Origin of the sequence: Streptococcus sanguinis SK1 = NCTC 7863, from assembly GCF_000194945.1 — a bacterium.
In the GTDB taxonomy this organism is placed as follows: Bacteria; Bacillota; Bacilli; order Lactobacillales; family Streptococcaceae; genus Streptococcus; species Streptococcus sanguinis.
Genome location: NZ_GL878511.1, coordinates 1 through 115,343, shown reverse-complemented (window position 1 = coordinate 115,343; position 115,343 = coordinate 1). Strand labels below are relative to the sequence as shown.

Sequence of the window (115,343 nt, the reverse complement as noted above, 5' to 3'; positions counted from 1 at the left end):
CCGGTTGTAACACCGTATACGACCCGCTTTTCGCGGACGATGTCATCTACGATTTTGCGGGAAGCTTCTACAGCTTTCTTAGCTTCTTGGTCGATTTCGCAAATGGCTCCATGACGAGCTACTGCGATGACGTCTTCTAAAGTAAGGTGTTCGCCATCCAAATTGATTACATGTGTCATAAGATTCATTCTCCTTCTTGTTCAAGAACTTTATTTTTACAAATCAGTACTATATAGATAAAGTATACTGCACTGGCGATAAGGACACCGATGAGGCCGTAGACATAGTTCATTGGGTTTTCACCCCAAATCATGACGAGGCTGACTAGAACCGCCAAAATTGGAATTACTGGACCAAATGGAACGCGGAAAACTACTTTCTTGTCTGGATATTTCTTTCTTAATACTAGTACAGCTAGAGCAGTTGGGATGTATTGGAAGAAGCGGAAGACCACGCTGAGAGCTGCTAATTCTTCAAATTTACCAGAGAAGAGCAGGACGATGGCCAGGATTCCTGAAATAATAATGGCAACTATAGGGGCATTTTTAGAGTTGGTTTCTGCAATTTTCTTAGGAAGCAGACCTTCATTTGCGATAGCTGCACCATAACGTGGAACCATGATAGATTCCCCGATGTTAAGTCCAGCAATAGAAATCAGCGCTCCGATAGAAACAATCCATGCTCCAACAGGGCCAATCATCTCTACAAAGGCGTCTTGTACAGAGGCATCTGTTTGCAGGATACGGCTGCCTAACATGGCGATAGTTCCTGCGATAATCAGCATATAGAGAACAGAGACAATACTGATAGAGCCCAAAATAGCTCGAGGTACATTCTTTTCTGGATTGCGCATTTCACCAGCGACGATAGACATGGTTTCAAATCCGATAAATCCGTAGAAGATATAAATGGCTGTACTAGAGATAGCTTTCATGATATCTACGCCAGGTTCTAGCTGAAGAAACGGAGTGAAGTTTCCTTTGTCAATTCCTCCTTTGATGAAGAAAATCGCACATAGACTGAAAGCGACAATTGGGATGAGCTTGGCTACGGTTGCGGTCAAGGTGAACATTTTGGAAGTCTTAAGACCTGATATATTCATTAGACTGAGCAAAATAATCAGGCTCACACTGAGCAGAAGTTCATAGGGGGCAAAGGATTTAAAAGTAATGACAAAAAGTCTCGCAAATCCTGCTGCCATAGCAGACCAAGCGATGATGGTAACTGCCCAGCCTAGGAAGCCAACATTAAATCCGACAAAGTCTCCAAAGGCTGCTTTGGAGTATTGGAAGGCTCCGCCGTTTTTATTAAAATAACCAGCAGTTTCTGCCAAGCAGACGGCTAGGAGAATAACGAGAAGGGCAGTTCCAAGCATGACAGCTAGAGAGGCAGGACCAAGTCCTTTATAAATCTTTTGCGGTAGGAGGAAAATCCCTGATCCGATAACGGCATTGATACCGTAGAGGGTTGCACCGGAAAAGCTGAATTTCGCTTTTTCCTGTTCTTGTTCTTGTGCAGTGAGTTTAGTTGCATCCATAATAATGTTTCTCCTTTAGAGATATGGGATCCTTTCCAAGTAAAGATAGAATGGTGACAAGACATCATGGTATCTTTACTTAGTAGGGATGTGGGTCAAACCAGCCCATATAGCAAGGTAAGCGCCCTTTGGCTGGTTACTCGAAAACATTATATGCAGCTCAGTTTCCTGAGTCTCTTTTTCCACTATCAGAAGCTGTTCTGCCTTTAGGTTAAGCGATGGCAGGTTTGTTCCCGTTACCGTCAGATCCTCTAAGGCATAGATAAATTGAATTTCTTCATCTCGTCTAAGCTCTTGCCCATTCGAGATGGCAATCATCTGTCCCTGATAATGGTCGCTGTAGATTAAGTTAAAGTCGGTACAAGTCCCACGACTTGTGATAGAATCACTCCCTTCAAAGACATAGGGAGTAAAGGGAGCTAGAACCGTTTCCTCCTGCCGGCTGGCATTGTGGAGATGAAGTGTGTGGTCCAGGCTCATGAGAATGCGGTGAAAGCCGCTGAGGTCAGAAAACTGACTTTCAGCCAACTCCACAGTTGCTGTCGAGAGTCGATAGTCAAAGTTCCGCTTGCCATAGTGGCCAGTTGGCGGGGAAAGATAAAGTTGTTTTGTCTTTCCCCCCGACCAATCGGAAACTTGAAAATCGTTTGCTCTTAGAAGGGTTACATTTGTCATTTTTGGTATTTATTAGAACAAACCGCTGATATTGCCGTCTTTGTCAACATCAATCTTTTCGCTGGCTGGTACTTTAGGCAGCCCTGGCATGGTCATGATTGCACCAGTCAGAGCAACGATAAAGCCTGCACCAGCAGAAACTTTGAGCTGGCTGATAGTCACAACAAAGTCTTTAGGTGCGCCCAGTTTCTTAGCATCATCTGAGAAGGAGTACTGAGTCTTAGCCATACAGATAGGATAGTTGGAGAAGCCCAGCTCTTCCAGTTGTTTGAGCTCACGTTTAGCAGCAGGAGTCAGGCGAACGCCCTTGCCTCCATAGACCTTAGTAACAATTTTGTTCAGCTTGGTTTCAATAGAGTCCTCTTCATTATATACAAATTGGAAGTGATTGTCTCCTTCGGCCAGTTCAACGACTTTTTCAGCCAATTCTTTACCGCCAGCTCCGCCATTTGCCCAGACATCAGAAATCACGACGTCAACGCCGCGTTTTTGGCAGGCGTCATAAACTGCTTGCAATTCTGCTTCGGTATCCAGCGGGAATTTATTAATGGCAACGACTGCTGGCAATCCATAAACATCTTGAATGTTTTCCAGATGTTTTTCCAAGTTTGGCAGACCATCTACAACGGATTGGACATTTTCTTCAGCCAGGTCGCTCTTAGCCACACCACCGTGCATCTTGAGAGCGCGGATGGTAGCAACCAGAACTACAGCTGATGGACGAAGACCAGATGCACGACACTTGATATCAATGAATTTTTCAGCACCAAGGTCAGCACCGAAACCAGCTTCTGTGACTGCATAGTCGGCATATTTGAGAGCCAGTTTGGTAGCTAGGACACTGTTACAGCCATGGGCAATGTTGGCAAAAGGTCCACCGTGAATCAAGGCTGGCGTATGTTCCAGAGTTTGAACCAAGTTTGGATGGATAGCGTCTTTGAGCACAGCGGCCATAGCGCCACCAGCTTTCAAGTCCTTGGCAGTTATTGGCTTACCTTCAAAGCTGTAACCAATGATGATTTTTTCCAAACGGTTCTTGAGGTCAGTGATATTTTCTGACAGACAGAGAATAGCCATAACCTCAGAAGCAACTGTAATGTCAAAACCATCTTCACGAGGAACACCGTTGACTTTACCTTGCAAGCCGTCTACGATATGGCGCAGTTGCCGGTCATTCATATCCACTGCCCGCTTCCAAGTGATGCGGCGAGAGTCAATGCCTAAGGCATTTCCATGATGGATGTGGTTATCAATGAGGGCTGCCAATAGGTTGTTGGCAACACCGATGGCATGAAAGTCACCAGTGAAGTGGAGGTTGATGTCTTCCATGGGCACCACCTGAGCGTGCCCACCGCCAGCAGCTCCGCCCTTGATACCAAAGACAGGTCCGAGTGAAGGTTCCCGCAGAGCGATAACGGCTTTTTTACCGATAGCAGCCAGAGCATCGACCAATCCGACAGAAGTCGTGGTCTTGCCTTCTCCGGCTGGTGTCGGAGAAATAGCTGTCACGAGAATCAGTTTGCCGTCTGGCTTGTCTTTTAAGGCTTCCAGTTGGCCGGCACTGATTTTTGCCTTGTAATTTCCATAAAGAGACAGGGCGTCTTCAGCAATTCCTAGCTTTTCTGCCACCTCTTTGATGGGCTTCATTTGAACCGAATTCGCAATTTCAATATCTGATAAAACCATATTGTTACCTCTTGAGAAGAGGAAGTCCATTCATAGGAATGAGCGGACTTATCTTCCATTTATCTATTAGACAACTTTCAAAATTTCTTGATAAATTTCATCTGCTAGAGCGCAGCCTTTTTGTAGGAGATCTTCACCCTTGCTGCGGTAGTCTGCGACAAATGCTTCATCCTTGACACCTGACAGGTTGATGAGGACATTGAGCCAAGCTCCTTGCAGACCAGCCTTAAGGTTGAGAGCTGCGACTCCCAGGTCGCTGGCAGCATTGGTATTGGACTTGCCAACAGCTTTTTGAGTTGTTTGCAGGGCAGCCAAGATGTCTTCCATCATGCCATAAGGCGACTTGGTCGCTTCCTTGAGGGCTTGCTGCATAGCTTCCCGACGGGCAGCCTTGTCTTCCTCTGTTTCCTTAGGCATATCAAAGACGGCGGAGACTAGATTGAAGGCTTCAGTGTCCTTGTCAATAGCTGCGAGCAAGCTTTCTTGCAAGCGTGCACTTTCTGCGTGCACTTGAGCAATCTCTGCTTCAAATTCTGCGTATTTTTTCTTGCCAAGGGTCAATTCACAGACCATCTTAGTCAGGGAAATACCGTTCGCTGCGGAAAGAGCAGCGGCAGAGCCGCCTCCTGGTGCAGGAGCATCTGAGCCTAGGACTTGGGCAAATTCTGTCAAGCTTAAATCTACTAATTTCATAGGTTTCTATCCTCCTAGCCCAGCAAATGGTTTTCCAGAACTTGCTTGCCGTAGTCAAAGTCTTCGATTTGCAGATAGTATTCTGCTGCGTCAATCAAAGCCTTAGCTGGAGCCAAACCGATGACTTCTGAGCCGAGGATTCCAACTCCGTAGCGCTTAGCTTCAAAGCGAACAGTTTCAAAGACACGATAGAGTGGGAATTTTTCCAGATTGACCATGTTGATAGAAACCTGAGCAATGTTGCGGTCTTCCAGCATAACACCGATCGCTTTACAGTATTTGTAGCCACCGCTTGAACCACGGATGATTTTGGCAATGTTGTTGGCAATTTCCAGATTGTCTGTATCCAAGTTGATATTGTAGGCGATGAGCGGCATTCTAGCTCCGACAGCAGTGACACCAGCAGTTGGGTGAATCTTTCTTTCACCATAGTCTGGAGCCCAGTCAGGTTCCAAGAGTTTTTCAGGCATGCCTTCAAACTGTCCTTTACGAACCTTAGCCAAGTTCTTACGTTCTGGACGAGTCGCTGCATCTTCATAGAGGAAGATAGGGATACCGAGCTCACGGTTGATCCGCTCAGATACTGTCTTCGCAATTTCTACGCATTCCTCACTTGTGATGTCCTTGATAGGTACAAAAGGCAGGACATCAGTTGCGCCCATACGAGGGTGTTCACCCTGGTGCTTTGTCAAGTCAATATTTTCAGAAGCGTATTTGACCAAACGGAAGGCAACTTCCTGAATGTTTTGGTCATCACCGACCAAGGTAAAGACGCTGCGGTTGTGGCTGGCATCAGAAGAGTGGTCCAGAAGTGTTACACCTGGCACGCTCTTGGCTACTTCCACTAGACCGTCAATGACCGCTTGGTTGCGGCCTTCAGAAAAGTTAGGAATACATTCAACAATTTTTGCCATAAGATATTACCTCGTGTTATATGTTATTAAAATTACAGAGTGAATAAAGTGGAACTTCCAGCTGAGCTAGATGTGAGACCTAGCTCAGTTCAGAAGTCGGGGGACAAGTTTTTTCTATTCGAACAATTTCTTGACAGATTCTTTGACCAAATCTTCGTCAGTTAAGTATGGAATGGTGATGTGGTCTGTTCCTTGGTGGAGGCGGTTGTACTCAATAGCAGTCTCAATAGCATGCTCATTGCGAGCCCAGTTACGACGAGCGACTCCGCCGATCGTATCCCAAGCGATAGCAGATTTGATGATTTCATCAATGCGTTCGCTACCGTCCAGTACCAAGCCAAAGCCACCGTTGATTGCTTTACCGATACCAGTTCCGCCACCGTTGTGGAGAGCTACCAGACTCATACCGCGAGCTGCATTACCAGCGTAACATTGCACAGCCATGTCGCAGGTGACATTAGAACCGTCCTTGATATTAGAAGTTTCACGGAATGGAGAGTCAGTACCAGATACGTCGTGGTGGTCACGACCAATCATGACAGGACCAATCTTGCCTTCGCGTACTAATTCATTGAACTTGAGGGCGATATTGACACGACCCATACAGTCTTGGTAGAGAATCCGAGCTTGAGTTCCAACAACCAGCTGGTTCTTTTCTGCATCGCGGATCCAGTTGTAGTTGTCGCGGTCTTGGTAGCGGCGGTTAGGGTCGATCACTTCCATAGCTGCATGGTCAGTAGCGACCAGGTCTTCGTGCTTACCGCTCAGACATACCCAACGGAAAGGACCATAACCATAGTCAAAGAGCATTGGGCCCATGATATCTTCTACATAGGATGGCCAGATGAAGCCGTCTTTGTCGTCAAAGCCGTTCTTAGAAATTTCCTTAATACCAGAGTCATAGACGGCCTTCATAAAGGCATTACCATAGTCAAAGAAGTAGGTACCATTGCTAGTCAGGGTCTTGATTGCCTTGAAGTGACGTTCCAAGGTTTGGTCAACCAACTTAGCAAATGTTTCCTTGTCTTCAGCCAGAAGGCGAGTCCGCTCTTCAAAGCTGATACCAGCTGGACAGTAGCCACCGTCATAGACATTGTGGCAAGAAGTTTGGTCAGACAGCAGATCTACATGGATATTGTTCTCGTTGACATATTCTAAGAGATCTACGATGTTACCATGATAGGCAATAGAAGTTGATTCGCCAGCTTCCAGAGCTTTTTGAGCCAAGTTGATAGCTTCTTTCGGACTTTCAGCCAATTGGCTAATCCAGCCTTGGGAGTGGCGAGTTTCAATCCGAGATTGGTCTACTTCAGCTACGATTGCCACAGCTTTAGCAATTTCGGCTGCTTTCCCTTGAGCTCCACTCATACCACCTAGACCAGAAGAGATGAAGAGTTTGCCAGTCAGGTCGCCATCATCAGCTACACCCAGTTTCAAGCGCCCAGCATTGAGGAGGGTGTTGAAAGTGCCATGGACGATACCTTGAGGGCCGATGTACATCCAGCCGCCAGCTGTCATTTGACCATAGTTGGTCACACCCATTTCTTCTGCAATTTCCCAGTCCTTCATATTGTCGTATTCACCGACCAAGAGGCCGTTGGTGATGATAACACGAGGTGCTTCTGGTTTGGACTTGAAGAGTCCGAGCGGATGGCCAGATTCCACGACCAAGGTTTGATGGTCGGTCATGATTTCCAAGTATTTCTTGATTAGGTTGTACTGCATCCAGTTAGCACAGACAGATCCAGTTTCCCCATAAGTAACCAATTCATAAGGATAAAGGGCGATTTCAAAGCTCAGGTTGTTGTCAATCATGACCTGCATAGCTTTGGCTGCAGTACAGTTCCCTTTGTACTCGTCAATTGGTTTGCCGTAGATGCGTTCTTTTGGACGCCAGCGGTAGCCATAAATCCGTCCGCGAGTCTTCAGTTCTTCTAAGAATTCTGGAATTACTTCCTCATGGAATCTCTTTGGAATATAGCGAAGGGCATTTTTAAGAGCAATTTCGGTTTGAGCTTGAGTCAAACGGAAGCCCCGGTCAGGTGCTCGACGGATGCCTTCTTGGAAAACTGTTTTTTCAGGCAGTACATCGTCTAATTTGATGGTCATTGCTGCTGCAATTTCATTTTCGCTAAAGTATGACATGAAAAATCCTCCTTTTAGTCAAGTGTAAAATATCTTTCTCCTACATTCTATAAGACTCCCGTCCATAAAGAGTCAAGAAAATGACAAAAACAGTAAAAAAAGTGGGGCTCCTATCTTTTACAAGCTTTTGACTATAATTTGACGATAGTGTATTATGATGAAAAGCAAATATGTCGGAAAATGAAATGGAGGAACAAGCATGACTGCTGATTTACTATTAACTCACTTTAATCAAGTCTTCTGTCCCAAGGATCTCGGGCATCCCCTTTTTGGTGAGGAGATGAAGGAAGCTCAGGTCTTGGAAGACGGCTACATTGCAGTCAAAGACGGCAAAATCCTAGCAGTTGGCAGCGGAGAGCCGGATGCCAGTCTGGTTGGACCGGATACTAAGATCCAGTCTTATGAAGGCAAGATTGCCACCCCTGGCTTGATCGACTGTCACACTCACTTGGTCTACGGTGGCAGTCGGGAGCATGAATTTGCTAAGAAATTAGCAGGTGTCCCTTATCTTGAAATTCTTGCCCAAGGCGGCGGTATTCTCAGTACAGTTCGCGCGACGCGAGAAGCTTCTTTTGACACTCTCTATGATAAGTCTAAGAGACTGCTGGACTATATGCTGCTACATGGGGTGACGACTGTTGAGGCCAAGAGTGGCTATGGTTTGGACTGGGAAACAGAGAAGCGCCAGCTGGATGTCGTTGGGGCTTTGGACCGTGACCACGATATTGATTTGGTTTCGACCTTTATGGCTGCCCACGCCGTTCCACCAGAATACAAGGGACGCTCTCAGGAATATCTGGAGCTCATCGTCGAGGAAATGCTACCTCGGGTAAAAGCAGAAAATCTAGCTGAGTTTTGTGATATTTTCTGTGAAAAGGGCGTCTTTACAGCTGACGAGTCACGCTACTTGCTTTCTAAGGCTAAGGAAATGGGCTTCAAGCTCCGTATCCATGCTGATGAAATCGAATCTATCGGTGGAGTAGATGTAGCAGCTGAGCTAGGAGCAACTAGTGCAGAGCACTTGATGGTAGCGACCGATGAGGGCATTCGCAAGATGGCAGAAGCCAAAGTTATCGGCAATCTCCTGCCAGCGACTACCTTCAGTCTGATGGAAGATACCTATGCACCAGCCCGTAAGATGCTGGAAGCTGGTATGGCCATCACCCTGACCACCGACAGCAATCCAGGCTCCTGTCCAACAGCTAACCTGCAGTTTGTTATGCAGCTGGGCTGCTTTATGATGCGTCTGACGCCAGTAGAAGTTCTGAACGCTGTAACCATCAATGCAGCCTACTCAGTTAACCGCCAAGATAAGATTGGTAGCTTTGACACTGGCAAGCAGGCTGACATTACCATCCTAGACGCTAAGAATATTGATTATCCACTTTATTTCTTTGCGACTAACCTGATCCATCAGGTTTACAAGGCTGGAAAACTGGTCGTCGATCAAGGTAGAATTGTCTAGCCTCTCTAAAAACGAATCGTATTTTTCGGACTCTCTCTGGTGACAGAGAGAGTTTTCCTTATATCAAAACTTTCCCTTGCTATTCTGCTCGAAGTCTGCTATAATAGTTATTTGTGAGCAAACCTCACTTACCCCTTGCAAAGTCTCGGGGTCATTAGACCAAAAGGAGGAAAAATCAATGGCTAAATACGAAATTCTTTATATTATTCGTCCAAACATTGAAGAAGAAGCTAAAAACGCTTTGGTAGCACGCTTTGATTCTATCTTGACTGACAATGGTGCAACTGTTGTTGAATCAAAAGACTGGGAAAAACGTCGTCTTGCATACGAAATCCAAGATTTCCGTGAAGGACTTTACCACATCGTTAACGTTGAAGCAAACGACGACGCAGCTCTTAAAGAGTTTGACCGTCTTTCAAAAATCAACGCTGACATTCTTCGTCACATGATCGTCAAACTTGACGCTTAAGAAGGTAGACTATGATTAATAACGTTGTACTGGTGGGTCGCATGACCCGTGATGCCGAGCTTCGCTATACACCGCAGAACCAAGCGGTCGCAACATTTACTCTGGCTGTCAATCGCAACTTTAAAAATCAAAGTGGCGAGCGAGAAGCAGACTTTATCAATGTTGTCATCTGGCGTCAGCAGGCAGAAAATCTTGCAAATTGGGCCAAAAAAGGAGCCCTGATCGGAATTACAGGCCGTATTCAAACGCGTAACTACGAGAATCAGCAAGGCCAGCGTGTCTATGTCACAGAAGTTGTTGCGGACAATTTCCAACTCTTGGAAAGCCGCTCTAATCGTGAAGGTCAGTCATCTGGCGGATACGGTGGGAACAGCTTCGGCGGCAGCTCTGCTCCAAGTTATGGCAGTGCAGACTCGTCTAACCAAGTACCGAACTTTTCTCGTGATGAGAGCCCATTTGGCAATTCTAACCCAATGGATATCTCAGACGACGATCTACCTTTCTAAGGATCGAATCTAACTATAATATAAAGGAGAAAACACATGGCTCAACAACGTCGTGGCGGATTCAAACGCCGTAAAAAAGTTGATTACATCGCAGCGAACAAAATTGAATATGTTGATTACAAAGATACTGAGCTTCTTAGCCGTTTCGTTTCAGAACGTGGGAAAATCCTTCCTCGTCGCGTAACAGGAACTTCAGCTAAAAACCAACGTAAAGTAACAACAGCTATCAAACGCGCTCGCGTAATGGCTTTGATGCCTTTCGTAAATGAAGACTAATTAGATTAACAGCAGGCTCTGGCTTGCTGTTTTTTTATTTTATAATTGACAAAATGTCAGTGAAGTGCTATACTGACCACAAGGAGGCAGAAACCATGCGTGATGTCAAGGAAGTAGAGGTGCGGCGGGCAGAGATTATGTCTGGAGCCTTGCAGCTCTTTGCCCAAAAAGGCTATCTAAAGACTAGAACTCAAGACATTATTGATAAGCTTGGAATTTCTCGAGGCCTGCTTTACTATCATTTTAAGGATAAGGAAGACATTCTCTATTGTCTGATTGAAAAGAACTCTGAACCCTTGCTGAGAAAGCTCGAAAAAATCAGCTATCAGCCAAATATCGGAGCCAAGGAAAAAATCAGAGCCTTTATTGAGGCAACCCTTATCCCAGAGGAAAGCAGAACACAGGAAAATCAAGTCTTGCAGGAAACAGTCAATTTAGAAACAAATCGCTATGTTTTAGATCGCTTTTATCATAGACTCTGTGAGCGGATGATTGTTTTCTTCACTCATATCTTGGAGGAAGGACAGAAATCTGGAGATTTTCATTTAAAATATCCACACGAGATGGCTTCTTTTCTCATGACTGCCTACGTCTTTGTGTCAAATGATATTAAGATGAGTCAGGAAGAACCAGAGACTTTGCAGGATTATCTCACCAGCTTCCAGGCAATCCTAGAAAGAAGCTTAGGAATAGAAGAATCTATTTTTTAGAATAATCGGCAGTTTTCTGCCTTTTATTTAGAGAGCATACTGACAAAATGTCAGTTTTAATTTTCAATCTTTTAATCCTGATATTTAAAAAATTTTACACTAACACTGACAAGATGTCAGTTTAAATAAAAGGAGAAATTCATGTTAAAAATAGAACATTTAACAAAAGTATATAGCAACGGTAAAAAAGCAGTGGATGATCTTAGTCTGATGGTGGAGCCTGGGGATATTTATGGCTTCATTGGCGCCAACGGAGCAGGTAAGACATCCACCATTAAGTCCATTGTAGGGATTCATGATTTTGATAAAGGAGAGATTTATATCTGTGGGCACTCTATCAGGAAGGAGCCCTTGCTTTGTAAGAAAAGGATGGCGTTTCTGCCGGATAACCCAGACCTTTATAAAAATCTGACAGCAAGGCAGTTTTTGGATTTTGTAGCAGACATTTATAGGGTTTCTATGGAAAAGAGGCAAGCAGCTATAGAAAAGTATTCTAAAATGTTTGAGCTGGATACGTCTTTGGATCAGTTGATATCAGCTTATTCGCATGGGATGAAGCAGCGATTGGCACTAATAGCTGCCCTCCTGCATGAGCCAGAACTATTGATTTTAGATGAACCTTTTGTCGGTTTAGATCCGAAAGGTGCTTATTATTTTAAGCAGATTATGAGAGACCTAGCCAGTCAAGGGCATGCGATTTTCTTTTCTACCCATGTTTTAGAGGTTGCGGAAGAACTCTGCAATAAGGTAGCAATTCTGCAAAAGGGACGTTTGGTGGCTAATGGAAGGACCTCTGAAGTTAAGGGGGCATCCAGTTTGGAAGAAGTATTTATGGAGTTACAGGAAGATGACTAATATTCTTTTGCTTTTAAAAGTACAATTATACAGCACATTTTCGCTTAATGATTTAAGGAAAGGGGGATTTGGCAGGTATTTTAAGCTTGGCCTGCTCTTCATTCTTCTTTTGCTATTTTCAGGCTATAACCTTTTGACGGCTTTGAGTTTAGTCAAGTTGGGGCAGGCAAATTTGATACCAGCCTATATGATTGCCTTGGTTAGTTTTATTATTTTCTTTTTTAGTCTAATGCAGTCAAATGGTATCTTGTTTGACCAAGAGGAACTTGACAGGCTCATCGTATTGCCGCTCAGTATTAGAGAGATTGTCTATGAGAAATCTGCTTTTCTTTATCTTTTGAACAGTGTGTTTGCTGTCCTTCTCATGCTGCCAGCAGGCCTCGTTTGGTTTGGATATGGTGCGTCCTTGTTGGAGTTGCTTCTTTATCTGCTTTTAATGGGATTTGTTCCTCTTTTACCTCTCTGTTTAGCCTCTTTACTTGGCTTGTGCGTTGCCTACATAGCCTCAAAGGCCCCTCATAAGAATCTAGTTGCCTTCCTTTTTTCTCTTCTCTTGCTTTTGGGGCTGGCAACAGGCAGTATGTGGGCTATGAGGGCAGGAATGTCAGCAGAAAATGTTGGTCTCTTGCTTACCAAGCAACTGACTTCTCTCTATCCTCCGGCAAGCTTGTTTTTTAACCCTCAGCATTTTTTGTGGGCTAGCCTTTTGTTGATGCTTATATCGTTTGCGCTGACAGGACTTTTTCTAAGGTATTTAAGTAGAAATTATTTAAAAATGAATCAGATGATAACAGGAGTGAAGTCAGAAAGCAAAGTCTATAGAAGCTGGCAGAAGTCTCCCTTTATGGCTCTTTATAGGAGAGAATTTGCGAATTTTGTGAGTTCCTATCTTTATATGCTCAATAGTGGGCTGGGAACTATTTTAATCATCGTTTTAGCCATCTCACTTTGTTTTATGAGTCCTGATGTCCTCTTTTCTTCGATAGGACTCAGCGATAGCCGAGAATTTTTACCCCTATTACTGGCTGGCTGTCTCAGTATTTCCAATCCTGCAGCTGTCAGTATTTCCTTAGAGGGTGAAGAGATTTGGCTGCTTCAGACGCTCCCGGTTTCTATGAGGCAGATAATGATGGCAAAGCTGGCCTTGACGGTGTCTTTACATTTCGTGGCCTTGCTGCTGGGCTTGCCTGTTCTGGTTTGGCGTTTCTCGCTAGGAGGATTGCAAGTAGTGGACTTGGTCCTTATTTCACTGCCTTATTCTCTATTTACAGCTCTTCAGGGACTTGTGGTCAATTTTCATTATCCTAAGTTCATCTGGGACAATGAAATGATTGTTATTAAGCAAAGTTTTTCGGCTATCTTGTCTGGAGGAATTGGCATCTTGGTTCTTGTGTTCCCTCTTTGCTTTTCCTTACTATTTGGTATGGACTTGGAGATGTCGCTGCGAATCTCAGCTCTTGGACTTTTGCTTTTGGCTGTCGTCCTTTATAGGCATTTAATAAAACAAGGATATTTTAAGGAGGTCCATGGCTAATGAAAAAGAAAGATTTATTCGTTTTGTTTTTCTTAGCAGTAATCATATTTCTGATTATCTGCCTGCTGCCAGAGCAGGTCCCCATTCATTTTAACAGGGTAGGAAAGGCGGACATTGTTGTCAATCGCTTTTGGTTGATTCTTGGTTTGCCCATTCCCTACTCTCTTTATTGGAAATATTTCCGAAGCAAATCAAAAAGAGGTCATTGACCTCTTTTTGTGTGATATTAATATCTCGTCGGTCCCATAGTCGCACTCTTGATGTTGAAGCGTTTTTTGAGATAGAAACGCAGGGCTAGGGTAATAGCGCCGACAATAGCAACTACGACATTGGACAGGCGGGGATTGAGGAATTCAGGCAGGAGGCTGGTCAATACGATGGACATGCTCCAGAGGAGAATAGCTGCTGCCATGGTAAGGATGGACTTGAGCAGTTTAGGGCGCTGGCTACGGTCCTTATCTGGTCCGTAGAAACGGTAGATAAAGTGGTAGAGAGCATAGAAAGAAAGGCCACCGACGATGCTTCCAAGTACGAGAGTCGTCAGTCCATAGACAGATGGCTGAGAGGAAGCCAGATTGACGATAGAGGTCAGGAGGGTAAAGAAACCAAAGATAAAGAGGACAGAGTCCAGCATCATCCATTTAGGATCGTCATTTTCCTTTGGATGCTCGGCATCATAGCGCTCTTTTGCAGTCAGAGATGCTGCCCAAGTAGTTGGGGCTCCGTAGAGGCCGCGGGCAGTGATTCCCTTGGTTTGATTTTCCAAAATTTCCGGCAGAATGCCTTCTAAGATAGTCTGGATTTCCTGATCGGATTTGCCGTCTTGTAGGAGTTGGTTAGTCGCGATATGGATAAATTCTTTGTTTTTTTTGCTGAGTTTGTCGAGGGATACTTGTGACATAGGCGTTCTTTCTAAAGGTTAAAATAGTTTTTTGTGCATGAGATAGGCCATGACCGAAGCACTCATGGCAAAGGCGATGAACATGATAATCCAGAAGGCATGAGGTTCACCGTTGAGAGGCAGTTCGTTATTTTTGAAGTTCATCCCATAGGCCGAGAAAATCATGGTCGGGATAGACATGACGATAGTCACCAGAGCCAAGGCTTTCATGATATTGTTCTGGTTATTAGAAATGATAGAGGCAAAGGTCTCAGTCATACTGTGGAGGATGTTGCCGTAGATATCAGCCATCTCAATGGCCTGCTGGGTCTCAATCAAGGTGTCTTCCAGCAAGTCCTCGTCTTCCAGGTATTTCTTGATATTGCTGGTGGAGCTTGTCAGCTTCTTAATCACACGCTCATTTGTCTTAAGAGAGGCTTTGAAATAGACGATGGTCTTTTCCAACTCCATGAGCTCAATCAGTTCTTCATTTCGCGTGGACTTGTGCAGCTGGCTCTCAATCTGCTCACTCTTACGGTCAATGGAGCGCAGGGCTGTCAGATATAATTCGGCATTGTGGTAGAGAATCTGAAAGATAAAACGTGACTTCATAAAAGTATAGAAGTTGCGCAGGCGCCGGTGAATGAAGATGTCCAGCAGAGGTAATTTTTCCAAACAAGTGGTGATAATCGCCTCTTCCGTGATGATAATACCAAGGGGGATCGTGACATAGTAAGTCTGGTTATTCCGCTCCTCTGTGATGGGCACGTCAACAATGATCAGCGTGTACTCATCCTCTATAGTAACCCGAGACATTTCTTCCGCATCGAGTGGCGCTCGCAGGTCAGTGATGTCAATGCCAAAGACGTTGGCAATTTCGATTGATTCGCTCTGGGAAGGATTGACAAGATTGATCCAAGAGCCTGATTCGAGCGCATCAATCTCTTTGAATTCTGTCGTAGTTGATAAAAAGACTTGCTTCATGATCTTTTTCCTTTCCAGAGTGTTTTTTGCATACCGTACTATTATACTACAAATTCGGGCTTTTGGGGCAAAAGTTTGCAGAAAAATTTGTTATAATGGAGAAGGTTTATAAGTGAAACGAGGTCAAGATGCAAGATAAAATTGTGATTCATGGAGCGCGAGCTCATAATTTAAAAAATATTGATGTAGAAATTCCGCGGGACAAGCTGGTCGTGGTGACCGGTCTGTCTGGTTCAGGCAAGTCCAGTCTGGCTTTTGACACCCTCTATGCCGAGGGGCAGCGCCGCTATGTGGAGAGTCTATCGGCCTATGCTCGGCAGTTTTTGGGCAATATGGAAAAGCCGGATGTAGACTCGATTGATGGTCTCAGCCCGGCTATTTCCATCGACCAGAAGACGACCAGTAAAAATCCCCGCTCAACAGTGGGAACAGCTACCGAAATCAATGACTACCTGCGCCTGCTCTATGCTCGTGTTGGAACTCCATACTGTATCAACGGTCATGGAGCTATTACGGCTTCGTCTGTTGAACAGATTGTTGACAAGGTCTTGGAATTGCCAGAGCGTCAGCGGCTGCAGATATTAGCCCCGGTCATCCGCAAGAAAAAGGGCCAGCATAAGACCGTTTTTGATAAGATTCAGAAGGACGGTTATGTCCGTGTGCGCGTGGATGGCGATATTTACGATGTGACGGAAGTGCCAGAGCTTTCTAAGAGCAAGCAGCATGATATTGAGGTTGTGGTAGACAGAATTGTTATCAAGGAAGGGGTGCGCAGTCGCCTCTTTGACTCGGTCGAAGCTGCTCTGCGGATTGCTGAGGGCTATGTGGTGATTGATACCATGGACGGTCAAGAGCTTCTCTTTTCTGAGCACTATGCCTGCCCAGTCTGTGGCTTTACAGTGCCAGAGCTAGAGCCGCGACTCTTTTCTTTTAATGCGCCCTTTGGCTCCTGTCCGGACTGTGATGGTCTGGGGGTTAAGCTGAAGGTGGATCTAGATGTCGTTGTGCCAGAAGCTGGCAAGACCTTGCGCGAAGGAGCGCTAGCACCTTGGAATCCCATCTCCTCCAACTACTATCCGCAGATGCTGGAGCAGGCCATGGCAGCCTTTGGCATTGATATGGATAAGCCTTTTGAGGAGCTGACGGAGGAAGAAAAGCAGCTGATTTTCTTTGGCTCAGATGGACGAGAGTTTCATTTCCACTATGAAAATGAATTTGGCGGCGTGCGCGATATTGATATTCCTTTTGAGGGGGTTGTCACCAATATCAACCGTCGCTACCATGAAACCAATAGTGATTTTACTCGGACACAGATGCGGGCTTATATGAATGAGCTGACTTGTGCGGCTTGTCATGGTTATCGACTCAGCCCTCAGGCCTTGTCTGTCAAGGTTGGCGGCGAAGACGGCTTGCATATCGGTGAGATTTCAGACTTGTCCATTGCTGATCATTTGCTTCAGTTGGACAAGCTTAGCTTGACTGACAATGAAGCTACGATTGCTCGGCCTATTCTCAAAGAAATTCACGACCGCCTGACCTTCCTCAATAACGTTGGCCTCAATTACCTGACTTTGTCTCGCTCGGCAGGAACTCTATCAGGAGGCGAGAGCCAGCGGATTCGCTTGGCGACTCAGATTGGTTCTAACTTGAGTGGCGTCCTCTATATCCTGGACGAGCCCTCTATTGGCTTGCACCAGCGTGACAATGACCGCCTGATTGCCAGCCTCAAGAAGATGCGCGACCTGGGCAATACCCTCATCGTGGTTGAGCACGATGAGGACACCATGCGGGAGGCTGACTGGCTGATTGACGTGGGACCAGGAGCCGGTGTTTTCGGCGGTGAAATCGTCGCAGCCGGCACTCCTGCGCAAGTAGCTAAGAGTAAGAAATCTATCACAGGCCAATACTTGTCAGGTAAGCGCGAGATCCCAGTACCATTGGAACGCCGTGTAGGCAATGGCCGTTTTATCGAAGTGACTGGTGCTCAGGAAAATAACTTGCAGAATATCACGGCTAGATTCCCCTTGGGCAAATTCATCGCTGTGACGGGAGTTTCTGGATCTGGCAAGTCAACGCTGGTCAACTCTATTCTTAAAAAAGCCATCGCCCAAAAACTCAACCGCAACTCTGCTAAGCCAGGTAAGTTCAAGAAAATCAGTGGTATTGAGCATGTGGATCGACTGATTGATATTGACCAAAGTCCGATTGGCCGGACACCGCGCTCTAATCCGGCTACTTATACTGGAGTCTTTGACGATATTCGCGATCTCTTTGCCAAGACCAATGAAGCCAAGATTCGTGGCTATAAAAAGGGCCGTTTCAGCTTTAACGTCAAGGGTGGCCGCTGTGAGGCTTGCTCGGGTGATGGAATTATCAAGATTGAGATGCACTTCCTGCCTGACGTCTATGTGGCCTGCGAGGTCTGCCACGGGACTCGCTATAATAGCGAGACTTTAGAGGTTCATTACAAGGAGAAGAATATCGCTCAGGTTCTGGACATGACGGTCAATGATGCGGTAGAATTCTTCCAGCATATTCCCAAGATTGCCCGCAAACTCCAGACTATCAAGGACGTAGGGCTGGGCTATGTGACTCTGGGGCAGCCAGCCACCACTTTGTCAGGTGGTGAAGCCCAGCGAATGAAGCTGGCCAGCGAGCTTCACAAGCGCTCGACTGGTAAGTCTTTCTATATCTTAGATGAGCCGACAACGGGTCTGCATTCTGAAGACATTGCCAAGCTCCTTCATGTGTTATCACGCTTTGTGGGCGATGGCAATACAGTACTCGTTATCGAGCACAATCTGGATGTTATCAAGACAGCTGACCATATCATCGACTTAGGACCGGAAGGCGGTGTAGGTGGCGGTACGATCATTGCGACGGGGACACCGGAAGAAGTCGCTGCTAATCCAGCCAGCTATACCGGCCAGTACTTGAAAGGCAAGCTGCACGTGAAATAATTCGTCAAATCCCTGTTTTATATTAAAAATAGGGATTTTTCGTGTCAGAGAATGCTCGTCGGATTCTAAGCCCTAGATAAGGTTTGTCAAAAAAATGTCCTATTTGACTGGTTTTTTGATATAATAAGCTTAGTTATTTCATGGAGGTGGCTCATGTTATCAAGAGTTGAAAAGTTTGAAGCAGCATTGGCTCAGACAGAATGCGACGCTGTTTTAGTAACCAATCTGAAAAATATTTACTATCTGACTGGTTTCAGCGGGACAGAAGCGACAGTTTTCATCAGCAAGAATCGTCGGATTTTCCTGACGGATGCACGCTATTCGCTGATTGCCAAGGGAGTAGTCCAAGGTTTTGATATTATCGAAACGCGCGACGCGATTGGTGAGATTGTCAAGATTATTGCGGATGACAAGCTGCAAAAAATCGGTTTTGATGACGAGATTTCCTATGCCTACTTCAAAATGCTGGAAAGTGTCTTCTCGGCCTACGAGCTGGTTCCCATGACAGCCTTTATTGAAAATCTGCGCATGATTAAAGATGAGCAAGAAATCGCGACTATTCGCAAGGCCTGTCAGATGTCGGATCAAGCTTTCCTAGATGTGCTGGATTTTATCAAGCCTGGTGAGACGACAGAACTGGCGGTTATGAACTTTTTAGATGCCCGTATGCGCCAGCTAGGTGCTTCAGGTGCCTCTTTTGACTTCATCATCGCTTCGGGTTACCGCTCTGCTATGCCGCATGGTGTGGCTAGTGACAAGGTCATTCAAAAAGGGGAAACCCTGACCATGGACTTTGGCTGCTACTACAATCATTATGTCAGTGATATGACGCGGACTGTTCATGTGGGACAGGTGACGGACGAGGAGCGGGAGATTTATGATATTGTCCTGCGCAGCAATCAAGCCCTGATAGAAGCAGCCAAGGCTGGGCTTAGCCGAATTGATTTTGACCGGATTCCGCGCCAGATTATTAACGATGCTGGCTACGGTCCTTACTTTAGCCATGGGATTGGCCACGGTATCGGCCTGGACATCCATGAGATTCCTTACTTTGGCAAGTCAGAAGAGCCGATTGAGGCCGGTATGGTCCTGACTGATGAGCCGGGTATTTATCTGGACGGTAAATATGGTGTCCGCATCGAAGACGATCTCCTCATCACAGAAACAGGCTGTGAAGTCCTAACTCTTGCGCCGAAAGAGTTGATTGTTATTTGAGAATTATCAGGCTTTATGATAGAATAAGTAGAAATATAATTTTAAAAAGAGGTAATATAGAATGATTGAAGCAAGTAAGCTGAAAGCTGGAATGACCTTCGAAACAGCTGATGGAAAACTCATCCGCGTTTTGGAAGCGAGCCACCACAAGCCAGGTAAGGGAAATACGATTATGCGTATGAAATTGCGTGATGTTCGTACTGGTTCTACATTTGATACCAGCTACCGCCCAGAAGAAAAATTTGAACAAGCCATTATTGAAACTGTTCCAGCTCAATACTTGTACCAAATGGATGACACTGCTTATTTCATGAATACTGAGACTTACGATCAATATGAAATTCCAGTAGTCAATGTAGAAGAAGAATTGAAATTCATCCTTGAAAACTCTGATGTGAAAATCCAGTTCTACGGAACAGAAGTGATTGGTGTGACTGTGCCAACAACAGTTGAATTGGTCGTAACAGATACTCAGCCATCTATCAAGGGAGCTACTGTTACCGGATCTGGTAAGCCAGCGACACTAGAGACAGGTCTTGTTGTCAACGTACCAGACTTCATCGAAGTTGGACAAAAATTAATCATCAACACAGCAGAAGGAACTTACGTTTCTCGCGCATAATATAGAAGAGGTAATAACTATGGCAGCTGAACAATTAGGTGAAATCGTCATTGCGCCACGTGTTTTGGAAAAAATCATTGCCATTGCAACGGCAAAGGTAGAAGGTGTTTATTCCTTCGCAAATAAGAGTATGTCAGACAGTCTTTCTATGCGCTCACTCGGTCGTGGAGTATCGCTCCATACAGATGAGACAGGTGATGTGACTGTAGACATCTATCTGTATTTGGAATACGGTGTCAGCGTTCCGACTGTTGCAGTAGCAATCCAGAAGGCTGTAAAAAGCGCTGTTTTTGATATGGCTGAGGTAGAGCTGTCTGCGGTCAATATCCATGTGGCAGGCATTGTTCCAGAAAAGGCACCTAAGCCAGACTTGAAAGATCTATTTGATGAGGACTTCCTCAATGACTGATATACTGTTGGAATCCAGAAGAGGTCTGCGCCAGCGGGCTTTTCAGGCCCTGATGAGCCTAGAGTATGAAGGGGATCTTGTAGAAGCTTGCCGTTTTGCTTATTCGTATGATAAGGACGAAGAGGCAGACAAAGCTGCGGAAGCTGATATTCCAGCCTTCTTGCTCAATCTGGTCTCCGGTGTGGTCCAGTCCAAGGACGACTTGGACAAGAAAATTGCCCAGCACCTCAAAAAGGGCTGGACAGTGGATCGTCTGACGCTGGTAGAGAAAAATATCCTGCGTCTGGGGATCTTTGAGATTACAGAGTTTGATACCCCACAGCTGGTAGCAGTCAACGAAGCCATTGAGCTTTCCAAGCAATTCTCTGACGAAAAGTCCAGTAAGTTTATTAACGGGATTTTGAGTAAATTTATCGTTGAATAAAATGAAGGTCGAGACAAATGTCTTGGCTTTTTTTGATTTGTGACATTCAGTTTGTCTCACTTCGTTAGGTGCAAGACAAATAAATCACCCACTATGCGATTGCGTATCAAGGATTATATCAAAAAACTCCAGACACGATACAATAAAGGTGTTCAAGCCAATTGTAAAGTGAAAGGAGGAAAAATCACAAAAAGTACATAGTTTATCACATATAAAGTGGATGTGTTCTATCACATTATGTTTACACTTAAATATATATAAAAAGTGATCTATAATCAATATCGAAGTAGTTTAGGTAGAATATTCCACCTATTATGTGTTTATAAAGATATTGAAATTATAGAAGGGTACTTTATTCCGGATTATGTATATATGTTAATGAGTATCCCATCAAAAATAGGTGTTTTAAATTTTATGGGTTACTTGAAAGGTAAAAGTGCTCTTGTGATGTTTTGTAAACATGTCAATCCTAAGTATAAATTTGAGAAAAGGTATTTTTGAGCAGAAAGCTATTACATGAGTACAGTTGAACCCAACGAAGCCACAATCAAGAAAGATATGCAAGATCAGGAAAAGCACAATATAGCAATGGATAGATTAAGTTTGAAAGAAGGTAAATATCTAATTAGGGGTAGCGGTAAGTAATGCAAACGCCTCTTTGAGAGGCTTGTAACGAGTTAAGAGCAATGAAGCTTGAACAAAGTAAAAGCCAGCATCTTTTGGTGCTAGCTTTTGATATGAGCTAGGCTTATATCCCTGGTACAAACTATCTGTTAGATGAGGTGAATTATTTTGGCGCGATGACTTCTAATCCACCCATGTAAGGACGCAGAACCTCTGGGATAGTTACAGAACCATCTTCGTTTTGGTAATTCTCTAAGATAGCTGCCACCGTACGTCCGACAGCCAGTCCAGAACCGTTGAGAGTATGAAGGAGTTTGACCTTACCATCTGCTTCGTCACGGTAGCGGATTTGAGCTCGACGAGCTTGGAAATCTTCTGTGTTAGAGCAACTAGAGATTTCACGGTAGGTGTTCTGAGCCGGAATCCAAACTTCCAAGTCGTAAGTCTTAGCTGCTGAGAAGCCCATATCTCCAGTACAGAGTGCTACAACTCGGTAAGGCAGATTAAGCTTTTGCAGGATGTTTTCAGCGTTGGCAGTCATCTTTTCTAGCTCTTCATATGATTCTTCTGGCTTGGCAAATTTTACCATTTCAACCTTGTGGAATTGGTGCAGACGGATGAGACCGCGCGTGTCACGGCCAGCAGAGCCCGCTTCAGAGCGGAATGATGGGCTCATAGCTGTGAAGTAGATTGGCAATTCTTTTCCGTCCAAAATTTCATCTCGATAATAGTTGGTCAGTGGAACTTCAGCAGTCGGAATCAGAACGAAGTTGGTATCGCTTAGCTCAAAGGTATCTTCTTTGAACTTAGGATATTGCCCAGTCCCAAACATAGAATCGTGGTTGACCATGTAAGGAGTGATGACTTCGGTGTAGCCTTCTTTGCCATGCTCGTCCAGCATGAAGTTGTAGATAGCACGCTCTAATCGAGCTCCCAGCCCCTTATAGAAGAGGAAACGAGCACCAGTAACTTTTGCTCCACGCTCCCAGTCTAAGATATCCAGTTCTTCACCCAAATCCCAGTGAGCTTTAGCTTCAAAGTCAAATTGGCGCGGTGTCCCCCAGCGACGAACCTCAACGTTTTCGTCCTCATCTGCTCCGACAGGAACACTTTCGTGCGGGATATTCGGCAGAGTGGTAGTGAATTCAGTCAACTTAGCGTCCAGCTCAGCCAAAGTTGCGTCTAGGGTTTTGACTTCAGCAGAGAGTTTTTGCATGGCAGCAATCTTATCATCTGCATTTTCTTTGTTGCGTTTAGCTTGAGCAATTTCAGCAGAAACAGTATTGCGCTCAGCCTTGAGTTCTTCGACCTTGACTAACAAATCCCGACGTTCTTTGTCAATGCTTTTCATTTGGTTAAGGGTAGCAGCGTCAACACCTCGTGTAGCTAATTTTTCAGCGACAGAATCAAAATCTGTACGGATGCGTTTTAAATCTAACATAGGTACCTCCAAAAATAAAAAGCACTTTATGAAACTGTTGGAGCGGCATAGCCGCGGTTCCATCCAACTTCACAAAAGTGCACTTGCTTAATTATTCATTTTTAAACTAACGGTAGAATTTCCTATTTTCTCCTTATCTGCTCACAGCCACCGCAGACTTTCTGAAAAGTGCCCAATAGTACTTATCCGTTTCGACTATTATACAGGATTTTATGGAAAATGTAAATCCCAGGATAGGAAAAATCTTGACAGAAAAAGATAACTATGTTATCTTTAAATAAAGGTAACGAAGTTATCTAAAGGAGTTCTTATGGTAAAACAAACAACGCGCGACCGTATGATTGAGAAGGCAAGCCAGCTTATCAGAGAGTATGGCTATCAGAATATCCCCTTGAGGAAACTGGCATCTCTGCTGGGGGTTACGACTGGCGCTTTTTACAAGGCTTTTGAGAATAAGGAGGAACTTTACTATCAGGTCTGTCTTTTGGAAAACCAGAAGCAGCTTAAGCGTTTAGAGGAGCAGTATCTAGATGGAGTCTCTGATCCTCTGGGTTGCATTTGGCAGATAGGACTCTTTCTTTTATCGGAATATGAAACTAACAGTCAGATGATGGATTTTCTCTTTTTCAGCCCTGTAGCGACAGAGGCTTACCGGAAAGGTGAGCTTCTGGAAATCGGGAATAAGACAGTGGTTTATCTGGATCGGCTGCCTATTGAGAGTCAAAAAGAGAAAAAGATTCTTTTGCTCAAGCTGGACACCTTCATCACAGGCTATGGGCATTTTATTGCTAAAGGCTTGGAGCCTTTTGATGAGGAAGTTTATCGCTCAATGTTCAATGATTTACTAGGAGGTTACAAATATGAGTAAAAATCTCATTGTTTATGCACATCCCTATGATAAAAGCTTTAACCATGCTATTTTAGAGCAGGTTCAGGACTTGTTGGAGAAGAAAGGTCAGACCTATGAACTGGTCGATCTCTATGAGGATGGTTTTAATCCTGTCTATACCAAGGAAGAGCTAGCGCTTTTTAATAAGGGGCAGGCACTAGACCCACTAGTTTTAAAATATCAGGAAGCTCTTGCGTCCTGTGACCGCCTTATCATGATTTTTCCTATCTGGTGGGCGGATATGCCAGCTATTGTCAAGGGATTTGAAGATAAGGTCTTTTTGAAAAATAAGATTTACGAGGAGAGCAAAACTCGCCAGTTAGTTGGTCGTCTGACCAATATTAAAGAGGTATTGGCTATTACTACCTCTGCAGCACCGACCTTCTATCTTAAGTATTTCTGTGGTGACGTCGTCAAGAAAGCTATGTTGGGACATACCTTTAAGTCTATCGGTGCTAGACAGCGCCGTTGGTTGAATTTCGGGAATATTTCTCAGTCTACAGCTGAAAAACGTCAAGCTTTTTTAGAAAAACTATCAGAAAAGATTTGAAGAGGTAGTTATCATGATTCGTTTTAGAAGAGCAGATGAAAGGGATCTTGCTGCAGCAGTCTCGGTTTTAACTGCTGCTTTTGCTGAGCATGAAATCTACAGAGAAAAATTCCGTCCTCTCTTTGGCAGCAGTCAGTCTTATATTGATTTTCTAAATAGATTGCATGCAGTTATGGTTAAGGCAGCGATGCGTCATCATATTTGCCTACTTGCTGAAGTGGACGGACGTCTTATGGCAGTCGCTACTATTCATAAGATCGGTAACCATCCTGTCGGTATACTTTCCTTTTTGCGGGCAGGAGCATGGAGGATGTGGCAATATATTCCCCAGCTTTTAGCCTTTCAAAAAGTCTTTGGGGAGGGCAGTAAAGAAGCTAAGAAAAGGAGTGTTTCAACTCTTTATCTTGAACTACTGGGTGTGCTGCCTGATTATCAAGGGCAGGGAGTTGGTGGTCTTTTTATCTCAAAAGGACTTGAGTTGCTTGCCAAAGAAGAGAAATGCCAGCGGCTTACTTTGATTACTCATACAGAAAGCAACTGTCGTTTTTACAAAAAGAACGGATTTAAACAACTAGATGTCCGTGATGTTGAAGGTGTCAAGACATGGACTTTCGAGAAAAATTTAGCTGATGTTTATCCTTTTTGAAAATCTAATGATGCGGTCTTGCATTGATAATATCAGCTTACTTCATCCCATTATTTCAAGGGGGCTGAAATAGTGCATTCTCAGACTGATTCACTTTCCAATTTTTTGTGCTAGCTCCATTTTGGTGGTACAAGCTGGTTTTGTCTTAGTCGGAAATATAAAAAATAGGGCAGAAACTTTTTCAACCCTATTTTTTCTTCTTAAAGATTCCAGCAATTTTTTGTAACAGAGTCGGCAATCTAACGACCTTATCATTGCCGATATGTTCTCGCGCAATTTTGAGAATCTTACCAGAGTCTTTGGAGGCAAAGAGAAACTTTCCTTTGTCAGTCCAGATTTCAAAATGGCGGCTGACTTTTTTGCCAGAAACATTAGCACCGATAGTAGTGATGCTAGTCCAAGGCAGCTGAATATAATCTTCTACATTGGCATCAGCATAAAACTCCAGAGCTGTCTCGCCGATTAGAAATTTCCCAACCTTTCCGCCTAATCCAAGATAGGATACGCCAGTGGTATTAAACTTAACTGTTTTGTTTTGTGACTGTGCCATAGAGTAACTCCCTTTTAAATAATATAGCTATTATACCACAATAAAAAGAAGGTCGAAACCTTCTTTTTGATTACATCAAACCAGCAACGTGAGCTAGTACACCAACTACGAAGAGGGCGATGATGATCGTGATAGGGGACACTTTCTTCTTAAGCAACCACATACAAGCGAAAGTTAGAAGCAGTCCCATCAAACCAGGAATCAAGGAATCCAAGTTTTGTTGGAAAGTTGTAACTTTTTCAGGGGTTTGAGATAGTCCTTGACCTACTTGAGCAAAGGCTTCTTGGATACCCTTATAGCCACTAGATAATTTGTCCCAATGGATATATGCTTTATCATCTAGCTTAACAGATGAAACATTAAAGACAAACTTAATAGATACCCAGCGCTCAACCAGAACAGCCAAGATAAACATACCTAGGATTGAAGCACCTTTGGTAATGTCTTGGAGGATACCACCAGACATGTCCTTAGTGATTTCAGAACCAGCCTTGTAGCCCAATTCTTGTGTGTACCAGAGGAAAGCCATCCGGATAGCATTCCAAGCTAAGAAGAAGATAAGTGGACCAATGATATTTCCAGTCAAAGCAAGAGATGCACCAAGTGCTCCAAGGATAGGACGAACTGTGAACCAGAAGACAGGGTCTCCGATACCAGCCAGAGGTCCCATCATACCGATTTTAACCCCTTGGATAGCCGCATCGTCAATTGCTGCACCATTTGCTTTTTCTTCTTCAAGCGCAAGTGTAACTCCGATGATTGGAGCTGCTACATATGGGTGAGTGTTGAAGAATTCCAAGTGACGCTCAAGAGCAGCAGCTTGATCTTCTTTTTTAGTATAAAGCTTCTTAATAGCTGGAATCAGTGAATAAGCCCAGCCCAAGTTTTGCATACGTTCGTAGTTCCAAGAGCCTTGCAAGAAAGTAGAACGCCACCAAACTTTTTGACGGTCAGCCTTTGAAAGAGTCAATTTTCCTGACTCATCAGGTTTTACAGTATTTAATTCTGTCATGATAGTGTGTCTCCTTTCTTAGTAGTCTTCTAGGATATCGCCGATTGGATCGTTAGATGAAGCTGTTGCTCCGCCACCGCCATTTCCGCCTTTTTTAGACAGAGCGAGGTAGATGAGGGCAATAGCGACACCAATTGCACCGAGGGCAATCAGAGTGAGTTCGCTGACAGCAGCTAAAGCAAAACCAATAGCGAAGAATGGCCATACTTCACGAGTTGCCATCATGTTGATAACCATGGCATAACCAACGGCTACGACCATACCACCACCGATTTGCATACCTTCTGATAGCCAAGCTGGCATAGCTTCAAGAGCAGATTTAACAGACTCAGCAGGAATCATCAAAAGAAGTGCTGCAGGGATAGCAATACGTGCTCCTTGCATGAAGAGAGCGATAAAGTGAGCGCGTTCAACTCCTTTAATGTCTCCTTTTTTCGCAGCAGCATCTGCACCGTGAACCAAACCGACTGACAAAGTGCGGACAATCATAGTCAAGAAGAGACCAGCAACAGCAAGTGGAATAGCAACACCTTGTGCTACAGCGATTCCTTTGCTTGAGAAGTCTCCACCCAGTACCATGATGATGGCAGCGGCAACAGAAGCGAGGGCAGCATCAGGTGCTACAGCAGCTCCGATATTAGCCCAGCCAAGAGCGATCAGCTGGAGAGAGCCACCCAGCATAACACCGGCAGCCAAATTACCAGTTACCAGTCCAATCAAGGTACAAGCAACCAGCGGTTGGTGGAATTGGAATTGGTCCAAGATACCTTCCAGACCAGCTAAGAAGGCAACAAAGACTACTAAAACCATAGAAATAATAGACATGTTCTAAATCCTTTCGTAAATTAATAAAAGCAAAACGTTTGATTCTACTGCACGTTGGCTTTCTTAATCAAATCAAACAAATCTTTTTTAGAGTCATTTGGTACTTTACGTACATCGAATTCAACGCCAAGGTCGCGCAGCTTTTCATAAGTAGCAACGTCTTCCTTGTCCATTGACAGTACGTTGTTGACCATTGTTTTACCAGTTGAGTGGGCCATAGAACCAACGTTAAGGGTCTTGATTGGCACACCGCCTTCAACAGCACGAAGGGCATCTTGAGGAGTTTCAAACAGAATCAAGGCATGTGTGTTGCCAAAGCGAGGGTCTTTTGAAACAGCAATCAATTTGTCGATTGGGACAACATTGGCTTTGACATTACCTGGTGCAGCTTGCTTGATCAATTCTTTACGAAGTTCATCTTGAGCTACTGAGTCAGAAGCAACGATAATACGATCTGCTTTTGAATCTGGCGTCCAAGCTGTTGCTACCTGACCGTGTAGCAAGCGTGTGTCGATCCGAGCAAGGTTGATTTTGAGCTTGCCATCACCGATTACAGTCCCTTCAGGGATGGCAGCTTGGGCAACTGGAGCAGCTGCAGCAGGAGCATTTGCTTCTTCAGCAGTAGGGTTCAGCTCTTCAGGCAGAGCTTTGACTCCTTCCTTGGCTTCTTTGATGATGTTAGCAACAACAGCTTCAACGCCGGCGTTGGCATCCATCATCCTTTCTGTATAAGCTTGGATCAGCATAGGCAGGTTCAAGCCTGTAATGATAGCGAACTTGCGGTCTGGATTTTCACCCATGACACGGCTAGCTTGGTTGAATGGAGAGCCACTCCAAAGGTCAGCCAAGACCAACACTTCATCGTCCGTATCAAACGAAGCCACAGCGTCATTGAACTTTGCATAGAGATCATCTGGTCCTTCGTTGGGCATGAAAGTTACAACTTGTACTTTTTCCTGCTCACCGAAAATCATAGAACCTGATTGATGAATACCAGCAGCAAATTCACCGTGGCTAGCAATAATGATTCCGATACTCATTATTGACATTCCTCCTTATAAAATGTTTGACTTAAGTTTTAAGAAAACTTTAAGGCAAGTTTATTATAAAACGTTTTCATGAAAAATGCAAGCGTTTGTTCCTAAAAACGACTTTTTCTTTCAAAAATGTCAGTATTTGCTGAACCCCTGATAAATATAGGTATAAGCAAACCTTAGCTATAGAAATGTTTTAATAAATTAGGAAAATAAAAATACAACAGATTAATATATGAAAAAATGTTGAAATAATATGAAAGAGACTTTTGAAATGAAAGCAGAGAATTTTGTTTGAGAAAGTGTTTATTTATCAAAAAAGAAAGAGGAGGACCAAAGACAGAAAATCGCATCTTATGTCTTTAGTCTCCCTCTATAATGGCAAAAGTTTCTAAATAATATCAAGCCTGTCCATCATTAGTTTCCAAGAGTTTGGTAAATGTTGGGATTGACATGCTTTAAAGCATTAGTGTGTGAAGTCAAGTACCATACGTCCCTGAATGGTACCCGCTTCCATTTCGTCAAAGACATCCACTGCATCTGAAACAGGGCGCTTTTGAACGACAGGAACCACTAATCCTTCAGCGCCAAACTGGAAGGCTTCTTCCAAGTCCTTGCGTGTTCCAACGAGGGAACCGATGACTTGGATACCATCTAAAACGGTTTTGACAATGCTGAGGTCCATCATTTCAGATGGCAATCCAACGGCAACTACACGACCGCCAGCACGAACAGAGTCAACAGCTTGGTTGAAGGCAACTTTAGAAACGGCTGTTACTACGGCAGAATGCGCACCGCCAGTTTTTTCTTGGATAAGAGCAGCGACATCTTCAACTTCATGGCCGTTGATGACGATATCAGCACCGACTTCTTTGGCCAAAGCTAGCTTATCATTGTTGATATCAACAGCGACAACATGGGCATTAAAGACTTTCTTGGCATATTGAACCGCTAGGTTACCCAATCCACCTGCTCCAAAGATTACTGTCCATTGGCCTGGTTGCAGCTGGGCTTCTTTGATAGCCTTGTAGGTCGTTACACCGGCACAAGTGATAGAAGAAGCTTGAGCAGGATCCAGTCCTTCAGGAACTTTGACAGCATAATCGGCTGTTACGATACATTGCTCTGCCATCCCACCGTCAACAGAATAACCAGCATTTTTTACAGTACGGCAAAGGGTTTCGCGTCCAGTTGTACAGTATTCACAAGCGCCGCAGCCTTCAAAGAACCAAGCTACACTGACGCGGTCTCCGACTTTGAGGTTTTTTACATCTGGAGCGATTTCTTTGACAATACCGATACCTTCATGGCCAAGAACGCGGCCCGGTACCTTGCCAAAGTCACCATGCGCGACGTGCAAATCAGTATGGCAGACACCGCAGTATTCAATGTCAACGAGAGCTTCCCCTGTTTCAAGAGGACGAAGTTCCTTATTTTCGATGAGTTGGACATTGGTTCCTTCTGGATTTACAACAACTGCTTTCATAAGTAGTTTCCTCCTGTTATTTAGTTTTCGATTATGTTAATTATATCACAAACTCAAACAAATAGCAAACGCTTACAATTTCAAGTAAAAGTAACCTTTAAAACTATGGTACTGCGGATAAGCTCCGATTTTTAAAGCTTTTGAGCATGATTGAGGTCGAGAGAATACAAAAAATAAAAGACAAACTCTCGAACAGAGTTTGCCTAATTGTCTACTTTTATAAAAAGAGTTTGTTTAGCTCGTGGGCGACGCCATCTTGGTCGTTAGTCAAAGACAACTGCTGGTCGGCGTATGGCAGCAGGTCAGTATTGGCATTTTTCATGGCATAGCCAGTGCCAGCAAAGGACAGCATCTCAGTATCATTTTGCTCATCGCCAAAGGCAATCAGATTTTTGCGGTCTACATTGAGAACATTAAGCAGGTACTGAAGGGCAAAGGCTTTGTTGACACCCTTGGGAGCACACTCGAGAATGTTGAGTGGTCCGCCCCAAGAGTTGATGGAAAGTTCATGCTGGTAAAAAGCATTCATTTCCTCTGCCAGAGCATATTTATCAGCTGCTCGTGTCTGCAGGAGAATGGCGTTAGGATTCTCCGTTACCAGATTAGCTTGAAACTGATTTTCAGGCTTAAAAGCATCGATGCCAAATAGCTTGGGATCAGCAATTTCTTCATTGGGATTGGTGATATAGAATTTATTGCGGTATTCGCCGGCAATGAAATCAGCTTCAATCTCATCCCTGCGCTTAACCATATCCAGCAGAAAGGACTTGTCCAGCGTCAGCGATTTTTCAAAGTCCCATTTCTTTTCTGGAATGTGAGTCAGAGAGCCATTGAAGTTGATCATGGGCGTATTGAGCTCTAATTCTTTATAATATTTCAAAGCCATGCGGTAGGGCCGGCCTGTTGTGATAATGACCTTGTGGCCCTTTTGGGAAATTTTTTTGATGGTTTCTTTGGTGAAATCAGACAGATTGCTATTTGAATCCAGCAAGGTTCCGTCCAAGTCCACAGCGATTACTTTTTTTGTCATGTGAGTCTCTTTTCAGTGATAATACAGACTATTATAACAGAATTCAGTGTAAATAACACGACTTATGTTATAATGGTGCTCTAATCAGTCACAATTATGACACAGCAAGGAGGAGCTTTTCGTATGCGTAAACCGATCATGATTCATGCTCTTTTTCTGATGATTGCCTTTTTTATCTATATCCAATCTCTAAATGGCGGTCCTACCTATCTCATCTGGAATATGACCTTGGCCTTAATCAGCTATGATGCAGCTGTCTTGACGCTTTTATTCAAGAAGCAGAAGTGGACCTATCCTCTTCTTTTCCTCTTGTGGTTGCTTTTCTTCCCCAACACTTTCTATATGATTACCGATTTGATTCATATGACTTGGGTGGCAGATGTTCTGAGTAAGCCAAGTGTTTTCCTGCTCTTTTTAGCTTTTGTTTCTAGTATTTTGTTCGGTATTTTCTGTGGTATGGAGAGCTGGTATGTCATCAAGGAAGGCTGGAAGCTTAACTGGTATTTGGATTTGTTGCTGACGGCAGCTCTGTCGGCTTTGTCCAGTCTGGCTATCTACATAGGACGTTATGATCGCCTTAATAGCTGGGATTTATTGCTTCATCCTCAGCTGGTTCTACAGAAACTCTTGCAAACTTTGCAGCCTGATCGTCTGCCTTTCATTCTTGGTTTTACTTTTTTGCAGTTTATGAGTTTGGTATTTCTGATGAGAGATAATAAAAAATAAGAAAAGCGAGACATTCATCTTGAAAAAGTGAATGTTTTTTATTATAATTTAAAATATCGTTCGTAAATAAACAGATTTAAATCTATTTTTCTTTGTTATTGAACTAGATATTAGAAATTTTACTCAAAAGGAGATTTATTGAAAAATGGATAAATTTTTCAAACTGACCGAAAAAGGGACAGATGCCCGTACAGAAGTTTTGGCTGGTCTGACGACTTTCTTTGCTATGTCCTACATTTTATTCGTCAATCCAGCTATGCTGGCTCAGACAGGTATGCCCAAGCAGGGTGTTTTCCTAGCTACGATTATCGGGGCTGTTGCCGGCACCTTGATGATGTCCTTCTTCGCCAACCTGCCTTATGCGCAGGCACCAGGTATGGGGTTGAATGCCTTTTTCACTTTTACGGTCGTCTTTGCCTTGGGCTATACTTGGCAGGAAGCCTTGGCCATGGTCTTTATCTGCGGGATTATTTCGCTCATTATCACTTTGACCAAGGTGCGTAAGATGATCATTGAGTCAATTCCAGGCTCCTTGCGAGCAGCTATTTCAGCAGGGATCGGAGTCTTTCTGGCCTATGTAGGTATTAAAAATGCTGGCTTGCTCAAGTTTTCAATCGATCCGGGCAATTATACAGTAGCTGGCAAGGGAGCAGATAAGGCTGCAGCTGCTATTACAGCTAATTCTGCAGCAACTCCTGGTCTGGTAGACTTTAACAATCCAGCAGTCCTCGTAGCCTTGGTCGGTTTGGCCATCACAATCTTCTTTATTGTGAAAAACATCAAGGGTGGTGTTATCCTATCCATCCTAGTAACGACAGTTGTGGCTATTCTGGTTGGTTTGGTTGATTTGTCAGCTATTGACTTTGGGCAGAATAACATTGGCAGTGCTGTAAGTGAACTGGGACAGATTTTTGGGGTGGCAGTAGGACCGAAAGGTCTGGGTGCCCTTTTAGCAGATTCAGCTCGCTGGCCCCAGACATGTATGGCTATTCTGGCTTTTTCATTGACAGATATTTTTGATACCATTGGTACCTTGATTGGGACAGGTGAAAAGGTCGGGATTGTGGCGACTTCTGGGGAAAACCATGAATCAGAAGGTCTGGATAAGGCTCTTTACTCGGACCTCATTGGAACCTCTATTGGCGCCATTGCTGGAACCTCTAACGTGACGACTTATGTGGAGTCTGCAGCTGGTATCGGAGCTGGAGGCCGAACAGGTCTGACAGCCTTGGTCGTAGCCATCTGCTTTGCGGTGTCAAGCTTCTTTAGCCCACTCTTGGCTATTGTTCCTAATGCTGCAACTGCACCGATTCTCATTATCGTGGGGATTATGATGCTGGCTAGTCTGAAAAACATCCATTGGGATGATATGGCAGAAGCCATTCCAGCTTTCTTTACTTCTATTTTTATGGGATTTGCCTATTCTATCACTCACGGGATAGCAGCTGGATTTATCACCTACACCTTGGTTAAAGTCTTCAAAGGTCAAGCCAAGGATGTGCATTCTATGATTTGGATTTTGGATCTTCTCTTTATTTTGAATTTCGTAAATCTGGCTTTAAATTAGGTCTAAACATTGCTGGATTTCCTTGTGTCTAGTGAAGTTTGGATAGCTTATATTTTCAGTATAAAAAATCGGCTTTTGGTAGCTGATTTTTCTTTTGCAAAATTAAGCAGAAAAAAATTTTTTCTGGTATAATAAGAGAATGTTTAGTCATAATGAGGAAGAATTAATCCAGTGGGGGCAACGTCTGGGCAAATTGCTTCAGGCAGGGGACGTACTGGTTTTAACGGGAGATTTAGGAGCAGGGAAGACAACCTTTACTAAGGGTCTGGCTCTAGGTTTAGGCATCAGTCAAATGATTAAAAGTCCTACCTATACCATTGTTCGGGAATACGAGGGGCGCTTGCCGCTCTATCATCTGGATGTCTACCGCATTGGAGACGATCCAGATTCCATTGATTTGGATGACTTTCTCTTCGGGGAGGGTGTGACGGTCATTGAATGGGGAGAGCTGATGGGAGAAAATCTGCCTGAAGACTATCTCAAATTAAGCCTCTTGAAAAAGGAAGACGGGCGTGAATTGGTTTTTGAAGCCAAAGGAACACGAGCCCAAGAGTTGCTTGAGGAACTGCAGAATGACTGAATATGAATTATGCTTGCGTGAAGCGGAAAAAACAGATGCTGCTGAGCTGATTGCCTTCCTCAATCAGGTCGGGTCTGAGTCAGATTATATGACGCTGGATGAGGCTGGAATCTTGATGAATCAAGAGGAGATGGCTTCATTCATTGAGCATCAGGCTGCTTCTAGTAATCAGCTTTATCTGTTGGCTCTTTTAAATGGTGAGATTGCCGGTCTTATCAGCATCACAGCTGATTTCCATGAGCGAATTCGCCATATTGGTCAAGTCTTTGTCGTGGTGAAGAAAACTTTCTGGAACCAAGGACTGGGACGCATATTGCTGGAAGAGGCACTGACTTGGGCAGAAGATTCTCAAGTTATTCGACGTTTGGAATTGAGCGTTCAGGTTAGAAATGAACGAGCAGTTCATCTCTATAAAGATTTAGGATTTGAAATTGAAGGCTTACAAAAAAGAGGAGCCTATTTAAAAGAAGGGATATTTCTTGATGTTTACCTGATGGGTAAACTGATAGACTAAAAAAGATATGTTTAAAAAGATTATAATGATGTTTCTCAGCCTCCTTGTCGTAACGACAGCTGGTATCGGTACTTATGCATGGACGATTTATGGTCAGTCAACAGATGAACTATCCAAGACTTATAAGGGCTTGGGAAATGAGACAGATGTCATTTCTGCGACTAAACCCATGACTATCTTGCTGATGGGTGTAGATACAGGGAGCGGCTCCCGCGAGGATACTTGGGTCGGGAACAGTGATACCATGATTCTCCTGAGTGCCAATCCCAAGACCAAGAAAACAGTCATGATGAGTTTGGAACGTGATATTTTGACTCAGATTGATGAGAACGGTCAGACAGTTGAAGCCAAACTGAATGCTGCCTATGCGAATGGCGGAGCAGAGTTAGCCATTTCGACCATTGAGAGCCTGATGAATATCCACATTGACCGCTATGTGATGATTAATATGCAGGGCTTGGTTCAGTTAGTAGACGCAGTAGGTGGTATTGAAGTCAATAATACCTTTGACTTCCCAATTTCTATTGAAGATAATGAGCCTGAGTATACTGCTAAGGTGGAACCAGGCAAGCAAACCATCAATGGTGATCAGGCGTTGGTCTATGCTCGCATGCGCTATCAGGATCCAGAGGGTGACTATGGCCGCCAGAAGCGTCAACGTGAAGTAATTAAGAAAGTGGTTGAAAAAGTTCTCAGTCTCAACAGTGTCAGCCATTATCAGGCTATTTTAAAAGCTGTCAGCAGCAACATGCAGACCAATATCGCGCTTGATTCAAAAAGCATTCCACAACTGCTAGGCTATCAGGATGCCTTTAAGAACATCAAGTCCGAGCAACTACGTGGAGAAGATGCGACCTTGCCTGATGGTGGAAGCTATCAGCTGGTGACGTCGGAGCATCTGCTGAGCATGCAGAATCTAATCCGCAAGTCTCTAGGCTTGGACACAGTTAAGAGTCTGAAGACCAATGCTGTTCTCTATGAAGATATTATGGGCGGCAATAGTCTAAGAAGCAGCAATAGCAGTAGTACATCTAGTAGCACAGAAAGCTATAGCAGTTACCAGAATTCTTATAGTCAGCCTACTTATAATAATGGTTATGAAAATTATTCTTATCCGACGACAGATACAACAGTTGGAACTACGAATACGACTCCGGTTGCTCCAGCAGCTTCCTCTGCCCCAGCGGCAGATGTCAGTGTCAGCCCCCCACAAAGTCAGCCAGTAGTCAATGCGACTACAGAGTAGAAAGTTAAATATAAAAAGAGGCCAGCTCTTTGTAAATTGTAGTTGGTGACAAAAAGTAACATCAAGTGAAGTTGTTATTGATTCTCTCTTTTTAAAACATTTGTCAATTATATCAAACTTCTCTTGTTATTATTGAATTGAATCTAGCAAGTGATGCACTACAAGCACATGAAGAAATAATGTTTTCTGACAGCAGTTTTTCCTATAATATTTTTTGAAAGTTTCATAGTATAATCAAACCGAAATAGTAAAAATGAACAAGTTTGAATGTAAAAACAAAAATATCTTGAAAAATGTATGTAGCTAGAAAAAGTTGCATACATTTTTTCGTGCTTGTATTGTATGACTAGCAGATTTTTCTTAAAAAAATAGAATATTTCCTGTATAATGGGAATATGTATAAAAATTTGGAGTTAGAAGAAGTATGATTGTAGGTATTGATTTAGGAACAACAAATTCTTTGGTTGGAATTTATCAAGACGGTCAGGTTAAGCTGATCCCAAATGCTTTTGGAGAGTTTTTGACTCCTTCTGTTGTGGCCTTAGACGATAATGACGAAATCATAGTTGGGAAAATCGCTAAGGAGCGCTTGGTCACTCATTCTGACAAGACTGTTTCTCAATTTAAACGCTTTATGGGAACTAAGCACGACTTAAGACTAGGAAATAGAACTTATAAGGCTGAAGAATTAAGCTCTTTTGTGATTCGAAAGTTGGTAGATGATGCAGAAACTTATCTTGGAGAGAAAGTTGATGAAGTTATCGTTAGTGTACCAGCCTATTTCAATGATGCTCAGCGCTATGCGACAAAACTAGCAGGCAAATTTGCAGGGGTTAAGATTGATCGTATTATCAATGAACCTTCTGCAGCTGCCCTTGCTAAAAGCTCCATGAGTCATCAAGAGGATCAATCTTTCATTGTAGTCGATTTTGGTGGAGGTACTCTGGATATCTCAGTTGTAGAGTTGTTTGATAATATTGTTGAGATTGTGTCTATAGCAGGTGACAATCGTTTGGGAGGAGAGGATTTCACTGCAGCTATTGCTGAGGAATTTTTAGTCTTCAATCAATTGACCAAGGACTCCATTTCGCGCGAATTCTATAGCAAAATTTTGGTGCAAGCTGAGAAAACTAAGTTGGACTTGAATGACAAAGAAGAAGTGAAAATGTCAGTACTTGACCAGAAACAGAAATATTCTTTAAATTTGACCTATCAGCGTTTTTATGAGCTTTGTCAACCTCTGTTAGCCCGTGTTAAGGCAGTTTTAGACCGCGCTTTAATGGATGCACGTTTTAGCTATGTAACCTCTGATAATTTTGTCCTAGTTGGAGGAACTTCAAAATTGAGATTGGTTCAGGATTTTCTATCTTACTGTATTGATCAAAAGGTGCAAGTATCTGATGATCCTGATCTGATGATTGCAAGAGGATGTGCGCTCCTTGCAGGAATCAAGCAACGTCAAGGAGAGATACGAGACCTGTTGCTTTCTGATATCTGCCCGTTCACACTCGGTATTAAGGTAGTCGGTGATCATTTTTCACCAATAATAGAGCGAAATTCCACCCTCCCTGCTTCGCGGTTGGAGCATTACTATACTGCTGAAATGGGACAGAGCCAGGTGAAGATAAAGGTCTACCAAGGCGAGATGATGAAGGCGACCCAAAACTTATTCTTAGGAGAACTGGAAGTTCCAGTTCCTGTAAATTATCGAGCTAATGAAGGTTTTACAGTCCGATTCACCTATGATCTTAATGGAATATTGGATGTGGAAGTGAAAATTGACTCGACTCAAGAAATCTTTAGCCATGTCATCTTGCAAGATAGTATTACGCTGACAGAAAAGGAAATCAAGGCCAAACAATCTGAATTATCTCGCTATAAGATTAATGCACAGGAGACAGAGGTCTACCGCTTCTTGATTGAGAAGGCCAATCGCGTCTATAGTATGCTACTCGGCAGGAGAAGAGATAATCTGATGGAGGAAACAAAGAGATTTGAGGAAGAGGTCAAACAGGCGTCTGTCTATCAATTACCTAAGGTTTACCAGTCATTTTCTCGTTACTTAGATTATCTAGAACGAGGGTTGTAAGAGAGGAGAAAATATGAGTATATGGGAAACTTTAGGTATTGAGCCAACTCATGATGTCAAAGCAATTCGGAGACGTTATGCTGAGCTGGTTCGACATTATCATCCTGAAGACCAACCAGAAATCTATCAGCAAATTGTTGAAGCCTATCAAGTAGCCTTAAATTATGCAAGATCAATCAATGCTAGCTCAGAGATTGGTCTAAGAAAACCGATTTCCCATCAGCAAGAAAGCCAGACATGTGAGGAAACCCAAGACTCTGCTTCAAGTTTCCTTGATTTTGATACTTTACATATAGAAGAGGAGCAGTCGCAAGAGGAAGGTGCAAAGTCTCTACTTGACTTTAGTGACTATAAACGTTCAACTGCTTCAATCGGAAACTATGAAGAACCAGAGACTTCTCTAAACTTTGAAACGTTGAAGGTGGAGGAAGCGCAGTTACAAGAAGAAACCGCAAAGTCTACCCTGGATTTTAGCGACTATAATGAAACTTCGTATATAATTCGGAATTCGATTGAAAGCATAATCGGCAATGCTGATTATAGCTTTGAAGAGCAAGAAAATCTTTGGAGCCAGTTCTTTAGTCAGTATAGATATGACATGAGTGTTGTTCAGACTGTCCTAGAGGAAATGGATGTTTATATTTTTAACAAGCCTGAACAATTCTCTATCATCATACCTTTACTGAAAGACTATGTCCCTGATTTTCGCAACTGGAGTTACTATTACAAACTGAATCATTGGGAAATCAAAAGGGCAGGGGCAGTAGAAAAACAGAAATCTATTGCAAGTGCAAAAGAAGAGACTGAGCAATTTTACGCTTCATATCTTTTATGCCAAGAAATTCTCAAAGATTCTAAAAAAGCAAATCAACTAACATCTTGGATAGATTTTTTTAAGCACCCGCATCTTGCTTTTGTCGTGCTGTTTCAAGTGAGTCAGAAGCGTCAGATAATTAAGAGTGTCCCTGTTTTAACTTATATCCTTGAAAAGGTGCGACAAGTAATGTTTGAAGAGGATCGTGAACAGTTTGATGACCTAGCTGAGTACTTAAAGAAATTAAAGGTAAAACTTGGTGAAAATGTTGACTTTAATCAATACTCTTTAGATAACCCTGATGAGGTTGAGGTAGTTTTTTATGAACTGCTAAACGCTCATTATGAAGACGACTATAGTCTATTGCGTGATTGGCAATTTCTTTTTGAAAGGGTTAAGGATCAATCACTTTTACTATCTTTGTTAGAAAAAGTGGATGTCTATCCTTTAAAGAATAAAAAGGTTTTAACCCTGATACTCCAATTTGTAGAGCGTTCAAGTGACGAGGAGTCGAATCCCTATCTGAAAAAGCTACAATTCTGGAATATTGTTCAGTCCTATCCTTCTGTTGTAAAAGAGTTTGAACTAGATAATAAGGAGAATTTTGAATATTGGTATTACGAAGGCTATCTTTATGTTGAAAAACTAACGAAAAGTGATGAACTCATCAATGATTGGGATGAGTGGAAGCAATATTTTAAAGAAAAGCCTCGTATTCTAACTGTCTTGTTTGAACAGATATACAAGGAGTATCGACGCTTCACAGATGGAGAAGTCTTGAGATTTGTTCTTGGAAGATTTACTACTTCTAAAATTGCTCCACATATGATGACAGAGGAGACGGACAAGAAACTTGAAGAGATGACAGCCTATGCCTATGAGCTCAGTTATCCTAAGTCGAAACTATCCTATTCGTCTTGGAAAAAAAGACAGATATTCACCAATAAATTTCTGCAGTTTGTATTTGCTGTTTTGACTGTATTTAGCCTCATACAAAGTACCCAAGAGCAACGTCTTGGATTAAATTCTTGGGTTTATGTAGGAATGGTATCTCTTTTTTACTATTATATATTGAGAATGCGACAAACACCCATGGAAGAAGGGGATTTTGCTCGAGGTATGAAGCCCAAACTTTACTACAATCTCAATATGTGGGTTATGGGAATTTTATTCCTTTTCTTAGCCATTCCGTTTTTACCTCTTGGACTTATCGTTGGACTCTCTTTTATAACATTTTTCTGCTTTATTGATGGATTTAAGGTTAATAAGGGTCCAAAATGGAATTATTCACTAGATTGGCTTACTCCTATTGGTATTTTTCTTTCTGCTGGTTTTCTTTCTGCTTTGGCAAAAAGAAGCCAATTGGTTTCAGGTGTTGTCATATTCTATAGCATTATTCTGATTATCCTGCTCATTATTTTGTCCTTTACGAGATTGAGTCTAGACTTTCCGCCTTCGCTTAAGAAAATTTTCTTTCCAAGTTTAATAGGGATTCTTCTTTTTCAATTTTCTCCTCTCATTCACTTTAGACTTAGTTACTTTGATCCTATGATTCTTCGGCAAGACACCCTTAGCCTAACAGTCATGCTGCTATTAAATGCTGTTGCTATGTCTTATTTTACAAAAGAACAACGTTTAATAATTGGAGTTAAAAAGGTCTTCATAATTTATAGTTTGCAGCTGTTTATCTTTCTTCGACGATTTCTTAGGATTCTATTTTTTAATATAGCAGGGTTACGCCGATATAGTATTGAAGTTGATTCCCTTATAATGAATAGTGAGGTTGCTTTCTTCTTTCTAGAAGGACTATTTGTCCTTATGCTAATCCTCCTTTTTCGAAATATCCGTAAAGGAAAATAGTCCCTTTTTATGAAGAAGAATAAGTTGTGATAAATAGATGTAGAAAAAGTTTTCAGAGAACCATTTCGTATTTCAAAAACAGCACCTTTTGATAGAGAAAAACTCCAGCTAAAAACTGGAGTTTTTCTCTATCAAGACTCGTACTTTTCCCAGATGTCTTTGACTTGCTGGATCTGCACTTGAGCTTGGTTTTCAAGGACTTTATATTTATAGGTAAGATCTTGAGCGATGTCTTTGACTTGCTCTTTTTGCTCTTGAATGATGGCAATATTTCGTTGGATATTGGCTAGACTGTCCTTAACTTTGTCTAGGCTATCTGTTGTTTCAATGATTTCTTCTTGAATTTTTTGACGGTTTTCAACCAGCTTGTAACTGGCTGCAGCGGCACCGATAAATAGGAAAATATTTGAAAGTTTCATATTCCCTCCTTAAGCTTGCGCAATCTTCTCAGCTAATTCGGCCAGAGATGGAAAGTCTGGTTCGTGGGCTGCGAAAGTAATCTTGAGGTCATCTGCATCACTGTAGCGCGGTGCCAAATGCACATGGGTATGAAAGACAGTCTGTCCAGCAATTTCTTCGTTGTTGTTGATGATATTCATACCAGCTGCACCTGTGGCTTTCATCACCTTTCGAGCAATATCAGGTACGCGAGCGAAGAGCAGACTGGTGCTGTCAGCATCCATATCCAGCACATTTCGGAAATGCTCTTTAGGGACAACCAAGGTATGACCTGGTGTTACCTGGGAAATATCTAGAAAAGCAAGGACTTTCTCGTCTTCGTAGACTTTAGAAGAAGGGATCTCTCCGACAATAATTTTACAAAAAATACAATCAGCCATAAATGGTACCTCTATTCGCTAGATTTTGTTATAATATAAGAACCATTATACCAGAATTCGGAGAAAATATGTTAGAAATCAAAGAGCTTACGGGCGGCTATGTTAATATCCCGGTTTTAAAGGATGTCAGCTTTGAAGTGGGCAATGGCCAGCTGGTTGGTCTGATTGGTCTCAACGGTGCGGGCAAGTCCACGACTATCAATGAGATTATCGGTCTTTTGACGCCTTATAAGGGGCAGATTCAAATTGATGGACTGGAGCTGCGGACTAATCCCAGTGATTACCGCAAGAAAATCGGTTTTATTCCGGAAACGCCTAGTCTCTACGAAGAATTGACCCTGCGCGAGCACATTGAGACGGTAGCTATGGCTTACGACATTGAGCAGGAGACAGCTTTTGAGCGTGTGGATAAGTTGCTGGAAATGTTCCGACTCAAGGAAAAATTAGATTGGTTCCCTGTTCACTTTTCAAAAGGGATGAAGCAAAAAGTGATGATTATCTGTGCTTTTGTAGTTGATCCCAGCCTTTTTATCGTAGATGAGCCTTTTCTGGGTCTGGATCCGGTAGCTATTGCAGACCTTATCCAACTCTTAGATGAGGAAAAGAAGAAGGGTAAGTCGATTCTGATGAGCACCCATGTCCTGGACTCTGCCGAGAAGATGTGTGATAGTTTTGTAATCTTGCACAAGGGCCAAGTACGGGCCAAGGGCAGCTTGACTGAGTTGCGTGCTCAATTTCAAATGCCGGATGCTAGTCTGAATGACATCTATCTGGCCCTGACAGAAGAGGCAGCGCTATGAAAGAATTATTTGCTAAACGAAAGCAGGATTTTCGTCAGCAGTGTCTGAAATACCTGCGTTATGTTCTTAATGATCATTTCGTGCTCTTTCTACTGATTTTTATGGGATTTTTAGGTGTTCAGTACAGTCAGCTTTTGCGGCACTTTCCGACTAATCACCTCCCCATTATTGCTAGTCTGGTTATTCTATCGCTCTTTATCCTGCCTTTTGGACGGATTGCGACCTATCTGGAAAAGCCGGATGCTCTCTTTCTATTGGTCAGAGAAGCAGAAGTCAGGGCTTTTATCAAGGCTCAGATTCTGCGTTCCTATCTCTTGTATGCAGTCTTACAGACTGGAATCTTACTGTTACTGGCTCCGCTTTTTCTGGCTCTGGGATTGCCTGTTTGGGGCTTCGGGCTTTACTGCCTCCTTATGCTAGTCTTAAAATGGTTTTTGTTTCAGGCTAAGGCTAAGAAGTTCTTTACTGAAAATGGTTTAGATTGGCAGGCTCTGGTGGCTTATGAAGCAGCCCGAAAGCAGACGATTCTGCGCTTCTTTGCTCTCTTTACCAATGTTAAAGGCATTTCAAACAGTGTCAAGCGCAGGGCCTATCTTGATGGTTTGACGAGACTTGTGGGCAAGCAGCATAGTAAGACCTGGCAGAATCTCTTTTTGCGTTCTTACTTGCGAAATGGAGATTTGTTTGCGTTAACCCTAAGACTACTCTTTCTAGCTCTTTTGGCCTTGATTTTTGTCAGTCAAGCTTGGATTGCTGCAGCTTTTGCGGTCTTATTCAATTACCTCTTGCTCTTCCAGCTGACGGCCTTATACGAAGCTTTTGACTATCAATTTTTGACCCAGCTTTTTCCGATTGAAATAGAGGAAAAGCTGAAGGGAGCAAGACAAATTATCACATCTATTGGCAGCAGTGTTCTCTTGGCTGAAGTGCTGACTGCTCTGCTATTTTTCCAAGACAAGACAGCAGTGCTGGCTATGCTGGGAGCAACTGCCCTACTCTATCTGTTCTATCTGCCGTTTAAGTTACGGAGATTGGTTGACTAAAAGAGGTAAAACTAGTAAAATGATAAAGAAACTTTTTACGGAGGGGAAACATGGACTTGGTTGATAACGAGCTGACCCTGACACCGATAGCTGGTAAGAGCGGAAAGGCCTATATGGGGACTTATCCGGACGGGGGACGCGTTTTCGTCAAGATGAATACAACCCCTATCTTAGCAGGCTTAGCTCGAGAACAAATCGCACCACAGCTTTTGTGGAGCCGCCGGATGCCGGACGGCAACGTAATGAGCGGGCAGGAATGGCTTTCAGGCACTATACTGACCCCAAATGATATGTCCAAAAAGCAAGTAATCAATATTTTGACTCGGCTGCATCGCTCGCGCCCGTTGATGACGCAGCTGACCAAGCTGGGCTATACACTGGAAACGCCAACTGATTTGCTGAATGCTTGGCTCAATCAAGTGCCGCTTGCTTTGAGAAATAATCAATATCTGCAATCTGTTATCCGCGACCTACGCCAGACTGTGCCGGCCTTTCGTGAGGATTATGCGACCATCGTTCACGGAGATGTGCGCCACAGCAACTGGGTAGAGACCGACAGCGGGCTTATTTACTTAGTGGATTGGGATTCTGTGCGCCTGACAGACAGGATGATGGATGTGGCTCATATTTTGAGCCATTATGTGCCTGATTCAGGTTGGCAAGAGTGGCTGAGCGCCTATGGCTATAAGTATAATCAGACTGTTTTCAATAAGCTATACTGGTTTGGTCAGTATTCTTATCTGATGCAGATTGCCAAATACTATGAAAATAATGATTTAGAAAATGTGAACCGGGAGATTTACGCATTACGAAACTTCCGTTCTAAATACGGAAGAGGACAATGAGAGTAAGGAATCGTAAGGGAGCGACGGAACTGCTGGAGGCGCATCCCCAGTATGTGATTTTGAATCCGGCAGACGCCAAGGGCAGATGGCAGGAGATTTTTGGCAATGATCACCCCATTCATGTAGAGGTTGGCAGTGGCAAAGGAGCTTTTGTGTCCGGTATGGCCAAGGCCAATCCTGAGATCAATTACATTGGGATTGATATTCAAAAATCGGTCCTCAGCTATGCCTTAGACAAGGTGCTGGCAACAGATGTGCCCAATATCAAGTTATTATGGGTGGACGGTTCGGATCTGACTGATTATTTTGAAGATGGCGAGATTGACCGCCTCTATCTGAACTTCTCAGATCCTTGGCCCAAGAAACGTCATGAAAAGCGCCGTCTGACCTATCAGTCCTTTCTGGCAACCTATCAGCAGATTTTGCCGGAAAATGGAGAAATCCACTTCAAAACGGACAACCGCGGTCTTTTTGAGTATAGCCTAGTAAGCTTTTCTCAGTATGGTATGAAGTTAAAGGGTGTGTGGTTAGATTTGCATGCCAGCGACTTTGAGGACAATGTCCTGACTGAGTATGAGCAGAAATTTGCTAACAAGGGACAAGTCATCTACCGGGTGGAAGCAGCATTTGAATAAGAAAGAGTCTTTGAGGAAATACTCCTTGAAGACTTTATTATTGGGAAAGAATTTTGCTTAAAAATAAGAACGTTTTAAGTGAAATTCCGTCTTAACAAGCTTACATGGCATATTTCCCTTGCATTCTGGGACTTGTCGTGCTATAATACTAGTAATGAATAAGGAAAGAGAGGCGAGGAAGTATCTTCGCCTCTTATCTGTGAGGAGGTGTCGTCATATCGCAACGATTGTTGAATTGGTGAGGGAGGTTATTGAACCAGCCATTTTGGCCCCCTATGAATTAATCGATATTGAGTACGGAAAGATGGGCGGGGACTACGTTCTCAGTGTCTTTGTAGATAAGTCTGAGGGCATTACGGTCAATGATACAGCAGATTTGACGGATATTATCAGTCCGCTCTTGGATCAAATCAAGCCAGATCCCTTCCCGGAACAGTATTTTCTGGAAGTGACCAGTCCAGGCTTGGAGCGCCCGCTCAAGACCAAGGAACAGCTAGCCGATGCAGTCGGCAGTTATATCAATGTCAGTCTCTATAAGGCTGTTGACAAGCAGAAAGTCTTTGAAGGCACCTTGCTGAGCTTTGAAGAGGATGTTCTGCACATGGAATATCTGGACAAGACTCGCAGAAAAGAAGTCGAAATTCCCTACAGTCTGGTTTCCAAAGCCAGATTAGCCGTTAAGTTTTAGCAGCAGAAGCAATATAGAAAAGAAAGGAACACTTTTGTTTCGGCAAAAGTCACATGAAAATGAGTAAAGAAATGCTAGAGGCCTTCCGCATTTTGGAAGAAGACAAAGGAATCAAGAAAGAAGATATCATTGACGCAGTGACCGAGTCACTCCGCTCAGCCTATCGTCGTCGCTATGGTCAGGCAGACAGCGCAGCCATTGAGTTTGACGAAAAGTCAGGAGATTTCCGCGTCTATACTGTTCGCGAAGTCGTGGACGAGGTCTTTGACAGCCGTTTGGAAATCAGCCTCAAAGATGCCTTGGCTATCAGTTCAGCCTATGAGTTGGGAGATAAAATCAAGTTTGAAGAAGCACCAGCTGAATTTGGCCGGGTCGCTGCTCAGTCTGCCAAGCAAACCATCATGGAAAAGATGCGCAAACAAACTCGTGCTATCACCTACAATACCTATAAAGAACATGAAAATGAAATCATGAGCGGGACTGTGGAGCGCTTTGACAATCGCTTTATCTATGTCAATCTTGGTAGCATTGAAGCGCAGCTATCGAAGCAAGACCAGATTCCTGGTGAGGTCTTTGCCTCTCATGATCGCATCGAAGTCTTTGTCTACAAGGTAGAAGATAATCCTCGCGGTGTCAATGTCTTTGTCAGCCGCAGCCATCCAGAAATGATCAAGCGCTTGATGGAGCAGGAAATCCCTGAAGTCTATGACGGAACTGTGGAAATCATGAGCGTGTCACGGGAAGCAGGCGATCGGACCAAGGTAGCGGTTCGCAGCCACAACCCTAATGTGGATGCCATTGGAACAATCGTCGGACGCGGTGGAGCCAATATCAAGAAAATTACGAGCAAGTTCCATCCTGCCAAATACGATCCGAAGAGTGGCCGTATGGTGCCGACTGAAGAAAATATCGACGTCATCGAGTGGGTAGCAGATCCAGCTGAATTTATCTACAATGCTATTGCTCCAGCAGAGGTTGACCAAGTTATCTTTAACCAAGAAGATAACAAGCGGGCTTTGGTTGTTGTACCGGACAACAAGCTTTCTCTGGCTATCGGCCGTCGCGGACAGAACGTACGCTTGGCAGCTCATTTGACAGGCTTTAGAATCGATATCAAGTCTGCCACAGAGTTTGAAGAAATGGAAGCAGCCAATGAACTGGGCGGATTTGCTCAGGAAGCTGAAGAAATTCTTGGGGATGCAGCTGTCTTAGAGACAGAAGTTTCAGCAGCAGAAGCAACAGACTTTGACGCAGCTGCAGAGGAAACTGTACTAGAAACAGCTGGTTTAGAAAGCGAAGCTGAAGAACTAGACTAAGGGGGCTGGAATGGCAAAAACAAGAAAAATCCCTTTAAGAAAATCAGTGGTGTCCAACGAAGTGATTGACAAGCGTGATTTGCTGCGGATTGTCAAGAATAAGGAAGGTCAAGTCTTTATCGATCCGACAGGCAAGGCCAACGGCCGTGGGGCCTATATCAAGCTGGACAATCAAGAAGCCCTTCAGGCTAAGAAGAAGCGGGTCTTTAACCGCAGCTTTAGTATGGAAGTGGATGAGGCTTTCTATGATGAGTTAATCGCTTATGTCGATCATAAGGTCAAAAGAAGAGAGTTAGGTCTTGAATAAAGAGAAACTTGCAAATTTGCTGGGTCTGGCTCAGCGGGCTGGCCGCATCATTTCTGGTGAGGAGCTGACCGTCAAAGCTATCCAGGAGGGAAAAGCACATCTGGTCTTTTTGGCCCAGGATGCAGCTCCTAATCTCAGCAAGAAAATCACTGATAAAAGTCGTTACTACCAAGTAGAAGTATCAACCGTGTTTTCAACACTGGAATTAAGCTCTGCCATTGGCAAGGCCAGAAAAGTGCTCGCCGTGACAGATGCTGGTTTTACAAAGAAAATGAGGTCTCTTATGTAATAGAAGAGGAGGACAAGATTTGTCTAAAGTAAGATTGTATGAAATCGCCAAAGAACTGGGAAAAGAAAGCAAGGAGGTAGTGGCTCGTGCGAAGGAGCTGGGTCTGGATGTCAAAAGTCATTCGTCCAGCGTAGAAGCTGACGCTGGTGAGCGAATCAAATCCAGCTTTACAAAAGCAGCCGCACCTCAAGCCACTGCAGAAAAGCCTGTAGCAGCTCAGCCGTCACCGCAAAAAACTCCTGCCAAAGAGGCTGCGCCAGTCAAGGCAGAACAGACAGAGGCAAAAGTAACTGCTAAGCCAGAAGCGAAAGCAGAAACGGCAGCGCCTGTCAAGCGCCCGCAAAGCCGGAACTTTAAGGCAGAGCGTGAAGCGAGAGCCAAAGAAGAGGCAGAGCGCCGTAAGCAGCAAGGCAACCGCAAACCACAAAATAAAGAGCAAGGCAAGCGTGAGGACCGCGATAATCGAAATAAGAATCGCGGAAACCGCAACGACCGAGATAGGGGCAATCGTCCAAATGACCGTCGCGATAATCGTGGTCAAGATGGCCGCCGAAATGGTCAGAATCATCAAGGATTTAACGGCCAAAATCGCCAACAGCCTCAAGGACCAAAGATTGACTTTAAGGCTCGGGCAGCAGCTTTGAAAGCAGAGCAGAATGCTGAATACGCTCGCTCCAGCGAGGAACGCTTTAAGCAAGCTCAGGAAGCAAAAGAAGTTATGGAACGGCAAAACCGCCGCAAGGAGCAGCCTAAGGCAGAAGCAAGTGCACCAGTTCAGCCTGCACCAGCTCCATCTGCACCAGCAGCGAATCCAAGCCCAGCGCCAGCCGCTGTGGATACGCGTCGTAAGAAGCAAGCTCGACCAGATAAGAAGCGCGATGATTTTGATCGCGAAGAAGAAGGTCCAAGAAAACAACAAAAGAATCGAAGCAGTCAAAATCAAGTGAGAAATCAAAGAAATAGTAATTGGAATAAAAACAAGAAAAATAAAAAAGGAAAGGGCAACAATAATCAGGCACCAAAACCTGTTACAGAACGTAAGTTCCATGAGTTGCCAACTGAATTTGAATATACAGACGGAATGACCGTTGCAGAAATTGCAAAACGGATCAAGCGCGAGCCAGCTGAAATTGTCAAGAAACTCTTTATGATGGGCGTGATGGCAACGCAAAACCAATCTCTTGACGGCGATACTATTGAGCTCCTCATGGTGGACTATGGTATCGAAGCTAAGAAGAAGGTGGAAGTTGACACAGCTGACATTGAGCGCTTCTTCGTAGAAGAAGGATATATCAACCAAGATGCCTTGGTAGAGCGTCCGCCAGTTGTCACCATCATGGGACACGTTGACCATGGTAAAACAACCCTCTTGGATACCCTGCGTAACTCTCGCGTAGCAACAGGTGAAGCTGGTGGTATTACTCAGCACATCGGTGCTTACCAGATCGAGGAAAGCGGCAAGAAGATTACTTTCTTGGATACGCCTGGTCACGCGGCCTTTACTTCTATGCGGGCCCGCGGTGCCTCTGTGACGGATATCACTATCCTGGTCGTAGCGGCTGATGACGGTGTTATGCCGCAAACGATTGAAGCTATCAACCACTCCAAGGCGGCTGATGTCCCAATCATCGTAGCTATCAACAAGATTGATAAGCCAGGAGCGAATCCTGAGCGCGTGATTGGTGAATTGGCTGAGCATGGTGTCATGTCAACAGCTTGGGGCGGAGATTCTGAATTTGTTGAAATCTCAGCGAAATTCAATCAAAATATCGACAGCTTGCTGGAAACAGTCCTCTTGGTGGCTGAAATCCAAGAGCTCAAGGCAGATCCGACTGTTCGAGCGATTGGTACAGTTATCGAGGCCCGTCTGGATAAAGGAAAAGGTGCTGTCGCAACCCTTCTGGTTCAGCAGGGAACTCTGAATGTGCAGGATCCAATCGTTGTTGGAAATACCTTCGGTCGGGTTCGGGCTATGACCAATGACCTGGGCCGTCGCGTGAAGGTGGCAGGACCATCTACACCGGTTTCTATCACTGGTCTCAATGAAACTCCGATGGCTGGTGACCACTTTGCGGTCTATGAAGATGAAAAAGCTGCGCGTGCAGCCGGTGAAGAACGTGCCAAACGTGCCCTTCTCAAACAGCGTCAAGCTACTCACCGCGTCAGTCTGGAAAATCTCTTTGATACTCTCAAAGCTGGTGAAGTTAAGTCTGTCAATGTTATCATCAAGGCTGATGTGCAAGGTTCTGTAGAAGCCCTGTCTGCTTCTCTGCAGAAGATTGAAGTGGAAGGCGTTAAGATTACTATCGTCCACTCAGCGGTTGGTGCTATCAATGAATCTGACGTAACACTGGCAGAAGCTTCAAATGCCTTCATCATCGGATTTAACGTTCGTCCAACATCTCAAGCTCGCCAGCAGGCAGAAGCTGATGATGTCGAAATCCGTCTCCACAGCATTATCTACAAGGTTATCGAAGAAATGGAAGATGCCATGAAGGGAATGCTGGATCCAGAATACGAAGAAAAAATCATCGGGGAAGCTCTTATCCGCGAGACCTTCAAGGTTTCCAAGGTTGGTACTATCGGTGGATTTATGGTTATCAATGGTAAAGTTACCCGTGATTCCAAGGTTCGTGTTATCCGTGACGGCGTCGTGATTTACGATGGTGAGCTTGCCAGCCTCAAGCACTTCAAGGATGATGTTAAGGAAGTTACTAACGGCCGCGAAGGTGGACTCATGATTGATGGCTACAATGACATCCAAGTAGATGACACGATCGAAGCCTATATCATGGAAGAAATTAAGAAATAAGATAAGTAGTCCGTTAAAAACTTGCAGTGAAATCATATTTGGTGGAAGTTTATACTTCTAGTCCCACGTTTTTTCACCAAGAGTTTAGAAGAAACCTTATTCAACTAAAACAAAACATATAAGCTAGGCTAGGCCTAGCTTATATTGCAGAAGAGAAAAATTAGAAAGGAAATCTCATGGCAAATAATTTTCGTACAGACCGTGTAGGCATGGAAATCAAGCGCGAAGTCAATGAAATCTTGCAGAAGAAAGTTCGTGACCCGCGGGTGCAGGGAGTGACCATCACTGATGTCCAGATGCTGGGCGACCTATCCATGGCCAAGGTCTACTACACGATTATGAGCAATCTGGCCTCTGATAATCAAAAAGCTCAGACCGGTCTGGAAAAAGCGACCGGTACCATTAAGCGAGAGCTGGGTCACAATCTGAAGATGTACAAGATTCCAGATTTGACCTTTGTCAAGGACGAATCCATCGAGTATGGCAATAAAATCGACCAGATGCTGCGCGATTTAGAGAAAAAATAAAGCAGAAACTCAGCTGTTATGGCTGGGTTTTCTTATTTTTAAATTTAATATAACAATTTTTTATAAAAATAGGTATATACCATTTACAAATAAAAAAGAAAGAGTTATAATATAGTCAAGAAAACTCAAAGATTCAAAAGCGGGAGTTAGAAAGTAGCTATAGAAAGATGCTAGCTCTATCACAGAATTCCGCTTTGAATGGCAGAGAATACAGAAGTCAAGAACAAGGGAGGCAGTCTTATGCCTACATATATCAAAGCAGATCAATTTTTCTATCCTCAGGGAATTCGTCAGGGCGGTTATTTAGAGCTGATTGACGGCAAGTTCGGCAAGTTGGTGCAGTCTGTTCCGCAGGATGCAGAAGTCATAGACTACAGTGGCTACTCGATTGCACCAGGTCTGGTGGATACTCATATTCACGGCTTCGGCGGTGTTGATGTCATGGACAATAACATCGAAGGAACTCTTCATACCATGAGTGAGGGTCTCTTGACTACCGGTGTGACCAGCTTTTTACCGACAACCCTGACCTCATCCTATGAGCGGCTCTTAGCAGTAACTGAAAATATCGGTGCACGCTATCAAGAAGCCAGCGGGGCCAAGATTCGCGGTCTCTATTTTGAAGGGCCTTACTTCACCGAGAAGTATAAGGGTGCCCAAAATCCTGCCTATATGAAAGATCCTAGCATGGATGAGTTTCGTGCTTGGCAGAAGGCCGCAAATGGCTTGCTCAATAAAATTGCTCTCGCGCCAGAACGTGATGGCGTGGAGGATTTTGTCCGCACGCTGACTGATGAAGGCGTGACTGTTGCACTGGGGCATTCTAACGCAACCTATGATGAAGCCAAAACTGCGGTCGAAGCAGGTGCCAGTGTCTGGGTGCATGCTTACAATGGTATGCGGGGCTTGACTCATCGGGAGCTAGGCATGGTTGGTGCCATGTATGAGTTGCCCCACACCTATGCGGAACTGATTTGTGACGGCCACCATGTGGACCCTAAGGCCTGTGACATCTTGCTCAAGCAGAAGGGACATGAAAATATTGCCCTCATTACTGACTGTATGACCGCAGGAGGTCTTGAAGATGGTGACTACATGCTGGGAGAATTTCCAGTGGTTGTGGCGGAAGGAACAGCTCGGCTCAAGTCAACGGGCAATCTAGCTGGCTCTATCCTCAAGCTCAAGGACGGATTGAAAAATGTGGTCAAATGGGGCATTGCCAATCCTCATCAGGCAGTCATGATGGCTAGCCTGATTCCAGCAAAATCCGTCCATATTGATGATGTCTGCGGACAGATCAAGGAAGGCTACGATGCTGACTTTATCGTTTTAGATAAAGATTTAGAGCTGGTAGCTACTTATCTTGATGGTCAAGAACGATTCCATGTATGAGAACCGCAGGTATTTAAATTAGTCTCCTTATATTTTTCAGAAAGAGCAGGGAAACCTGTTCTTTTTGCTTGTCAAGCTACTTGATAGCCTTCTCCTAGATTTGAATTGCTTTCTTAGGCGTGATATAATGAGACTATAATGTAAACAGGAGTAGGCTATGAAACGAATTGATGCGAAATTTTTGATAATGGGACTTGTTTTACTGCTGGCGGGACTGATCTTTGGTCGAATCTTGATCCTTGTTGCAGGAGTTGCTTTCATTATCTATAGCTTTTTCAGTAAAGGCATGGAGCCGACCAAGGAAAATATCTTTAAACCCAAGCCAATACTGAAGAAAAAGGAAAAGAAGTGAGCAGTTCTGCTCTTGTGATTGCTGTAGCAGCTGCCTTGCTGAAGGCAGTAGATGGAACTTGTAAAGGAGACATGAGATGAGAGAATATCTTTTGAACAATGGTGTTGGCATTCCGGTGCTGGGCTTCGGTACTTGGAAGGCTCAGGATGGCGAAGAAGCCTATCAGGCAACATTAGCCGCTCTTAAGGCAGGCTATCGTCACATTGATACGGCAGCCATCTATAAGAACGAAGAGAGTGTCGGACGGGCAATCAAGGACAGCGGCATTCCGCGGGAGGAACTCTTCATCACGACCAAGCTCTGGAATGACATTCATACTTATGAGGAGGCTCAAGAGGCCTTTGCTGCCTCAGTGGAGCGGTTGGGACTGGACTATCTGGACCTATACCTCATCCACTGGCCTAATCCCAAACCCCTGAGGGAAAACGATGCTTGGAAAAAGCGCAATGCCGAAGTCTGGCGGGCTATGGAAGATCTTTATAATCTCGGCAAGATTCGAGCGATTGGCGTCAGCAATTTCCTGCCTCATCACTTAGAAGCCTTGCTTGAAACAGCGCGCATGACTCCTGCTATCAATCAAATCCGCCTGGCTCCAGGTGTCTATCAGACAGAGGCGGTGGACTTCTGCCGTGAGCATGAGATTTTACTGGAAGCTTGGGGACCATTTGGCCAAGGAGAACTCTTCCAAAATCCGGCCGTACAGGCTGTGGCTTACAAGTATGGCAAGACTATTGCCCAAGTCGCGCTAGCTTGGAGCTTGCAGGAAGGCTTCCTGCCCCTGCCTAAGTCGGTCACTCCGAGCCGGATTGCCAGCAATCTGGACTGCTTTGGCATCGAGTTAGATGCTGCTGATTTGGAAGTGCTCAAAAATGTCAGCGGTTTGGCCGGTGGCGCACCAAATCCGGATGGGATGGATTTTTAGGTGAAAACATAAATAGGAAATTGCTAGAAGTCAATGTCTAATTTATTTCATTTTATACACGAAAATGGTGTAGATAAAATTAATCTCTCAATTTATAGATTGAGAGATTTTTAAATTTACTGAGTTATTTTATGTAATGAATAAGAAACGAGTGAAAAAATGGTATAATAAGAAATAATAGATTTTATAGTAAGGGTTGATTATATGAGAACAAGAGCAGACCAAATTAGATTTTCTGAATTAACTCGCGTACAGATTCCTGCAGTACTACACCTAATTAGGATAGGATATACCTATTTGTCTCGTAAAAGCCAAGAAATTATTGAAAGGGATTCCGAAACGAATATTTTGGTATCTATTTTTAGAGAACAGTATCGTAAGTTGAATAATTATGCAACTGATATGGACTTTGAACGAGATTTAAATAATATCAAGCTAGAGCTGAATCAAAACGATTTGGGTCGAGCTTTCTATAATCGTATTCAAGGGGATGGCGGTGCGACCTATATTGATTGGAACAATCCGGAAGCGAATACTTTTCATGTAGCTATGGAAGTATCTTGTCAAAATGGTAATGATGAGTTCAGACCAGATGTGATGATTTTTATTAATGGCTTGCCGCTATCTTATATTGAAGTGAAACAGCCCAATGCGATTAGAGATGGAAAAACTGGCATTCAATCCGAGCAGAATAGAACGAGATATCGCTTTGAAAATAAGAAATTTCGCCGTTTCAATAATATAACACAATTTATTTCGTTTTCAGATAATTCATATTACGTGAGTGGACAAGGAGGACAAAAACAGGGGTCTTATTATTGTTCAAACGCCTTTTCTAAGACTAAATTCAATGCTTTTAAAGAAGAAATAGAGGTTGATTTTCTTCATAGTTTTCAGACTCTGACTCAGGATGATATTGAATATGTTTTGGAAGATATGAATCAGCTACCACTTCAAACTCTTCCAGAGTTTGCAACAAATATGCAACCTGATACACCATGCAATTCGTTTTTGACTTCTCTATATCAAAAAGAACGCCTATTTTTTATGCTACGTTTTGGTCTTGCTTATGTTGAGGAAGAAGGTAAGGACGGGCAACGCCAACTCCAAAAGCATGTAATGCGCTATCCGCAATATTTTGCTACCCGAGCTATCAAAGATATGATTTCAAAGGGTATTAAAAAGGGTGTTATTTGGCATACTCAAGGTTCGGGTAAGACAGCCTTGGCTTATTTTAATATTCGTTATTTAAAGAATTATTTTTCAAAACAAAGCATTATTCCAAAATTCTATTTTGTTGTTGATCGCTTAGATTTGGCTGACCAAGCTTATAGAGAGTTTGCTAAGCGCGGTTTACGGGTTAAACGTATCAATAAACCGAAAGAATTAAACCAGAAACATGATGGCTATGATGTAGCTGTTGTAAATATACAAAAATTTAAAGACAGCTCCGATTTGACGGATAGTTCTGGCTATGACCTTAACTGCCAAAATGTTTATTTTATTGATGAAGCTCATCGTTCTTATAATGAACGTGGATCCTACCTACCAAATCTTTATAACTCGGACAAGCGGGCCATTAAAATTGCTCTAACGGGAACACCTTTGATTACGTACAAGAAAGACGGACGGACCAAAGAAAGTCATGCCACTACGCGAGATATTTTCGGAAATTACATCCATAAATATTACTATAACCAATCTATTGAAGATGGCTTTACTCTCCGACTGATGCGAGAAGATATTGAAACCTCGTATAAAGAGAATCTTCGTTCGATAAATGAAGAAATTCAACGTGGCGGGCTCTCTAAAGAGGCTATCTTTGCTCATCGTAAGTATGTCTCACCTATGTTAGATTTTATCTTAGAAGATTTCACTAGAGCAAGGAAGTTTATTTTTGATGATGATTCTATCGGAGGGATGATTGTTTGCGATTCTTCTAAACAGGCGCGTGAGCTAGAACGGCAGCTTGAGGAACGACGTCAAAATGGACAAACGAACCTAAGTTCAGCTCTCATTTTGCATGATGAAGGGGATAAGGACTATAAGAAAGAAAGGGTGGAAGCATTTAAGGAAGGCAAGATTGATTTGATTATTGTCTACTCTATGCTTCTAACTGGTTTTGACGCTCCTAGGCTAAAACGTCTTTATTTAGGTCGCAAAATAAAAGCTCATAATCTCTTACAAACTCTGACTCGTGTTAATAGACCCTATAAAGATTATTTGTTCGGTTATGTAGTTGACTTTGCGGATATTTCCCAAGAATTTGATAAGACCAATCGAGCCTATCTTGAGGAACTTAATCATGAGTATGATATTACGGTCACTGGTGAAAATGAAGAAGATGTCTTTGGGTCTCTTTTTGTACCAGCTGATGAGATTAGTCGAGAATTAGAAAAATCAAATCTTATTTTGATGGATTACCCAACTGGAAATCGAGCGGCTTTTGCAATAGTTGTTGATGAAGTGAAGGACAGAAGAGAGTTGATTGAACTCAAAAAAGCGATAGAATCTGTCAAGCAGTACTATAACATTGCAAGTCTTCTAGGCTATAAGGAATTAATGGACCAAATTGATATCAAATTAATTTCGACTTTTTTGAACATCATCTCCAGAAGATTGATCAACCTTTCTGCTATGGAAAGACCAGATGACTTTTCTAGCCAGGCATTGCTGAACCTCGCGATGTCAGAAACTAGTTTCGCTTTTGTAAAGATTGCAGAAGAGGAATTGCGATTAGCTGCTAATGACCTGGACGATTTACGTCGGCGGATCGCCAATGGACTTAATAATCAGAAAGATAAAAAAGATCCTGAATGGGTTCAACTTTTTGAAGAGTTCAAGCGAATTATGAAAAAACATATGATCCATGAGGAAGAAGGCTACACCATGGATGTTATTCTGCATACCAAAGAGGCTTATCATAAACTTTTTGGAGCAGTTGATGATTATCGAAGTCGTATGAGACGTTTGACAATGAATTTTGATGGAGATGAGATGGCTGCTAGAAGCTATAAGCATGCAACTAATTCGTCCAAAGTTAGTGCTTTTCCAGCAGTTTATCATGTCATCAAGGGAGCTAAGATTCAGGTTGATAGACTAGTCGGTCAAAATCAAGGTGTACTGGACAATGAGGCCTTTCTAAAAAGAATGATTAGTCAGGCAGCTCGCGAGGAAATGAAAAAAACAAAATTAAACAGTAGTTTGACCAGAGAAAATTTTGAAAAGCTTGTTGAATCACTGTTTGAACAATATGAAGAGGAATACCAACATTAATGAATGAGAATTACAAAAATCTTGTCCAAGATTTAGTTGATGATTTAAAAGCTGTTTTTACACATGCTGGTTTAGGAGGAGAGGCTGGTGAATACAAGCTTCTTACCCAATCTTTCTTATATAAGTTTTTAAATGATAAGTTTCTCTATGAAGCAAAGGCAGTAGATACAAAGAATATCTATGAGGAACTTGTTAAGATGAGCCTTGATGATTATAGGTGGCTTTTGGAAGATATAGGTACTGCGACTGCTCAGCTTAAACCTGAGCAGTTCATTGAGACTTTGCATCGTAAGCAAAATGAAGACAATTTCTATGAAATATTTGAAACGACTCTCAACCAAATAGCTATTGACAATAATGATATCTTCTCTGTTCATACGGATGGAGACACAGCTATTCGTCTTTTTGATGAGCGTTTAATTACAGATAATATTTCAGATTCAAGCAAACGTAATCAAGTCGCAAGAGCTATCATCAATCTACTTGCTCGTATCAAATTTGATGAGACCATTTTTTCACAAGGTTTCGACTTTTTCTCTACTCTCTTTGAGTACATGATCAAGGACTATAACAAAGACGGTGGAGGCAAGTATGCAGAGTACTATACGCCTCACTCTGTGGCTAAGATTATTGCTGATATTCTTGTGGGAAATGACCAGCCATCAAACGTGCGTATCTATGATCCGTCAGCTGGTTCGGGGACCTTGCTCATGAACCTAGCTAGCCGTATCGGTGTGGATAAGACCACAGTCTATAGTCAGGATATCTCGCAAAAATCCTCTAATCTCCTCCGTCTCAATCTGATCTTGAATGGATTGCAACATTCCATCCATAATATCGTACAGGGAAATACCATCATCGCCAATCGTCACCCTGAAAAGATGGACTATATCGTCTCCAACCCGCCTTTCAAGCTGGACTTTTCAGAGTGGCGTGACCGAGTGGAGACCTTGCCAGAAGCCAGTGAGCGTTTTTTTGCAGGAGTGCCAAAGGTTCCAGCCAAGTCTAAGGACAAGATGGCGATTTACGAGCTCTTTGTTCAGCATATCATCTACTCCCTGAAGTCAGATGGTCAAGCAGCCGTTGTCTTGCCGACAGGTTTTATCACGGCCCAGTCTGGGATTGATAAGACTATCCGCCAACATTTGGTGGATAATCAAATGCTGGCAGGTGTCGTTTCCATGCCGTCCAATATCTTTGCGACGACAGGTACTAACGTATCCATCCTCTTTATCGATAAGAAAAATAAGGGCGATGTTGTCCTCATCGATGCCTCAAACCTCGGAACCAAGGTCAAGGAAGGCAAGAACCAAAAGACTGTGCTTTCTTCAGAGGAGGAGCAGAAGATCGTCGAGACCTTTATCAAGAAAAAAGCCGTCGATGACTTTTCTGTCACTGTCTCTTATGAGGACATCAAGGAGAAAAACTACTCTCTTAGCGCAGGCCAATACTTTGACATCAAGATCGACTATGTGGACATCACAGCAGAAGAGTTTGAAGCCAAGATGACTGCCTTTCAAGACAAACTCTCAGACCTCTTCCAGCAATCACATGCATTGGAGCAGGAGATTGAAGAGCAAATGAAGGGATTGAAGTATGAGTGAGTGGAAAGAATATACCATCGGTGAGATTTGTTCAAGGTTTAGTAGTGGTAAATCGATAAAAGCAAGCCAAATATCTGCTGAAGGTCTATATCCAGTGTATGGTGGGAATGGATTAAGGGGCTTCACTGACACATTTAACTTTGATGGAGAGTGCTCAATAATTGGACGCCAAGGTGCTTACTGTGGAAATGTTAGATATTTCAAAGGGAAAGCATTTATGACTGAACATGCAATTGTGGCAGTGGTTAATGAAAATCATAATAATGGCTATGTTTCAAATTTGTTATCAATGATGAATCTAGCTCAATATCAAGGACAGTCTGCTCAGCCAGGATTATCAGTTTCAACGTTATCAAAAATTATAATTAAGCTACCAGATTTAGCTACTCAAGAGCAGTGCTTCAATGTTTTGAATCTAATTGACCAAAAAATCCAAATCAACAACCAAATCAACCGAGAGTTGGAAGACATGGCTAAGACACTCTATGACTACTGGTTTGTGCAGTTTGATTTCCCAGACCAGAATGGCAAACCCTACAAATCATCAGGCGGAAAGATGGTCTATAACCCAGAACTCAAACGCGAAATCCCAGAAGGGTGGAGAGTGGAAAAGTTGGGGGATGTGGCAAAATTTAAAAATGGTATTAACTATGAAAAAACTTCTAGTGGAAGTGAAAAAATTAAAATCATTAATGTCAGAAATATCTCATCCTCAACAATATTTGTCAATCAAACAGATTTAGATGAAATATCTTTAGAGAATGATAAATCAACAAATTTTATTGTTAATGAGGGAATGATTTTAATTACACGAAGTGGAATTCCAGGAGCTACACGATTAGTTTCAGAACTTGAAGCAAAAACCGTATATTCTGGATTTATTATTGCATCAGAAGTTAATGATTTGATTTTTAAAAATCTGATTTTTTACTACTTAAAAAATGTGGAAGAAGTATTAAAAAATCAATCAGCGGGTACTATCATGAAAAATATTTCTCAATCAGTACTTACTGATATGGTTATTTCACTTCCTCCCCAAAATGTTCTGTTGAAATTTAATTCAATCATTGATAACTTACTTGAACAAATGAAAAACGTTCAAAGACAAAACCAAGAACTCACCCAACTTCGCGATTGGCTCTTGCCAATGCTGATGAATGGACAGGTGAAGGCATAATATTAAGGAGATGATAAGATGGAAAAGCGACTAAGATTGTTTCACTTTTCAAGAGAAAGTGACAATGTTAATGTAGTATCAGGGAAAATCTTCGAATCAAGCTCAATTGATTTTAAAGAAGAATTCGATAAAATTATTGATGATTTAGACACACGAGTTCAAAAATGTATGGACGATAAATTTGCAAAAAATTTTAGATTTAATCGAAGAACTTCTCAAATGGTTACAAACATTTCTGAGATATTTGTTAGTCATAATAAATTTAAGTCAAACTCAGATGATATTGCAAGTAAGTTTAAGGATGCAATAGGCAATCAATTCCATAATGATTTCTATCTAGTAGTACTAACCACTATGCTAAATGATAGTGAGGTGCTTTTTATAGTAAAAATGGAAACTGGAACTGCTATACAAGTCACGGATGAAAATACTTTAAAGACACTTGATAGAATCTTACCTGATAAAAAATCTAGGCTTCAGAAAGCTACTGTAATATTCAAAGATAGAACTATTTCTTTTAAAGAAGGAACAGAGCCAAGCAATTCAGAAAGAGAAAATATTCATTCAAGGGTATTAGATAGGACTGATGATAACATTTCTCGTTACTTCTTCAAAACGTTTTTAGAAAGTACAAACGTCATTGATGATCCCGATTCAGCAGCAAAAGCAGCTATAGAAGCAATTGAAATAGTTTCAAAACCATATCTAAAGTCTAATAACTCTTCTAACGATGTAAAAGAGAGATTACAAAGTTTTTTATCTCAAAAACGAGAGACATCTTTTGATGGTTTGATTGGGGAAATTAGTACTTTACTTGATTTTGAAAAAGCTGGAACCTATATGGATTCTGAAAAACTAGCTCAAGAAGCATATCAAAATGCCAAAAAAAGAAATGGCACGGTTATATTTACATTTACAGCCGAGCTAAAAACACCACCAAGGACAGTGTATGTTTCAAAGGATAATAATAAAGAGTTAGAGATTAGAGTTTTTGATAGTTTATTGGAACAAGGAGATGTTGTATGGGAGGTAGAAGGGAATTATTCAATAATGAAGATAAATACAGATAGGATCACAATATTGAAGAGGTGATTATTATGTGTAACCAAATTTTTTCTTCGATCAGCAATTATAATTTGCAAGGGAGTTGGTTTAATTTTTTAGAAAAGGAGAGAATATTTAAATATAATATTAAGTTTATAGTTTACGAAAAAGAAGTTAGTAAATTTAAACATGATTTTTCATTACCCTTACCAGATAATATAAGTGTTAGATGTAATGATTTTCCATTTGCTCAGTTTGATAATCCTGAGAGTGAAAATATTATTATTCTTACTATTGAACAAAACTTAGTTCCTGAAAAAAATAAAAAGATATTCTTTTACTCAGAAAAAGATTTTATTGAATTCGAAAAAGAATTTTTAAGAAAAATTGCAATAAAAGAATTAAAAAATAGACATAATAAAATTGCGATAGATATTTTTAAAGGTGATTTTAGAATTATTTCTCCAATATTTTCTCTAGTAACAGAAGAATTAAAGATTCCTAAAATAGTTCTAACTAAATCAGAATTTAATCACGTGAAGATATGTGCTTTGCCAAATGTGATTACTAATATTAACTACGAAGATTGTAAAAAAATATCATTAATTAATTTATTGGATTTACTATCTGAACGAATGATCTCTGATAATGGAGAAAATACTGAATTTGTAATTAGTTTTGAAAAAAATGCAATCTTAAAATTAGATGATGTTAGTGTAACAGAAAAATTTTTCAATAATTTTGAAAATATTTTTGACTTTATTTTTAGTGATGATAAAACTTATTATGAAAAGTTAATTATTTTTAGAGAACTGTTCTCAGATTTAGTAAATAATAAATTAAAAATAGATGATAAAGACATAGACATAACCTGGAAAAAATTAAAAATTAATTATAATTTATTTATAAAAGATAAGTTAAAAAATATATTGATGATAAGAAAAAAATCACTGAAGACTTCACTAATCTGCAAAGGAAGACTTCCGATAGTATAAAAACTATAACAAATTCATTGTTGCAACAAATTTTAGTTTTGGTAGTAACAGTTTTAACAACTTTTATTCTTAAAAATTTCTCTACTAGATCAGCTATGTTGTTAACTCTTATTGTTGGATTGTTCTATTTGATTCTTGTAATAGGAATAAATCGTTTAAAAGGATGGAATTGTGAATCAAAATCTATTGAGTTAGAATACAAAAAAATAGAAAATATGTAGAGTATTTTTTATAATGTTGAAGAAGATTATTTTAATGAGTTGAAGCAAGATTATAAAGACAAAATAAATGATTTAATACAGGTTGAAAAATGGAGTCATAAATTTGTATATTTAATTACAGTTTTTGTTGCTTTTTCTATATTATTTGTTTATTTACATCCATGTTTGTACACTCATTGTGAATTTTATAAAAATATGGTCGATTTCTTTAGTCAACATTTTTGAATCAATAAGTCTATTTGAATTCTGAATATTTGTAAGTTGTTAAAAAAACATGATGTTTATATTTACTAAATAATAGCATATATCCCAGCCAAATCAATCTTTGGCTGGTTTTTATTGTTTAAAGATGGTATAATTAAATTACCTAATAGGTAATTTAATTTAACGGAAAGGGATTTATGAAGCTTATCTATACAAACAAAACTGTTAAAAAGCAGTGCACAGAGCTGAGGCAGGCGAAAAAGGATTTTTCGGATAAGATTGCTGTAAAGTTGCATCAGTTGATCAACTTTTTGAAAGCGGCGGATTCTTTGGCTAGTGTGACGGCTTTTCCTAAGTATCACTTTCACCAACTAAAGGGAAAGAGACAGGGACAGTTTGCTTTGGATATAGATGGTCGAAAGAGTTCCTATCGTTTGATTGTAGAATTTCGTGAGGAGGATCTAGAGAAGGTATTTCCTAGTCCCGTAGAAATCGAAATTCTAAAAATAGAGGAGGTCAGCAATCACTATGAGTAATAAAATTGTTGAGTACAAAGACCTGATTGCTTTTCATCCAGGTCAGTATGTTGAAGAGATGATTGAAGATTATAACGTAACGCAAAAAGAATTTGCGGAGCGTTTAGGAGTTTCTGCAAAGACTGTCAGCAAGCTCGTCAATGCTGAGGAGTCCATTAGTAAAGAAACAGCTCATAAGTTAGCCAAGCTAAGCGGAGTTTCCATGCAAACCTGGCTCAATCTTCAAAATGCTTACGATGTAAAAGTTGCAGATATTGTAGAACAAAGAGAGCTAGAAGAAGGTTGTGAGAAAGAAATCTGTGAGATGATTGATTTTAAGTATTTTAAGGAAGAGGGCTATGTTATAGAAAAGCGCTATACTTTGAAAGAAAAGATTGTCGAACTTCGCAAGATTCTAGGTGTTGCAAGTTTAGAAAACCTCTTAACTTTCAATCATCTAGTGAGTTATCGGAATACACGTGAGTTCACTACTAAAAGTATAGTGAATTCCAATATCATGCTGGAGTTGGCATCTAAAAAAGCACGTGATAAAACAACTACTAAGCTCAATCGTAGAAAGCTAGAAAGAAGCTTGCCTGCCTTGAGAAAGTTGACCAGACAAGACCCAGAAGTCTTTCCTCAACGCTTGTCTGATATCTTGCTAGACTGTGGTGTTGTCTTAGTTGGTCTACCAGCTTTGCCGAATGCAAATCTGAATGGTGCTACGAAAAAATTTGGAAATGGCAGTGCGCTGCTTTTACTCACGGATCGAAACAAAGCGTCCGATATTTTCTGGTTCTCACTTTTTCATGAGATTGGGCATATTCTGGAGAATGATTTTTCATCTGATGCTGGAAATAGTGAGTCATACCTTCGTTCCGAGGAGCAGGCAGACCAGTTTGCAAAAGATCTCTTGATTAGACCTGAAGACTATCAAGCTTTTGTTGAAAAAGGGAACTTTGATAAGTCAGATATCCTTTGCTTTGCTGAGGAAATAGATATTCACCCTAGTATTGTCTTAGGACGCTTGCAGAAGGAGCAGTACCTTGGATATGAGCAGTTTAGAGAATTAAAAGAGAACTATTCCTTTGTTTCTTGAGAATTTTTGATTTTATGAGAATTTTATTCCAAGAAGTAGTCCGTTTGCTTATTTATCAATGAGAAATAATATTTCATAAACATACTATCACAAATCAATCAAACTGGTACATTCTGAGCTAGTTCTGATTGGTTTTTCTTATTTCCGGATTTTAAACTGTATTTATTCTGTATTTCAAATAAATAGAGACTTGAAACTTTATCATATAGCTGTTCTTGACTATAACGTTCGGTATTGTTACATTTTTGTTACATTTGTTAGGAGTGTATGAATTGTCAGAAAATTTTTATTATAATATGGTTTATAAATAAAGTAAGGAGACTTCTATGCAAAGACAACGTTTTTCACTCCGTAAATACAAGTTCGGTTTGGCTTCCGTTCTGCTGGGGACTGCCCTGGTTTTTGGTGCGGGACAGGCTCAGGCGGATGAGCAGGCGACAGTTAGTTCGTCAGGGCAAGGTCAGGCAACTGCCGCTGTGGTATCAGCGACTGAGCCTGCTTCTCAAGCAGCTACACCTGAGAGTCAGCCGGCAACTCCAGCCCCTGTGGAGAAAGCGGCACCAGCTTCTTCTGAATCGGCTGCTTCAAGTACAGATCAGGCTAGTCAGCCTTCTACGGCAGAGGCTAAGGAAGCAGCTGCAGCTCCTGTAGAGAAAGGAGCGGCTTCTTCATCGGAACAGGTTTCTTCAAGTGCTGAGAAGGTAACTCAACCATCTACTACAGAGTCCAAGCCGACAGCTCCAGCTAGTCCGACTGTAGAGTCTCCGGCAGCCGCAGACTCAGACAAGCCTGCTGCTAATCCTGATGCAACAGCAGAGCCTGCAGCTTCTCAAGGTGCTAAGCCAAGCAGCATCAGTACCAATGAGATTATTAAGGTTCCTCAGACCTGGTCACAGGGTTATAAAGGCCAAGGCCGGCTGGTAGCGATTATCGACTCAGGTCTGGATGTCCATCATGAGGTTCTGAAGATTTCTGATCCATCAAAGGCCAAGTATCAGACAGAGGCAGCTCTGGAAGAAGCCAAGAAAAAGGCCGGCATTGACTACGGGAAGTGGTACAACAGCAAGGTTGTCTATGCCTATAACTATATCGACGGTGATGACAATATCAAGGAAAAGAACAGTTACTCACATGGTATGCACGTAACAGGGATTACAGCGGGAAATCCCAACAAGAAAGCGCCTAATAATGAGTATGTCTATGGTGTTGCGCCAGAAGCACAAGTTATGTTTATGCGGGTCTTCTCAGACCGTCAGCGTACAACAAGCGACGCTATCTACATCAAGGCTATTGATGATGCAGTAGCTTTGGGAGCTGATACCATCAATATGAGTCTGGGCTCAGCAACAGGTTCAACGGTTGATGTCAGCCCTAGTCTGCAGGCTGCTATTGAGCGCGCTCGGGCTAAGGGAGTGAGTGTGATCATTGCGGCGGGTAATGACAACACCTTCGGAAGTGAATACTCTAAACCGCTGGTTGAAAATCCAGACTATGGTCTAGTTGGCAATCCTTCAACAGCAGAAAGCTCTATCTCAGTCGCCTCTGTCAATAACACTGTTCTGACAGAGGAAGTCATGGAAGTTCGTGGTCTGGAAAAGAACGATAAGCTTTTGAACGGTCATTTCAGCTACTCCATGGGTGAGACAAATGCAACCTTTGAAAAGGGCAAGGAATATGAGTATGTCCATGTTGGTCTTGGCCGTGAAGAGGACTTTGCTGGTAAGGATCTGACAGGTAAGCTGGCTCTTATCCAGCGTGGTTCCTTTACCTTTGCTGAAAAGGTTAGAAATGCCATCAGCCATGGTGCTGTTGGTGCTCTGATCTACAATAATGTCGACGGAGCTAACCTTACTATGAGCCTGGACAGTGAATCTAAAAAGGTTCCGTCAGCCTTTATTAGTAAGGAATATGGAGAGGCTTTAGCAGCTGGTAATTATAAGGTTGTCTTTAATGGTCTTAAGGTCAATCGGCCACATCCAGGAGCAGGTAGTCTGTCTGACTTCTCTAGTTGGGGTGTAACGACAGATGGCTTGCTCAAGCCAGATGTGACAGCACCAGGTGGCGATATCTACTCATCGCTTAATGACAATACCTATGGCTCTATGAAGGGAACCAGTATGGCTACGCCTCATGTGGCTGGTGTTGCAGCTTTAGTCAAGGAATATCTCCTTCAGCACTATCCAGACTTGACGCCTGCCCAGAATGCCGATTTGGTCAAAGCCCTTATCATGTCTACAGCCAAGCTGCATGTCAACAAGGACACTGGTGTCTACACCTCTCCGCGTCAGCAGGGAGCTGGTATCGTAGATACGGCAGCGGCTGTTTCTACCGGCCTCTATGTGACAGGGGATAATCAATATCCTAGCGTTTCCTTGGGTAATGTCCAAGACAGCTTCACCTTTGATGTTACGGTTCATAATATCACGGATAAGGACCGGACGCTGAAGATGATTGTCAATACCAATACGGATGCGGTTAAGGATGGCTACTTTACCCTGACACCTCGCAAATTAACTGAAACAGTCTGGCCAGAAGTTACTGTCAAGGCTCACAGCAGCCAGAAAGTGACGGTCAAGGTAAATACTGCTAAGTTTGCGGAAGAGTTGATCAAGCAGATGCCGAATGGCTATTTCCTAGAAGGCTTTGTCCGCTTTGTCGATCCAGCGGATGATGGCGATGTGGTTAGTCTGCCATTTATGGGCTTCCGTGGGCAATTCCAAGATCTTCCAGCTGTAGAAAGACCAATCTATAATCTGGTACAAGAAGGTAAGTCAGGCTTCTATTACCCAGTGCCAAAGGACAAGAGTATCCTGTCTGATGACAATGTCTCTTCCCTTGTGACAGAGTCAAATGATACACTCTACTCTACCGGTCGAACAGCTGCTCGCAGCTCAATTGTACTGGGAACTGCAGAAAATGCTGATGGTAAGCATGTGCTGCAGCTGGGAGCGGATGGCAAGATTCGTCTGGCCTTCTCACCTAATGGTGATGGCAATCAGGACAGCATCCAGTATCGGACTGTTCTCTATCGCAATATCAATAATCTGACAGCTAGTGTCTATACGGCAGATGATACGGACTATCGCTTCCCAATCTGGCAGAGCAGCACGATTAGAGAAGGCCGCAAGAACTATTATAGTGGTCAGTCAGACAATCCTAAGTCCTACCTACTAGAAGATACATACTGGGATGGTCGTGATAGCAAGGGTGAGAAGCTGGAAGACGGCCTCTATACCTATGTGGTTCGCTATACGCCAGATGTACCAGGTGCTAAAGAGCAGCAGATTAGCTTTAAGCTGCAGATCGATACGCAGAAACCTTTGATTAGTTCAGGCTATATCAGTACCAAGGATGGTGCGGAAACCTTTACGGCTCGCAAGCCAAAAGATGTTGGCAACGGCGGTATTTTGAGAGAACAAGTCTTCTATCTTCAAGCAGATGAAAAAGGGAAAGAGACCTTTAAAGCCGTGGATGATTTTGGCATTGAGCGTGATTACGAGCGTCGAGTTTACATCTCAGCCAATGCGGATGGCAGCTACACCTTGCCAAAAGGAGTGGACAAGTCTAAGATTTTCTATGTGGTAGAGGACTATGCAGGCAACCGTGATGCCATAGCTCTGTCAGAGCTGGTCAGTGCTGAAAATGATGGTCGTATCCGTGTCGCTCTGGTAGATGCTAATACGCATCAAGATGTATCGTCGACCTTTGTCTATCGGATCAAGGATAGCAAGGGCAAGTATGTCGAACTGGACAAGGGCAAGCAAATCAACGCTCTGCCATTTGGCCGCTATACAGCAGAGATCTTTACTTATGATAAGGATGGGCTTCGTTTCTACAGCGATCTGACTCAGGAGTTTGAGCTGACAGCCCAAGATAGCTTTAAGACGATTGAGTTTCTAGTCAAGAAGCTGGTCTTTGCACCGGTCAGCGTTGCCTTTGATCAAGCTGTTCCGAAGAATACCCAAGTGGTTCTCAAGAATAATAATGGCGATGCCTATACGCTTCCAGCAGAACTGTTTGGCAAGCATGCCTTCGGAAGATCCGTAGCAGCTGGATTCTACTCAGTCTTTGTTAACCTGCCGACTGGTTATGAGCTCTGGGAAAATGAGCCGACCGTCGAGGTCAAAGAAGGCCAGAACAACTTGCTGAAGCTGGGAGTTATCGTCAAGTCAGGCTTGTTGGCAGCTGTCAATCAGCAGTCTAGTCTAATCGGCACTGCTCAGTATTACAATGCTTCTGCAGCGAAGCGCACAGCCTACGACCAAGCATATCAAGCAGCCAAGGAAGCTTTGACAAGCAAACTGACCCAAGCGCAAGTTGATGCCGTAAGAGGTAAGCTAGAAACAGCATCTGCTAATCTAGACGGCAAGGACTCTGATATTGCTGCGGTTAAGGCGGCTGTGGAAGCTTATGCAGCTACTACTAAGACAGGAGCTTATGCCAATGCTAAGGATAGGACTCGCCGTGCTTATGACAAGGCCTTCCAAGCAGTGTCTCTGCTCTTGGTGCAGGACAAGGTGACCCAGGAGCAAATCGATACTGCCCTAGCTCAGCTGACTACAGCAGAGAAGAAGTTGGATGGCAAGGCGACTAACTTTACTAATCTCAAGAAGCTAGTCGATGATGAGGTACATTACCAAGCCATCAGCAATAAGTTTATCTATGCGACTGATACGGTTAAGGCGGCTTATCTAGAGGCTTATGCACAGGCTAAGGAAGTTTTGGCTAATCCAGGTGCCAGCCAGGAAGATGTCAAAGAAGCCATCGCCAATCTCAGAGCGGCCAAGAGAAAACTTGATGGCAGAAAGCCAAGAGTTGTAAGACCGAAAAAAACTAAACAAGTCTAACTGGTTTAGATTAGTTAAAATCCCTTAAGTTGAAACTTGAGGGATTTTTCGATAAGTATTTTACATTAGGTCTATTTTCTGCTATAATCTTTTTTAGAAAGAATTCTCATTGTCTACTTTTTAGCGAGTTCGGAATAGTGTGAGCCGGATAGGGAAGCAGTGCAGATGGCACTTTCGGTTATAATTTCAAAAGCAATGAAGTAATAAATTAGGGTGGAACCGCGTCTTGACGCCCCTAGGTTGAAGAGCCTAGGAGTGTCGGATGTGGTTCTTTTGCGTACTGAGTCTATTGTTCGAAAGAAAGGAGATTCGTGGAGAACCTTTATCTTGTAAAAGACGAGAACCAATTAGCAGCTTTTCGAGATTTCGTCGCAAAGAATTCCGCAAAGTTGCAGGATTATCTAGCTTTTTTAAAAGACGAGTTTGCGGTTTATGATTTACCGCAAGCCATCATTTGGTCCGATTTTGATTCTGCTACGCAGATCATTCGGGAAATTCCTGTACCAGCCTATACAAATGATAGGCGGATGGTTATGACTCCCGAATTGACGGTTTGGAAAGATTTATATCTTCTTCAGTTGGAGAATTACGAGTCCTCTCACCAAACTCAAGCAATAGAAGGCCATTATCAGTCTTTGTCTGAAAATTCTCTCTTACAGATTGTGGGCCATGAGTTAGCTCATTGGTCGGAGCATTTTTTAGATGACTTTGATGGATACGGTGCCTATATCTGGTTTGAAGAAGGGATGGTTGAGTATATTAGCCGCAAGTATTTCTTTACAATTGAGGAATTTCGAGTGGAAAAAGCTTGTAATCAGGCTCTCGTAAAGCTCTTTCAGAAAAAGCACGGTTGGCACTCATTGAATGATTTCGGCGCTTCGACTTATCAAGGGAATTATGCTAGTATTTTTTATGAATACTGGCGCAGTTTTTTGACAGTTGACAAGCTAGTAGAAAATCTAGGCAGCGTGCAAGCGGTCTTTGATTCTTATCATCGGTGGGCAAACACAGATAAAACACTTCCCTTGTTGGATTGGTTCATAGAACAGAAAATAATAGACAAAGAGATATAAACAAACTAAAGGAGTAAAAAATGCCTAAAAAATTAACATTTCAAGAAATAATTTTGACTTTACAGCAGTTCTGGAATGATCAGGGCTGTATGCTCATGCAGGCTTATGATAATGAGAAGGGGGCGGGAACGATGAGTCCCTATACCTTCCTGCGGGCTATTGGGCCAGAGCCTTGGAACGCGGCCTATGTAGAGCCGTCTCGCCGGCCAGCAGATGGCCGTTATGGGGAAAATCCTAACCGACTTTACCAGCACCATCAATTTCAGGTGGTTATGAAGCCTTCTCCAAGCAATATCCAAGAACTTTATTTGCAGTCTTTGGAACTCTTGGGTATCAATCCGCTGGAGCACGATATCCGCTTTGTTGAGGATAACTGGGAAAATCCGTCAACTGGCTCGGCTGGTCTGGGCTGGGAAGTCTGGCTGGATGGTATGGAAATCACTCAGTTCACTTACTTCCAGCAGGTCGGAGGTCTGCCAACTCAGCCAGTAACTGCTGAGGTGACTTATGGTCTGGAACGTCTGGCTTCTTATATCCAAGAAGTGGACTCTGTCTATGACATTGAGTGGGCTGATGGTGTTAAGTACGGTGAAATTTTCACTCATCCTGAGTATGAGCATTCTAAGTACAGTTTTGAGGTCAGCGACCAAGACTTGCTTTTGGGGAATTTTGAGAGGTTTGAAGCGGAAGCTAAGCGCTGTCTGGACGAGCATCTGGTGCACCCAGCCTATGACTATGTTCTCAAATGCTCGCATACTTTTAACCTCTTGGATGCGCGTGGAGCCGTATCTGTGACAGAGCGGGCTGGTTATATCGCTCGTATTCGTAATCTGGCTCGTGTTGTGGCCAAGACCTTTGTGGCTGAGCGCAAGCGTCTAGGCTATCCGCTTTTGGATGCAGAGACTCGCGAGAAACTCTTGGCAGAGGAGGGAGAATAATCATGATTGAACCCTCCAAACCGATTGAAGTCGAAATAAAAATTGATAAGACATATAGTAATTCTATTGACTTAAAGAAGATGGATAAATCTACATGCAAATTATCGGAACGATTAAAACCTGATCTGGGGTACTTATTTACAATAAAAATACCTGATAGCTGTTCGGGAAAAGAAAGGAATTTTATTTTTATTGGAATATTTAATCCCAATAAAAAATGTAATAAATCAATAAAAGAACGTATTTCTTTATTGATTGGTGAGGCAATTCCTATATGCTTTAAAGAGCGCTTAGATGGTGAAGGGAGGATTATTTGTGAAAAAGGTTTTCATCCTCAAACAATTACTGATGTCCGTTTGATAATTTGATAATATGTAAGAAAGAAGAATAATCATGGTAAAAAATTTATTAGTTGAACTAGGCTTGGAGGAAATGCCAGCCTATGTCGTGACACCGAGCATGAAGCAGCTGCGCGACAAAATGGGAGCCTTCCTGACAGACCATCGCTTGACTTTTGAGAAAATTGAAATGTTCTCAACGCCTCGTCGTTTGGCGGTGCGCGTGGTTGGCTTGGCGGACAAGCAGTCTGATTTGACCGAAGATTTCAAAGGCCCTTCTAAGAAAATTGCTCTGGATGCAGATGGGAACTTTACCAAGGCTGCAGAAGGCTTTGTCCGTGGTAAAGGTTTGACTGTAGAAGATATTACTTTCCGTGAAATCAAGGGTGAAGAATACGTCTATGTGACCAAGGAAGAGGTCGGTCGCCCTGTAGAAGAAATCATCCCAGCAGTGACAGAAGTTTTGCAAGCCCTGACCTTCCCTGTCAGCATGCACTGGGCCAACAACACCTTTGAATATATCCGTCCGGTCCATACCTTGACTGTGCTCTTAGATGAGCAGGCCTTTGATTTGGATTTCTTGGACATCAAGAGCGGTCGTACCAGCCGTGGACACCGTTTCTTGGGGCAAGAAACGGAGATTGCCTCAGCGGATTCCTATGAAGATGACCTACGGGCTCAGTTTGTCATTGCCAGTACTCTTGAGCGGGGAGATATGATCGTTGAGCAGATTCGGGCGCTGGAAGAGGAGCACGATGTTTCAATCGAGATTGACGAAGACTTGCTCAATGAAGTGTTGAATCTGGTAGAATATCCAACTGCTTTCTTGGGTAATTTTGATGCCAAATACTTAGAGGTTCCTGAGGAAGTCTTGGTAACTTCTATGAAAGAGCACCAGCGTTACTTTGTTGTGCGCCATGCTGAAGGCAAGCTTTTACCACACTTTATCTCTGTCCGTAACGGAAATGCAGAGCATTTAGAAAATGTCATCAAGGGAAATGAGAAAGTCTTGGTGGCTCGTCTGGAAGATGGGGAATTCTTCTGGAGAGAAGACCAGAAGCTGGCTATTGCCGACTTGGTTGAAAAGCTGAGCAATGTGACCTTTCACGAAAAGATTGGCTCTCTGGCAGAGCACATGGAGCGGACTGGCAAGATTGCTGCTCTCTTGGCGCAAGAAGCAGGATTGGATGCTGATGAGACGGCTGACTTGGCCCGTGCAGCGGCTATTTATAAGTTTGACCTGCTGACTGGCATGGTTGGTGAGTTTGATGAGCTGCAAGGTATCATGGGTGAGAAGTATGCTCTTCTGGCTGGTGAGAATGCTGCGGTGGCAGCTGCCATTCGGGAGCACTATATGCCGACTTCAGCAGATGGGGAATTGCCTGACACCAAGGTCGGAGCAGTCTTGGCTCTGGCTGATAAGCTGGATACTATTCTGTCCTTCTTCTCAGTTGGGCTGATTCCAAGTGGTTCTAATGACCCGTATGCATTGCGCCGTGCGACTCAGGGTGTTGTGCGTATCTTGGATAAGTTTGGCTGGAACATTGACTTGGCTCAGCTTCTTGGTCGACTTTACGAACTCAAGTTTGATAGTCTAAGTTATGACAATCAAGAGGCAGTACTAGACTTCTTCCATGCCCGCGTTGAGAAAATGATGGATCGCAGCATTCCGAAAGACATCGTGACAGCTGTTCTTCAAAGCACTAACTTTGTCGTACGTGATTTGGTAGAAACTGCTGCGCTTTTAGCAGAAAAAGCTCAGGAAGACAACTTCAAGTCAGCAGTGGAAAGCCTGTCTCGGGTCTTTAATCTAGCTGAGAAAGCCCAAGGGCAGACAGCTATCAATCCAGCTCTCTTTGAAAATCAAGAGGAAAAAGACTTGGCTGCGGCTATTGAATCAGTGGAGCTGACATCTGACTTAGCTGCCAATCTGGACCAACTCTTTGCTCTCAGTCCAGTTATTGATGCTTTCTTTGACCATACCATGGTTATGGCAGAAGATGAAGCTGTGCGTAACAATCGCCTGGCTCTCCTGGCGTCTTTGACGGCTAAAGTAGGGCAGTTGGCGAAATTTAATCAGATTAATACCAAATAAAAGGTAAGGGAGGTGGAATCATGGATCCTAAAAAAATTGCCCGTATTAATGAACTGGCTAAAAAGAAAAAAACGGAAGGTTTAACTGCTGAGGAAAAAGTGGAACAAGCCAAGCTTCGTGAAGAGTATATCGAAGGCTACCGTCGCTCTGTTCGTCACCACATCGAAGGTATCAAGATTGTTGACGAGGCTGGCAATGATATCACTCCTGAAAAATTGCGTCAAGTTCAGCGCGAGAAAGGTCTTCATGGTCGTAGTCTAGATGACCCAGAGTCTTAAGTAAATATAAAAAAATCCCTCGCTAGGAAGCTAGAAAGTTCCTGTCGAGGGGTTCTTTTATTCTTGTTTACGTTTTTTCAAAATACGGAGAGCTACATAGATGCAGCTAGCGATGATTGCTACATCCAGCCAGAAAATCCAAGGCTCTGTGATACGGAAAAAGAAATAAGCAGCGATGGCAATAATGAGGGATAGAATCCCTAAATCCATTTTTTCTTTGAGATTAAGTCTCATAGGTCTTCTTCCTCCTTTTTTTGTGCTTGACGAATCTTTCCTTTGGCAATGAAATGCATAATCAGTCCAAATCCAAGGCCTGCAGCTAATCCTGTTATAATGAGTTTAGGTTGAAGTAAAATTTGTAGGATATCTTTCTTTTCCATGACAGCTATCATGATGCCAAAGAGAGGGTAAAAGAGCAGCCAATAAGAGAAGCCTGCTTTGAGACCAGCATGTTTCATAGCTTTTTCTTCTTTTTCATCCTGAAGTCCTAGCTCTAGGTCATCAATTCCTTTGCGTCGTGCTTGGATGACTATATAGACACAGAAGCCGAGGATAAGGATTTCCAGCAGGATAGGATAGGCAAGAGCGATAATTTTGGGCCAGCGAAAGGCTAGGGGAAAGGCGATGGCATTGCCAAAAATCAGAATAAAGAAAAGCCAAATGAAGCCTATATTTCCTAGATGCTCAGCCTGTTGGCGCTTTTGCTCGTCCAAAGGTCCGGTAATGCCGTAAAATCGTTTAATCATCTTGTCTGAGAATGTTTCTTTTTTCATGTTTGTGTCCTTTCTAGCTTAAGTCAAGGGGTTATTCGCTCTGTTCAGTATGGTGTTTGCGTGATTTGAAGTAAAAACTGATAAAAACACCTAAAATGCTAGCGACCAAGGCTGTTTTCAGGATTCGATCAGCTTGTAAAAAGAGAGTGAAAAAGTCTTGCTTGAGAGTGACTGCTTCTATAAGGCTAAAGATAGGATGGAAAGTCAATCCAACGAAGAGTGCAATCTTAAGACCAGGATATTGAAGCTTGCGCCTTTCTTTTTCACTCATGAGTTCCAAATCCAAATCTGCCAGGTGCTTTTTCTCAGACCTGAAGTAAATGACACCAGCTATTATAAAGGTAAGAAGTTCTATAATAATGGGGTAAATTCGAGCATCTAAGCCTGGATAGATATCGGCTAGCATGAAAGCTAGGAAATTACCAACTTGCAAAATCAAGAAAAGCCAGATAAAGCCTATATTTCCCAGATGCTCAGCCTGTTGACGTTTTTGCTCGTCCAAAGGTCCAGTAATGCCGTAAAATCGTTTGATCATCTTGTCTGAGAATGTTTCTTTTTTCATGTTTGTGTCCTTTCTTTAGGTATGAAATTTGCTACAGGGAAAAACTCTTAGTCCTCTGAATCTTCATCTGTCAGCTGGGGTTCCCAAAAGAGGGCGTTGAGGTCAGTATCCAGCGCTCTAGCCAGATTGATACAGAGCTCGAGGGTGGGGTTGTATTTGTTGTTTTCAATCATATTGATAGTTTGCCGCGATACCCCGATAGACTTGGCCAACTCTAGCTGGGACATCTTTTTTTCTTTTCGAAATTCTTTGACACGATTCATTACACCCTTCCTTTCTAATTCTATAACTAATAACTTTCAGTAAGTTTGTCAGTTATATTTGACTTTTATTTTATGCTAGTATAATACTTTTCAAAAAAAGTGTCAAGTATATCTGACAAAAAATTTAAAAAAGGATTTCATCCGCTTACTTTTTCTTTTAAATTTTTTTTTGCTTTTGAATGTGATATAATAAGTAAGATATGACAAACGAATTTCATCACATTACTGTTCTTCTTCATGAAACGGTTGACCAGTTGGCGGTTAAGCCTGACGGCATCTATATCGATGCGACCCTTGGCGGTGCTGGTCACAGCGAATATCTTTTGAGCCAGCTCGGAGATGAGGGGCATCTCTATGCCTTTGATCAGGACCAGACGGCTATTGACAATGCTAAAAAGCGTTTGGCTCCTTATGTAGAGCGGGGGATGGTGACCTTTATCAAGGACAATTTCCGCCACCTCAAGAGCCGTTTGCAAGAAGCCGGTGTGGAAGAAATTGATGGGATTTGTTATGATTTAGGCGTTTCCAGCCCTCAGCTGGATCAGCGTGAGCGTGGTTTTTCCTATAAACAGGATGCGCCTTTGGATATGCGCATGAACCGCGAGGCAGCCTTGACAGCTTTTGAGGTTGTCAATCATTATAGCTATCAGGATTTGGTACGAATCTTTTTTAAATACGGCGAAGATAAGTTTTCTAAGCAGATTGCTCGCAAGATTGAGCAGGCTAGAAGTATCAAGCCTATTGAAACAACGACAGAATTGGCTGAAATTATCAAGTCAGCTAAGCCAGCTAAGGAGCTGAAGAAGAAAGGCCACCCGGCCAAGCAGATTTTTCAAGCTATTCGGATTGAAGTCAATGATGAATTGGGCGCAGCGGATGAGTCTATTCAGCAGGCCATTGATCTGCTAGCGGTGGACGGCCGGATTGCGGTCATTACTTTTCATTCGCTGGAAGATCGTCTGACCAAGCAGCTTTTCAAGGAGGCGTCAACAGTAGATGTTCCTAAGGGCTTGCCCTTTATACCTGATGAACTGCAGCCTAAGCTGGAGCTGGTCAGCCGCAAACCAATTTTACCAAGCAAAGAAGAATTAGAAAGCAATAATCGGGCTCATTCCGCCAAGCTGCGCGTGGCCCGTAAGATACACAAGTGAGGAAGAAATGTCAGAAAAAAGACCAAACCCGCTTCAAGATCAGATGAGAAAATTTTCCCGAGTTGAGAAGGCCTTTTACGGATCTATCGTTTTGACTGCCATTATTTTAGCGGTCAGCATCGTCTTTATGCAGACCAAGCTATTGCAGGTGGACCGGGATTTGACAGAAGTTAATACCCAGATTGAAGCGGAGCAGACAGAGCTAGCCGACATCAAGCAGGAAGTCAATGAACTGACCCGCTATGAAAGGCTGTCCCAGCTGGCCAGCTCTCAGGATATGAAACTCCAGAAGGGAAATCGTAAAACAGTGAGTTCAACGGATGAAGAATAGAATTTTTGAAAGAATTAAAAAATACGCCCTGAAAAATAGGCAAACCCCTGAATACAATCGGCGGCAAGTGGGAAAGAGCATGAGCATCTTAGCTATCTTTCTCTTTTTCGTTTTCTTGATTAATTTTGCCATTATTATCGGGACAGACCAGAAGTTCGGTGTTAATCTGTCAAAGGGAGCAGAAGTGGTCCATCAAAAGACGGTCACAGTCGCTGCCCGGCGTGGAACGATTTATGACCGAAATGGTGTTCCCATTGCAGAGGATGCCACGACTTATAATGTCTATGCCATTATTGACAAGAGCTACAAGTCAGCTACCGGCAAGATTCTCTATGTAGAAGAATCCCAGTACGATAAGGTGGCAGAGATTTTCAATCAATACCTAGAATTGGATAAGGACTACGTCAAAACCCAGCTGTCGCAGAAAAATCTCAAGCAGGTTTCCTTCGGGGCACAGGGCAATGGCATTACCTACAGTAATATGAACGCTATGCGGGAAGCCTTTGAAGCTGCTGGTATTGAAGGGATTGACTTTACTACCAGTCCCAACCGCAGTTATAGTAACGGTGTCTTTGCCTCCCAGTTTATCGGTCTTGCCCAGCTGCAGGAGGATAAGGAAGGCAATAAGACGCTGAAAGGGACTTCTGGCATGGAGCAGGCTCTGGATAGGATTCTTGCTGGTCAGAATGGGATTGTGACCTACGAAAAAGACCGGAATGGCAATGTTGTGCCTGGGTCAGAAAAGATCTCTGTACAAGCAGAGGACGGCAAGGACGTCTATACAACGCTGTCGGCTGATTTGCAAACCTACCTAGAAACGCGGATGAACGCTTTCCAGGAAAAAGTCAAAGGTAAGTTTGTCAATGCAACCTTGGTCAGTGCCAAGACCGGCGAAATCCTAGCTACCTCTCAACGGCCGACCTATAATGCCGATACCAAGGAAGGCTTGAATGAGAAAAATCTGGGCAATTGGAATACCATGCTCTATCAAGGTCAGTATGAGCCTGGATCTACCATGAAGGTCATGACTCTAGCTTCAGCTATTGATAATGGCAGCTTTAATCCTAACGATACCTATGACAGTAGAGAATACAAGGTTATGGATGCGACCATTCGGGACTGGAACGTCAACATGGGGATTTCAGAAGGGGAAACCCTGACCTTTGCCCAAGGATTTACCTATTCCAGTAACGTTGGTATGACTATTTTGGAGCAGAAGATGGGCAATGACAAGTGGCTGGACTACTTGAGTAAGTTTAAGTTTGGTCTGCCGACCCGCTTTGGGATGGGGAATGAAACTTATGGCTCCTTGCCAGGTGATAACTATGTTACGATTGCCATGAGTTCTTTTGGTCAAGGGATTGGTGTGACCCAGGTGCAGATGTTGCGTGCCTTCTCGTCCGTTGCCAATGACGGCGTCATGGTGGAGCCTAAGTTTATCAATGCCATCCATGATCCAAAAACCAATACAGCTCGTAAGACAGCGACAGAAATTATCGGAAATCCTGTCTCAGAAAAAGCAGCTCAAACCACTCGGGATTATATGGTTCAGGTCGGAACAGACCCCTACAAAGGAACCCTGAATGTCGGTGGAGAACCCGTCATTCAAGTGGCCGGTCAGAATGTCGCTGTCAAGTCAGGGACCGCTCAGATCGCTTCTGAAAATGGTTATCTAGAGGGTGAGAACGACTACATCTACTCAGTTGTTGCCATGACGCCGGCAGAAAATCCTGAATTTATCATGTATGTGACAGTTCAGCAGCCCGAGGAAAAATTCCAGCCTATATTTTGGCAGGAAGTGGTCAATCCGGTCTTGGAAGAAGCTGTCGCTCTCAAAGACAGTCTTAATCTGACGACAGAGACGACTCCAGCTCTTGAAACAGTCACTGAAGAAACTAGCTATAAAATGCCATCGCTGGAAGAACTGACCAAGCAACTAGGTCTGAAACATCAAGTCAGTCCTGGCGGTCTGGCAGATGAATTGCGCCGCAACCTCGTCCAACCAATTGTGCTGGGAACAGGTGGCAAGATTAAAAAAGTATCTGTCAAAGAAGGTAAAAATCTCAAGGCTAATCAACAGGTTTTGATCTTGTCAGATGATTTAGAAAGTCTGCCTGATATGTACGGTTGGACCAAGGCCAATGTCGAACGTTTTGCGAAGTGGCAGGACATTGAAGTCACTTTCAAAGGAGAGGGCTCCAAAGTCGTCAAGCAGAGCGAAAAGACCAATACTTCGCTGAAAAATCTCAAGAAAATAACAATTACAATGGGAGACTAATATGCTTATTGCTCTTATTGCAGGAATCGTAACTTTTATCCTAACTATCATCGGCATTCCTGCCTTTATTCGTTTTTACCATAAGGCTCGTATCACAGGCCAACAGATGCACGAAGATGTCAAGCAGCATCAGGCCAAGGCCGGAACACCAACCATGGGTGGTACTGTCTTTCTCTTGACATCCGTTCTGGCCAGCTTTGTTATCGGTCTGTTTTCGCATCAGTTGTCCAACGGCCTCATCATGATTCTTTTTATCTTGGTCCTGTATGGCGTTGTCGGCTTTTTGGACGACTTCCTCAAGGTGTTTCGTAAGATCAACGAGGGTCTAAATCCCAAGCAGAAACTGTTTTTGCAGCTGGTTGGCGGAGTTGTCTTTTACTTCTTTTATAATCAGCACGGTGCAGGTGACCAGCTGAATATCTTCACTGTTCCTGTTCAGCTGGGCTTCCTCTATGTCTTTTTCGTACTTTTTTGGCTGATTGGCTTCTCCAATGCTGTCAATCTGACGGATGGAATTGATGGTTTGGCCAGCATTTCTGTGGTCATTAGCTTGGTGGCCTATGCTGTAATTGCTGTTGAGCAGAAGCGTTTTGATATTTTGATTGTCATCATCAGTATGATTGGTGGCTTGCTAGGCTTCTTTGTCTTCAACCACAAGCCTGCTAAAATCTTCATGGGCGATGTAGGAAGTCTGGCTTTGGGCGGTATGCTAGCTGCTATCTCCATTTCCCTTCATCAAGAGTGGACCCTGCTCTTGATTGGTATCGTCTATGTGTTTGAAACGACCTCGGTCATGATGCAGGTGACTTACTTCAAGCTGACCGGTGGCAAGCGGATTTTCCGGATGACCCCGGTTCATCACCACTTTGAGCTGGGAGGCCTAACTGGCCACGGCAAGGAGTGGAGCGAATGGAAAGTCGATTTCTTCTTCTGGGGAATCGGTATCGTGGGTAGTCTCCTGACCCTAGCTATCCTATATCTATAGCAAGAAGCGAGTCTCTGGCTCGCTTTTCTGCTTCTTAGATTTGAGGGTAAGCAGGATGGTCAATTTTTTGGTATAATAGTTAGGATAATAGAATAGAGGACAAGATGAAATTTACAGAATTTAAGTTTAAAGATTATATTCAGGAAGCGCTCAGGGATTTGAACTTCGTTGAAGCGACTCCAGTCCAAGAGAAGCTGATTCCAGTGGTATTGTCAGGTCGGGATTTGGTCGGCGAGTCCAAGACAGGCTCTGGTAAGACCCACACGTTTTTGCTGCCGATCTTTCAAATGCTGGATGAGGAGGCAGACAGTGTGCAGGCTGTCATTACAGCCCCAAGTCGGGAGCTAGCAGCGCAGATTTATCAGGCTGCTCGCCAGTTAGCTAGTTTTTCTGAAAAAGAGATTCGGGTGGCCAACTATGTCGGTGGGACGGACAAGGCTCGTCAGATTGGAAAGTTAGAGTCTAGCCAGCCTCATATCGTCATCGGAACGCCTGGGCGGATTTATGACTTGGTAGAGTCTGGCGATTTGGCTATTCACAAGGCCAAGACCTTTGTCGTTGACGAGGCAGATATGACACTGGACATGGGCTTTTTGGCGACGGTTGATAAGATTGCGGGCCGGCTGCCAAAAGACCTGCAGTTTCTCGTTTTTTCAGCGACCATTCCACAGAAGCTTCAGCCTTTTTTGAAAAAATACCTGTCTAATCCAGTCATTGAGCAGATTAAGACCAAGACGGTCATTGCGGACACCATTGAAAACTGGCTTCTGTCAACCAAGGGGCGAGACAAGAATGCCCAGATTTATCAAATCAGTCAGCTCCTGCAGCCTTATCTGGCTATGATTTTTGTCAATACCAAGATGAGGGCAGATGAGCTACACAGCTATCTGACAGCTCAAGGGCTCAAAGTTGCTAAAATTCATGGAGATATTGCTCCGCGGGAGCGCAAGCGCATCATGAATCAGGTCAAGAATCTGGATTTTGAGTACATTGTCGCTACTGACTTAGCAGCGCGGGGGATTGATATTGAAGGTGTCAGCCATGTTATCAATGATGCCATTCCTCAGGACTTGTCTTTCTTTGTCCATCGGGTAGGTCGAACCGGCCGTAATGGTCTTCACGGTACAGCCATTACCCTCTACCAGCCGAGTGATGACTCAGATATTCGTGAACTGGAAAAGATGGGGATCAAATTCACTCCCAAGATGATAAAGGATGATGAGTTTCAGGATACCTATGACCGAGACCGTCGTGCCAATCGGGAAAAGAGCCGGGAGAAGCTGGACACGGAAATGCTGGGGCTGGTCAAGAAGAAAAAGAAAAAAATCAAACCAGGTTACAAGAAAAAAATCCAGTGGGCAGTGAACGAAAAGCGCCGCAAAACTAAGCGAGCAGAGAATCGTGCACGTGGCCGGGCAGAGCGTAAGGCTAAGCGTCAAAGCTTTTAGTGATATACTTTTCTTATCGCTGTGATAAGAAAAATATATTAGTCTTTATGAGATAGATATGATAGACTAGTGAAACTAGTCTATTTTTATATTGGGCTTAGTGTGACTTATTTGATATTAAGGAACACGAGATTTGCACTAGCTACTCATGTTTTGACTGCTAAAAGACAATAAAAGCGAAGCAAATTCTTTGTTTTGTTCCAGAATTGTGTTAAAATATTTCATTATCAAGAAAAGGAAGTAATAATGGTGGTTACAACTTATCTTCTGACAACTGGTTGGTATGAGGAGTTCCTCAAGTTCATTCCAGATGGTAAATTATTTAGTTTAAGGGCTGTTTTTGAGGCCATTCCGGGCATTTTGCAAAATCTGCCAATCACCCTTCTCTTGACAGCGGGTGGTGCAGTCTTTGGTATTCTGCTTGCCATGGTTTTTGCTATCGTCAAGATTAATCGGGTTAAAGTCCTGTATCCGATTCAGGCTTTCTTTGTCAGCTTTCTGAGAGGAACACCGCTGCTGGTCCAGCTCATGCTGACCTATTTTGGGATTCCTTTATTGCTCAAGGCCATCAATCAGAAGTATGGCACAAGCTTTAATATCAACGAGATTCCAGCGTCTGTCTTTGCGATTGTTGCCTTTGCTTTCAACGAAGCGGCTTATGCCAGTGAGACCATCCGGGCAGCAATTTTGTCCGTAGATCCGGGAGAAATCGAGGCTGCTCGCAGCTTAGGAATGACCAACAAGCAGGTTTATATGCGTGTCATTATCCCCAATGCAGCAGTAGTCGCGACACCTAGTCTGATTAATTCCCTGATTGGCTTGACCAAGGGAACATCTCTGGCTTTTAGTGCTGGTGTAGTGGAAATTTTTGCCAAGGCACAGGCTATCGCGGGGGCAGATTACCGTTACTTTGAGCGTTTTATCTCGGTGTCGCTGATTTATTGGGCAGTCAATATTCTCATTGAGCAACTTGGCCGCTGGATCGAAAAGATGATGGATATCAAGCAGCCGGATAAATTTGAATCGCTTCAGCAAGCAGAAGGAGAAGGAATCTGATGATTAATATTTCACATTTAAGTAAGACTTTTTCAGGTCAAAAGGTTCTGGATGATCTCAGTTTGGACATTCAAAAAGGCGAAGTGGTAGCTTTGATTGGCTCTTCGGGTGCTGGGAAATCAACCTTTCTCCGCAGTCTCAACTATCTGGAACAGCCTGATAGCGGAAAGATTACTATTGACGGCTTCAAAGTGGATTTTTCAAGGATTTCCAAAGATGAGATTTTGCTGCTGCGCCGCAAGCTAGCCATGGTTTTTCAGCAGTTTAACCTCTTTTCCCGTCGGACGGCTCTGGAAAATGTCAAGGAAGGTCTGTTGGTAGTTAAGAAACTGTCAGACCAAGAAGCGACTAAGATAGCCAAAGAAGAGTTAGCAAAAGTTGGCTTGTCAGACCGAGAAACTCACTATCCTAGACATTTGTCAGGCGGTCAGAAGCAGCGGGTAGCCTTAGCAAGGGCTTTGGCTATGAAGCCAGATGTTCTTTTACTAGACGAGCCGACCTCAGCCTTGGACCCTGAGTTGGTCGGAGAAGTAGAGAAATCGATCGCTGATGCAGCCAAGTCTGGCCAGACCATGATTCTGGTCAGTCATGATATGTCCTTTGTCGCTCAGGTTGCGGATAGAGTACTCTTTTTGGACAAGGGGAAAATCATAGAGTCTGGGACACCAGATAAGATTATCCATCATCCAAAGGAAGAAAGAACCAAGGAGTTTTTTGCTAGTTACAAACGGACCTATATTTGATATAATAGAGACAGTGAAGGCTCAGTTGGCTAGACCAGCTGAGTTTGTTTTCAGTCTTAGCATACTGTGGAGCAGACTTTCTTATCTAGTTGGTGTTTTATGCTGACAGCTAGATTTGGAGTTGTTCCCTTTCTTTGCACTATGAGGCTGATTGACCTTTGAGGAGTTGACATGTTAGATCAAATATTTGCACTTTATATCGAGAGCTTGATTTATACTGCAGTCGGTGTAGGGATCATTGCGGGTTTATGGATTGGACTGCGGATGATTCGCCGCAAGGACAAGACAGCCAAGGAGCGCCAGAGCCATCTGTACGATGTCCTTCTGATTGTCATTATGACGATTCCAGTCCTGTCTTTTGCGACGTTGGGCCTGCTCATTGTCCTAAAAGCTTAAATGCTTGTAAAACTGTAGAAAAGTTGTTAGAATAATTCTAGTTACAACAAGGAGAAAGAAGAGTTATGTACGATACAATTATTATTGGAGCTGGGCCTGCCGGCATGACCGCTGCCCTCTATGCAGCCCGCAGCAACCTAAAAGTTGCCCTGCTGGAGCGTGGTATTCCTGGTGGTCAGATGAACAATACTGCTGACATTGAAAACTATCCAGGCTATGCTAATATCAGCGGTCCTGAGCTAGCAGAGAAAATGTTTGAACCTCTTGAGAATCTGGGGGTTGAACATCTATTTGGCCTAGTAGAGAAAATTGAAGACCGAGGTGATTTCAAGGAAATCATCACAGAGGATGAGCGTTTTGAAACTAAAACAGTTATCATTGCTTCTGGTGCCAATCATCGTCATCTGGGTGTTCCTGGTGAGGAAGACTACAACAGTCGCGGGGTTTCCTACTGTGCGGTCTGTGATGGTGCCTTCTTCCGTGATGAAGACCTACTGGTTGTCGGTGGTGGCGACTCGGCGGTAGAGGAAGCTATTTTCCTGACGCGCTTTGCAAAAAGTGTGACCATTGTTCACCGTCGCGATGAGCTGCGAGCACAAAAAGTGCTGCAGGATCGTGCCTTTGCCAACGAAAAGATTCGCTTTGTCTGGGATTCTGTGGTGGAAAGTATCCATGGTGATGAGCGTAAAGTGACTGGCGTAACCTTCAAGAATGTCAAGACAGGTAAGCTTGGTCAGGCAGAGTTTGGCGGCATCTTTATCTATGTCGGTCTAGATCCGGTTAGTGAATTTGCTGCGGACTTGGGTATCACTGATGAGGCTGGCTGGATCCTGACGGACCATCAGATGAAAACGTCAGTAGCAGGCATTTACGCTGTTGGTGATGTTCGCCAGAAAGACCTGCGCCAGATTACGACGGCTGTTGGCGATGGTGCCATTGCCAGTCAGGAAGTCTACAAATATCTTACAGAGCAAGCATAAAAATATAAGCTAAGCAAGTATGTCTATTCAAGTGAGTTGACAGGATTTGCTTAGCTTTTTTGGAATTATGATATAATAAAAGGTATCTAGCATAAAGGAGCAAGAAGATGTACCCAGATGATAGTTTAACGCTGCACACTGATTTGTACCAAATCAACATGATGCAGGTTTATTTCAAGCAAAATATTCACAACAAGCGTGCAGTTTTTGAAGTTTTTTTCCGTAAAAATCCTTTTAATAACGGCTACGCAGTCTTTGCAGGCTTGGAAAGAATTATTTCCTATCTCAATAATCTGACATTCAGCCAGAGTGATTTAGATTATTTGCAATCCTTGGGCTATCACGGAGAGTTTCTGGATTATTTGCGAAATCTCAAGATGAGCCTGACCGTAAGGTCTGTTCAGGAAGGTGATTTGGTTTTTACCAATGAGCCAATCGTGCAGGTGGAAGGTCCTCTAGCTCAGTGTCAGCTGGTTGAGACTGCTCTGCTCAATATCGTTAATTTTCAGACCCTGATTGCCACCAAGGCAGCTCGTATCCGCTCTGTTATCGAGGATGAGCCTCTGATGGAGTTCGGTACGCGCCGAGCACAGGAAATGGATGCTGCTATTTGGGGGACCAGGGCTGCGGTGATTGGCGGAGCGAACGGTACCAGCAATGTTCGAGCTGGCAAGTTCTTTGATATTCCAGTCTTGGGAACGCATGCCCATGCTCTCGTTCAAGTCTATGGAAATGATTATGAAGCCTTTAAAGCTTACGCTGAGACTCATCATAACTGTGTTTTCCTAGTAGATACCTACGATACATTGCGCCTAGGTGTTCCGGCAGCCATTCGGGTGGCGCGTGAGCTAGGGGATAAAATTAAGTTTCTGGGTGTCCGCATTGATTCGGGAGACCTTGCCTATATTTCTAAGAAAGTTCGGCAGCAATTAGATGAAGCTGGCTTCCCTGACGCTAAGATTTATGCGTCCAATGATCTGGATGAAAATACCATTCTCAACTTAAAAATGCAAAAGGCTAAGATAGATGTCTGGGGCGTGGGGACTAAGCTCATTACGGCCTATGACCAGCCGGCTTTAGGGGCAGTTTATAAGATTGTTGCTATTGAAGATGAAACTGGGGAATTGCGCAATACCATCAAGCTGTCCAATAATGCCGAAAAAGTTTCTACCCCAGGTAAGAAGCAGGTTTGGCGTATTACCAGTCGCGAAAAAGGGAAGTCTGAGGGAGACTACATTACCTATAACGGCCTTGATGTCAATAGCTTGGAGGAGCTGGAAATGTTCCATCCGACCTATACCTACATCAATAAAACGGTCAAAAATTTTGATGCCGTACCGCTTTTGGTGGACATTTTCCAAGAAGGGAATTTGGTCTATGCTCAGCCGACCTTAACTGAGATCCAAGCCTATGCCCGTAAGGAATTTGATAAACTTTGGGATGAGTACAAACGAGTTCTCAATCCACAGGATTATCCAGTTGACCTGGCTAGAGATATTTGGCAGGATAAGATGGATTTGATTGACCAGATGCGCAAGAAAGCCTACCAGACAGGAGCAGAAAAATGAGTCTACAAGAAGAAATTATCGCTCAACTGGGCGTCAAACCAATCATTGACCCGGAGGAAGAAATCCGCAATTCGGTGGACTTTCTCAAGGCCTATCTGAGAAAGCACCCTTTTTTGAAAAGTTATGTTTTGGGAATTTCTGGTGGTCAGGATTCTACTTTGGCTGGCCGCTTAGCTCAGCTGGCTGTAGAGGAAATGCGGGCTGAAACTGGAGATGATAGCTATCGTTTTATCGCAGTTCGTTTGCCTTACGGTGTTCAGGCAGATGAAGATGATGCCCAAAAGGCTCTGGCTTTTATCCAGCCTGATGTCAGTCTGACAGTCAATATCAAGGAATCTGCTGATGCTATGACAAGGGCTGTGGAGACAACGGGGGCCAAAGTCTCTGATTTTAACAAGGGCAATATCAAGGCGCGCAGCCGTATGATTGCCCAGTATGCTTTGGCTGGTTCGTACAGCGGGGCTGTCATTGGGACCGATCACGCAGCCGAAAATGTCACGGCCTTTTTCACTAAGTTTGGGGATGGCGGAGCAGATATCTTACCACTTTACCGTCTCAATAAACGTCAAGGCAAGCAGCTTTTGGCCGCTTTAGGAGCTGATCCGGCCCTCTATGAAAAGGTGCCTACAGCTGACTTGGAAGAGGAAAAACCTGGGATTGCGGATGAAGTCGCTCTGGGCGTGACCTATAATGAAATTGATGATTATCTCGAAGGCAAGTCCGTTTCAACCCAAGCCAAAGAAACTATCGAATCATGGTGGCATAAAGGCCAGCACAAACGGCATTTGCCGATTACAGTTTTTGATGAATTTTGGAAGTGAAAATCTCTATCGAACCTTTTTAGTCCGAGCCAAGAAATGAGGAAGCTATGAAAAAGATAGGTACACAGTCCATTGAAACCAAATGTCTTTTACTAAGACCTTTTCTGGAATCGGATGCTCAAGCTATGTACGACAACTGGGCTTCTCGTCCGGATAATTTACTGCATGTGACCTGGGATGCTCACGAGAGTCCTGAAGTCACCAAACAGTCCATTGCTCGCTGGGTTGAGAATTATCAAAACATGGATTTTTACAAGTGGGGTATCTGTCTGAAAGAAAATCCTGATTCTGTAATTGGGGACATCAGTGTGGTGGACATGGATGAGGCAGTTAATTCTTGCGAGGTCGGTTATATTTTAAGTAAAGACTATTGGGGGCAGGGGCTGATGACAGAAGCTTTGGAAGCTGTTTTGAACTACCTCTTGCAAGACGCAGGATTCAATCGTGTCACAGCAAGATTTGTAACAGCCAATCCAGCTTCTGGGCGTGTCATGTCTAAAGCTGGAATGAGCTACGAAGGCACTTTCCGTCAGGCTGTATTTCATAAAGGACAAGTCAAAGATTTTTCCGTCTATGGCATCCTAACATCTGATTTAGAAAAAGGCTAGGACTCTTTTGTCTAGCCTTTTTACTTGCGCTCCTTTTTTAAAGTTCTATAATAGATGTATAATGACAAGGAGGATTCTATGCATTCGTTAGAACAAGATTTTACAGATAAGTTGTATGCTGCTTATGAGGCCAATTCCAAGTATGCAGCGATGGAAAATGCCATCAGTCACAACGGCCTTTTGGCTTCCTTAGAGAAGCGAGGCGCTGCCGTGGAAAACACACCTGTCTTTTCACTGGATCTCACTAAGGACAAGGTCAGTGACCAGAAAGCTTCAGGACGCTGTTGGATGTTTGCAGCTCTTAATACCTTCCGCCACAAAATGATTGCTGGTTTCCAATTGGAAGATTTTGAGCTATCTCAGGCCCATACCTTCTTTTGGGATAAATATGAAAAATCCAACTGGTTCTTAGAGCAGGTGATTGCGACGGCTGACCAAGAATTGACTAGCCGTAAGGTCAAGTTTCTCTTAGATACGCCTCAGCAGGATGGTGGTCAATGGGATATGGTCGTGGCGCTTTTTGAGAAATACGGCGTCGTGCCTAAGTCGGTATATCCAGAGTCAATTTCTTCTAGCAACAGCCGTGAGCTCAATCAGATTCTTAATAAACTCCTACGTCAGGATGCGCAGATTTTGCGAGAATTAGTGTCAGAGGGTGCAAACTCTGCTGAACTTCAGGCCAAGAAAGAAGAACTTCTCCAGGAAGTCTTTAACTTCCTAGCTATGAACTTAGGCTTGCCGCCTCGCCAGTTTGACTTTTCTTATCGAGATAAGGACAATCATTTCCATAGCGAGAGCGGATTGACACCTCTGACTTTCTATCAAAAATATGTCGATCTTAAGCTAGAAGACTATGTCTCTATCATCAATGCCCCGACTGCAGACAAGCCTTATGGTCGGTCCTATACGGTTGAGATGTTGGGAAATGTCGTTGGAAGTAAGCCCGTTCGTTATTTGAATGTTGAAATGGACCGACTAAAAGAGCTGGCTATTGCGCAAATGCAGGCTGGCGAGACCGTTTGGTTTGGCTCAGATGTTGCTCAGTCTAGCAATCGTAAGGCCGGTGTTATGGCTGAGGGGATGCACGATTTCACTGCTAGCATGGATATTCGACTAACTCAGGATAAGGCTGGCCGCTTGGACTATAGCGAAAGCCTCATGACCCACGCCATGGTCTTGACAGGAGTGGACTTGGATGAAAATGGCAGGGCTAAGAAATGGAAGGTCGAAAACTCTTGGGGTGAAAAGGTTGGTAACAAGGGCTATTTCGTAGCCTCTGACGCTTGGATGGGCGAGTATACCTATCAAATCGTCGTCCGTAAAGAGTTTCTGACAGCCGCAGAATTAGCTGCATATGAAGCAGAGCCTCTTGTCCTAGCTCCGTGGGATCCCATGGGAGCTTTGGCAAAGTAAGCTTTGATGAGAGAATAAGAAAAGAGTAAGAATTTTTCATTCTTACTCTTTTAATTTGTGTTCTAATCTTCGTCACTCTAGTCATCTCCACCATTACCGGAAGATGAGTCGCTGTGGTTAGAAGAGCTATTGTTTGAATCACCAGAATGCTCACTAGCAGCTGATGTGTCAGAGCTAGCTTCTGTACTGTAACTGCTATAGCTAGAAGAGTTATAGTATTGCTGGTTATTGTAGTAACGGTTATAGCCGGTACCACTGTTGAGATAGACATAAGAGCCACTGCGGTAGAGACCATCTGGCATTTCCCAATCCTCTGAAGCAGAGCCATCTTGAGCTAGGTAAAGCATCATTTCGCGGTAGACATCTGTTGCAACCTTAACCCCGTCATCAAGGATTGGTGTCAGGCGGTTAGAGTAGCCGGTCCAAACAGCCATTGAATACTTAGGCGTGTAACCAACGAAGAGCTCGTCTGGTGTGACAATGCTAGAGTAGTAGTAAGGCTTGGTCAACTTAGCTAATTCATCGTCAGCATAGTTGGAGGTTCCAGTCTTACCGGCTTGATAAACACCAGAAATAGCAGCGTTTGTACCTGTACCAGACTGCAAGACTGTTTTCATCATGTCGGTCATCATGTAGGCTGTCGTTTCCTTCATAGCCTTGGAACCATTGTTGGAGAAGGTCTTCTCTGTTCCGTCACTGAAGACGACACGATTGACATACTGAGGCTTGTAGTAAGTACCACCATTGGCAAAGGCTGCATAGGCAGCAGCCATTTTTTCACTGCTGGCTCCGTATTCGTTGCCGGATTTGCTGGTATTACTTGAAAAGGCATTAACATAGAACATTTCAGGATAGTTAATTCCAATACGATTTAGGAACTTGAGGGACTCGTCCAGACCAACGGCTTCCAGCGTTTTCACGGCAGGAACGTTACGGGATTCCTGAATAGCGTATTGAATCGTCATCCCGCCATAGTATTTCTTATCCCAGTTGTAGACGGGTGTGCTGGAATACGGGAAGTTATATGGAGCATCCGTGATAGGAGCAGCAGTTGAGGTATAGACTTCATTTTCAAGAGCTGGAGCATAATCGGTGATTGGCTTCATTGTTGAACCGAAGTCGCGGTTGGTTTCAACAGCTTGGTTGGTACCAAAGGATACGTTGGTAGATTGGTTACGAGAACCGAGCTGGGCAATGACTTTACCAGTTTGCACATCCATAACAGTGGAGGCAACCTGCATTTCGTCATCTGGATAAGCTACATAGTCTCCTGTGTTGTAAATATCCCAGAGTTTCTTTTGGGCATCAGTGTTGACATTTGTATAGACTTCCATACCAGTTGTCAGGACATTGTAGCCAGTCTCTTCTTCTACTTGTTCAATTACTTCCTTAAGATAATTATCCATGTAAGCAGGATAGCTAGTGGAAGCTTTCAAGCTTTGAAGTCCATCGGTTACAGGAGTATTCTTAGCTTGCTCATACTGCTCATCTGTGATGTACTTGAGATCATGCATCTCACGAAGTACCAGATTACGTCGGTTGGTCGCAGCCTCTGGGTGAGTGTAAGGATCGTATTGGTTAGGTGCTTGGGGCATACCTGCCAGCAGAGCCGTTTGGTGTAAGCTTAAGTCTTTTAGGTCCTTGCCATAGTAGCTTCGGGCTGCTGTCTGCATACCGTAGTTACTGTTGGACATGTAGACTTTATTGACATAATAGGTCAAGATTTGCTGCTTGGTTGCTTTACGCTCAAGCTGAGCGGCCAGCCAAGCTTCTTGGATTTTACGTGAAAGGGTCGCGTCCGAAGAAGAAGTTGAGAAATAAGACAGCTTAATCAACTGCTGAGTTAGAGTTGATCCCCCTTGGCGACCTCCGCGGATGTTGCTAACAAGGGCACCTGCAATCCGAATAAAGTCCACCCCACGGTGATTGAAGAAGCGATGGTCTTCGATGGCGACAATGGCGTTAACCAAATCCGTAGGAATTTCACTTGTTTCAGCATTGACCCGCTTTTCAGCGCCTAGGTCCGCAATCAAATTGTTATTGCTGTCAAAAATCTTACTGGATGTGGTCGCGATGAGGTCTTTTTCAGAAAGCTTAGGAGCCTTGACCGCATAGTAGGTAAATACCAAACAGCCAATCACGAATCCAATCATAAGCAGGGTTATAAGTGCACTTGCAAGATATTTCAAAGCCTGCATAAGAGTTTGTTTATTCATTTATAATACCACCTAGTAGTTTTTGTTCGATAATTTCAAGATAAGGGATGCTGGGAAGCTGTTGCATTTCAATCGGATAACCATGCTCTTGAATGTAAGTTAGAGGCATGGACCTCCCTCCCTTGTCGATCTTGTAAAACTCAATTAAATAAGAAGCGGGAAGCAGGTAAGTCTCCCTTAAGCTGGAAAAATGCAGTAAGACAAAGCAGATGCCCTTTTGCTCAAGGACTGCCTCCATGTGCTCAATCTGATGCGAATGAAAATTTTTCATGGGCATCGATTTTTTCTGTCGGGTTTCCTTGGCTTCAAAGTCAATATAATGGCCCTTGTAGACACCAGAATAGTCTGTTGTGGAAGCTTGCCGAAAGTAAGCCTCTACAATCTTGGCTCGGCTACGGTGCGGATAATCAACCTTGACAATCTGAATGGGGGTAGGCTTTTTATGGATTACAGCGAGTCCTCTGCTTAGATAGTAGCTGTTGGATTCGTTGATCATCTTTTCAAAAGACATCCCACGATTGGCAAAGTTAATCATGCCGGGAACTGGCCTATTGATACTGCTTTTTGCCTTTAGCTTATGCGGATAGTTGACCATAAAACTCCTTATTGGTACAATAGCATCACTCTATTATACCACAAAAAACTTTTTTAAGGGAGAATAAATGACCAGTCTATTAATAACAGGCTACAAAGCCTTTGAAATCGGCATTTCGACGGAAAAAGATATGAGAATAAACATCATAAAAGAAGCCGCTAAAAGGGACTTAATCCGTTTTTTGGAAGATGGAGTAGATTGGCTGGTTTTTATGGGTAATCTGGGCTTTGAGTCTTGGGTTTTGGAGCTAGCCAACGACTTGAAAAAGGACTATGAATTTCAGACGGCAACCATCTTTCTCTTTGAGAATCAAGGTGAAAATTGGAACGAAGCCAATCAAGCAAAATTAGCTGCTTTTAAACAAACCGATTTTGTTAAGTATGCTTATCCGACCTACCAAAATCCAAGTCAGTTTCGTGATTACAATCAATTCGTCATTCAAAATACAGATGGTGCCTACCTCTTTTACGATGAAGAACAGGAGACAAAATTGAAATATCTTTACCAAGAAATGAAAAAACAAGAACAATATTTTATCAAAAAATTAACATTTGATGACCTGAATGAAGTGGCTGAAAATTTTTCGGGAAATTAGATGATAAATCTTGATTTTTATAGTGCATTTTGTTTATAATTGAATATGATAAACTAGATTGGAGAGAGAAGATGGCAAGTATTATTTTTACAGCAAAAGATATTTTTGATCAGGATTTTAAACGTGAAGTACGCGGCTATAGCAAGTCCGAAGTGGATGAGTTTTTGGATGATATTATCAAGGATTATGAGACTTATGCAGCCTTGGTAAAGGAGCTGCGTGAGGAAAATCGCCGTCTCAAGGAAGAGTTGGCTGCGAAGCCGGTTGAAAAAGCACCGGTTCAGCCGACTCAGCCTGTCCAATCAACACAAGCGACTCAGTCAACTGCAGAAAGCTTCCCTCAGATGACTTCTGCGACTAATTTTGATATCTTGAAGCGCTTGAACCGTCTTGAAAAGGAAGTATTCGGGAAACAAATTCTGGATCGTGAATAATGGTTCTTTTAAAACAGTGCAATTTTTGGATAATCGCGTGGAAATTTTAGATTTTCATGAGGAAAGTCCATGCTAGCACTGGCTGTGATGCCGGTAGTGTTTGTGCTAGGCGAAGAAATAAGCCTAGGGACGGATTTTTCCGTTACGGCGACTGAAAGGACTAAGTCTTTGGATATGCCTGATTAGGTCTGAAAGTGCCACAGTGACGTAGTTCTTCTGGAAACAGAAGAAGTGGAACGCGGTAAACCCCTCAAGCTAGCAACCCAAACTTTGGTCGGGGCATGGAGTGCGTGGAAGCGAACATAGCACTCTGACTGGAAACAGTAGACAGATGATTATCGAAGGAAATGGTACCTAGTCATTTCCGGAACAAAACATGGCTTACAGAAAATTGCATATAGGCTGAGGCTGGGACGTCAAGTCCTGTCCTCTTTAAATTTTATATATAGAATAGCAAGAGAGTGGCTGAGCGCTCTATTCTCTGCCAAGTTCAACTAGCTGTTGCTTCATTTTCTCTGTGGACATTTCAAGGAATGAGCTGGCTGACAATGGCAGCGAAACCTTCTCAGCCCAAAATTTAAAAAGGGAGAGTGAGGAAAATCGATGTGACGAAATCACGATTTTTGTCTCACTCCCTTTGTTTGTATAGATTGGAATCCATATAAAAAGCCAATATGAAAGAAAAATTTAATTTAATTGCGACCGCAGCGGCAGGGCTAGAAGCTGTCGTTGGCCGTGAAATCAGAGAGCTGGGACTTGATTGTCAGGTCGAAAATGGCCGGGTTCGCTTCGAGGGTGATGTCAGTACCATTATTCAAACCAATCTCTGGCTACGCGTGGCCGATCGGATTAAGATTGTAGTTGGCAGTTTTCCAGCCAAGACTTTTGAAGAGCTCTTTCAGGGAGTTTTTGCTCTGGATTGGGAGAATTATCTACCGCTGGGAGCTAAATTTCCTATTTCCAAGGCTAAATGCGTCAAGTCAAAACTTCACAATGAACCTAGTGTTCAGGCTATTTCTAAAAAGGCAGTTGTCAAGAAGCTGCAGAAGCATTATGCACGTCCGGAAGGGGTGCCCCTGCAGGAAAATGGAGCTGAGTTTAGGATAGAGGTGTCTATTCTAAAAGATGTAGCGACAGTCTTGATTGATACGACAGGATCCAGCCTCTTCAAACGTGGTTATCGGGCCGATAAAGGTGGTGCACCGATCAAGGAGAATATGGCAGCAGCTATTTTACTCCTGTCCAACTGGTATCCAGATAAGCCTTTGATAGACCCGACTTGCGGCTCTGGTACTTTTTGTATCGAGGCAGCTATGATAGGGATGAAGATGGCACCGGGACTCCATCGTTCCTTTGCCTTTGAAGACTGGAATTGGGTGGATAAAGATCTGGTAGCCCAGGCTCGCTCAACTGCATTCAGTCGGATTGATCAGACCGTCCAGCTGGATATTTCTGGATCGGATATCGATGGCCGTATGGTAGAACTAGCTCGAAAAAACGCTGAGCAAGCAGGAGTAGCAGAGCAGATTCGCTTTAAGCAGATGCGTCTGCAAGATTTGCATACAGATAAGATTAATGGTGTGATTATCTCTAATCCGCCATACGGGGAGCGCCTCCTAGATGATGAGGCTGTGACTCGTCTTTATCAGGAGATGGGAGAAACCTTTGCTCCGCTCAAAACCTGGAGCAAGTTTATCCTGACTAGCGATGAAGCTTTTGAAAGCAAATATGGCAGTCAGGCCGATAAAAAACGCAAACTTTATAATGGAACTTTAAAAGTTGATTTATATCAGTATTTTGGCCAGCGAGTCAAACGTCAGTTAGATTAGAAAGGATTTGCCGTGACGAAAGAAGAAAACTACTCACCGGAAGAAGAAAAGAAAGAGTCTGTTCTTGATTTTGAAGAGGCCAAGGAAATGACAGTCGGACAAGCTACTCGTAAGAAAGAGGAGCTGGAAGCCGGTGTGAATGAAAGCGACAATGTGCTGGATAAGTATATCAAGCAGCACCGTCAGGAAATCGAAGCAGGAAAATTTGAAACCCAGAAAATCAGAAAGCTGCAGGAGCAGGAAGCGGCTCAAGCTGAGCAAGCCTCTTCTGATTTGACCGATTTCATCAAAGAAAGACGGCAAGAGGTTGAAAGTGAACAGGAGATTCCAACAGCTCAGTTGACAAGCACTGAGACAGCGAGTGAGCCAGAAGCAGCTCCAAATCCCTTAGGTTCTCGCAGTCAACGCTCAGAGCAGGAAGATGCGGTTCCTGCCGCTCCCGTTCAAAAGACATCTTACGGTCCTATTCCAGAACCGCTTGATGAGAAGGAATTACAGGTTCCTAAGACGCCTTTCTACAAGAAAAAAGCTTTCCTTTATCCAGTCTTAGGACTTTTAGGGATTGCTGTAGCGGGTACAGGGCTTTACTTTGCTCTGGGGCATAATTGGGGGCACAAGACTGTTACAAGCTCAAGTTCTTCAACATCGCAGTCCAGCAAAAAGAGCTCGTCTTCCTCTAGCTCTGATAATACTGCCAAGAATTTGAAGGCCTTTAATGATGAATATGCTGCATTTTTCACAGATAGCAATCAGACAGCTGTCAAAAACAGTAAATTCGGCGACTTGGAAAAATTAAAAACTTTACTTGAAAAGCTAAAAGGCAGCAAAGACTATGATGCCGCTAAGAGCAAGTATGATTCCTTGGTCAAGCAGATTTCGGCTATCCAAAGTGTCAATTCGCAGTTTGATGGTGGAGCGATCACTGACGGTATCTTGAATAAGGAAGCCAAGGCCAATACAAATGCGACCTTCTCAGATGTATCAAGTGGCAATGCTAAGCTAGATGAAGTTCTAAAGGCAGCGATTGCCCAAGGACGTAGCCAACAGGTACCAACACCAGCTCCTGCTACTGATCAGGGAGGCACTGGTGCGGGTACAAGCAGCGGTTCAAGCTCGTCTGCTTCTGGTTCAGGGGCTTCCAACTCATACTCTGGCTATGGTCTTCCAAGCAATGGAGTAAATCTGCAGAGAGACCTCAGTCGTGTCCCTTATAACCAAGCAGCTATTGATGACGTTAACAATCCAGCTTGGACTTTCAATCCTGGCGTTCTAGAGAAGATTTTGCAAACTTCTCGTGAACGTGGCTATATTTCTGGTGATAACTATATCCTGGAACGCGTCAATATTATTAAAGGAAACGGCTACTATAACCTCTTCAAGCCAGACGGCACCTACCTCTTCAGTATCAACTGTAAGACTGGCTACTTCGTCGGCAATGGACCAGGTCATGCTGACTCAGTTGATTTCTAGACATCTGTGAACATTTCTTCAGCAGCTGGCTTTATAGCTTGTTGATGGATTTCATTATACATGCACAAAAAAAGTTCTCAATTTCGAGAACTTTTTATTGTTTTAAATCACATGGCGTTCAAAGGCATCATCTGAGATTCCTTGGCTAAGAATGAGCTTAGCCCATTCTTTGGCTGAGAAGAGACTGTGATCCTTGTAGTTTCCGCAGGATTCAATGGTTGTTCCAGGGACATCTTCCCAGCTAGTTGACTCAGCGATTTCTTCCAGACAGGATTTGATGACCTGAGCAATCTGGCTGGAGCTGTGTTGGCCCCACATAATCATGTGAAAACCAGTGCGGCAGCCAAAAGGCGAGCAGTCAATCATACCATCAATGCGCTTGCGGATCAACATAGCCAGCAAATGCTCGATAGTATGCAGACCGGCTGTCGGGATTGAATCTTCATTCGGCTGAACCAGACGGATATCAAAATTGGAAATGATGTCGCCTTTAGGGCCAGTTTCCTCTCCGATGAGGCGGACATAAGGCGCTTTGACGATGGTGTGATCCAGCTCAAAGCTTTCAACGATAACTTCTTTAGACATGGTTTCTCCTTTACAATGTAGCGAGTGCGAGAAGGTTTTTCTAGTGATATCAAGCCATAGATTTGTCTTGTTAGCGAAGAAAAAGCCTGTCTCATAGACACCTTTTCTTCTCTGATTATAGCATAAAAAAATTTTATTTGGGAATAAAGTTTAAGTTTTAGAAAAATGAAAAATTTGAACAATCGTGCTTATGGTTTGAAAAAGTTTTGGTACTCAGGCTTCTACAAACCTTGATGATTTTGTCTCTAAAAATTGGACAAAAGCTTTCTTGATTTTCAAAAAATAGGTTTGTGAATTTTTTAGATTTGTGATAGAATAGTATGGAATTTTGAATTCAACAATTAAATAGATTTGGAGTAAAAACATGGACCTATTTCCTATAATTACGTCTGTTTTTGCTGCCATCATTGGTTTAGTGATTGGATATGTAAGTGTCTCGGCTAAGATGAAATCATCTAAAGAAGCTGCAGAGCTTACTCTTTTAAATGCTGAACAAGAAGCAACCAATTTACGCGGACAGGCTGAACGCGAAGCTGATTTGATTGTCAAAGAAGCCAAGCGAGAAACAAGTTCGCTTAAAAAAGAAGCACTTTTGGAGGCAAAAGAAGAAGCCAGAAAATATCGTGAACAAGTTGATGCAGAATTTAAGTCTGAACGTCAAGAGTTAAAACAAATCGAAAGCCGCTTGACAGAGCGCGCTTCTACTCTTGACCGCAAAGACGATAATTTAAGCAACAAAGAAAAGGCTTTGGAGCAAAAAGAACAAAGTCTCTCAGATAAATCTAAACACATTGATGCGCGTGAAGAACAAGTAGCGGAACTTGAAAAGCAGAAGGCAGCAGAGCTGGAGCGAGTTGCTTCGCTATCGCAGACAGAAGCGCGTGATATTATTTTGACGCAGACCGAAGACAAGCTTTCTAAAGAGATTGCGACTAGGATTCGGGATGCTGAGCAAGATATCAAAGAGCGGTCTGACAAGGTTGCGAAGAATATCTTGGTCCAAGCCATGCAGCGTATTGCCGGTGATTATGTCGCTGAGCAAACCAATTCAACGGTGCATCTGCCAGATGACAGTATGAAGGGTCGGATTATTGGCCGTGAAGGTCGCAATATCCGGACTTTTGAAAGTCTGACTGGTATTGATGTCATCATTGACGATACGCCTGAAGTAGTCACTCTCTCAGGTTTTGATCCGATTCGTCGCGAAATTGCTCGTATGACCATGGAAGCACTCTTGAAAGACGGTCGCATTCATCCAGCACGCATCGAGGAGTTGGTTGAGAAGAACCGTCTGGAAATTGACAATCGCATCCGTGAGTATGGAGAGGCCGCAGCTTATGAAATCGGAGCTCCTAACCTGCATCCTGATTTGATGAAAATCATGGGGCGCTTGCAGTTCCGAACTTCTTATGGTCAGAACGTCCTTCGACACTCTATTGAGGTGGCCAAGCTTTCCGGTATCATCGCTGCTGAGCTGGGTGAAAATGCTAATTTAGCTCGCCGTGCTGGATTCCTCCATGATATTGGCAAGTCTATCGACCGTGAGGTTGAAGGCAGCCACGTGGAAATCGGGACAGAACTGGCTCGTAAGTACAAGGAGCATCCAGTTGTTGTTAATACCATTGCCAGCCACCACGGAGATGTGGAAGCAGAAAGTGTCATTGCTGTTATCGTAGCTGCTGCAGACGCACTCAGTGCTGCTCGGCCAGGTGCCCGCAGTGAATCTCTGGAAAGTTATATCAAGCGTCTCCAAGATTTGGAAGAAATCGCCAATAGCTTCAAGGGAGTCAAGAACAGCTTTGCTTTACAAGCTGGCCGTGAAATCCGGATTATGGTTCAGCCGGACAAGATTAAGGATGACAAGATTACGATTTTGGCTCACGATGTGCGTGAAAAGATCGAAAATAACTTGGAATATCCAGGTAATATCAAGGTAACGGTTATCCGTGAGATGCGGGCCGTTGATTACGCAAAATAAAGAAGAAATGCAGTCTGGTAACAGATTGCTTTTTTCTTGAATGTTCTGCTGGTCTATTTTATTTTCCGTATGATTACTTGCTTTTTTTCTATTTTCTCAAAACTCTAGACACATACATTTCTTCCTATCCTCTTGAAATATCAGCCTAATTTTGTTACACTAGATAGAAAGACTGTGAAGGAGACATGATGACGGAACGAGGCTTACTAATCGTCTTTTCTGGTCCCTCTGGTGTAGGAAAAGGGACTGTTAGACGAGAAATTTTTGAAAGCACTGATAACCAATTTCAGTACTCGGTATCCATGACGACTCGTCCTCAGCGCTCAGGCGAAGTGGATGGAGTTGACTATTTCTTCCGAACTCGCGAGGAGTTTGAAGAGCTGATTCGTCAGGGCCAGATGCTGGAGTACGCAGAGTATGTAGGAAACTACTACGGGACGCCTCTGACTTATGTCAATGAAACGCTGGATAAAGGTATTGATGTCTTCCTAGAGATTGAGGTTCAGGGAGCTTTGCAAGTCAAGAAAAAAGTTCCAGATTCCGTCTTTATTTTTTTGACTCCTCCAGACTTAGAAGAACTTAAAGACCGCTTGGTCGGCCGTGGAACAGACAGTGCGGAGATTATCGCCCAACGCATTGAAAAGGCCAAAGAAGAAATTGCCCTCATGCGCGAGTATGATTATGCCATTGTCAATGATCAGGTGCCGCTAGCTGCCGACCGTGTAAAGCGCGTGATTGAAGCAGAGCATTTCCGAGTAGACCGTGTTATCGGCCGTTATCAGGACATGCTTCCAAAAAATGAAACGATTATTCGATAGAAAGTTAGAAATTAGGTAGAAAATTATGATGTTAAAACCGTCTATTGACACTTTGCTGGACAAGGTTCCGTCAAAATATTCCTTGGTTATTTTAGAAGCTAAGCGCGCTCATGAGCTTGAAGCTGGAGCTCCCGCTACGCAGGAATTCAAGTCTGTCAAATCCACTCTTCGTGCTTTGGAAGAAATTGAATCCGGTAATGTTGTTATCCATCCAGATCCAGAAGGCAAGCGCGAGGCTGTTCGCCGTCGGGCAGAAGAAGAGCTCCTTCGTAAAGAAGAAGAAGAACGCAAGATTAAAGAGCAAATCGCTAAAGAAAAAGAAGAAGGTGAGAAGATTTAAGGTTGGGGATGCTCAATCTTATTTTTTCTGTAATGATGTTGAGGAAAGTGGGGTGAGAATTTGAAGGTAGCAAAGATTATTGTGGATGTTCCTCTGATGCAGACGGACAAGCCCTATAGTTATGCTATTCCAGAAGAGTTTGCAGGGATGCTGGAGGCTGGCATGCGGGTCCATGTCCCTTTTGGGCAGGGAAATCGCCTGATTCAGGGGATTGTGGTCGGCTTTGATGAGATGATGGGAGACCGAGAAGAGCTGAAGGAGATTGCGGAAGTCCTTGATTTCAGTCCCGTGCTGAATCAGGAACAGCTCTGGCTGGCGGACGAGCTGCGCAAGTCAGTCTTTTCCTATAAGATTAGCCTTTTAAAGGCCATGCTGCCTAGTCTTCTCAACTCCAGCTATGATAAACTGCTCTATCCGACAGAGCTGCTGAATGATGAGGAACGCTCAGCTATCTTTGGTCAGGAGGACAGTCTTCGCTTCTCTGATTTGGACAAGAAAAGCCAGGCCAAGCTGATGCGACTGACCCAAACTGGCCGCATTCGGCTGGAGTATCAGGCGACGGACAAGAAGCATATTAAGACTGAGAAATGGTATCAGGTTAATCATACCGCTTTGCAAAATCATGACTTTCCCCGACAGGCCAAGAAAAAACAAGCATTAAAAGAAGTCTTGCTGGAGCAGCAGGACAGCCAGCTCTTGGCTGATTTGCGAGAAAACTTTTCGCGCGATATTATCAATTATTTTATCAAAGAAAATCTAATTAGCATTGAGGATAGAGAAATCAGCCGTTCGGCTGCTTATTTCCTAAAGGAACGTCAGCAGCAAAGTCTGACCTTAAATGATGAACAAGCCGCAGCGGTTGCAGCAATCACTCAGAAAATTGTTCAGAGTCATTCTCAGCCAGTCCTTTTAGAAGGGGTCACAGGCAGTGGGAAGACCGAAGTTTACCTACAGGTCATCGCAGAGGCACTGGCCCAGGGCAAGGCCGCTATCATGCTGGTTCCAGAGATTTCTCTGACTCCACAGGTTACAGATCGTTTTATTTCTAGATTTGGCGACCAAGTTGCAATTTTGCATTCGGGCCTGTCTGACGGTGAGAAATACGATGAGTGGCGCAAGGTGGAGCGAGGAGCTGCCCAGGTCGTTGTCGGCGCGCGTTCAGCTATTTTTGCTCCCTTGACAAATATTGGAGCCATTATCATTGATGAAGAGCATGAATCCTCCTACAAGCAGGATTCCAATCCTCGCTATCATGCCAGAGAGGTGGCTCTCCTGCGAGCTCAGTACAATCAAGCTGTTTTAGTGCTGGGGTCGGCGACTCCGAGCTTGGAGAGCCGTGCTCGAGCAAGCCGTGGTGTCTATGATTTTCAGGTGCTCAGCAAGCGCGCAAATCCGCTGGCGCAGATTCCTCAAGTGGAAGTGGTGGATTTTCGAGATTATATCGGGCAGCATGAAGCCAGTAATTTCACCCCAGTCCTGCTAGAGGCTATTCAAGATCGTCTGGATAAGGGAGAGCAGACGGTTCTTATGCTCAACAGGCGGGGGTATTCCAGCTTTGTTATGTGTCGGGAATGTGGGACCGTTGACAGCTGTCCCAACTGTGATATTTCTCTGACCCTGCATATGGACACTAAGACCATGAACTGCCACTACTGTGGTTTTACTAAGAATATTCCTCAGAGTTGTCCTAACTGTGCCAGCCGTAGCATTCGCTATTATGGTACTGGGACGCAGAAAGCTTATGATGAGCTGGTTCAGCTCTTTCCGCAGGCTCGCATTTTGCGGATGGATGTAGATACGACCCGTAAGAAGGGCAGTCATGAAGCCATTTTAGAAAGTTTTGGTCAAGGGCAGGCAGATATTCTCTTAGGAACCCAGATGATTGCCAAGGGATTGGATTTTCCAAATGTGACGCTAGTTGGCGTTCTCAATGCGGATACTGCTCTTAATCTACCGGACTTTCGCTCTTCAGAGCGAACTTTCCAGCTGCTGACTCAGGTGGCGGGCCGTGCTGGTCGGGCTGAAAAGGCTGGTCAGGTCTTTATCCAGTCCTACAATCCTCATCATTATGCCATTGAATTTGCCAAGCAGCAGGATTACGAGGGCTTTTATGCTTATGAAATGGGAATCCGCCGGCAGCTAGGCTATCCGCCATATTACTTTACGGTCGGCCTGACTCTGTCACACAAGGATGAAGAGACAGCAGTGCGAAAAGCTTATGAAGTTATGGATATTCTGCGAAGCGGTCTGTCAGAAAAAGTGCAAATCCTGGGTCCAACGCCGAAGCCCATTGCCCGTACCCACAATCTCTATCATTATCAGATTCTTCTCAAATATCGCTTTGAGGACAAGCTGCAGGCGACGCTAAATCAAGTCTTGGACTGGACACAAAATCGGGACAATAAAGATTTACGCCTGACAATTGATAATGAACCACAAAATTTTATGTAAAGCTTTTTAGCCGAGATTAAGGTTGTTGTAGACGACTTCTGATATAATAAGGGAAGGAACAAAGAAGGAATCAATAGTTTAAAATGATGAAAATAATATTTATGGGAACACCGGACTTCTCAGCGACTGTCCTAAAAGGGCTGCTGGACAGCGGGCAATACGAAGTGTTAGCAGTGGTGACGCAGCCGGACCGGGCCGTCGGCCGTAAAAGAGAGATTCGCATGACTCCAGTAAAAGAGCTGGCCTTGGAATACGGGCTGCAAGTTTATCAACCGGAAAAGCTGGCTCAAAGCTCGGATTTAGAGGAGTTGATGAACTTAGAAGCAGATGGTATTGTCACAGCTGCTTTTGGGCAGTTTTTGCCTAGCCGCTTGCTGGACAGTGTTGACTTTGCGGTGAATGTTCATGCCTCCTTGCTGCCTAAATACCGAGGTGGTGCGCCCATTCACTATGCTCTGATCAATGGCGATGAGCAAGCGGGTGTTACAATTATGGAAATGGTCAAGGAAATGGATGCTGGAGACATGATAGCCAGCAAGGCGACGCCGATTGAAGAGACAGATAATGTCGGAACTCTCTTTGAAAAATTGGCGATTATTGGTCGAGATCTGTTATTGGATGTGCTGCCAGCTTATAGGGCAGGGCAGATTATTCCTCAGCCACAGGATCCTAGCCAGGTCACTTTCTCTCCGAATATCAGCCCAGAAGAAGAGCGGATAGACTGGAGCAAAACAAACCGACAAATTTTCAATCAAATTCGTGGCATGTATCCTTGGCCAGTAGCTCATACCTTGCTGCAGGGACAACGCTTTAAGATTTATGAAGCAGATATGGTAGCTGGCAGCGGTCAGCCGGGACAGATATTGTCTATTAGTAAAAAAGAACTGGTGGTTGCAGCTGGTCAGGGAGCCCTCTCGCTGAAGACGGTTCAGCCTGCTGGTAAGCCCAAGATGGCTATCGTTGATTTTTTGAATGGACTGGGCCGCAGCCTGTCCCTAGGAGATACTTTTGGAAAGTAAGCAAAAAACGGCCCGTTGGCAGGTCTTGGAAATTTTGGAAGAAGTTTTTGAAGAAGGAGCCTATTCCAATATCGCCTTAAACCGGGCTCTGAATCAAAGCTTGCTGAGTCAAGCAGATAAAGGTCTGGTAACAGAGCTGGTTTACGGCACAGTTGCTCGGAAAATCACTTTGGAATGGTATCTATCCCATCTGATTGAGGATAGGGACAAATTAGATAACTGGCTTTACATTCTGCTTATGCTCAGTCTGTACCAGATGCTCTATCTGGATAAAATCCCTCAGCATGCAACTGTTCATGAGGCTGTTGAAATTGCGAAAATCCGTAAGCGCGGCAGCGAGAAATTTGTCAATGCCTTGTTACGTAGGATTGAGCGTGAGGGTGTGGCTGATTTTGAAACAATCAAGCGCAAAAACAAACGCTATTCGATCCAGTATTCTTTGCCGGTCTGGCTGGTCAAAGACCTGATAGAAGAGTTTGGCGAAGAAAGAGCTCTAGCTATCTTTGCCAGTCTCTTTGTTCGCAGCAAGGCCAGCATTCGCGTGACGGATATGTCGCGCAAGGCAGAGCTTCGTCAGCTTTTAGGGGCTGAGAACTCGCTTTTATCTCCGTCAGCCTTGGTTAAAAGACAGGGGCATTTTGCTGGGCATCAGCTCTTTGAAAGAGGAGCGATTACGATTCAGGATGAGTCTAGCCAGCTTGTGGCTCCTACTCTGGCCATCGAAGGTGAGGAGCAGATTCTGGATGCCTGCAGTGCACCGGGGGGCAAGACTGTCCACATGGCTTCCTATCTGACGAGCGGCCACATTACAGCTTTGGACCTCTATGATCATAAGTTAGAACTCGTAGAAGAAAATGCAAAAAGACTGGGCTTGGCAGATAAAATCACCACTAAAAAGCTAGACGCGACCAAAGTGTTTGAGACATTTGGCCCAGATGCTTTCGATAAAATCTTGGTGGACGCTCCTTGCTCAGGTATTGGCTTAATTCGCCGCAAACCAGATATAAAATATAATAAAGAAAATGCAGATTTTGAGAATTTACAAAAAATTCAGCTGGATATACTAGACAGCGTTTGTCAAAGTCTACGTAAAGGTGGTATAATAGCTTATAGTACTTGCACGATTATGGCCAAAGAGAATTTTGAGGTTGTCAAGAAATTTCTGGCCAGTCATCCGAACTTTGAGCAAGTCTTATTAGACCATGAAAGAAAAGATATCGTCAAAGACGGCTGTATCTTGATTACGCCGGAATTATATGAAAGCGACGGATTTTTTATCAGTCAATTTAGGAAGATATCGGAATAAGAGGAGGAAACTGACAGTATGGAAATTTCATTATTAACAGATGTTGGTCAAAAGCGTACAAATAACCAAGATTATGCCAATCTTTTTGTGAATCGGGCAGGCAAGACCCTGATCATCTTGGCAGATGGTATGGGCGGTCACAGAGCTGGAAACATTGCCAGTGAAATGGCTGTGACAGACTTAGGAGCTGCCTGGGTTGATACACAGATTGATTCGGTGAATCAGGTGCGTGAATGGTTTGCGGAGCACTTGGAAGAGGAAAATCAGCGCATTCATCAATTTGGTCAAGATGAAGAATACAAGGGCATGGGCACGACTTTGGAAGCCTTGGCTATCATTGATAATCAAGCTATCTATGCTCATATCGGCGATTCTCGTATCGGCTTGATTCGCGGTGATGAATACCGTCAGCTGACCAATGATCACTCGCTTGTTAATGCTTTGTTGAAAGCTGGACAAATTACTCCAGAAGAAGCGGAGCGTCATCCGCAGAAGAATATCATTACCCAGTCTATTGGTCAAAAAGACGAAGTGCAGCCTGACTATGGCATGATTACTTTGGAGGATGGTGACTATCTTCTGCTCAACAGTGACGGTCTGACCAATATGATTTCTGACAGTGAAATTTGTGACATTGTCACCAGTGACATCAGCCTGTCTGAAAAAACACAAACCTTAATTCGCTTTGCCAACAATGCTGGAGGGCTGGATAACATCACAGTTGCTCTGGTTCGCTTTGACAAGGAGGATAAGGCATGATTCAAATCGGCAAAATCTTTGCCGGGCGATATAAAATCATCAAGCAGATTGGCCGCGGAGGCATGGCAGATGTCTATTTGGCCAAGGACTTGATTTTGGATGGTGAGGAAGTTGCGGTAAAGGTTCTTAGGACCAATTACCAGACAGATCCTATCGCTGTCGCGCGTTTCCAGCGGGAAGCCAAGGCGATGGCTGACTTGGACCATCCGCACATCGTTCGGATTACTGATATTGGGGAAGAAGATGGCCAGCAGTATCTGGCTATGGAATACGTGGCAGGTCTTGACCTCAAGCGCTATATCAAAGAGAATTCTCCGATTTCAAATGAAGAAGCAGTCAGAATCATGGGACAAATCTTGCTGGCAATGCGCTTGGCGCATACACGAGGTATTGTCCATCGTGACCTGAAACCACAAAATGTCCTCTTGACCCCAGATGGCAATGCCAAGGTAACAGACTTTGGGATTGCGGTGGCCTTTGCAGAGACAAGTCTGACTCAGACTAACTCAATGCTAGGCTCGGTTCATTATCTATCACCTGAGCAGGCGCGTGGCTCTAAAGCAACTGTTCAGAGTGATATTTATGCGATGGGGATTATTTTTTATGAAATGCTGACTGGTCATATCCCTTATGATGGGGATAGTGCCGTTACGATTGCCCTGCAGCATTTCCAAAAGCCGCTGCCATCCATCATTTCTGAAAATCCTAATGTGCCTCAAGCCCTGGAAAATGTGGTCATTAAGGCGACAGCCAAAAAACTGACGGATCGTTATCAGTCAGTTGCAGAGATGTATGTTGACTTGTCCAGCAGCTTATCTTATGAGCGTCGTAATGAAAAGAAATTAGTCTTTGATGATGTAGCGAAAGCAGACACCAAGACCTTACCAAAAATCTCACCTGTACCGCAGCCAGCAGTTCCACCTGTTAAGTCAACACCGCCTAAAGCGGAAGCGACTGAAGTTAAGGAAGAGACACCAGATGCGGTTAAGAAAGTTCCAAAGAAACGTCGTTTGAGAACGCGTTACAAGGTGCTTTTCTTTGCAGTCTTATTGGTTTTGGCAGCTTTTGTTGTCCTTCTCTATAACAGCCCGTCCAATACCAGCGTGCCAGATGTTTCTGGTCAGACTGTAGCAGAGGCTCGCTCCGCTATCGAAGCTAAGAAGCTGGTTGTCGGAGACGAAAAGGAAGAATACAGCGACAATGTCGAATCTGGCAAAGTCATTAAAACTGATCCACAGGCCAATAGTCAGCGCCGTGAAGGCAGTAAGATCGACCTGATTATCTCCAAGGGACCCAAGACCTTTGTAATGGAAGATTATGTCGGACAAGCAAAATCAGCCGCAGTTGAAAATTTGAAAACAAACTATAATGTTTCTGAGAAATTGATTGAGATTGTTGAGGAGGAATCGGACGAGTACGAGCCAGGTCAGGTCATTCGTCAGTCACCGGCAGCTGGTTCGACCTATGATTTGACTTCTAATCATAAGATCAAGTTGACAGTGGCCAAAGAAGTAACTAGTGTATCCATGCCTGACTTTGGCAGCATGCAGTACACCTACGCTAATGCTCGTTCTTACTTGATCCAAATGGGAATTTCTTCTTCTCGAATTGAGCGAGTTGTTGACCGTTCGGTCACTTCGACTCAGGCAGACTTGGTAACTTCCCAGTCACCAGCGGCAGGTCAGACAATTGACCTCAAATCTAATGAAAAAATCACTCTTTATGTGACAGAAGCAACGACACCATCGTCATCTAGCTCGTCATCTTCATCGTCTAGTAGCAGCTCAAAGAGCAGCTCATCGTCTGAAGATAGCGGACATGGAACTAGTTCCAGCTCATCTGATGGTTGATTAATAAACCATCCATTTTAAGTTTTTCAGCTTAAAACGGATGGTTTTTTCTTTTTTGCTGGACAAATTTCCCCATTTCATGCCTTGGACGGAGGATTTTTGGTCTAATTTTGTTAAAATAGGAAGGTAGAGAAAGGAAAAGGCTATGTGGAAGGTTCAATTATTTGTCTTTGTTGAAACAGTCTTACTATCCATGGCATTGGTTACCATGTTGGCAGCTGATTTTTCACGTGTTGTCATTATCTTGGTCCTTTTTTTGCTGCTGCTCTATTATTACTTCGGCAAGCAAAAAGGGAATTTTCTGCTGGTCGCTTCCATGATTATGCTGTTTTTCATTATTATGCTCAATCCCTATGTCATTGCTGCCCTTTTATTTGCGCTGGTTTATGGGATGATTGTGGCCTATCCTTATATATATAAGGAAAATCAAGAAACCCATCTCGTTTATGAAGAAGATGTGGAAATTCAGAGTGAGAAGAATCGCTGGTTGGGGGACCTGCAGCATTTTTCTAAGGACAGCTGTCAATTTCACGACATCAATCTCTTGCGCATTGTTGGGAAAGACACCATTCATTTGGAAGATGTGATTTTGGTCAACCATGATAATGTCATTGTCATTCGAAAGGGTTTTGGTGATACCAAGATTATTGTGCCGCTGGATGTGGAAATTCAGCTGCAAATCAATACTCTTTACGGGGAGCTGAACTTTCTGCATCATCCATCTCGTAAGCTACGCAACGAAACCATTTCGCTGACGACACCAGACTATAAACGAGCCAATAAGACAGTGAAGATTGTCCTCGTCAGCTTCTTAGGAAATGTGGAGGTTGTCAGAAAGTGAAGAAATCAAATTATTTTCTCATTCTCCTCTATACTTTCTTTGTTTTATTTATCATCTTTCACTATATTTTCAATATTTTTGATTTCACTTGGCAGGAACTCTTTAATGATTTGGAGCTGTTGCAGTCATTCGTTTTCTTTGTTGTGATTATCGGTTTATCACTGACCATTCTGATTGTGATTGCGGCCCGCTTGATACAATATCTATCGGTAGCCCATGTGCAAAAAAATCTTCGGCATTTGCTGGATGGACGGAGGCTGGAGCCGACAGATCAGCCCGAGCTGGATCGCTCTCTGCATCAGCTTGAGAGAAGGCTTCACCGTCTGACAGAAAATCTCCAAAAGTCTGAAAATCAATCCCTGCAGACAGAAGAAAAAATTATCGAAAAAGAACGGCGGCGGATTGCGCGTGACTTGCACGATACTGTCAGTCAGGAATTATTTGCAGCCAATATGATTCTTTCGGGAGTGGCTGGAAATGTAGAACGGCTTGATGGAGAAAAACTGCAAAAGCAGCTCAAGGGGATTGCCGATATTCTTGACACAGCCCAGAAGGATTTGCGGATTCTCTTGCTCCACCTGCGACCTACAGAGTTGGAAAATAAGACTCTGGTCGAAGGTATGGATGTGATTATCAAGGAGCTGACTGATAAAAGCGACATTGATGTTCACTTCAATCATCAGGTTGGGCATTTACCCAAACAGATGGAGGAGCATGTCTTCAGAATCATGCAGGAAATTATCAACAACACACTACGGCATGCCCAAGCCAGTCGGCTGGATATTTACCTCTATCAGGCACCTAATGAGCTTAAAATCAAGGTATCTGATAATGGCGTCGGTTTTGATCCGCTGGCTCAAGATGAACTCAGCTACGGCTTGAAAAATATGGAAGACCGTGTTCGGGATATGGCGGGTACTTTTAAGCTTTTGACAGCCCCCAGAAAAGGTCTTTCTATTGAAATCACGATACCTTTACTAGAAGGAGAAGATCATGAAGATATTGTTAGTGGATGACCACCAGATGGTCAGATTGGGATTGAAAAGTTACTTGGAACTGCAAGATGATATAGCAGAAGTATCTGAAGCAGTCAATGGCAAAGAAGGTGTGGAGAAGGCTTTGGCAGATCGTCCAGATGTGATTATCATGGATATCGTCATGCCTGAAATGAATGGTATCGAAGCGACACTAGCTATTTTAAAAGAGTGGCCGGAAGCAAAAATTCTGATTTTGACTTCTTATCTGGATAATGAAAAAATTTATCCTGTTCTGGATGCAGGCGCTCATGGATACATGCTTAAGACTTCCAGCGCTGAAGAAATTCTTCGTGCCGTCAAAAAAGTGGCCAAGGGAGAATTTGCCATTGAAACAGAGGTCAGCAAAAAAGTGGAATATCATCGTAACCATATCGAGCTCCATGAAGATTTGACAGCTCGTGAGCGTGATATTTTAGGACTTTTAGCCAAGGGATATGAGAATCAACGGATTGCGGATGAACTCTTCATTTCCCTCAAAACGGTCAAGACTCATGTCTCCAATATCTTGTCCAAATTGGAGGTGAGCGACCGCACTCAGGCAGTTGTTTATGCTTTTCAGCACCATCTTGTCCCACAAGAAGACTTTTAATGGTATAATAGAAAAGATTAAGATTGGACAAGGGGAGATATGGACGCGAAATTAAAATATAAGGCACAAAAGATAAAAATTGTCTTTTTCGATATAGATGATACCCTTCGGGTCAAGGATACAGGTTTTATTCCGGATTCTATCCAGACAGTTTTCAAGCAGTTGAAGGACAAAGGGATTTTGACGGGTATTGCTTCTGGTCGAGGAATGTTTGGTGTCGTGCCGGAATTGAGAGCTTTGCAGCCAGACTTTTTCGTTACCTTGAACGGAGCCTATGTCGAAGGCAGCAAAGGGAAGGTGATTTCTCGGACGGTTATCCCTGCTGATAGAGTGACATCCTATATTGCTTGGGCTCGGGAGGAAGGAATTGAATATGGTTTGGTCGGCAGCCATGGAGCAGCCTTGTCCAATCGAAATTCTCTGATTTCAGAGGCCATTGATGTGGTTTATCCAGATTTGCCTGTAAATCCAGACTTTCATTTAGACAAGGATATTTATCAGCTTTGGACCTTTGAAGATAGAGGAGATAGCCTGCAGCTGCCAGAGGCATTAGCGGAGCATCTGCGTTTGGTTCGCTGGCATCCTCATTCGTCAGATGTCGTGCCGACAGAAGGTTCCAAGGCAGCCGGAGTTTCCAAGGTTGTCGAGCATCTGGGCTTCAAACCTGAAAATGTCATGGTTTTTGGCGACGGACTCAATGATCTGGAATTGTTTGACTATGCCGGAATTGGCATTGCCATGGGCGTTTCCCATGAAGAACTGCGAAAAAGAGCAGATTATATTACAAAAACAGTAGAAGAAGACGGTATTTTTGCCGCTTTAGAGGAGTTAGGTATGGTAGAAAAAGAATTACATTTTCCACAAGTAGAACTTGCAGCAACAGAAGGTCCAAAAGCGACTATCAAGACTAATCACGGTGACATGAAAGTTCAGCTGTTTCCAGAACAGGCACCAAAAACAGTAGCCAACTTTATTGCCCTTGCTAAAGATGGTTATTATGACGGTGTGATTTTCCACCGCATTATTCAGGACTTTATGATTCAGGGTGGTGATCCTACTGGTACCGGTATGGGCGGTCAGTCTATCTATGGTGAGAAATTTGAAGATGAGTTTTCACCTGAGCTTTACAATATTCGTGGGGCTCTTTCCATGGCAAATGCTGGGCCAAATACTAACGGCAGCCAATTTTTCATTGTTCAAAATAAAAATCTTCCTTATTCAGCTAAGGAATTGAGCCGCGGCGGCTGGCCTGAAGCTATCGCTGAAGTCTATGCCAGTCAGGGAGGAACACCGCATTTGGATCGGCGCCACACTGTCTTTGGTCAGCTGGCTGATGAAGCGTCCTACCAAGTTTTGGACAAGATTGCAGCTGTTGAGACGGGGGCTATGGATAAGCCGGTGGAAGATGTTGTGATTGAGACAATTGAGGTAGAAGACTGATGAAAATCGGTGATAAATTAAAAGGCAAAATCACAGGGATTCAGCCTTATGGAGCTTTTGTTGAGCTGGAAAATGGTACGATTGGTCTGATTCATATCTCAGAAATTCGTCCGGGTTATATTGAAAATATCCATGATAGTGTAAAGATTGGCCAGCAGGTATTAGTACAGGTTGTGGACTATGATGAATTTTCTGGGAAGTCCAGTCTGTCCATGCGGACCCTGGAAGAAGAAAAGCACCGCCTCCCTAGACGCCACCGCTTTTCAAACGACCGCTGTAAAATTGGTTTTGAGCCTTTAGGCAGACAGCTGCCTATCTGGATCAAAGAGGCAAAAAAATTCTTAAAAGAAGAAAAAGTTTAAAAAATATCCTGTTCCATAAGAGAACAGGATATTTTGCTTAGATAGAATTGCCATTCAAATCATAGCCGATTGCTAAGTTGAAATGGACATGTTTTCAAAAAATACTAAGCATCAAATTCGTAGAGAGCGGTAGACAGGTAACGTTCGCCGTTATCAGGAGCCAGAGCAAGGACTTTCTTGCCAGCTCCTAGTTTTTTCGCTACTTCAATAGCTGCGAAAATAGCAGCAGCAGATGAAATCCCCACTAAGAAGCCTTCCTGACCGCCAATATAGCGTCCGAATTCCAGTGCTTGATCAGAAGTTACGCGGACAATACCGTTGTAGGCTGCTGTATCCAAGGTCTCTGGAATGAATCCGGCAGAAATCCCTTGGATTTTGTGAGGACCTGGCTTCTCACCAGAAAGGATAGCAGATTCGTCTGCTTCAACTGCGTAGATTTGGATGTCCGGATTAACTTTTTTGAGAGCGTGAGATACACCGGAAATAGTTCCGCCAGTTCCGACACCGCCAACAAAAGCGTCCAGTCCAGTTTCACCGAAAGCAGCAATAATTTCTGCTCCTGTTGTTCGTTCGTGAACCTCTGGATTGGCCGGATTATTAAATTGTAGTGGCAGCCAGCCATTACGTTCTTGCGCAATTTCTTGTGCTTTTGCAATGGCACCTTTCATTCCTTCGCTACCCGGAGTCAAGACCAACTCAGCACCATAAGCTTGGATAATCTTGCGGCGTTCCACACTCATGGTTTCTGGCATAACAATGACGACCTTGTAGCCTTTAGCTGCTCCAACCCATGAAAGGCCAATACCGGTATTTCCGCTGGTTGCTTCAACGATGGTATCGCCAGGCTTAATAAGGCCATCGCGCTCAGCCGCCTCAATCATGCTGAGGGCAATCCGGTCTTTGACAGAAGAGCCAGGATTGAAAGCCTCTAACTTCACATAAACCTCAGCAGCTCCTTCTGGAACCAAGTTGTTCAATTTGACGATGGGAGTTTGCCCAATTAGTTCTGTAATATTTTGATAAATACGTGACATAGAATACATACCTCAATATAATTTAATAGAATTAGTATAAAATGAAATAAGAGCTTTGTAAAATATAAAAAAGCTATGAGAGCCATAGCTTTTCTTTATGTCAAAGTGTCAAGGGGACTTCTACTTGGCGCAGTCCTTGATCTATCATTTCTAATTTGCCTTTAAAAAACTCAGTTAGCTTATCTTTGAGCAGTTCTCTTTCACCTTTATCAACAAAAAGAAGGGTGGAGACGGTATCTGTAAATTCAGTATCGTATTCAGCAAGATTTTCTGTCTTCAAAAAATTAGTAAAATCCTGATATTGGCTGTAAGACAGTCTTAGGCGCAGGCCAGCTTGTTCTTTTATCTCAACCAGTCCAATCTCCTTAATAGCTAAAGCAACACTGCCGGCATAAGCTCGAATCAGACCGCCGGCTCCTAGCTTAATACCGCCAAAATAGCGAGTAACCACCACGCAAAGATTGGTCAAATTGTGCTTTTCTAGGACTCCCAGCATAGGAACTCCGGCTGTTCCGCTGGGCTCACCATCATCGCTAGTTCGCTTTATATCACTCTTTTCCCCAATGATAAAAGCAGAGCAGTTATGAGTGGCCTTGTAATGTTCTTTTTTTATAGCAGTGATAAAAGCGCGAGCCTCTTCCTCGGAGTAAACTCGTTTTACATGGCAGATAAAGCGGGATTTTTTAATTTCCTCTTGAACCATGCCATCTTCTTTAATTGTCTTAAATTCCATAACTATATTTTACAAGAAAATATGAATTTTGCCAAAAAATTACGAATAAATAAGTATGTTAGAGTTGCAAGATTGTTTAGGACGTATATTTACAGAGAGTCAGTTAGAGTCTAGCTTGCGAGCACAAGCAAAAGAAATTCCCAGTATCCGAGAAGAAAAAGGCAAGCTCCACTGCGGACGCTGCAACAGCTTGATTGAACGAGAAAATCAGCTACCTGTTGGAGCTTATTATTGTAGAGAATGCTTAATATTGGGCCGGGTACGGAGTGACCAAAAACTTTACTATTTTCCTCAAGAGGATTTTCCTAAAAAACAGGTGCTTAAATGGCAGGGGCAACTGACAGAGTTTCAGGGGAAGGTCTCCAAAGGCTTACTGGATGCGCTAGAGAAAAGACAGAATACGTTAGTGCATGCTGTTACTGGCGCTGGAAAAACAGAAATGATTTACCAAGTGATTGCAAGAGTTATTGATAGAGGAGGGTCTGTTTGCTTGGCCAGTCCGCGGATTGATGTTTGTTTAGAACTTTATCGGCGCCTAAAAGAAGACTTTTCTTGTGAAATAGCCCTTCTGCATGGGGAGTCAGAAGCTTATTTTCGCAGCCCCTTGGTAATTGCGACCACCCACCAGCTCTTAAAATTTTATCGGGCTTTTGATTTGTTGATTGTGGACGAGGTAGACGCCTTTCCTTATGTGGATAATCCCATACTGTATCACGCTGTAGAGCGTTCAGTTAAAGAGGATGCTACAACTATTTTTCTGACAGCCACTTCCACAGATGAATTGGATAAAAGAGTTCAAAAAGGTGAGTTGAAACGCCTGAGTCTTCCCAGAAGATTTCATGGTAATCCCTTGACCATCCCTCAGAAAATTTGGTTATCTGATTTTCAAAAACATCTTCAGAAGAAGAAAATAGCACCTAAACTTTTAAAATATATACAAAAACAGAGGGAGACTCAATTTCCTCTCTTAATATTTGCTGCAGAAATTCAAAGAGGAGAGGATGTTGCTCATGCTTTGCAGATAGCTCTGCCTGATGAAAAGCTGGCTTTTGTCGCCTCTACAACAGAAAATCGTCTAGAGATTGTCGAGCAGTTTCGTCGCAAGGAGATCACTATTTTGGTGACAACGACTATCTTAGAGCGTGGAGTAACTTTTCCTGGCGTGGATGTTTTTGTCTTGGAAGCCAATCATCGCCTGTTCAGTCGTAGTGCTCTGGTTCAGATTTCAGGCCGAGTTGGCCGTAGTATGGATAGACCGACTGGACAGTTGCTATTTTTTCATGATGGGACTACCCTTGCTATGGAAAAGGCAATTCGAGAAATGAGGGATATGAATAAGGAGGCGGGATTATGACAGAGTGTCTTTTATGTAAGGAGCAAATTAAGGAGAAAGGTAGTTTTTTACGGCTTTTTCTATTAAAAAAAGAAGGACCAAGCTGCTGCTCAACTTGCTATCAAAAATTTGAATGCATATCTGAAGAGCATTGCCCTCAATGTTTTCGCAACGGGAAATCAGATTTATGCACAGATTGCCAAAAATGGGAGAAAGAGGGCAATCAAGTCCAGCATCAGTCACTATTTACCTATAATGAAGCAATGAAGAATTATTTCAGTCAATACAAGTTTCAGGGAGACTATGCACTGCGTTTTGTATTTGCAAAAGCAACTAAAAAAGCAGTCAAAATGTTTAGAGAGCATACCATTGTTCCGATTCCAGTGAGTAACGAAAAATTTCAAGTTCGAGGATTTAATCAAGTGCAGGGAATTTTAGATGCTGGAAACTTGTCATATAGAAATATATTAGAGAAAAAAGACACTCTAGCACAGTCGAGCAAGACACGTGAGGAGCGTTTGCAGACGCAGCAGGCTTTTAAAATTAAGAATGGAGTTGATTTACCAGATAAAATTTTGCTGGTTGATGATATCTATACGACTGGAAAAACCTTGCAATTAGCTAAGCAAATCTTGCTGGAAGCAGGAGTGAAAGAAATTTTGACATTTTCAATCGCAAGATAAGAAAAAATTTGCAAAAAAGGAATGAAAGCGTTATAATGATATTATAAATAAAACATTTATGTTTAGAAAGAAGGTACTTATATGCTTAAATATAGTATCCGTGGTGAAAACCTAGAAGTAACAGATGCTCTCCGTGACTACGTAGTTTCTAAACTTGAGAAGATTGAGAAGTATTTCCAAGCAGAGCAAGAACTTGATGCGCGTGTGAACCTCAAGGTTTACCGTGAAAAAACTGCGAAAGTGGAAGTGACAATTCCGCTAGGCTCCATCACTCTTCGTGCAGAAGATATCTCTCAGGACATGTATGGATCAATTGATTTGGTCACAGATAAGATTGAGCGCCAAATCCGCAAAAATAAAACCAAGATTGAAAGAAAGAATCGCAATAAAGTTGCTACAAGCCAGCTTTTCACAGATTCCTTTGCTGAAGAAGCAGAAGAAGTTCCGTCAAAAGTTGTCCGTTCAAAACATATAGATTTGAAGCCGATGGACTTGGAAGAAGCGATTCTGCAGATGGATTTATTGGGTCATGATTTCTTCATATATTCCGATGCTGAGGACAGCAGCACAAATGTTATATACCGTCGTGAGGATGGAGATATTGGTCTGTTGGAAGTTAAATAAATAAGAAAAAAGGGTTGAGAGCAAGTTTCTCAATCTTTTTAGATTATAGAAAGTCAGACTGTCAGCTGACAAAGAACAAGCACCCTATGCACTAGACAATAAAAAATGTTTTTAGGTTCAAAAAATAAACTTC

At 43.3% G+C, this 115,343-nt stretch carries 109 protein-coding genes, 1 other RNA gene and 1 pseudogene (1 of these 111 running past the window's edge); 84 read left to right on the top strand and 27 right to left on the bottom strand.

All coding sequences use genetic code 11. The features are described from left to right. The 7 genes from hutH to HMPREF9378_RS01345 form a co-directional block, all read right to left on the bottom strand. On the bottom strand, positions 1–179 hold the beginning of the coding sequence (gene hutH / locus HMPREF9378_RS01315) for a histidine ammonia-lyase (protein WP_032911396.1). Its footprint begins 1,363 nt before the window's first position; 179 of the gene's 1,542 nt are visible here — the first part of the coding sequence; the start codon lies at positions 177–179; its stop codon lies off the left edge, out of view. 5 nt (positions 180–184) lie between these two features. Beyond that, positions 185–1,537 (bottom strand): APC family permease, encoded by a 1,353-nt coding sequence (locus HMPREF9378_RS01320; RefSeq protein WP_002898305.1) that lies wholly within the window; start codon positions 1,535–1,537, stop codon positions 185–187. Between the two features lie 75 nt (positions 1,538–1,612). Further along, positions 1,613–2,212 carry a HutD/Ves family protein gene (locus HMPREF9378_RS01325; protein WP_002914338.1) on the bottom strand — a complete coding sequence of 200 codons (600 nt, stop codon included), beginning with the start codon at positions 2,210–2,212 and terminating at the stop codon, positions 1,613–1,615. Positions 2,213–2,224: 12 nt separating this feature from the next. Next, a complete protein-coding gene (locus tag HMPREF9378_RS01330; RefSeq protein WP_032911368.1) occupies positions 2,225–3,898 on the bottom strand; it encodes a formate--tetrahydrofolate ligase in 1,674 nt (557 codons plus the stop codon). Positions 3,899–3,964: 66 nt separating this feature from the next. Further along, positions 3,965–4,591 (bottom strand): cyclodeaminase/cyclohydrolase family protein, encoded by a 627-nt coding sequence (locus HMPREF9378_RS01335; RefSeq protein WP_002914334.1) that lies wholly within the window; start codon positions 4,589–4,591, stop codon positions 3,965–3,967. Positions 4,592–4,605: 14 nt separating this feature from the next. After that, the gene (gene ftcD, locus HMPREF9378_RS01340; RefSeq protein WP_002903832.1) at positions 4,606–5,505 is read right to left on the bottom strand and encodes a glutamate formimidoyltransferase; all 900 of its coding nucleotides are present in this window, start codon (positions 5,503–5,505) and stop codon (positions 4,606–4,608) included. 114 nt (positions 5,506–5,619) lie between these two features. After that, positions 5,620–7,650 carry a urocanate hydratase gene (locus tag HMPREF9378_RS01345; protein ID WP_002914331.1) on the bottom strand — a complete coding sequence of 677 codons (2,031 nt, stop codon included), beginning with the start codon at positions 7,648–7,650 and terminating at the stop codon, positions 5,620–5,622. Between the two features lie 199 nt (positions 7,651–7,849). Between HMPREF9378_RS01345 and hutI the strand changes: the two genes are divergently transcribed. From hutI to HMPREF9378_RS01385, 8 genes are all read left to right on the top strand, one after another. Continuing rightward, positions 7,850–9,115 carry an imidazolonepropionase gene (hutI, locus tag HMPREF9378_RS01350; protein WP_002914329.1) on the top strand — a complete coding sequence of 422 codons (1,266 nt, stop codon included), beginning with the start codon at positions 7,850–7,852 and terminating at the stop codon, positions 9,113–9,115. A 178-nt stretch (positions 9,116–9,293) separates the two neighbouring features. Beyond that, complete coding sequence (gene rpsF / locus HMPREF9378_RS01355) at positions 9,294–9,584, top strand: 30S ribosomal protein S6 (protein WP_002896497.1); 291 nt, start codon at positions 9,294–9,296, stop codon at positions 9,582–9,584. A gap of 11 nt (positions 9,585–9,595) precedes the next feature. Further along, entirely contained in the window at positions 9,596–10,090 is a 495-nt protein-coding gene (locus tag HMPREF9378_RS01360; RefSeq protein ID WP_002896496.1) for a single-stranded DNA-binding protein, read from the top strand. 36 nt (positions 10,091–10,126) lie between these two features. Continuing rightward, positions 10,127–10,366: a 30S ribosomal protein S18 gene (gene rpsR / locus HMPREF9378_RS01365; protein ID WP_000068664.1), complete on the top strand. Its 240-nt coding sequence runs from the start codon at positions 10,127–10,129 to the stop codon at positions 10,364–10,366. A 53-nt stretch (positions 10,367–10,419) separates the two neighbouring features. Next, positions 10,420–11,076, top strand: coding sequence for a TetR/AcrR family transcriptional regulator (locus HMPREF9378_RS01370; RefSeq protein WP_002914326.1), 657 nt, complete (start codon positions 10,420–10,422; stop codon positions 11,074–11,076). Positions 11,077–11,217: 141 nt separating this feature from the next. Continuing rightward, on the top strand, positions 11,218–11,931 hold the full coding sequence (locus HMPREF9378_RS01375; protein ID WP_002914324.1) for an ABC transporter ATP-binding protein: 714 nt from the start codon (positions 11,218–11,220) through the stop codon (positions 11,929–11,931). Next, the gene (locus tag HMPREF9378_RS01380; RefSeq protein ID WP_002914322.1) at positions 11,858–13,465 is read left to right on the top strand and encodes a hypothetical protein; all 1,608 of its coding nucleotides are present in this window, start codon (positions 11,858–11,860) and stop codon (positions 13,463–13,465) included. The genes HMPREF9378_RS01375 and HMPREF9378_RS01380 overlap by 74 nt, the downstream gene beginning before the upstream one ends. Further along, on the top strand, positions 13,465–13,674 hold the full coding sequence (locus HMPREF9378_RS01385) for a DUF1648 domain-containing protein (RefSeq protein WP_002901380.1): 210 nt from the start codon (positions 13,465–13,467) through the stop codon (positions 13,672–13,674). Before HMPREF9378_RS01380 ends, HMPREF9378_RS01385 begins: the two co-directional genes overlap by 1 nt. 17 nt (positions 13,675–13,691) lie before the next feature. Here HMPREF9378_RS01385 and HMPREF9378_RS01390 read toward each other — a convergent pair whose 3' ends face one another. Together HMPREF9378_RS01390 and HMPREF9378_RS01395 are read right to left on the bottom strand one after the other, a co-directional pair. Continuing rightward, positions 13,692–14,366 carry a DUF1129 domain-containing protein gene (locus HMPREF9378_RS01390; protein ID WP_002901378.1) on the bottom strand — a complete coding sequence of 225 codons (675 nt, stop codon included), beginning with the start codon at positions 14,364–14,366 and terminating at the stop codon, positions 13,692–13,694. 18 nt (positions 14,367–14,384) lie between these two features. Continuing rightward, positions 14,385–15,329 (bottom strand): magnesium transporter CorA family protein, encoded by a 945-nt coding sequence (locus tag HMPREF9378_RS01395; protein WP_002901377.1) that lies wholly within the window; start codon positions 15,327–15,329, stop codon positions 14,385–14,387. A 128-nt stretch (positions 15,330–15,457) separates the two neighbouring features. Between HMPREF9378_RS01395 and uvrA the strand changes: the two genes are divergently transcribed. From uvrA to tnpA, 6 genes and pseudogenes are all read left to right on the top strand, one after another. Then, positions 15,458–18,289, top strand: coding sequence for an excinuclease ABC subunit UvrA (gene uvrA / locus HMPREF9378_RS01400; RefSeq protein ID WP_002914319.1), 2,832 nt, complete (start codon positions 15,458–15,460; stop codon positions 18,287–18,289). A 153-nt stretch (positions 18,290–18,442) separates the two neighbouring features. Beyond that, positions 18,443–19,504 carry a M24 family metallopeptidase gene (locus HMPREF9378_RS01405; RefSeq protein ID WP_002914318.1) on the top strand — a complete coding sequence of 354 codons (1,062 nt, stop codon included), beginning with the start codon at positions 18,443–18,445 and terminating at the stop codon, positions 19,502–19,504. Between the two features lie 61 nt (positions 19,505–19,565). Continuing rightward, on the top strand, positions 19,566–20,126 hold the full coding sequence (gene efp / locus HMPREF9378_RS01410; RefSeq protein WP_002896485.1) for an elongation factor P: 561 nt from the start codon (positions 19,566–19,568) through the stop codon (positions 20,124–20,126). 19 nt (positions 20,127–20,145) lie between these two features. Continuing rightward, complete coding sequence (locus HMPREF9378_RS01415) at positions 20,146–20,535, top strand: Asp23/Gls24 family envelope stress response protein (RefSeq protein WP_002896484.1); 390 nt, start codon at positions 20,146–20,148, stop codon at positions 20,533–20,535. Further along, the gene (gene nusB, locus HMPREF9378_RS01420; protein WP_002901371.1) at positions 20,528–20,959 is read left to right on the top strand and encodes a transcription antitermination factor NusB; all 432 of its coding nucleotides are present in this window, start codon (positions 20,528–20,530) and stop codon (positions 20,957–20,959) included. The genes HMPREF9378_RS01415 and nusB overlap by 8 nt, the downstream gene beginning before the upstream one ends. Before the next feature lie 220 nt (positions 20,960–21,179). Further along, positions 21,180–21,604, top strand: a pseudogene (gene tnpA / locus HMPREF9378_RS0110985) (IS200/IS605 family transposase). Positions 21,605–21,746: 142 nt separating this feature from the next. On the opposite strand, the gene serS reads toward tnpA, so the two are convergent. Continuing rightward, positions 21,747–23,024 carry a serine--tRNA ligase gene (serS, locus tag HMPREF9378_RS01425; RefSeq protein ID WP_002901365.1) on the bottom strand — a complete coding sequence of 426 codons (1,278 nt, stop codon included), beginning with the start codon at positions 23,022–23,024 and terminating at the stop codon, positions 21,747–21,749. Positions 23,025–23,334: 310 nt separating this feature from the next. Here serS and HMPREF9378_RS01430 point away from each other — a divergent pair, with 310 nt between their 5' ends. Genes HMPREF9378_RS01430 through HMPREF9378_RS01440 form a run of 3 tightly spaced genes read left to right on the top strand, consistent with a single transcriptional unit; the run spans position 23,335 to position 25,109 of the window. After that, positions 23,335–23,892: a TetR/AcrR family transcriptional regulator gene (locus HMPREF9378_RS01430; protein WP_002901364.1), complete on the top strand. Its 558-nt coding sequence runs from the start codon at positions 23,335–23,337 to the stop codon at positions 23,890–23,892. Further along, positions 23,885–24,463, top strand: coding sequence for an NAD(P)H-dependent oxidoreductase (locus HMPREF9378_RS01435; RefSeq protein WP_002901362.1), 579 nt, complete (start codon positions 23,885–23,887; stop codon positions 24,461–24,463). The genes HMPREF9378_RS01430 and HMPREF9378_RS01435 overlap by 8 nt, the downstream gene beginning before the upstream one ends. Before the next feature lie 13 nt (positions 24,464–24,476). Continuing rightward, positions 24,477–25,109 (top strand): GNAT family N-acetyltransferase, encoded by a 633-nt coding sequence (locus HMPREF9378_RS01440; protein WP_002901360.1) that lies wholly within the window; start codon positions 24,477–24,479, stop codon positions 25,107–25,109. Positions 25,110–25,296: 187 nt separating this feature from the next. On the opposite strand, the gene HMPREF9378_RS01445 is transcribed toward HMPREF9378_RS01440, so the two are convergent. The 6 genes from HMPREF9378_RS01445 to HMPREF9378_RS01470 form a co-directional block, all read right to left on the bottom strand. Continuing rightward, positions 25,297–25,659: a DUF956 family protein gene (locus HMPREF9378_RS01445; RefSeq protein ID WP_002901358.1), complete on the bottom strand. Its 363-nt coding sequence runs from the start codon at positions 25,657–25,659 to the stop codon at positions 25,297–25,299. A gap of 70 nt (positions 25,660–25,729) precedes the next feature. Beyond that, a complete protein-coding gene (locus HMPREF9378_RS01450) occupies positions 25,730–26,671 on the bottom strand; it encodes a PTS system mannose/fructose/sorbose family transporter subunit IID (protein WP_002893579.1) in 942 nt (313 codons plus the stop codon). An 18-nt stretch (positions 26,672–26,689) separates the two neighbouring features. Further along, positions 26,690–27,496 carry a PTS mannose/fructose/sorbose transporter subunit IIC gene (locus HMPREF9378_RS01455; RefSeq protein ID WP_002893578.1) on the bottom strand — a complete coding sequence of 269 codons (807 nt, stop codon included), beginning with the start codon at positions 27,494–27,496 and terminating at the stop codon, positions 26,690–26,692. A 44-nt stretch (positions 27,497–27,540) separates the two neighbouring features. Beyond that, on the bottom strand, positions 27,541–28,536 hold the full coding sequence (locus HMPREF9378_RS01460; protein ID WP_002901356.1) for a mannose/fructose/sorbose PTS transporter subunit IIA: 996 nt from the start codon (positions 28,534–28,536) through the stop codon (positions 27,541–27,543). A gap of 460 nt (positions 28,537–28,996) precedes the next feature. Next, on the bottom strand, positions 28,997–30,016 hold the full coding sequence (gene adhP / locus HMPREF9378_RS01465) for an alcohol dehydrogenase AdhP (protein WP_002901354.1): 1,020 nt from the start codon (positions 30,014–30,016) through the stop codon (positions 28,997–28,999). Positions 30,017–30,233: 217 nt separating this feature from the next. Beyond that, the gene (locus tag HMPREF9378_RS01470) at positions 30,234–31,046 is read right to left on the bottom strand and encodes a Cof-type HAD-IIB family hydrolase (RefSeq protein WP_002901352.1); all 813 of its coding nucleotides are present in this window, start codon (positions 31,044–31,046) and stop codon (positions 30,234–30,236) included. Between the two features lie 96 nt (positions 31,047–31,142). On the opposite strand from HMPREF9378_RS01470, the gene HMPREF9378_RS01475 reads away from it, so the two are divergent. From HMPREF9378_RS01475 to HMPREF9378_RS01505, 7 genes are all read left to right on the top strand, one after another. After that, entirely contained in the window at positions 31,143–31,772 is a 630-nt protein-coding gene (locus HMPREF9378_RS01475; protein WP_002901350.1) for a DUF1361 domain-containing protein, read from the top strand. Positions 31,773–31,917: 145 nt separating this feature from the next. After that, positions 31,918–33,339 (top strand): NCS2 family permease, encoded by a 1,422-nt coding sequence (locus HMPREF9378_RS01480; protein WP_002901348.1) that lies wholly within the window; start codon positions 31,918–31,920, stop codon positions 33,337–33,339. A gap of 139 nt (positions 33,340–33,478) precedes the next feature. Further along, positions 33,479–33,919 carry a tRNA (adenosine(37)-N6)-threonylcarbamoyltransferase complex ATPase subunit type 1 TsaE gene (gene tsaE, locus HMPREF9378_RS01485; RefSeq protein WP_002901347.1) on the top strand — a complete coding sequence of 147 codons (441 nt, stop codon included), beginning with the start codon at positions 33,479–33,481 and terminating at the stop codon, positions 33,917–33,919. After that, positions 33,912–34,433: a GNAT family N-acetyltransferase gene (locus tag HMPREF9378_RS01490; RefSeq protein ID WP_002901346.1), complete on the top strand. Its 522-nt coding sequence runs from the start codon at positions 33,912–33,914 to the stop codon at positions 34,431–34,433. Before tsaE ends, HMPREF9378_RS01490 begins: the two co-directional genes overlap by 8 nt. Positions 34,434–34,440: 7 nt before the next feature. Further along, the gene (gene lytR, locus HMPREF9378_RS01495) at positions 34,441–35,679 is read left to right on the top strand and encodes a glycopolymer--peptidoglycan transferase LytR (protein ID WP_002901344.1); all 1,239 of its coding nucleotides are present in this window, start codon (positions 34,441–34,443) and stop codon (positions 35,677–35,679) included. 424 nt (positions 35,680–36,103) lie between these two features. Beyond that, positions 36,104–37,768, top strand: coding sequence for a molecular chaperone HscC (locus tag HMPREF9378_RS01500; RefSeq protein WP_002901343.1), 1,665 nt, complete (start codon positions 36,104–36,106; stop codon positions 37,766–37,768). A 13-nt stretch (positions 37,769–37,781) separates the two neighbouring features. Next, entirely contained in the window at positions 37,782–40,442 is a 2,661-nt protein-coding gene (locus tag HMPREF9378_RS01505) for a J domain-containing protein (protein ID WP_002901342.1), read from the top strand. Positions 40,443–40,573: 131 nt separating this feature from the next. Here the strand turns inward: HMPREF9378_RS01505 and HMPREF9378_RS01510 are convergent, their stop codons facing one another. Continuing rightward, positions 40,574–40,861 carry a hypothetical protein gene (locus HMPREF9378_RS01510; protein WP_002896907.1) on the bottom strand — a complete coding sequence of 96 codons (288 nt, stop codon included), beginning with the start codon at positions 40,859–40,861 and terminating at the stop codon, positions 40,574–40,576. A 9-nt stretch (positions 40,862–40,870) separates the two neighbouring features. Beyond that, on the bottom strand, positions 40,871–41,281 hold the full coding sequence (locus HMPREF9378_RS01515; RefSeq protein ID WP_002914317.1) for an HIT family protein: 411 nt from the start codon (positions 41,279–41,281) through the stop codon (positions 40,871–40,873). Between the two features lie 68 nt (positions 41,282–41,349). Here HMPREF9378_RS01515 and HMPREF9378_RS01520 point away from each other — a divergent pair, with 68 nt between their 5' ends. The 26 genes from HMPREF9378_RS01520 to HMPREF9378_RS01645 all read left to right on the top strand — a co-directional run bounded on the left by HMPREF9378_RS01520 (position 41,350) and on the right by HMPREF9378_RS01645 (position 72,913). Next, positions 41,350–42,081 carry an ABC transporter ATP-binding protein gene (locus HMPREF9378_RS01520; RefSeq protein ID WP_032906116.1) on the top strand — a complete coding sequence of 244 codons (732 nt, stop codon included), beginning with the start codon at positions 41,350–41,352 and terminating at the stop codon, positions 42,079–42,081. Then, complete coding sequence (locus HMPREF9378_RS01525; RefSeq protein ID WP_002914315.1) at positions 42,078–43,124, top strand: ABC transporter permease; 1,047 nt, start codon at positions 42,078–42,080, stop codon at positions 43,122–43,124. The genes HMPREF9378_RS01520 and HMPREF9378_RS01525 overlap by 4 nt, the downstream gene beginning before the upstream one ends. Before the next feature lie 50 nt (positions 43,125–43,174). Continuing rightward, complete coding sequence (gene ccrZ / locus HMPREF9378_RS01530) at positions 43,175–43,969, top strand: cell cycle regulator CcrZ (protein ID WP_002893562.1); 795 nt, start codon at positions 43,175–43,177, stop codon at positions 43,967–43,969. After that, on the top strand, positions 43,966–44,604 hold the full coding sequence (gene trmB, locus HMPREF9378_RS01535; protein ID WP_002896910.1) for a tRNA (guanosine(46)-N7)-methyltransferase TrmB: 639 nt from the start codon (positions 43,966–43,968) through the stop codon (positions 44,602–44,604). Before ccrZ ends, trmB begins: the two co-directional genes overlap by 4 nt. Positions 44,605–44,803: 199 nt before the next feature. Continuing rightward, a complete protein-coding gene (rimP, locus tag HMPREF9378_RS01540; RefSeq protein WP_032911363.1) occupies positions 44,804–45,292 on the top strand; it encodes a ribosome maturation factor RimP in 489 nt (162 codons plus the stop codon). A 59-nt stretch (positions 45,293–45,351) separates the two neighbouring features. Then, positions 45,352–46,608, top strand: coding sequence for a transcription termination factor NusA (gene nusA, locus HMPREF9378_RS01545; protein WP_161595629.1), 1,257 nt, complete (start codon positions 45,352–45,354; stop codon positions 46,606–46,608). Between the two features lie 10 nt (positions 46,609–46,618). Further along, positions 46,619–46,915 carry an RNase P modulator RnpM gene (rnpM, locus tag HMPREF9378_RS01550; RefSeq protein WP_002893558.1) on the top strand — a complete coding sequence of 99 codons (297 nt, stop codon included), beginning with the start codon at positions 46,619–46,621 and terminating at the stop codon, positions 46,913–46,915. Next, positions 46,908–47,204 (top strand): YlxQ-related RNA-binding protein, encoded by a 297-nt coding sequence (locus HMPREF9378_RS01555; protein ID WP_002893557.1) that lies wholly within the window; start codon positions 46,908–46,910, stop codon positions 47,202–47,204. Before rnpM ends, HMPREF9378_RS01555 begins: the two co-directional genes overlap by 8 nt. 19 nt (positions 47,205–47,223) lie before the next feature. Next, positions 47,224–50,016: a translation initiation factor IF-2 gene (gene infB / locus HMPREF9378_RS01560; RefSeq protein ID WP_002914310.1), complete on the top strand. Its 2,793-nt coding sequence runs from the start codon at positions 47,224–47,226 to the stop codon at positions 50,014–50,016. A gap of 176 nt (positions 50,017–50,192) precedes the next feature. Continuing rightward, on the top strand, positions 50,193–50,543 hold the full coding sequence (gene rbfA / locus HMPREF9378_RS01565; protein ID WP_002893555.1) for a 30S ribosome-binding factor RbfA: 351 nt from the start codon (positions 50,193–50,195) through the stop codon (positions 50,541–50,543). 240 nt (positions 50,544–50,783) lie between these two features. Then, entirely contained in the window at positions 50,784–51,935 is a 1,152-nt protein-coding gene (nagA, locus tag HMPREF9378_RS01570; RefSeq protein ID WP_004189807.1) for an N-acetylglucosamine-6-phosphate deacetylase, read from the top strand. Between the two features lie 157 nt (positions 51,936–52,092). Further along, entirely contained in the window at positions 52,093–52,287 is a 195-nt protein-coding gene (locus HMPREF9378_RS01575) for a hypothetical protein (protein ID WP_002903311.1), read from the top strand. A 76-nt stretch (positions 52,288–52,363) separates the two neighbouring features. Then, entirely contained in the window at positions 52,364–53,209 is an 846-nt protein-coding gene (locus HMPREF9378_RS01580; protein WP_002914308.1) for an aldo/keto reductase, read from the top strand. A gap of 204 nt (positions 53,210–53,413) precedes the next feature. Beyond that, complete coding sequence (locus HMPREF9378_RS01585) at positions 53,414–56,485, top strand: type I restriction endonuclease (protein WP_002914307.1); 3,072 nt, start codon at positions 53,414–53,416, stop codon at positions 56,483–56,485. After that, entirely contained in the window at positions 56,485–58,089 is a 1,605-nt protein-coding gene (locus HMPREF9378_RS01590) for an HsdM family class I SAM-dependent methyltransferase (RefSeq protein ID WP_002914305.1), read from the top strand. Before HMPREF9378_RS01585 ends, HMPREF9378_RS01590 begins: the two co-directional genes overlap by 1 nt. After that, entirely contained in the window at positions 58,082–59,266 is a 1,185-nt protein-coding gene (locus tag HMPREF9378_RS01595) for a restriction endonuclease subunit S (protein ID WP_032911362.1), read from the top strand. Before HMPREF9378_RS01590 ends, HMPREF9378_RS01595 begins: the two co-directional genes overlap by 8 nt. An 18-nt stretch (positions 59,267–59,284) precedes the next feature. Then, positions 59,285–60,358, top strand: a complete 1,074-nt coding sequence (locus HMPREF9378_RS01600) for a hypothetical protein (RefSeq protein WP_002914303.1) — start codon at positions 59,285–59,287, stop codon at positions 60,356–60,358. Between the two features lie 5 nt (positions 60,359–60,363). Further along, a complete protein-coding gene (locus HMPREF9378_RS01605; protein ID WP_032911360.1) occupies positions 60,364–61,305 on the top strand; it encodes a hypothetical protein in 942 nt (313 codons plus the stop codon). Positions 61,306–61,927: 622 nt separating this feature from the next. Further along, positions 61,928–62,266 carry a type II toxin-antitoxin system RelE/ParE family toxin gene (locus HMPREF9378_RS01610; RefSeq protein ID WP_002914300.1) on the top strand — a complete coding sequence of 113 codons (339 nt, stop codon included), beginning with the start codon at positions 61,928–61,930 and terminating at the stop codon, positions 62,264–62,266. Then, positions 62,259–63,344: a HigA family addiction module antitoxin gene (locus HMPREF9378_RS01615; protein WP_002914299.1), complete on the top strand. Its 1,086-nt coding sequence runs from the start codon at positions 62,259–62,261 to the stop codon at positions 63,342–63,344. The genes HMPREF9378_RS01610 and HMPREF9378_RS01615 overlap by 8 nt, the downstream gene beginning before the upstream one ends. Positions 63,345–63,670: 326 nt before the next feature. Then, complete coding sequence (locus tag HMPREF9378_RS01620) at positions 63,671–68,191, top strand: S8 family serine peptidase (RefSeq protein WP_002914298.1); 4,521 nt, start codon at positions 63,671–63,673, stop codon at positions 68,189–68,191. A 311-nt stretch (positions 68,192–68,502) separates the two neighbouring features. Then, a complete protein-coding gene (locus tag HMPREF9378_RS01625; protein WP_002914297.1) occupies positions 68,503–69,264 on the top strand; it encodes a hypothetical protein in 762 nt (253 codons plus the stop codon). A 20-nt stretch (positions 69,265–69,284) separates the two neighbouring features. After that, a complete protein-coding gene (gene glyQ, locus HMPREF9378_RS01630; protein ID WP_002914296.1) occupies positions 69,285–70,202 on the top strand; it encodes a glycine--tRNA ligase subunit alpha in 918 nt (305 codons plus the stop codon). A gap of 2 nt (positions 70,203–70,204) precedes the next feature. After that, complete coding sequence (locus HMPREF9378_RS01635; RefSeq protein ID WP_002914295.1) at positions 70,205–70,570, top strand: hypothetical protein; 366 nt, start codon at positions 70,205–70,207, stop codon at positions 70,568–70,570. A gap of 25 nt (positions 70,571–70,595) precedes the next feature. After that, entirely contained in the window at positions 70,596–72,635 is a 2,040-nt protein-coding gene (gene glyS / locus HMPREF9378_RS01640) for a glycine--tRNA ligase subunit beta (protein ID WP_002914292.1), read from the top strand. A 20-nt stretch (positions 72,636–72,655) separates the two neighbouring features. Continuing rightward, positions 72,656–72,913 carry a DUF896 family protein gene (locus tag HMPREF9378_RS01645; protein WP_002914290.1) on the top strand — a complete coding sequence of 86 codons (258 nt, stop codon included), beginning with the start codon at positions 72,656–72,658 and terminating at the stop codon, positions 72,911–72,913. A 57-nt stretch (positions 72,914–72,970) separates the two neighbouring features. Here HMPREF9378_RS01645 and HMPREF9378_RS11700 read toward each other — a convergent pair whose 3' ends face one another. Genes HMPREF9378_RS11700 through HMPREF9378_RS01665 form a run of 4 tightly spaced genes read right to left on the bottom strand, consistent with a single transcriptional unit; the run spans position 72,971 to position 74,511 of the window. Then, on the bottom strand, positions 72,971–73,147 hold the full coding sequence (locus HMPREF9378_RS11700; RefSeq protein ID WP_002914288.1) for a hypothetical protein: 177 nt from the start codon (positions 73,145–73,147) through the stop codon (positions 72,971–72,973). Beyond that, positions 73,144–73,686 (bottom strand): DUF3278 domain-containing protein, encoded by a 543-nt coding sequence (locus HMPREF9378_RS01655; protein ID WP_002914286.1) that lies wholly within the window; start codon positions 73,684–73,686, stop codon positions 73,144–73,146. Before HMPREF9378_RS01655 ends, HMPREF9378_RS11700 begins: the two co-directional genes overlap by 4 nt. 31 nt (positions 73,687–73,717) lie before the next feature. Beyond that, a complete protein-coding gene (locus HMPREF9378_RS01660; RefSeq protein ID WP_002896936.1) occupies positions 73,718–74,248 on the bottom strand; it encodes a DUF3278 domain-containing protein in 531 nt (176 codons plus the stop codon). A 47-nt stretch (positions 74,249–74,295) separates the two neighbouring features. Continuing rightward, positions 74,296–74,511 (bottom strand): helix-turn-helix transcriptional regulator, encoded by a 216-nt coding sequence (locus HMPREF9378_RS01665; protein WP_002896937.1) that lies wholly within the window; start codon positions 74,509–74,511, stop codon positions 74,296–74,298. A 200-nt stretch (positions 74,512–74,711) separates the two neighbouring features. Between HMPREF9378_RS01665 and rsmH the strand changes: the two genes are divergently transcribed. The 13 genes from rsmH to pepC all read left to right on the top strand — a co-directional run bounded on the left by rsmH (position 74,712) and on the right by pepC (position 88,289). Continuing rightward, entirely contained in the window at positions 74,712–75,662 is a 951-nt protein-coding gene (gene rsmH, locus HMPREF9378_RS01670; protein ID WP_002914283.1) for a 16S rRNA (cytosine(1402)-N(4))-methyltransferase RsmH, read from the top strand. A gap of 7 nt (positions 75,663–75,669) precedes the next feature. Beyond that, positions 75,670–75,993, top strand: coding sequence for a cell division protein FtsL (ftsL, locus tag HMPREF9378_RS01675; RefSeq protein WP_002893529.1), 324 nt, complete (start codon positions 75,670–75,672; stop codon positions 75,991–75,993). Further along, positions 75,983–78,271 carry a penicillin-binding protein PBP2X gene (pbp2x, locus tag HMPREF9378_RS01680; RefSeq protein ID WP_002914282.1) on the top strand — a complete coding sequence of 763 codons (2,289 nt, stop codon included), beginning with the start codon at positions 75,983–75,985 and terminating at the stop codon, positions 78,269–78,271. Before ftsL ends, pbp2x begins: the two co-directional genes overlap by 11 nt. A gap of 1 nt (position 78,272) precedes the next feature. Further along, a complete protein-coding gene (gene mraY / locus HMPREF9378_RS01685; protein ID WP_002914280.1) occupies positions 78,273–79,256 on the top strand; it encodes a phospho-N-acetylmuramoyl-pentapeptide-transferase in 984 nt (327 codons plus the stop codon). 104 nt (positions 79,257–79,360) lie between these two features. Beyond that, positions 79,361–80,704 (top strand): DEAD/DEAH box helicase, encoded by a 1,344-nt coding sequence (locus HMPREF9378_RS01690; RefSeq protein WP_002914278.1) that lies wholly within the window; start codon positions 79,361–79,363, stop codon positions 80,702–80,704. A 246-nt stretch (positions 80,705–80,950) separates the two neighbouring features. Then, positions 80,951–81,760: an amino acid ABC transporter permease gene (locus tag HMPREF9378_RS01695; protein WP_002893524.1), complete on the top strand. Its 810-nt coding sequence runs from the start codon at positions 80,951–80,953 to the stop codon at positions 81,758–81,760. Beyond that, entirely contained in the window at positions 81,760–82,503 is a 744-nt protein-coding gene (locus HMPREF9378_RS01700; protein ID WP_002914276.1) for an amino acid ABC transporter ATP-binding protein, read from the top strand. Before HMPREF9378_RS01695 ends, HMPREF9378_RS01700 begins: the two co-directional genes overlap by 1 nt. A 171-nt stretch (positions 82,504–82,674) precedes the next feature. Further along, positions 82,675–82,899, top strand: a complete 225-nt coding sequence (locus HMPREF9378_RS01705; RefSeq protein WP_002896945.1) for a DUF4059 family protein — start codon at positions 82,675–82,677, stop codon at positions 82,897–82,899. Positions 82,900–82,964: 65 nt separating this feature from the next. Continuing rightward, positions 82,965–83,879 (top strand): thioredoxin-disulfide reductase, encoded by a 915-nt coding sequence (trxB, locus tag HMPREF9378_RS01710; RefSeq protein WP_002911292.1) that lies wholly within the window; start codon positions 82,965–82,967, stop codon positions 83,877–83,879. A 107-nt stretch (positions 83,880–83,986) separates the two neighbouring features. Beyond that, positions 83,987–85,447, top strand: a complete 1,461-nt coding sequence (locus HMPREF9378_RS01715) for a nicotinate phosphoribosyltransferase (RefSeq protein WP_002914275.1) — start codon at positions 83,987–83,989, stop codon at positions 85,445–85,447. Next, entirely contained in the window at positions 85,444–86,268 is an 825-nt protein-coding gene (nadE, locus tag HMPREF9378_RS01720; protein ID WP_002914273.1) for an ammonia-dependent NAD(+) synthetase, read from the top strand. Before HMPREF9378_RS01715 ends, nadE begins: the two co-directional genes overlap by 4 nt. A 47-nt stretch (positions 86,269–86,315) precedes the next feature. Further along, entirely contained in the window at positions 86,316–86,876 is a 561-nt protein-coding gene (locus HMPREF9378_RS01725; RefSeq protein WP_002903283.1) for a GNAT family N-acetyltransferase, read from the top strand. Between the two features lie 78 nt (positions 86,877–86,954). Continuing rightward, complete coding sequence (gene pepC, locus HMPREF9378_RS01730) at positions 86,955–88,289, top strand: aminopeptidase C (protein ID WP_023917288.1); 1,335 nt, start codon at positions 86,955–86,957, stop codon at positions 88,287–88,289. Positions 88,290–88,366: 77 nt separating this feature from the next. Here the strand turns inward: pepC and pbp1a are convergent, their stop codons facing one another. Then, complete coding sequence (gene pbp1a, locus HMPREF9378_RS01735; protein ID WP_002903281.1) at positions 88,367–90,505, bottom strand: penicillin-binding protein PBP1A; 2,139 nt, start codon at positions 90,503–90,505, stop codon at positions 88,367–88,369. Beyond that, positions 90,498–91,100, bottom strand: a complete 603-nt coding sequence (recU, locus tag HMPREF9378_RS01740; RefSeq protein WP_002903280.1) for a Holliday junction resolvase RecU — start codon at positions 91,098–91,100, stop codon at positions 90,498–90,500. Before recU ends, pbp1a begins: the two co-directional genes overlap by 8 nt. Before the next feature lie 67 nt (positions 91,101–91,167). On the opposite strand from recU, the gene HMPREF9378_RS01745 reads away from it, so the two are divergent. The 5 genes from HMPREF9378_RS01745 (at position 91,168) to HMPREF9378_RS01760 (ending at position 95,428) form a co-directional block, all read left to right on the top strand. After that, positions 91,168–91,695 carry an SLOG family protein gene (locus tag HMPREF9378_RS01745; RefSeq protein WP_002903279.1) on the top strand — a complete coding sequence of 176 codons (528 nt, stop codon included), beginning with the start codon at positions 91,168–91,170 and terminating at the stop codon, positions 91,693–91,695. Between the two features lie 71 nt (positions 91,696–91,766). Further along, positions 91,767–92,129, top strand: a complete 363-nt coding sequence (gpsB, locus tag HMPREF9378_RS01750; RefSeq protein ID WP_023917285.1) for a cell division regulator GpsB — start codon at positions 91,767–91,769, stop codon at positions 92,127–92,129. A 21-nt stretch (positions 92,130–92,150) separates the two neighbouring features. Beyond that, positions 92,151–92,518, top strand: an RNA gene (gene rnpB / locus HMPREF9378_RS11395) — RNase P RNA component class B. Positions 92,519–92,803: 285 nt separating this feature from the next. Continuing rightward, on the top strand, positions 92,804–93,958 hold the full coding sequence (locus tag HMPREF9378_RS01755) for a THUMP domain-containing class I SAM-dependent RNA methyltransferase (protein ID WP_002914272.1): 1,155 nt from the start codon (positions 92,804–92,806) through the stop codon (positions 93,956–93,958). Between the two features lie 12 nt (positions 93,959–93,970). Next, positions 93,971–95,428: a cell division site-positioning protein MapZ family protein gene (locus tag HMPREF9378_RS01760; protein ID WP_002914271.1), complete on the top strand. Its 1,458-nt coding sequence runs from the start codon at positions 93,971–93,973 to the stop codon at positions 95,426–95,428. Positions 95,429–95,530: 102 nt separating this feature from the next. Here HMPREF9378_RS01760 and HMPREF9378_RS01765 read toward each other — a convergent pair whose 3' ends face one another. After that, positions 95,531–96,013 (bottom strand): S-ribosylhomocysteine lyase, encoded by a 483-nt coding sequence (locus tag HMPREF9378_RS01765; RefSeq protein ID WP_002893508.1) that lies wholly within the window; start codon positions 96,011–96,013, stop codon positions 95,531–95,533. A 364-nt stretch (positions 96,014–96,377) separates the two neighbouring features. Here HMPREF9378_RS01765 and HMPREF9378_RS01770 point away from each other — a divergent pair, with 364 nt between their 5' ends. The 13 genes from HMPREF9378_RS01770 (at position 96,378) to HMPREF9378_RS01830 (ending at position 110,803) form a co-directional block, all read left to right on the top strand. Beyond that, complete coding sequence (locus tag HMPREF9378_RS01770) at positions 96,378–97,991, top strand: ribonuclease Y (RefSeq protein ID WP_002903274.1); 1,614 nt, start codon at positions 96,378–96,380, stop codon at positions 97,989–97,991. Positions 97,992–98,176: 185 nt separating this feature from the next. Then, entirely contained in the window at positions 98,177–98,809 is a 633-nt protein-coding gene (gmk, locus tag HMPREF9378_RS01775) for a guanylate kinase (protein ID WP_002903273.1), read from the top strand. Positions 98,810–98,834: 25 nt separating this feature from the next. Further along, a complete protein-coding gene (rpoZ, locus tag HMPREF9378_RS01780) occupies positions 98,835–99,149 on the top strand; it encodes a DNA-directed RNA polymerase subunit omega (RefSeq protein ID WP_002903272.1) in 315 nt (104 codons plus the stop codon). 60 nt (positions 99,150–99,209) lie between these two features. Then, positions 99,210–101,600, top strand: coding sequence for a primosomal protein N' (locus tag HMPREF9378_RS01785; protein WP_002903271.1), 2,391 nt, complete (start codon positions 99,210–99,212; stop codon positions 101,598–101,600). 83 nt (positions 101,601–101,683) lie between these two features. Further along, positions 101,684–102,619, top strand: coding sequence for a methionyl-tRNA formyltransferase (fmt, locus tag HMPREF9378_RS01790; RefSeq protein ID WP_002903270.1), 936 nt, complete (start codon positions 101,684–101,686; stop codon positions 102,617–102,619). After that, entirely contained in the window at positions 102,609–103,925 is a 1,317-nt protein-coding gene (gene rsmB / locus HMPREF9378_RS01795) for a 16S rRNA (cytosine(967)-C(5))-methyltransferase RsmB (RefSeq protein ID WP_002903269.1), read from the top strand. The genes fmt and rsmB overlap by 11 nt, the downstream gene beginning before the upstream one ends. 18 nt (positions 103,926–103,943) lie before the next feature. Next, a complete protein-coding gene (locus HMPREF9378_RS01800; RefSeq protein ID WP_002903268.1) occupies positions 103,944–104,684 on the top strand; it encodes a Stp1/IreP family PP2C-type Ser/Thr phosphatase in 741 nt (246 codons plus the stop codon). Further along, a complete protein-coding gene (gene pknB / locus HMPREF9378_RS01805) occupies positions 104,681–106,534 on the top strand; it encodes a Stk1 family PASTA domain-containing Ser/Thr kinase (protein ID WP_002903266.1) in 1,854 nt (617 codons plus the stop codon). The genes HMPREF9378_RS01800 and pknB overlap by 4 nt, the downstream gene beginning before the upstream one ends. Before the next feature lie 145 nt (positions 106,535–106,679). Beyond that, positions 106,680–107,375, top strand: a complete 696-nt coding sequence (gene liaF / locus HMPREF9378_RS01810; protein ID WP_002893496.1) for a cell wall-active antibiotics response protein LiaF — start codon at positions 106,680–106,682, stop codon at positions 107,373–107,375. After that, complete coding sequence (locus HMPREF9378_RS01815) at positions 107,372–108,391, top strand: envelope stress sensor histidine kinase LiaS (RefSeq protein WP_002914269.1); 1,020 nt, start codon at positions 107,372–107,374, stop codon at positions 108,389–108,391. The genes liaF and HMPREF9378_RS01815 overlap by 4 nt, the downstream gene beginning before the upstream one ends. Beyond that, positions 108,369–109,001: a response regulator transcription factor gene (locus HMPREF9378_RS01820; RefSeq protein WP_002903264.1), complete on the top strand. Its 633-nt coding sequence runs from the start codon at positions 108,369–108,371 to the stop codon at positions 108,999–109,001. Before HMPREF9378_RS01815 ends, HMPREF9378_RS01820 begins: the two co-directional genes overlap by 23 nt. A 39-nt stretch (positions 109,002–109,040) precedes the next feature. Then, on the top strand, positions 109,041–110,441 hold the full coding sequence (locus tag HMPREF9378_RS01825; RefSeq protein WP_002903263.1) for a bifunctional Cof-type HAD-IIB family hydrolase/peptidylprolyl isomerase: 1,401 nt from the start codon (positions 109,041–109,043) through the stop codon (positions 110,439–110,441). Beyond that, positions 110,441–110,803, top strand: coding sequence for a S1 RNA-binding domain-containing protein (locus tag HMPREF9378_RS01830; RefSeq protein ID WP_002901252.1), 363 nt, complete (start codon positions 110,441–110,443; stop codon positions 110,801–110,803). Before HMPREF9378_RS01825 ends, HMPREF9378_RS01830 begins: the two co-directional genes overlap by 1 nt. Positions 110,804–110,907: 104 nt before the next feature. Here HMPREF9378_RS01830 and cysK read toward each other — a convergent pair whose 3' ends face one another. Together cysK and HMPREF9378_RS01840 are read right to left on the bottom strand one after the other, a co-directional pair. Beyond that, complete coding sequence (cysK, locus tag HMPREF9378_RS01835) at positions 110,908–111,837, bottom strand: cysteine synthase A (RefSeq protein WP_002903262.1); 930 nt, start codon at positions 111,835–111,837, stop codon at positions 110,908–110,910. A 100-nt stretch (positions 111,838–111,937) separates the two neighbouring features. Next, on the bottom strand, positions 111,938–112,570 hold the full coding sequence (locus HMPREF9378_RS01840; RefSeq protein ID WP_002903261.1) for a YigZ family protein: 633 nt from the start codon (positions 112,568–112,570) through the stop codon (positions 111,938–111,940). Positions 112,571–112,625: 55 nt separating this feature from the next. On the opposite strand from HMPREF9378_RS01840, the gene HMPREF9378_RS01845 reads away from it, so the two are divergent. The 3 genes from HMPREF9378_RS01845 to hpf all read left to right on the top strand — a co-directional run bounded on the left by HMPREF9378_RS01845 (position 112,626) and on the right by hpf (position 115,210). Further along, the gene (locus HMPREF9378_RS01845) at positions 112,626–113,924 is read left to right on the top strand and encodes a DEAD/DEAH box helicase (RefSeq protein ID WP_002903259.1); all 1,299 of its coding nucleotides are present in this window, start codon (positions 112,626–112,628) and stop codon (positions 113,922–113,924) included. Continuing rightward, entirely contained in the window at positions 113,921–114,586 is a 666-nt protein-coding gene (locus HMPREF9378_RS01850) for a ComF family protein (RefSeq protein WP_002903258.1), read from the top strand. Before HMPREF9378_RS01845 ends, HMPREF9378_RS01850 begins: the two co-directional genes overlap by 4 nt. An 81-nt stretch (positions 114,587–114,667) precedes the next feature. Beyond that, positions 114,668–115,210 (top strand): ribosome hibernation-promoting factor, HPF/YfiA family, encoded by a 543-nt coding sequence (hpf, locus tag HMPREF9378_RS01855; RefSeq protein WP_002903257.1) that lies wholly within the window; start codon positions 114,668–114,670, stop codon positions 115,208–115,210. The last annotated feature ends 133 nt before the right edge of the window (positions 115,211–115,343 follow it).

Coding starts and splice junctions, on each gene's coding strand:
- HMPREF9378_RS01690 (WP_002914278.1), top strand. CDS start 79,361: ATGAAATTTACAGAATTTAAGTTTAAAGATTATATTCAGGAAGCGCTC.
- HMPREF9378_RS01335 (WP_002914334.1), bottom strand. CDS start 4,591: ATGAAATTAGTAGATTTAAGCTTGACAGAATTTGCCCAAGTCCTAGGC.
- gpsB (WP_023917285.1), top strand. CDS start 91,767: ATGGCAAGTATTATTTTTACAGCAAAAGATATTTTTGATCAGGATTTT.
- HMPREF9378_RS01845 (WP_002903259.1), top strand. CDS start 112,626: ATGTTAGAGTTGCAAGATTGTTTAGGACGTATATTTACAGAGAGTCAG.
- ftsL (WP_002893529.1), top strand. CDS start 75,670: ATGTCAGAAAAAAGACCAAACCCGCTTCAAGATCAGATGAGAAAATTT.
- HMPREF9378_RS01695 (WP_002893524.1), top strand. CDS start 80,951: ATGGTGGTTACAACTTATCTTCTGACAACTGGTTGGTATGAGGAGTTC.
- HMPREF9378_RS01470 (WP_002901352.1), bottom strand. CDS start 31,046: ATGACAAAAAAAGTAATCGCTGTGGACTTGGACGGAACCTTGCTGGAT.
- HMPREF9378_RS01515 (WP_002914317.1), bottom strand. CDS start 41,281: ATGGCTGATTGTATTTTTTGTAAAATTATTGTCGGAGAGATCCCTTCT.
- HMPREF9378_RS01655 (WP_002914286.1), bottom strand. CDS start 73,686: ATGAAAAAAGAAACATTCTCAGACAAGATGATTAAACGATTTTACGGC.
- HMPREF9378_RS01745 (WP_002903279.1), top strand. CDS start 91,168: ATGACCAGTCTATTAATAACAGGCTACAAAGCCTTTGAAATCGGCATT.
- nusB (WP_002901371.1), top strand. CDS start 20,528: ATGACTGATATACTGTTGGAATCCAGAAGAGGTCTGCGCCAGCGGGCT.
- ccrZ (WP_002893562.1), top strand. CDS start 43,175: ATGGACTTGGTTGATAACGAGCTGACCCTGACACCGATAGCTGGTAAG.
- pknB (WP_002903266.1), top strand. CDS start 104,681: ATGATTCAAATCGGCAAAATCTTTGCCGGGCGATATAAAATCATCAAG.
- HMPREF9378_RS01475 (WP_002901350.1), top strand. CDS start 31,143: ATGACACAGCAAGGAGGAGCTTTTCGTATGCGTAAACCGATCATGATT.
- HMPREF9378_RS01635 (WP_002914295.1), top strand. CDS start 70,205: ATGATTGAACCCTCCAAACCGATTGAAGTCGAAATAAAAATTGATAAG.
- hpf (WP_002903257.1), top strand. CDS start 114,668: ATGCTTAAATATAGTATCCGTGGTGAAAACCTAGAAGTAACAGATGCT.
- HMPREF9378_RS01800 (WP_002903268.1), top strand. CDS start 103,944: ATGGAAATTTCATTATTAACAGATGTTGGTCAAAAGCGTACAAATAAC.
- HMPREF9378_RS01375 (WP_002914324.1), top strand. CDS start 11,218: ATGTTAAAAATAGAACATTTAACAAAAGTATATAGCAACGGTAAAAAA.
- HMPREF9378_RS01580 (WP_002914308.1), top strand. CDS start 52,364: ATGAGAGAATATCTTTTGAACAATGGTGTTGGCATTCCGGTGCTGGGC.
- HMPREF9378_RS01455 (WP_002893578.1), bottom strand. CDS start 27,496: ATGTCTATTATTTCTATGGTTTTAGTAGTCTTTGTTGCCTTCTTAGCT.
- HMPREF9378_RS01450 (WP_002893579.1), bottom strand. CDS start 26,671: ATGACAGAATTAAATACTGTAAAACCTGATGAGTCAGGAAAATTGACT.
- HMPREF9378_RS01415 (WP_002896484.1), top strand. CDS start 20,146: ATGGCAGCTGAACAATTAGGTGAAATCGTCATTGCGCCACGTGTTTTG.
- HMPREF9378_RS01610 (WP_002914300.1), top strand. CDS start 61,928: ATGAAGCTTATCTATACAAACAAAACTGTTAAAAAGCAGTGCACAGAG.
- HMPREF9378_RS01460 (WP_002901356.1), bottom strand. CDS start 28,536: ATGAGTATCGGAATCATTATTGCTAGCCACGGTGAATTTGCTGCTGGT.
- HMPREF9378_RS01585 (WP_002914307.1), top strand. CDS start 53,414: ATGAGAACAAGAGCAGACCAAATTAGATTTTCTGAATTAACTCGCGTA.
- rpsR (WP_000068664.1), top strand. CDS start 10,127: ATGGCTCAACAACGTCGTGGCGGATTCAAACGCCGTAAAAAAGTTGAT.
- HMPREF9378_RS01705 (WP_002896945.1), top strand. CDS start 82,675: ATGTTAGATCAAATATTTGCACTTTATATCGAGAGCTTGATTTATACT.
- HMPREF9378_RS01660 (WP_002896936.1), bottom strand. CDS start 74,248: ATGAAAAAAGAAACATTCTCAGACAAGATGATCAAACGATTTTACGGC.
- HMPREF9378_RS01700 (WP_002914276.1), top strand. CDS start 81,760: ATGATTAATATTTCACATTTAAGTAAGACTTTTTCAGGTCAAAAGGTT.
- lytR (WP_002901344.1), top strand. CDS start 34,441: ATGTTTAAAAAGATTATAATGATGTTTCTCAGCCTCCTTGTCGTAACG.
- HMPREF9378_RS01825 (WP_002903263.1), top strand. CDS start 109,041: ATGGACGCGAAATTAAAATATAAGGCACAAAAGATAAAAATTGTCTTT.
- rpsF (WP_002896497.1), top strand. CDS start 9,294: ATGGCTAAATACGAAATTCTTTATATTATTCGTCCAAACATTGAAGAA.
- HMPREF9378_RS01440 (WP_002901360.1), top strand. CDS start 24,477: ATGATTCGTTTTAGAAGAGCAGATGAAAGGGATCTTGCTGCAGCAGTC.
- hutI (WP_002914329.1), top strand. CDS start 7,850: ATGACTGCTGATTTACTATTAACTCACTTTAATCAAGTCTTCTGTCCC.
- liaF (WP_002893496.1), top strand. CDS start 106,680: ATGTGGAAGGTTCAATTATTTGTCTTTGTTGAAACAGTCTTACTATCC.
- HMPREF9378_RS01665 (WP_002896937.1), bottom strand. CDS start 74,511: ATGAATCGTGTCAAAGAATTTCGAAAAGAAAAAAAGATGTCCCAGCTA.
- HMPREF9378_RS01605 (WP_032911360.1), top strand. CDS start 60,364: ATGTGTAACCAAATTTTTTCTTCGATCAGCAATTATAATTTGCAAGGG.
- HMPREF9378_RS01490 (WP_002901346.1), top strand. CDS start 33,912: ATGACTGAATATGAATTATGCTTGCGTGAAGCGGAAAAAACAGATGCT.
- HMPREF9378_RS11700 (WP_002914288.1), bottom strand. CDS start 73,147: ATGAGACTTAATCTCAAAGAAAAAATGGATTTAGGGATTCTATCCCTC.
- HMPREF9378_RS01850 (WP_002903258.1), top strand. CDS start 113,921: ATGACAGAGTGTCTTTTATGTAAGGAGCAAATTAAGGAGAAAGGTAGT.
- HMPREF9378_RS01765 (WP_002893508.1), bottom strand. CDS start 96,013: ATGTCTAAAGAAGTTATCGTTGAAAGCTTTGAGCTGGATCACACCATC.
- gmk (WP_002903273.1), top strand. CDS start 98,177: ATGATGACGGAACGAGGCTTACTAATCGTCTTTTCTGGTCCCTCTGGT.
- HMPREF9378_RS01500 (WP_002901343.1), top strand. CDS start 36,104: ATGATTGTAGGTATTGATTTAGGAACAACAAATTCTTTGGTTGGAATT.
- HMPREF9378_RS01715 (WP_002914275.1), top strand. CDS start 83,987: ATGTACCCAGATGATAGTTTAACGCTGCACACTGATTTGTACCAAATC.
- trmB (WP_002896910.1), top strand. CDS start 43,966: ATGAGAGTAAGGAATCGTAAGGGAGCGACGGAACTGCTGGAGGCGCAT.
- fmt (WP_002903270.1), top strand. CDS start 101,684: ATGATGAAAATAATATTTATGGGAACACCGGACTTCTCAGCGACTGTC.
- nagA (WP_004189807.1), top strand. CDS start 50,784: ATGCCTACATATATCAAAGCAGATCAATTTTTCTATCCTCAGGGAATT.
- uvrA (WP_002914319.1), top strand. CDS start 15,458: ATGCAAGATAAAATTGTGATTCATGGAGCGCGAGCTCATAATTTAAAA.
- HMPREF9378_RS01575 (WP_002903311.1), top strand. CDS start 52,093: ATGAAACGAATTGATGCGAAATTTTTGATAATGGGACTTGTTTTACTG.
- rbfA (WP_002893555.1), top strand. CDS start 50,193: ATGGCAAATAATTTTCGTACAGACCGTGTAGGCATGGAAATCAAGCGC.
- HMPREF9378_RS01820 (WP_002903264.1), top strand. CDS start 108,369: ATGAAGATATTGTTAGTGGATGACCACCAGATGGTCAGATTGGGATTG.
- HMPREF9378_RS01510 (WP_002896907.1), bottom strand. CDS start 40,861: ATGAAACTTTCAAATATTTTCCTATTTATCGGTGCCGCTGCAGCCAGT.
- HMPREF9378_RS01395 (WP_002901377.1), bottom strand. CDS start 15,329: ATGAAGCAAGTCTTTTTATCAACTACGACAGAATTCAAAGAGATTGAT.
- HMPREF9378_RS01370 (WP_002914326.1), top strand. CDS start 10,420: ATGTCAGTGAAGTGCTATACTGACCACAAGGAGGCAGAAACCATGCGT.
- nadE (WP_002914273.1), top strand. CDS start 85,444: ATGAGTCTACAAGAAGAAATTATCGCTCAACTGGGCGTCAAACCAATC.
- HMPREF9378_RS01380 (WP_002914322.1), top strand. CDS start 11,858: ATGGAAGGACCTCTGAAGTTAAGGGGGCATCCAGTTTGGAAGAAGTAT.
- HMPREF9378_RS01520 (WP_032906116.1), top strand. CDS start 41,350: ATGTTAGAAATCAAAGAGCTTACGGGCGGCTATGTTAATATCCCGGTT.
- HMPREF9378_RS01830 (WP_002901252.1), top strand. CDS start 110,441: ATGAAAATCGGTGATAAATTAAAAGGCAAAATCACAGGGATTCAGCCT.
- pbp1a (WP_002903281.1), bottom strand. CDS start 90,505: ATGAATAAACAAACTCTTATGCAGGCTTTGAAATATCTTGCAAGTGCA.
- HMPREF9378_RS01430 (WP_002901364.1), top strand. CDS start 23,335: ATGGTAAAACAAACAACGCGCGACCGTATGATTGAGAAGGCAAGCCAG.
- adhP (WP_002901354.1), bottom strand. CDS start 30,016: ATGAAAGCAGTTGTTGTAAATCCAGAAGGAACCAATGTCCAACTCATC.
- HMPREF9378_RS01755 (WP_002914272.1), top strand. CDS start 92,804: ATGAAAGAAAAATTTAATTTAATTGCGACCGCAGCGGCAGGGCTAGAA.
- HMPREF9378_RS01325 (WP_002914338.1), bottom strand. CDS start 2,212: ATGACAAATGTAACCCTTCTAAGAGCAAACGATTTTCAAGTTTCCGAT.
- HMPREF9378_RS01480 (WP_002901348.1), top strand. CDS start 31,918: ATGGATAAATTTTTCAAACTGACCGAAAAAGGGACAGATGCCCGTACA.
- HMPREF9378_RS01390 (WP_002901378.1), bottom strand. CDS start 14,366: ATGTCACAAGTATCCCTCGACAAACTCAGCAAAAAAAACAAAGAATTT.
- rnpM (WP_002893558.1), top strand. CDS start 46,619: ATGGCAAAAACAAGAAAAATCCCTTTAAGAAAATCAGTGGTGTCCAAC.
- HMPREF9378_RS01600 (WP_002914303.1), top strand. CDS start 59,285: ATGGAAAAGCGACTAAGATTGTTTCACTTTTCAAGAGAAAGTGACAAT.
- HMPREF9378_RS01435 (WP_002901362.1), top strand. CDS start 23,885: ATGAGTAAAAATCTCATTGTTTATGCACATCCCTATGATAAAAGCTTT.
- HMPREF9378_RS01620 (WP_002914298.1), top strand. CDS start 63,671: ATGCAAAGACAACGTTTTTCACTCCGTAAATACAAGTTCGGTTTGGCT.
- mraY (WP_002914280.1), top strand. CDS start 78,273: ATGCTTATTGCTCTTATTGCAGGAATCGTAACTTTTATCCTAACTATC.
- glyQ (WP_002914296.1), top strand. CDS start 69,285: ATGCCTAAAAAATTAACATTTCAAGAAATAATTTTGACTTTACAGCAG.
- ftcD (WP_002903832.1), bottom strand. CDS start 5,505: ATGGCAAAAATTGTTGAATGTATTCCTAACTTTTCTGAAGGCCGCAAC.
- cysK (WP_002903262.1), bottom strand. CDS start 111,837: ATGTCACGTATTTATCAAAATATTACAGAACTAATTGGGCAAACTCCC.
- tsaE (WP_002901347.1), top strand. CDS start 33,479: ATGTTTAGTCATAATGAGGAAGAATTAATCCAGTGGGGGCAACGTCTG.
- rpoZ (WP_002903272.1), top strand. CDS start 98,835: ATGATGTTAAAACCGTCTATTGACACTTTGCTGGACAAGGTTCCGTCA.
- HMPREF9378_RS01320 (WP_002898305.1), bottom strand. CDS start 1,537: ATGGATGCAACTAAACTCACTGCACAAGAACAAGAACAGGAAAAAGCG.
- HMPREF9378_RS01590 (WP_002914305.1), top strand. CDS start 56,485: ATGAATGAGAATTACAAAAATCTTGTCCAAGATTTAGTTGATGATTTA.
- HMPREF9378_RS01385 (WP_002901380.1), top strand. CDS start 13,465: ATGAAAAAGAAAGATTTATTCGTTTTGTTTTTCTTAGCAGTAATCATA.
- HMPREF9378_RS01645 (WP_002914290.1), top strand. CDS start 72,656: ATGGATCCTAAAAAAATTGCCCGTATTAATGAACTGGCTAAAAAGAAA.
- HMPREF9378_RS01445 (WP_002901358.1), bottom strand. CDS start 25,659: ATGGCACAGTCACAAAACAAAACAGTTAAGTTTAATACCACTGGCGTA.
- HMPREF9378_RS01725 (WP_002903283.1), top strand. CDS start 86,316: ATGAAAAAGATAGGTACACAGTCCATTGAAACCAAATGTCTTTTACTA.
- HMPREF9378_RS01505 (WP_002901342.1), top strand. CDS start 37,782: ATGAGTATATGGGAAACTTTAGGTATTGAGCCAACTCATGATGTCAAA.
- HMPREF9378_RS01770 (WP_002903274.1), top strand. CDS start 96,378: ATGGACCTATTTCCTATAATTACGTCTGTTTTTGCTGCCATCATTGGT.
- HMPREF9378_RS01405 (WP_002914318.1), top strand. CDS start 18,443: ATGTTATCAAGAGTTGAAAAGTTTGAAGCAGCATTGGCTCAGACAGAA.
- HMPREF9378_RS01345 (WP_002914331.1), bottom strand. CDS start 7,650: ATGTCATACTTTAGCGAAAATGAAATTGCAGCAGCAATGACCATCAAA.
- recU (WP_002903280.1), bottom strand. CDS start 91,100: ATGGTCAACTATCCGCATAAGCTAAAGGCAAAAAGCAGTATCAATAGG.
- HMPREF9378_RS01525 (WP_002914315.1), top strand. CDS start 42,078: ATGAAAGAATTATTTGCTAAACGAAAGCAGGATTTTCGTCAGCAGTGT.
- trxB (WP_002911292.1), top strand. CDS start 82,965: ATGTACGATACAATTATTATTGGAGCTGGGCCTGCCGGCATGACCGCT.
- pbp2x (WP_002914282.1), top strand. CDS start 75,983: ATGAAGAATAGAATTTTTGAAAGAATTAAAAAATACGCCCTGAAAAAT.
- nusA (WP_161595629.1), top strand. CDS start 45,352: ATGAGTAAAGAAATGCTAGAGGCCTTCCGCATTTTGGAAGAAGACAAA.
- HMPREF9378_RS01330 (WP_032911368.1), bottom strand. CDS start 3,898: ATGGTTTTATCAGATATTGAAATTGCGAATTCGGTTCAAATGAAGCCC.
- efp (WP_002896485.1), top strand. CDS start 19,566: ATGATTGAAGCAAGTAAGCTGAAAGCTGGAATGACCTTCGAAACAGCT.
- HMPREF9378_RS01840 (WP_002903261.1), bottom strand. CDS start 112,570: ATGGAATTTAAGACAATTAAAGAAGATGGCATGGTTCAAGAGGAAATT.
- HMPREF9378_RS01360 (WP_002896496.1), top strand. CDS start 9,596: ATGATTAATAACGTTGTACTGGTGGGTCGCATGACCCGTGATGCCGAG.
- HMPREF9378_RS01595 (WP_032911362.1), top strand. CDS start 58,082: ATGAGTGAGTGGAAAGAATATACCATCGGTGAGATTTGTTCAAGGTTT.
- glyS (WP_002914292.1), top strand. CDS start 70,596: ATGGTAAAAAATTTATTAGTTGAACTAGGCTTGGAGGAAATGCCAGCC.
- pepC (WP_023917288.1), top strand. CDS start 86,955: ATGCATTCGTTAGAACAAGATTTTACAGATAAGTTGTATGCTGCTTAT.
- rsmH (WP_002914283.1), top strand. CDS start 74,712: ATGACAAACGAATTTCATCACATTACTGTTCTTCTTCATGAAACGGTT.
- HMPREF9378_RS01615 (WP_002914299.1), top strand. CDS start 62,259: ATGAGTAATAAAATTGTTGAGTACAAAGACCTGATTGCTTTTCATCCA.
- serS (WP_002901365.1), bottom strand. CDS start 23,024: ATGTTAGATTTAAAACGCATCCGTACAGATTTTGATTCTGTCGCTGAA.